Source organism: Bacillus sp. RC252, assembly GCF_044909215.1.
GTDB lineage: Bacteria > Bacillota > Bacilli > Bacillales > Bacillaceae_G > Bacillus_A > Bacillus_A mycoides.
In genome coordinates this window covers 1-115343 of sequence record NZ_JBIYDV010000011.1, presented here as the reverse complement: position 1 = coordinate 115343, position 115343 = coordinate 1, and the positions used below count along the sequence as shown (strand labels likewise).

Below are 115343 nucleotides of genomic sequence, written 5' to 3'. Positions count from 1 at the left end.
CGTGCTTTACTAAGGCATGCCACTTCATGATGAAGCAGTATCCGATCTTGAATGCAGTGTTTACAATGGAGGAGGGTTCTGTTTCCTATCAGATTGACCCGACAAACAAAACGCTAAGCTTGACGATAGAGGATATTTCTGTGAATTTGGAAGAAGAATTAATCAATCACATTCATCAGAGCGTGCAAGTTCCTTTCGACTTAGAAAAAGGTCCATTATTTCGTGTGACGATATTCGGTACTTCTGATAGTGAAAGAGTGATTCTAATTACAATTCACCATATTATTTTTGATGGAGGTTCTGTCCCTATATTTCTTCAAAAGCTGTACGAGACATATAACGCCTATAGAGAGGGGGATGAACCAACAATTGAGACGGTAGATGCAACATATGATGATTATGTGAAAAGGGAGAAATCTCTAATTGAGGAGAAAGGTGATGCATCTTTAGATTACTGGCAAGAGAAGCTGAAGCAATCTCTACCTCGCTTGAATTTGCCGTTAGATAAGCCTCGTTCAACAATGAACGAGGCTAATACATGGAGTCAGAGATTGGATATGACTCAGGTTGAGCGACTTCATCAGTTTACGTCAAAGCACAAAGCGTATGTATGGAATGTTATTTTTGCTGTTTATAATCTATTATTGCACAGATATTCAGGGCAGAACGACATTGTGGTCGGGATGCCCGTGAACCAAAGAAGTGAGAAACGTTTTGAGAAGTTGATAGGGTTGTGCATTAATATGATGCCAGTGCGAAGCCAAATCAACATCGAAACATCCTTTCAGAGTTATTTAAACACACTCCAAAAGGATGTCATGGATGGGATGGCATGCATTTATCCATTCCCGTTATTGGTAAGAAAGTTGAACCTCGGTTATGACACTAGGATGTCTCCAGTCTTTCAAACAGCATTTACTTTTCAAGATGTACTTGATCCGTTGTCGGAGAGCGAGTGTGGATTCGTTTTGATGGATGAGGTACATCAGCAAGGTGAATATGACATCACTCTAGAGGTAGTAAATAAGCCTGATGGGATGATGTTGAACTGGAAATATAATAAAAGTATGTTTGAACAGTCTACCATCATGCGAATGGGAGAACATTTTATTAATATATTAGATTGTATTTTAAACGATCCGATGAAGAAACTCTTTGATATCAGTTTGTTATCTCAAAATGAGGTTGACCTGTTGGTAAATGATTGGAACAACACGAAGATGGATTACCCACAGGCGGAATGTATTCATCAGATATTTGAGAGAAAGGTTCTCAGTAAGCCGAAAAACATTGCGGTAATTGATGGTTCTAATTCAATCACCTATGAAGAGCTCAATCAAAAAGCTAATGCCCTTGCTTCGAATCTTAAGTTGCATGGGGTTGAACCTGGAAGCCTTGTAGCTGTCTGTGTCGAGCGCTCATTAGACATGATTGTTGCGTTGTTAGGAATTTTAAAGGCAGGGGGAGCATATGTCCCGATAGATCCAAATATACCGGTAGAACGTGCTGGGTATATTCTTAAGGATTCACGTGTAAGTCTAGTTATCGTACATTCCAAAACAAGTAATCACTTATTTAATGTTCTCATGCAAGGGGGAGGGGTATTAGAAAACGTACGTCTTATTGATTTGGATAAAAAAACTGATGAGATGTACTGCACTTTGCCAGAGGCGGAAGTATCTTCGATTCATCAGGGGTTGGATAGCCTTGCATATGTCCTATATACCTCTGGTACAACGGGAACGCCAAAAGGGGTATGTGTTACACATCAAAGTATATTGAATACACTATATTTCCTTGAACAGGAATTTCCAGTAGGTAAGGAAGATAGATATCTCCTTAAAACCAACTATATGTTTGATGTGTCCATTACGGAACTATTTGGGTGGTTTGTTGGGGAAGGTTCAGTTGCTGTTGCACCACAGGGAGCTGAACAATCACCGAAAAAGCTAGTTGATTGTGTCAAACGGTACGATATTACGCATATCAACTTTGTTCCATCTATGTTAAGCCTGTTTTATGAAGCTGCAAAGGAAATCGATGAACATAGGGATTACCAGTCTTTGAAATACATGATGGTTGCTGGTGAAACTTTTCCCAAAGAGCTTGCAGATAAATGTGTTTCCCTTTTTAATCGAGCGCGAGTTGAGAATATTTACGGTCCGACGGAAACTTCGATTTATGCTGCTTATTTCTCTTGTGGAAAAAACGGAAAGAGCAATAATGAAGATACAAGCATCCCAATCGGAAGACCCATCCCAAATACAAAGCTATACATTTTAGATAGGGAAACGAACAGACTTGCACCAATCGGGGTTTCGGGCGAGTTGTGTATCGCTGGAATAGGACTGGCGAAGGGATATCTAAATAACGATGAACTCACTAACAAAGTTTTTGTTGAGAATCCGGTTGTCCCTGGAGAAAAAATATATCGTACGGGAGATTTGGCATGTTGGCGGTCAGACGGTACTATCGAATATTTGGGACGTCTTGATTTTCAGGTGAAGGTGAGAGGATTCAGAATTGAACTTGAGGAGATTGAATATCATCTTGCCTGTCATCATCAAATAAAAGAGTGCGCAGTGATTGTAAAAGGTTCAGGAGATGCTGTACAATTGATTGCTTATTATGTAACAGTAGATGATAGCAAAAAGATTAATAACGTAGACCCACAAAATCTGAAAAAATATTTAGCTAACAAGTTACCAGCTTATATGGTTCCCGATTTCATCGTACAGCTTGAGCATTTACCGTTTACCCCTAACGGCAAGTTAGATAGAAAGCACTTAATGAACCGAAAGATTACACTACATAAAAATACTCAGTCTGCCAGCAGAGGAGACGAAATTCAAAAACGTGTTCTAGATATTTGGAAAGAGCTTTTGAATATTGAGGATTTGGAAGTGACAGATGCCTTCTTTGAAGCTGGAGGCAACTCGCTACTCGCCGTAATAATGGCAGAAAAAGTAAGTAAAGAGTTCAACGTTATCTTTGATTCGACAGACCTGTTTAAATATCCGAATGTTGAAGCAATCAGTAACTATTTGAATGAAGAGAGTGGCGAAGCATTTTCTTTTGGGAAAAATAAGGAGTTTCATCACGCGCAGGAAGAACCGTCAAAACAGCACTATCCTGATTATTATCAGGATAGTGTAGCAATAATAGGAATCTCCTGCCAATTTCCAGGGGCACAAAATTATCAGGAGTTTTGGAATAATCTCATGGAAGGAAAGAACATGACGACCTTTCTTGATAAGGAATCCTTACAGCAGACGAATATTCCTTCGGATGTACTGGAGAACCCAAACTTTGTTCCTGTTAGCTTAGATCTTGAGAATAAGGATTACTTTGATGGAGAGTTTTTTAAACTGTCACCGAATCATGTAACACATATGGACCCTCAATTTCGACAGCTCCTAATTCATTCATGGAGGGCTGTGGAAGATGCAAGTTATTATCATAAGGATATTGCCAATACTGGAGTCTACGTGAGCGTGGCTAATCATCAATATGGTGCGCTAAGCCAAGCTCAGTTTCGAACGGAGGATGTGACTGAAGACCCTGAACAGTACTTGTCATGGGTGTTGTCACAAAATGGATCAATTTCCTCGATGATATCTTATCAGCTTGGATTTACTGGGCCGAGTTTATCGGTTCATTCGAACTGTTCTTCTTCGATGAGTGCACTTGATCTGGCTTTTCATAGTTTAATGAGCGGTCAGATTGACTATGCTATTGTGGCGGCTGGAGCAATCTCCCATATAGATCATAAAGGATATATTTATCAGCCTGGACTTAATTTCTCTAGCGATGGGCGTATTAAAACTTTCGATAAGGATGCAGATGGAATGATTGCTGGTGAAGGAGTTGGAGCAATTCTATTAAAACGTGCTAGTGATGCAATTGAAAGTAATGATCATATCTACGGCTTGCTGAGAGGGATTGCTACCAATAGTGATGGGGGTGATACTCCAGGGTTCTATAGCCCGAGCGTTAACGGCCAGATGCGTGTAATACAAAAGGTAATCGAACAGACGAAAATTCAACCTGAAACAATTTCTTACGTAGAGGCACATGGCACAGGAACCAAGTTAGGTGACCCGGTTGAATTTAAAGCGTTGTCTGAAGTCTATCGTCGCGATACCACGAAAACTTCATTTTGCGGTATTGGATCAGTCAAACCGAACATTGGCCATTTGGATACTGTAGCAGGTCTCGCTGGATGTATAAAGACTGTACTTGCTTTACACAACAAGCAGTTAACACCAACGATCAACTATGCAACCCAAAATCCAAAAATTAATGTAGAACAATCACCTTTTTATATTGTGAAGGATCAGATGGAATGGTCGGCTAATGATCATCCGCGAAGAGCAGCAGTAAGTTCTATTGGGCTTGGTGGTACAAATGCACATGCTATTTTTGAAGAATATGTTGAATCGCCAGCAGATAAAGATGGCGATGTGAATCTTCCCAACGATCTAGTTATTTTGCCTATGTCTGCTCATAAGGAATCGACTTTAATTAAATATGTCCAAGCGATGTTTGAGCATATACAGACCATAACGATTGACATGGATGATTTCAAATCCTATCAGTTTCTACGTAACATCGCTTATACGTTTCAGATTGGGCGTGCACCAATGAAGCATAGAGTTGCATTTATCGTCCATAACATTGGTGAAATGCAGGAGGCAATGCAGCATTTTTTCGATGGTACGAAATCATCTTTCTTTGTAACAGGCGTTCGGGATAGTAAAGGGAATCATGCTTTTCTCGAAGAAAAGGTCACTGATTTCACATTAGAAGATCATACGGTTGAATTGGCCAAGGCATGGACGGCAGGGGCAAACATAGATTGGAAGCAATATGTTCAATCTCATCCTTATCGACGATTGAGTTTACCGACCTATCCATTTGATTTAAAGTCATATCCATGGCCTAAACGTCTAAATAGCACAGAACAAGCTAGTCGAGGAGAAAAAACAGACGAACTTGTAGATGCAAGGTTATCAGAATATAGAATACACCCTCTTGTCCATCGTAACGTGTCGACGTTTGAGAAAATTCGATATCGATCCTTTTTTACAGGGCGAGAGTATTTTCTGAAAGATCATGTAGTAGCTGGTCAAATCATAATGCCGGCAGTTGCAATGTTAGAGATGGCACGCGTGTCCATCTCCAATGTTACAGAAGATGAAGATAATCTGGAACGAAATGTTCAGCTTAGAAACATTTCTTGGGTAAGACCGATGATAATCCCGGAACAAGGGAAGGTAATCGATATCGAATTAGTGCGGACAAATCTGATAGGAGGTAAAGGTGACAAAATAATATTCAAGATTGTTGATAGAGAAAATCATGAGCAGATTCAATATGCTGAGGGGGAGGCAATACTCTCATCTCCTAGAAGAGAATCGGTTGTTGATTTGAAGACTCTATTAAACCATACCACCGATCCTCGAATTGAAAAAGAAACTTGTTATGATTATATGAAGCTTGCAGGTGTAGAATATGGCGATACATTCAAGGTAGTCGATGTAGTTTATCGTGGAGAAGAAGGAGGTTCACAATATGCAATTGGACATTTGAAGTTGTCAGATTCATTATCTGAAGTGTTCAACCAGTATCATTTGCACCCAAGTATATTGGATGGGGCGATTCAGAGCTCTATTGGATTGCTCTCAGATTCAGAACTTGCTAATTTGAAAAATGATCCGTCTGGCAAGAAAACAGGGGCAATCACTATCCCATTTTCGCTCCAATCTGTTGAGATCTACAAAAGCTGTAAAGAAAAGATGTATTCTATCGTTCGGGATGCAGATCCGACCAAGACAAGTGCGTTCGCTAAGCTGCTTGATATCGACTTAATCGACGAGAGTGGTGTTGTGTGTGTGCGGATGAGAGGGATGGGATATAGAAGTTTATCTATCCATAAGGATAAACAGAATATCTCACAGGACTCGAAACTAAACACAATCATTCCTGTTTGGAATCCGATCAAAAATACAACCGTATCTAACAACGGCGTAGAATCTAGGATATCGAATACGGTTGTGTTTGATATGACGGGCAACCGATTTGAAGAAATCAAGCAATGGAATCGTCATTACGGGCGTATCCTAATCAATCCAAATGATACGATTGATGATCTGTATCTTAAAATAAAGGAACAAAATGTACTCCATATCCTATGGCTTGCTCCTAACGAAACAAATCTTCAACACGGAAATGCTAGTTTAAAGGAACAGCAACATTCTGGAATGATTTATCTATTTCGCTTAATTAAGGCTTGTTTGCGTGCAGGTTATGGTGTCAAGAATTTGCGTTGGACCGTGGTCACATTTTCAACTCAAAAAATAAACGATCATGATAAGATAAATCCAGTTTATGCTGGAGTACATGGTTTGATCGGGAGTATGGCTAAGGAATATTCTCATTGGGATATTCGACTTGTGGATGTCCCGAGGGATATGCCTTTACCATTGGACAAAATTATTGCTCTACCCTTTTCCGCTCAGGGAAAAACATATGCGTTACGAAATGATCAATGGTTTACACAAGGGCTGCTGGCTGTTCAAACACAGCCAAGTACTGAAACAGTATATCGGCTTCGGGGAGTGTATGTAGTGATTGGTGGAGCTGGAGGAGTTGGTGAGCTTTGGACCCGATACATGATTGAGCATTACCAGGCAAGTGTGGTCTGGATTGGACGCCGCCCGATAAATAAGCGTATTCAGGAACAACTCCAAGATATGAAAGATTTTGCTGCCAAGCATGGGGTGGATGTACCATTTTATATTTCTGCAGATGCTCGTGACAAGGAACAATTAACACGCGCATATGAGAAGATTCGTGAGAGGTATTCCCATATCCATGGTGTCATACATTCAGCTATTGTTCTAGCTGACCAAAGCCTTGGAAATATGGATGAGGAACGTTTTGTATCGGCAACTTCATCCAAAGTAGATACAAGTATTCATATGGTTGAGGTATTTTCAAAAGAAAAATTGGATTTCATTTTATTCTTTTCTTCCATTGAGACATTTGTTAGGGAAGCAGGACAAGCAAATTATGCCGCTGGATGTACTTTTATCGATTCCTATGCACACGCGTTGGATACTGATGCTAGTTGGTTCAGTTGCAATGATGAAGGGGCAGACTACAAAAAACCACTAGTGAAAACGATGAACTGGGGATACTGGGGAACAGTCGGTGTCGTCTCGGACGCCTTCTATCGGGAACGAATGGCTACCTTAGGTTTTGACTCATTAGAAGCAGAGGAATCGATGGTTCATCTTGAGAGGCTGATGTCTGGACCTTTTCAACAGGTTGCACTTGTGAAAACGTTGAATGATGCGGGGCTTAGACAGTTGAATATCTCTGGAAATGCTCATCAATTGGTCATAAATATTCCGAATGCAATTGAAAATCAGAGCGTATTGCGTAACGTTGTAGGGGAATCAAAACAGATTGACATTCTTACGGATTCATTGCCACCGAAATCGATGCACGATATTACCCTGAACATCTTATGTGTAATACTGAAGAATCTATCAAACAGCTCTTCAACAGGGGATGCATGGATAGATTTGAGCCGTCTGTATCAAATTTTTCCACCTCCATTCCATCGCTGGATAGAGGAGAGCAAAAGACAACTCTTGCTTGGTGGTTACGTCAAGCTTGAGGGCACGGACCGATTAATCCCCAACGAGAAGAACGATATTCCTATAAATGAGCTATGGTCTCAATGGGATAGGGAAAAACATCAGTGGCTGAAAAACATGTATCTCAAGTCACATGTGCAATTGGTGGAGAATTGTCTGAAGGAATTGGAAAATGTCCTGCTCGGGAAGAAAAAGGCCACGGATATTTTGTTTCCAAATTCATCGATGAAAGTTCTCGATGGAATCTATAAAGGAAATCCAGTTGTTGATTACTTTAACTTACAGTTAAGCAGTATTCTTTATAATGTACTCAAGTCGAGGTTAGAAGATGATCCAAGTACAAAAATTCGTATTCTTGAAGTAGGCTCGGGAACAGGTGGAACGACGGCTTTCGTATTAGATGTTTTGAAGCCATTCCAGCATTCCATAGACGAGTATTGTTTTACCGATATATCTAAAGCGTTTCTAATCCAAGCAGAGAATACGTTTTTAGAAGGAAATCCATTTCTAAAAACTAAACTTCTTAATATTGAAGATAAACCAACAGAACAAGGATTTGATGCAGGTTATTATGATATTGTGATTTCCACGAATGCACTACACGCGACTTCTGATATTCACAAAACATTACGTAATGTTAAGTCTGTGATGAAGTGTAATGGAATTGTGTTATTGAACGAAATGTGCAGCAACAATATTCTTGCACATGTGACATTTGGACTGCTCGACGGATGGTGGTTATATCGGGATGAGGAATGGAGAATACCTGGAAGTCCTGGGCTTACTGGCGAGTCATGGATTCATATTTTGTCTGAGCTTGGATTTACCCATGCTACTCTCCCAGATTCCAACGCGAAACGCCTCGGACAACAAGTGATTGTTGCAGCAAGCGATGGTATTCTCATAGACAGCGATTTGAAAAACAGCATCGTGATTCCTTCCAATAAGGATGTGACTTCTGATAGTAATGATGTCATGATAACTTCTGTTGTCCATTCATCTTTGGCGGGTGTTTCCTTGAATTCGAATGAGGATCAGTTCATAGAACGTACTCAAAACTATTTGAAATCGTTAATCAGCGAAGCACTCAATGTTCCAGAATCAGAATTGGATGTGGATCGCGATCTTGAAGAATACGGTCTTGATTCGATTCTTGTGGTTAAAATAAATAACGTGCTTGCAAAATCGTTCGATGGTTTGGATAGCTCACTTTTGTTCGAATATAACTGTATATCTAAGCTTGAGAACTATTTTATATCAGAAAGATTTATCGAACTGCAAGCGCTATTAGACAATCACTGTTCATCGAATGAAAATGGGGCGATTGAATTGGAAGTAAGAGAACGATGTGTCAATTATTTGAAGCAAATCATAAGCAAAGCGTTAAAAGTGGAGTGTTCTGACATTGATGATGACTGCAGTCTGTTTGAGTATGGTCTTGATTCAATTTTGGTCGTGAAAATTAATAATGATCTGGCAAAAGATTTTAGCGATTTTAGCAATTCCCTTGTTTTTGATTATCCAACAATTACGGAAATGGTAGATTATTTGGTTTCCTCAAGAAGGAATGAGCTAATAGATGTATTAGGTTTAGCGTCCAAATCTACAGATACGGATTCTTTGCATTTTGGCGACTCTTCCATAAATCAAAACAATTTGTTATCTGCGGAGTCTCCAATCGTACGTGATGTGAAAGATCCTTCGATGAAGCGTGATATCGCAATCGTAGGATTGGATATACGTATGCCTGATGCGGACAATGTCGATCAATTCTGGGAAAATATCGCGAACGGCATCGACAGTATTAGGCCGTTGCCAGACGACAGATGGTGGTATGACGATACCCTGTTAGAAAATGAACATGGAGGTTTCTTAGAAGACGTTGCCTGTTTTGATGCACCTTTTTTCGGTATTTCCGAAAAGGATGCAGCAATGATGGACCCTCAGGAAAGGGTGTTCATAAAATCTGTATATAGAGCTATCCAGGATTCGGGATATACACCAGAGAATCTTGCTGAAACGAGAAAGATTGGTGTGTTTGTTGGTGTGATGAATGCTACCTACAACGGAAGGGCTGCGTATTCATCGATTGCAAATCGCACTTCTTATTTATTTGATTTTCAGGGTTCAAGTATGGCAATAGATACAGCCTGTTCATCATCCTTGACAGCAATCCATCTTGCTATGGAAAGCCTACGAAATGGGGGAAATGAATGTGCGATTGCTGGAGGAGTGAATCTGCTTTTGAATACAGATCACTTTAAGCTATTATCTGATCTTCAAATGATATCGAAAGGAAAACAATGTAAGCCTTTTTCGGAGTACGCTGATGGAATTTTGGTCTCAGAAGGCGTAGGTGCAGTTGTGTTACGACCTTTAGATAAGGCGATTGAAAATGGTGATCATATTTATGGCATCATCCAAGGTAGTGCGGTTAATGCTGCAGGAAGAACGCATAAGTACAACACCCCAAATATAAATGCAGAAGTTGATGTTATTGTCGAAGCGCTGAAAAATGCAGGTATAGAGTCTAATGAAGTAAGCTATGTTGAAGCACATGGCACGGGTACTGCTTTAGGTGATTCGATAGAAGTATCTGCGCTAAAACGTGCTTTTCAAAACGCCTCGGATGAAATCGGACGATGTGCGATTGGCTCTGTTAAGTCAAACATCGGTCATAGCGAAAGTGCGTCAGGTATGGCTTCATTGGCAAAAGTGCTGATGCAAATGAAGTATCGTAAGCTGGCACCAACGATCCATTGTGAAAAATTAAATAGCGGGATTATATTTTCTTCATCTCCTTTTTATGTACAGCGACAATTAGAGGATTGGATTCCTTCCATACAAAAAGATGGTAAAAAGGCTCTTGTTGCCGGTATTTCGTCCTTTGGGGCTGGAGGATCTAATGCACATTTGATCATCAAGGAATATCAACCTGAACGGGAATCTTTACGTATTGATCATGTTCGTCGTGTTTCACAGCCAGTACTGATACCATTGTCTGCTCGCTCTAGAGATAGACTTGAGGTGCTTATGAAAAATCTAGCGAGTCATTTAACTTCATGTGATGCGAGTCTCGAGGATATTGCTTATACGCTGCAGGTCGGACGTGAACATATGGAAACCCGTATTCTGTTTATTGTTTCAACCGTTGAGGAGTTAATTAAAAAACTACATTCAGCTTTGAACACTGCATTGCATGATTCGGTAACGATTGACCAAGTGGATCAACTGGAAAGAGAGTATGCAAGAGACAAGTCAGCACAAAAATTGATCATGAATGCAATGGATTCGGATAAATATGAAATGATTTCATCCCATTGGCTTCGAGGTTATCCAGTACCATGGGAAATCGGGTATTGGTCTGAACGACCGAACAGAATTAGTCTGCCTACCTACCCTTTTAATAAATTATTTTATTGGGAACCGGAAAGTCCAAAAAAACAAGTGATGGGTCAAGGAGAAATCCCGTTGGAGACCAAACCTCCTTCTTCCAAAAATCAGGTGATTCATGAGGAACAATTGAAACAGATACAGCCACCGGAATATTATTCATACGAAGTACAATCAAACACGTATGCATTTATGCAAAAGTTTCTAGTACATGCAATTGAAGAGGAAATAATCAGCAAAGTGCCAACCGGTGATTATGAGACAAATTTCATTGATTTGGGACTGCCTTCAAAAGCGATGATTCGCATTACACAGCAGATTAGGAAACATATTGATCCATTGTTTGATTCGGCGCTGATGTTTGAGTATCCGACAATCAATGAATTAGCCACATACTTGAGTGAAATATATTCTGACCAACTTGAAGAGCTTGCTGTAACTACTGAAGAGGATCAATCGATTGTACTTGACAGGTCTACAAGAGAGACGATGGAAGAGAACATTATGTGTCCACTATCTTCTTCTCAAAAGGGAATCTGGGCGTTACAAAAAGGATTACAGAAATCTAGTTCGTATAACGTGCCTTTGTGTTTTAAAGTAAATCAACTTTCTCGTGAAGCGCTGGAGGAGGCGTATCGATACACACTTGCTAAAAATCCTGCTTTGACCTCTGCTGTACGTGAAATGAATGGTGAGCTGGTCATGGTTGAAAATTTTTACGGTGAACCGACAATTCCTGAAGATGACCTAACACATTTAAGTCATGCGGATGCATTGGATTACGTCAAAAAACAATCAAAGGAGCCATTTAGTCTAGAAGGAACGATTTGTAGACTTAACGTCTACCATATATCCGATAATGAATCACTCGTATTATTTAATGTTCACCATATCGTGTTTGATGGACAGTCATCCATTGTATTCATGAAGACACTGTTCTCTGCTTATGAAGCAGCGATTTTTGGGAAATCCCTTCCTAAGTCAGATTCGCATGCCCGTTATCGTAATTTTGTAATGAAAGAACAGCAACTTGTAGCAAATGAAGAAGGGAAGAACAGACTTCATTATTGGAAAGAGCAATTACATGATGCACCTGCTCCAGTACAGTTATACACTGACCAACCACGAAAGGATATAGTTTTTGATTCAACGGGTGCTACATTATCGTACCGACTTTCGGATCAAGATAGTTTCGGAGTGGCTCAAGTTGCTCGTCACTTAAATGTTTATACATCTACCGTTTTCATGGCCATGTTCAATATGCTGTTGAAAGTCTATTCTAAGCAAAAAGATATTGTGATCGGTATGCCTTTAAACTGTCGCGAAGAAGAAGATGAACAGAACGTTATAGGAAATTATGTAAATATGATTCCGATTAGATCCCGTTTGGAAAAAAGGGATACGTTAGAATCATTATGTAAGAATTTACAGCGAACGATCATTAGTGCTGTATCAAGGAGTTACCCATTTCCACTTCTGGTACGGGAACTTGGCATTCCTTATGATGTAGGTTATACGCCATTATTTCAAATTGTGTTTATGTACCAGGATTGGATGGATACAGATTCCTTAAATACACATGCTTTTCAATATGTCGATGGAATTCATCAGGAAGGTGAGTATGAACTGGTTCTTGAAGTGATTGAGCCTGCTAATGAGAATAAAAACTATATTTTGAATTGGAAGTACGATGCTGACTTATATGATGAAGAAACCATCAGCAGAATAAATAAGCATTATCTTCAGCTGATAAACCAGTTCCTTCGTGACCCTGCTCAACGAATAGATGATGTTTCTGTCATGTCTGAAGTGGAATTGGAAATCGTATTGAATCAATGGAATGACACGAGCAGTGAATATCCGCGAGAGATGTGTGTCCATGAGCTTTTTCGAGAAAAGGCACAAGAGGTACCCATGGAAACCGCTTTGGTATATGACGATTTTCACCTAACCTATGAAGAATTGGATACAAGAAGCGACAAGCTTGCCTCTTATTTAAAACATTGTGGAGTCGGTCGAAACCAAATGGTTGCAATCTTTATGGATCGATCGGTGGAGCTCGTCATTTCGATGCTTGGAATTCTAAAATCAGGGGCTGCCTATGTCCCGATTGACCCTGGATTTCCGAATGAACGAGTCGCTCATATCTTGTCTGATTCGGACGTCAGAATCGTTCTGACAAGATCATCACTGTCCACAAATATACAGTCGATTATGGACAATTTGGATAACGACTCGAATGAACATAGAGTGCTTTCTATCGATCAATATGACGCTGAAGAATTAAAAAAATCCAAAGAAATAATGAGGGGCGAGGAATCTACAGGAAGCGATCATCTGGCATATGTTATTTATACATCTGGAAGTACTGGGAAGCCCAAAGGGGTTAAAGTTCACCATCAGGCGTTAACGAACTTTTTATGTTCCATGGCGAAATGTCCTGGTCTAGGGGCGAATGATATCATGCTGGCGGTTACAACACATAGTTTTGATATCGCAGCATTGGAATTATTTTTGCCGCTCATTCAGGGGGCGACTTGTTTTATCTGTGATTCCGTAACAGCAAAGAACGGAGAGGCCTTAAAAGGTTTCATAGAAAAGGTTTCTCCAACGATTATGCAGGCTACACCATCTACTTGGTCAATGTTGTTCCACTGTGGATGGCGCAATCGTGAGAAACTCAAAATGCTGTGTGGTGGCGAGGCGATGTCTGCGTCACTTAGAAAACAGATTTGTGATTCCGGCTCGGAGGCATGGAATCTTTATGGACCAACTGAAACGACCGTATGGAGCACTGTCAGTCGAATAACTGCGGATGGTCCGATAACCATTGGTAAACCGATCGATAATACACAAATATATATACTTAATGACCAGGGAAAACCAAATCCTATTTTGGTTCTTGGAGAGCTATGTATTGCAGGAGATGGAGTATCTAAAGGATATTTGAATCGCCATGAATTGAATGAAGAGAAGTTCGTTGACAATCCTTTTGGGTCTAGCAGTAAATTGTACAAAACCGGAGACCTAGCACGCTGGAAACCGAATGGCAGCATTGAATATTTTGGACGCATTGATTCTCAAGTAAAGATTAGGGGCTATCGCATTGAGCTTGGTGAAATCGAGACGCAGCTTATGCATCATCCAGCAATTGCACAATGTGCTGTAATTGATAAAGTTTTAGGAGAAGAAAACCAACTTGTTGCTTATTTTATTTGTAAACCTACTACCTCGGCAGATATAATTATAGAGGAGGAAGATTTGAGAACATATCTTGCTAAAATACTGCCTGGATATATGATACCTGCTTATTTTATTGAGCTTGATAAGCTTCCGCAGACACCTAATTTCAAATTAGATAGAAATCTTCTCAAGCAGAGATCGATTTCACTTGAGCAACCAATGGGTCACCATCAATCTGATGGTGACGCTGTAAACACTGTCCTCGATATTTGGAGTGGTGTGTTGGGGATAAGAAATATTCGTTCAAATCAGGGCTTTTATGAAGTTGGAGGCAGTTCAGTGTCGGCTGCGATCGCTGCCAACAAGATAAGCGAGACATTCCAAGTTCCTTTCACTGTGACGGACATGTTTAAATATCCTAAGGCGAAAGATATTGCCGCATATTTGGGAAGAGAAGAAAACCAAGTGGAAAATGAAAAAATAACGAGAAGAATCCCAGCAGATCAAATGACCTCTAGGGAGATGAACCAACGTCATAAACTGCCTGATTACTATCAGTCCAGTGTTGCAATCGTCGGTATATCGTGTCAGTTCCCTGGAGCAGAGAATTCCCAACAGTTTTGGGACAACCTCGTAAATGGTGTTGAAAGTGTTCAGTTCTATTCACAAGAGGAATTGAAAAAAATGGGCGTTTCCCCTAATATTTTGAAGGATAAACGTTTTGTTCCCGCGCAGTCTACGATTGGAGGGAAATATGATTTTGATACTGATTTCTTTAAAGTGTCGGCGAAGGATGCTGAATTGTTTGATCCACAGTTAAGGCTGTTGTTGAGTAATTCGTGGAAGGCCATCGAGGATGCGGGGTATGTGCCGTCTGATATTTCAGATGCCGGGATCTATATGTCTACCAGCAATTCTCATTACCATTCCGCACTTATGAAAAACATGGATAAACAGGATTCGGAAGCTCTGGTCAACTTCTTGCTTTCGCAAATGGGGACTATTCCAACAATGATTTCGTACAAGTTGGGCTTAAAAGGTCCAAGCATGTTTGTTCATACAAACTGTTCGTCTTCCTTAGCAGGGATGTCTGTTGCATTTAACGCAATACGCTCGAAGCAGTGTACGCAAGCGCTGGTTGGTGCTGCGACGGTTCATGCCAAGCCCGGTGTTGGATATTTACATGAGGAGGGGCTTAGTTTATCTTCAGATGGTCATTGCAAGACGTTCGATGCAAGTGCTGATGGGATGATCGGAGGAGAAGGTGTTGCAGTTCTGCTTCTTAAAGATGCAGTGAAAGCGATTGAAGATAACGATAACATTTATGCGATTATTCGTGGCATCGGCATCAATAATGACGGGAATGACAAGACTGGTTTTTACGCACCAAGTGTTTCAGGACAATCAAATGTCATCAAGCAAGTGTATAATGCAACCGATGTTCACCCGGATACCATTTCATATGTTGAAGCACATGGAACCGGTACAAAGCTTGGGGATCCTGTAGAAATTGCAGCGTTAAGTGATGCCTATCGCGAGTACACCAATCAGAATCAGTATTGTGCCATTGGATCGGTCAAAAGTAACATAGGTCATTTGGATGCTGCTGCTGGTTTAGCTGGATGCATCAAGACAGCATTGGTGCTTCGTAATGGCTATGTGCCGCCATCCATTCATTACAAACAACCAAATCCGAATATAGATTTTGAAACATCCCCATTTTATGTCGCAGATCACGGGTTCAAGCTAGAACAAGGAGATTTCCCTCTAAGAGCTGCTTTGAGCTCTTTTGGTATTGGCGGAACAAATGTACATGCGATTTTGGAGGCGCCTAATATGGATATGGATAACAGACAAAAGAGAATAAGTGACGAAGGTCAGTTCATTATCCCCCTTTCTGCAAAGAAACAGGAGAATCTTAACCAGTACGTTTCTGATTTGTTGAACTATCTTCAGTCCTCGCAGGAAGAAATCAATCTGAATTCGATGGCATACACTTTGCAAGCGGGGAGAGTTCCGATGTTTTGGCGGGTTGTTTTTGTTGTTCGAAATATCCAGGAACTTATCGAGTCCCTTAAGTTATTTATCGATCGAAAACCAGATCATTGTTCTTTTTCAGGGTGTATAGACAATCTTAGTACTCTGATTAGTGATGAAGAAGAACAATTGTTGTTGAATCATTGGTTAGATACAGGAAATGTCATGAGGATTGCAAAGTGGTGGGCAGAAGGTGGGAATGTACAATGGTCCCGTCTGTATGATGGTCAGAAACCAGTTCGGGTAAGTCTTCCTACGTATCCGTTTAGTAAAGAACACTATTGTATTCAAGATGAAAATATTACGAAAGATTTAATCAAACCTGTACCTTCTGTCAAGGATTCGTTTTCGATTAAGGCATTCGAGGAGGCTTGGGAACCATTAGCATTAACGCAATCGATGATAGTAGAGGAAGAAAACAAATCTATTATTTGTTTTCTTCATGATCCTGCATCGCGTAATAAATTTGCTGAAATCATTGCTATGATAGCCCCGTCATTGAATGTCATTTATGTGGTTAAAGGGAATGAATTCCTTCGTATTTCGGATACGGTGTATTCCTTAGATCATAACAATCCAAGTACTTTGGAGCATTTATTTGAGGCTCTAGTGATAAGTCATTTGGACGTCAGTTCAATAGTCTATATGTGGCCTGTTGAAGAGAATCGAGCATTATTAGATGTGTCATTTGTGATGGGGATGATGCAGTCTATTGCCCGCTCAACGCTTCAAATTTCTGATGTTATCATCGCGGGAGCATATGGTGAAGATGTAGAACAAGCCTCTCTTGATTGCTTGATAGGCTTAGAGAGATCAACCAAACAGGTGCTTCCAAATATTACGGTAAGGGTAGTTATGAGTGAAAATTCCACTGATCTCAAACATTGGTCGCAAATGGTAGTCCAAGAACTACTTCATTCCGATCGTACCAGCGTGTTATATCGAGGTGGTATCAGATATGCAAATGTATTACGTCCAATCGATATTAATACGGATTCCGCTTCACCGTTACGCACTAACGGTACCTATGTTGTTTCAGGAGGTACGGGTGGTGTTGGTAGGAAGCTGGTGGAGTATTTGGTTACATCACATGACGCTCAAGTCATTCTGATTGGCAGAAGTGAGTTTGATATCTCCAATTCGGAATGGGTTAAACGTCTAGACGGGAAGTCCGATCATATTACTTATTGGCGTGCAGACATTAGCGATACCAAGGTATTACGTGACCTGTATAAGGATTATAAAAAGAAGCATCTTCCTGTAAATGGAATTTTCCACCTAGCAGGTGTTGCCGAGAGAACCTTACTTACGGATAAGACCTTGGAGGATATAAATAAGATTCTCCATCCTAAAACGATGGGAACGTTAGCTATAGAAAAGGTTTTTGGTGCAGAATCTCTTGATTTTATATGTCATTTTTCATCCATTGCATCCGTTTTAGGTGATTTTGGCAGTTGCGACTATGCTGTTGCAAATCGTTTTCAGTCAAGCTTGGCTCGTGCTAGACAGGTGAAATATATCAAGCCTTATCCTGTGTACGCCATCAATTGGCCGTTTCTTGAAGACGGTGGAATGGGAGCATTGGCTCGCGAAGAGAAAGATAAGCAACTGCTAGATGTGTATTTAGAATCTAGCTTACAGAGACCCTTAGATTTTCATCAGATGATGAATCTATTACTTGCTACTCTCCGAACGGAGTGTGCAAGTCCAGTTATATTATATGTGAAAGATGGAAAGGTAGAGCAAGTGATAGGAGAGTATTTATCAAGTGATACCAATTGGATTCCTACTAAGAAGAGTGTTTCGCTCTTATCTAGTGATCAGATTGCTACATCGGAATTTGCCATTCGCTCTTCGGTGGTTTCTATTGTGAAAGAAATAGCAAGCTCATTGTTAAACGTATCAACGGAGAAACTGGATACCGAAAGAATCTTTGCAGATATCGGTTTAGATTCTATCCGAATTGCACAATTCGCGAGAATACTTTCTGAGAAATTGAGTGTAACCATCTTACCTTCTATCTTCTTTGACTATACAACTTTATCCGAATTGATTGGATTTATTCTTGAGAAACATTATTCGGAGATTGAGTCGATGCTGAAGCATGAATCGGTACCAAAGAATGAAACAAAAATTTCTCGCGTATCTCAACAATCAAAATCACTTCCTCTATGCGAATCTATCAATCAAGAGGGGCATAATCAGTCGAGGGATAAATATCGAATGGCTGAAGAACCGATTGCAATTATCGGAATGAGTGGTTTGTTTCCTGAGGCAGATTCTGTTGAACGCTTTTGGGAAAATCTTGTTCAAGGTCGTGATTCTATCAAAGAAGTTTCCAAAACTCGGTTTGATGTAGAGGCGTATTATTCTGAAAAAATTACGCCAACAACAACGAATTGCAAGTGGATGGGAAGTATTGATCAGGTTGCAGAGTTTGATCCATTATTTTTCGAGATTTCACCAAGGGAAGCGAAAATAATGGATCCCCGTCAGCGCCATTTGTTACAGGAATCATGGAAGGCACTTGAAGATGCTGGATTAGGTGAAGAAGAACTATCTCACAGCAAAGTCGGTGTTTTTGTCGGCGTTGAGCCTGGTGACTATCACCTTGTTTCTGACGGAGGTACAATGACTTCGAATAATGATGCAATACTTGCTTCAAGACTATCTTATTTTCTAGATTTGAAAGGGCCAGTTTTGGCAATGAATACAGCTTGCTCATCAGGCTTGGTTGCTGTACACCAGGCTTGTGCGAGCTTGCGGGCAGAGGAGTGCGATATTGCAATTGTAGCGTCGGCAAATTTTGTACTATCACATGATTCCTTCATTGCGTTAAGCCAGATGGGGATGTTATCCAAGGATGGGAAGTGTCATACCTTCGACCAAAGCGCTAATGGCATGGTTCCTGGTGAGGCTGTTACTGTTCTGGTGTTAAAACGTTTAACCAAAGCTGAACAAGATGGAAATGAGATATATAGTACTATCATAGGTAGTGGTATTAACTATGATGGAAGAACGAATGGGATTATGGCACCTAGCGGACATGCTCAGCAAGAGTTGATTGAATCTGTCTATCAAAAATATAATATCGATCCTGAGGATATAGGGCATATAGTGACACATGGCACAGGGACGAGTCTTGGTGATCCTGTTGAAATTAATGCTTTAATCCGTGCATTTAGTGGAGTGAAAAGCAAAAAAGAGTTTTGTGCCTTAACAGCTACTAAGCCCAATATTGGTCATACGTTTGCTGCATCTGGACTTGTCAGTCTGATTTCATTGTCCGAATCTATTCGACATGGTGTTATTCCTCCTTCGCTTAACTGTCAGAATGAGAGTGAATATATTCAGTGGGAGAATAGTCCGTTTTATGTGAATAAATCCATGAAGAAGTGGCCATCGACTAGTTCGAACCCACGGATGGGTGCTGTTAGTGCATTTGGTATGAGCGGAACGAATGCACATCTCGTCATTCGACAATATGAGCCAAAAGCATATGTTATCCCGGCTCAAGTACCTTGCTATTTGTTGGTATTGTCAGCTAAGACCAAAGATGCGCTTAAGGGACGAATCACTTCCATGATTGGCATGTTTGAACGTAAGGAAATTAATGCATCCACGCTGAATCGAATCAGTGACATGTTAGTGAAGAAAAGGCATCACTTCAGACATCGATGTGCGATTGTGGTTACCTCTGCCAACGACGCGTTGCAATGTTGGAGAAACGCACTTCGTGGCATTTCAACAGAAAGAGTTTATGTTGATGTGGTGGGGCGTGATTTCGTCGCCGATCCTTCAATGATTGACGAAATGAAACGAAAGTCTAGGCAACTAAACGAGAAAGACATCCAACCAGAAACGTATATTCAATGGGTATCGGATATGGCCCGACTCCATTCCAAAGGATACGCATTGGAATGGAAGAAAATCGATCAGCAAGCGATCGTAAAATGTAACAAGTTGCCTCCATACCCCTTTTCAACGAAACGGTATTGGAGTGGGGAAATGTTCGATATGACGAAAGAAGTCCCTTCAAATAGACCAAAGGCAGTCAAACCAGAAACAAATGAGAATAACAATAAGGTATTGCTCGTTCCTTTGAATGATTATGAACGCAAGGCGTCTTCTTTTAAAGGACAAATGGAAAAGCCGAACAATATATCTTTAGTTCCTTTGTTAAAATTCGAGTCGAAACCCATCCCAACACAAGTGAAGATCGTTAAGAAACATGACATCTTAGAGGATCTAAAGTCTGCAGCAGATATCGGTTTCCAAGGAATGGTTCCAACCCTAAATAGAACGGGTGTAATGGTGGAACACCTTATCCCATATTCCAGTGATTTTGCTGGATATGCAGGTAATTGTGGCGGTGAGGTTCTTGATATCGGATGTGCTTATGGAGTAGCATCGATTGCCGCTTTGGAACGCGGTGCAACAGTTTTTGCAATGGACCTTGAGCAAAAGCATTTAGATATTCTCGAGCAGCGAGTCGAAGATTATTATCGGGATCGGCTCACCCTGAAACAGGGCAAACTCCCCGATGTTGATTTTGAGGATGGTCGGTTTAGTGCCATCCATGCTAGTCGAGTGATTCATTTCTTAAGTCCTGATGACGTGAGACTTACTCTAAGAAAGATGTATCGTTGGTTAAAACCTGGAGGGAAAATTTTTCTTAGCACGGATTCTCCTTATTTTGGCTATTGGCAAGCCAAAGCACCGGAATATGAACAGCGCAAACGAGAGGGCGATCCTTGGCCAGGCTTTATTGAAAATGTGGGAGCTTATTTCGATCCTTCTGTTGTGGCAGGTGGACCACACCTGATTAATGTATTGGACCCAGATGTATTTGAAAGGGAATGTTTATTAGCGGGCTTTATTGTTGAGAAACACGGTTATTTTGAAGCTGTTGGCATTGATCAAAGTGCCCAGCATTCGCATGCATCAGGCATGGAGCATGTAGGCATTATTGCACGTAAGCCACCATTGCAAGAATACCAAAAGTACAAACATCGAAACACAACTCTGTCAAAGGACGGGGTTCAAATCAGTTATGAGGTATCGGGAAGAGGTTCCAAGGCGATTGTTCTAGTCCATGGTTTGGGATGTAATTCAAGCTTTTGGGCTGAACAAGTGGATTATTTCAGCAACCATTATTGTGTTGTCAATATAGACCTGGCTGGTCATGGAGATTCAGGCAGTAATCGAGAGCATTGGACCATTGAGGCGTATGCAAATGATGTAGCATCTGTGGTCAATGCTCTTGGGTTAACCCATGTCATCATGATTGGCCATTCTTTAGGTGGCCCAATCATTGTTGAGGCGGAATACCTCTTAAATGCACACGTCATCGGTCTTATTGCAGTGGATAGTTTGCATAATGTGAAACCAACTCCGTTAACCGATGAGAAATTGGAATGGGTCGTTGACTTCTTTTTGGAGAGTGAAGAAGAAGTTAAGGGTATGTTTCTTCCCGATGCAGATTCCTCTCTAATCAAATTCGTTGAATTGGTAAGGAACTCGGTTAGCAAGTATATTCTGAAATCATCATTTCGCGAAATGATTGTGTATATGCAGACGGTGAAAAGTAGAATTCGTAAACCTTTAACATTAATTAATTCATCATCTTGGTTGCCAACCAACATTGATGCTGCCAAATGTCATGATATTCACGTTGAATTCATAGAAAATGTAGGCCATTACAGTATGCTCGAAGCACCGAAGATACTCAATCATCAGATTGAGAACACAATTGCAAAGTATATTAAAAATATCATAAAAGTGGAAACAAATGGGGGTAGAAAACAACATGAATCTTAGGGAGCAAGATGTTTATCAGTTTCTACGGAGCAGTTTGGCGAAAGAATTAAATATTGAAGAAGAATTGATCCAGGCCGATGTTCCGTTTGTTGAGATGGGCTTAGATTCGATTATTGGTGTAATGTGGCTGAGAAAAATCAATTCACATTTTGGCATATCATTGCCTGCAACCAAGGTGTACAGTTACCCAACATTGGGAGAATTTCATCACTATATGTTGTCCCAAATGGAGAATTCAAAGGAACCATCAGTTGTTAATCATAATGAATCTGAGAATCAATTATTGACACCATTAGGAAGTCATAACAATCAAGACAGAGAAGGACTAGAAGTGAGTAGTAATTTGATGGAACAAAAAGATACAGTGTCAGATGCTTCACTTCTACTCAAGATTGTATCAGAGCTAAAGAAAACTTTAGCGAAAGAAATGGATCTAGATCCAGATATGATTGACGAAGATACTCCATTTACGGAACTAGGTCTAGATTCTATTTATAGCGTTATATGGATGCGAAATTTGAATAGTTTATTTCAGCTTTCACTTTCCATTACTAAGGTGTATAGCTATCCGACAATCAGGTTGTTCGCAGTGTATCTAATTCAAACATATGGGGATTTGATAGACAAGTTTTATACTGAAGTGATGAAGACTTCTACGAACGATATACAAAGTGATCTGTCCCAGAACAATAAGCCAACCGTGCATATTCATGAGAGCACGGTTCAGCTCAATGAACAACACGAAATGATAGCCAATACTAAGGTAGCCGTTACAAAAAAATCACAGAATGACATGGAGGACGACATCACGAAAGAGGCTCAAGGATCACAAACCTGTGATATTGCGATCATTGGAATGTCTGGGAAATTCCCACAAGCTGAAACGTTAGATGAATTTTGGAATAATATTTTAGATGGTAAAGATTGTGTCACTGAAATACCTTCTTCTCGTTGGTCGGTAGACGATTATTATGATCCAAAACCTAATGTACCGGGGAAAACATATAGCAAATGGATGGGAGTGCTGGAGAATGCGGATAAGTTCGATCCGTTGTTCTTCAACATATCACCGATAGAAGCGGAATACATGGATCCTCAACAGAGATTGATGCTGCAGGAGAGTTGGCGATGCATAGAGGATGCAGGATATGATCCCTCCTCCCTATCAGGTACAAATTGCGGAGTATATATTGGTTGTTCTCAGAATGATTATGGCGATGATTTGGATTTGACGGATTTGAATTCTCACCAAAATCTGGGTAACAATAATGCAGTTTTGGCAAGTCGTATTTCCTATTATCTCAACCTACGCGGACCATGTTTGTCGATTGACACATCGTGTTCCTCTTCATTGGTCGCAATCGTTACCGCTTGTGATAATTTGTTGTTAAAAAATATTGATGTAGCGCTAACTGGTGGGGTATGGGTCATTCCAGGTCCTAATCTCCATGTGGTAATGAGTCAGCTCGGCGCATTGTCCCCTGATGGTCGTTGCTTTGCCTTTGATAGTCGAGCGAATGGATTCGTACCAGCTGAAGGTGTGGGTGTGATTATGCTGAAGCGGCTTGAAGATGCTCGTAGAGATCGAGATCATATCTATGCGGTAATCAAGGGATGGGGGGTGAACCAAGATGGAAAATCCAACGGCATTACTGCGCCTAACGCGGATGCACAGGCAGCGCTTCAACGGAGCATATATGAAAAGTTCAATATAAACCCTGAAGATATTCAGCTCGTTGAGACTCATGGGACGGGTACAGCACTTGGTGATCCTGTTGAGATTGATGCATTGACGAACGCATTCAACAGTTATACGGATCAACGCCATTTCTGTGCATTAACTTCAGTAAAGAGTAATATTGGTCACACGGCATGTGCTGCTGGAGTCGCAGGGGTTATTAAAACGGCATTAGCGATTAAAAATAAGGAGCTTCCTCCGACAGCAAATTTCACTGCTTTAAATCCACATCTTGATCTTAGCGAAAGTCCTTTCTTTGTTAATGATAGTCGAAGAAAGTGGATTCAGAAGGAAGGGGTGCGTCATGCCGCAGTGAGTTCTTTTGGTTATAGTGGAACCAATGCACATGTAGTACTGTCTGAAGAACTGGATACTGAGGAATTTTACCCAAGTAATCATTCTTATCTTATCGCACTTTCTGCAAGAAATCGAAAGCAGTTGGAAGTGCAAGTAAAAAATATTTTATCCTTTATTGAGCAAAGACCGGATACCTCAATCGGGAATGTAAGCTACACCTTGATGATTGGCAGAAAACAAACCCGTAACCGACTCGCTGTAATCGTAAAGAATCTATCTGAGTTGACTATTGAACTTACGAAATGGCTAGAGGGAGACCGAAGTAGTCGAGTTGAAACTGGCAATGGTGATCCAACACCTTTAACCGAAGCTCACCCGGAGTGGAAGACGTTTCATAACAGTGCAAGAGAATGCCATATGATAACGAGTGAAGCTCTTTACAACAATGCGATTTCTTTGATTGCTAAGCTATACCTCCAAGGTTATACGCTACCTTTTGAGCAATTATTTAATCATGAGAAGCACCGAAGAATTTCGTTGCCGACATACCCATTTTCCGAACAATCGTTTTGGTTGAGTCATAAAGCACGTGAATCCAAACAAAACCAGGAATACCAAGAAAGTCACCTGCATCCATTGATTCATAGAAATACTTCAATGGGGGACAGGCTTAGCTTTCGTTCTACCTTTACAGCCAACGACTTCTTCATGCGTGATCACAAAGTCAATGAGACCATGGTTGTACCTGGTGTCGTATATATAGAAATGGCTCGTGAAGCGATACAACGGATCATTTCGAGTACTTATGATAAAAAGTTGAAACAATCGGTGAAAATACAATTGAGGCTACAAAATGTCATTTGGCTTCAGCCTGGGACTTTAACTGAAAACGAAATTTCATTAGATGTGCGTATCATGCGAAAATCGAGCGATCGGTTTGAATATAAGATAGTTGATGCAGGAGCGAAAGAGCAGGAGCTTATTTATAGTCAAGGTGTTGGGAGCCTGGTCTCCCAATCTCCTTCAATAGTGGATATTTCTGAGCTATCAAATATTTATACAGATCTTGTACTTTCCGCTCAACAATTTTATGAAATGTACAAAAATATTGGTCTTAACTATGGGAAATCACATCAATCCGTGATTGAGTTAAGCGTGGGTCAAGATGAAGCCTCCTTTCCAGGAGTACTCGCTAAATTAGAGATCCCCCGCAGCAATGACATTAAAGATATAGGGTTTGTGTTGCATCCAAGCATCATGGATGGTGCTTTGCAGGCAACTATGGCATTAGGTCTTGTAAGTCAAAGGGACATTGAATTTGATGGAAAAGCAAGGCTTCCGTTTTCCCTTGAAAGTCTGGATATATATCAACCGACACCGAATCAGGCTTACGCATGGATTCGAAGGTCTGCTGGTTGTATACAAAACGAAGGTTTCCAAAAAATGGATATTACCATATGTGATGTTCAAGGTAATATTTGCATTGACATCAAAGGAATTTCAACAAGGGAATATGAGGTCTCGGGACGTCGTCATGATAATGTGTCGTTCATTGCTCCTGTTTGGACGTCATCTGATCTTCTAATAAATCAACAATATACACTAGATAAGCAAAATGTATCCCATAGAGTCGTATTTATCGGTTCTATTCATCAAGGAATGCTGGAGAGTATCCGACATGTATTGCCTCAATCGATAGAGCTAGATTATTTACAGTTTGATGGAAATACACAAAGCGAGCGTTATGAAAATGTAATTCAGCAGATGATCTCTGCCATTAAAGGATTCGGTGAAAACGAGAGTACGCGAAAAAAATTGCTACAGGTTGTTGTTTTAGTTGATGAATCAAAGACGAACTGGGTATATAGTGGAATATCTGGATTCCTTAAGACGTTATCCATGGAGCATCCTTCGATTCGCACACAGTGCATCGGTTGGTTCGATCCGTTCGACTCTCAAGCCTTTAAGAACTTGATATTCTCTTCGGTACTACAGCAGGTTAGAGATTTGAAATACGTTGGAAATACGGTTTACTTCAAAAATTACAAAAAGGTGTTAGATGACAAAAAGGAGGGGCATTCGAACGTATTGCGTGAGGGAGGAACTTACCTTATAACAGGAGGACTTGGTGGATTGGGGCATATTTTTTCTCATTATATTGCCTCCAATATTGTTCATGGAACAGTGATTTTATCCGGACGTTCAACAAGGGACCACGGTGCCGAGGAAATGCTAGATTCCCTCCGTGAAAAAGGTATCAAAGCAGAGTACTATCCTTGTGATATTTCGCAATTGGATTCAGTGGAGAGGCTGTTTACTCACATAGAATCCAGTTATGGAGAACTAGCCGGAATTATTCACGCAGCGGGGGTTATTCATGATGGTTTAATCATGAATAAATCAAGCGATACTATTTATAAGGTGTTATCACCAAAGGTTGCAGGTATTGTGAACCTAGATGATGCAAGCAGAAGTCATCGTCTTGATTTTTTTGTTAGCTTTTCCTCCAATGTCAGTGAGCTTGGAAATCCTGGGCAATCTGTTTATGCTGCTGCTAATGGATTTATGGATGCATATGTTTCCTGGCGTGCAGAATTGGTTAACAGCGGTCAACGCTTCGGGAAAACACTTTCTATCAACTGGCCGCTTTGGGCTGAGGGAGGCATGAGGGTAGATCAGTATATCGAAGATCAAATTCGTGCACAGGGGCTTATTTCACTAAGCTCGCGCGAAGGTGTTGAAGCATTTCGAACAGCATTAGGTTCCGAATTCAACCAACTATGTGTGTTCTCCGGTGATTTATCTAAGGTAATGGAAGCCTTTAATCTTTATTCTACTCTGACAATGGAGGTAAAATCGGATTCCATTACAGTTCAACCTACAAATGGAAGTTGTTTCCTGAATGAACAGCAGTTGTTGCAACAAATACAGGTTGCATTGATAGATCTCGTGACGGAGCAACTGAAGGTTCAATCTGATGATATTGATCTTAGTGTTGAATTTAGCGAATACGGGTACGACTCAATCAGCTTAACCAAGTTTGCCAATATGATCAATCAAAAATATAATATTTTGCTTACACCAACCATATTTTTCGAGTATCCAACACTTGGTAGCTTTGCAGAATATTTATGTAACGAGCACGAGGCTACACTTGCAGTTCAGGAAGGTTTCAATCAAAATATGAGCGAATTAACATGCGATGGATTAGAGTCTGAAGAAATAGAGACATTCGTTGACTCCTCTTTCAGTGAGGCTCATCAAACCGAAGACCAAGTCTCGGATCATTTGGATAAAAACAATCATCCATCGAAGAATGGTCAACGTGTTGCCATTATCGGAATGAGTGGTAGTTTCCCTCAAGGGGATGATTTGGACCAATTCTGGGATAACTTATTGAATGGGGTAGACTGTATTACTGAAATCCCTTCGGACCGCTGGGATTGGCGTAAATTATATGGAAATCCAAAATCCGCTGAAGGAAAAACCAATGTGAAGTGGGGCGGCTTCATGAACAGGATAGATCTTTTTGATCCTCTGTTTTTTAGTATTTCCCCACGTGAAGCAGAATCCATGGATCCGCAGCAACGATTGTTAATGACTCACGTATGGCGCGCGCTAGAAGATGCTGGATATGCACCGTCAAGCTTAGGTGGATCGAACACAGCAGTTCTGATTGGAACTGCACCAAGTGGTTATGGTAATTTGATGGTAAAAGCAAGTAAACAAGGCGAAAGCTATGCAGCAACAGGCATTTCAGGTTCTATTGGTCCTAATAGAATTAGCTATTTGCTAGATTTGCATGGTCCAAGTGAGCCGATTGAAACAGCTTGTTCTAGCTCTCTAGTTGCTATACATCGTGCTGCTGAACTTATACGCAGCGGTGAAGTAAATATGGCGATTGTCGGTGGAGTAAACACCATCGTAAGCCCCGATCTTCATATTAGCTATAGTCGGGCAGGAATGTTAAGTGAGGATGGACGTTGTAAACCATTTTCCAATCAAGCGAATGGTTATGTAAGAGGCGAAGGTGTTGGTATATTAATTCTCAAGTCTCTCGAACAGGCTGAAGTTGATGGCGACCACATATACGGTGTGATTCTAGGAAGCGCGGAAAACCATGGAGGTCGCGCCAATTCACTGACGGCTCCCAACCCTAATGCTCAAGCGGAGCTGATAAAAGCTGCACATCAGCAATCCGGGATTGACCCAAGTACGGTGACCTATATCGAAGCTCATGGAACTGGAACTGAGCTTGGTGACCCCGTTGAATTGAATGCGCTTAAGAAAGCTTATAAGGATTTACATGAAGAGAGCGGAAGTCATTTAGGTACAGTTTCGGTTTGTGGGATAGGTTCCGTAAAATCAAACATTGGTCACCTTGAACTTGCTGCTGGCGTAGCTGGCGTAATCAAAACGGTACTTCAGATGAAACACAAAACGCTCGTAAAGAGTCTTCATACTGAAACATTGAATCCGTATATTGAGCTGGAGCAGAGTCCTTTTTATATTTTACAGGAGAACCGTCCATGGGAAGTGCATCAGGGAACCAATGGTAAAGCAGTTCCCAGAAGGGCAGGAATTAGTTCTTTTGGATTTGGTGGGGTAAACACACATCTTGTACTAGAAGAATATGAAAAGGATGTTCAGAGTGAGAAAGGGAAAACCCAAAATCACAATGGGCGTTCGGGTTATCCGATCGTATTATCAGCACGTTCCGGAAAACAATTGATAAAAATATCTAAAAATTTGCTTGACTTTATTCAGAAGAATGGATTGACGTACGAAGATCTTGGAAGTATAGCGTTTACACTCCAGGTTGGAAGGGATCCGATGGAGGAAAGGTTGGCTACTGTCGTTTATGATATGAAAGATCTTAAGCAAAAACTAGAATCCATATGTGAAGACGTACCTAATTATGCTTCGTGGTATAAAGGTAGAGTGAAGCTAACAGGTGTAGGGTTGTCTAAATTTAACTCGGATCAGGATCGACTTAACGCAGTCGCGGAATGGGTAGTAAATAAGCGTTATGAGCCTATCCTTAATCTATGGGTTCAAGGGCTCCATTTTGATTGGATACGGATTCATACAGATAATCAAAAGTTAAAAAGGATAAGTTTACCAACCTATCCATTTGAAGAGAAAAGCTATTGGGTGAAGGGCATTTCTCAAATAGGTAACTTGTATGAAGATTCGACAGTCGCTGCCACGAATGAGACCAGAATTCATCCAATGATTCATCAGAATCATTCGAGCTTAAAAGAAGTCGCATATTCCTCTCACTTTAATGGGAATGAGTTCTTTCTATCTGACCATATCGTGAATGGTCAAGCAACGCTGCCCGGTGTCGCTTATTTAGAAATGGCAAGGGAAGTATCTATTCGCGCAAGTGGAGCAACACAATTTAGAGCAGTATCGTTATCCCGATTGGTTTGGCTCAAACCTGCTGTAATTGCTAATAATTTACTAGATCTGCGGACTCGCATCCGATCATTAAATAACGATGAACTAGGCTTTGAGATTTACGGAGAGGCTAGCAATGAGGATTTGGTACATTGTTATGGTAATGCAAGATTTATTGACTCTACCACAAATAATAAACCAATGTTAGATGTGGGGAAATTGCTAAAATCCTGCAACTTACAACATGTGACGAGTAAAGCAGTTTACGACACTTACGAGCAACTCGGAATTGACTATGGTTCTTCTTTCAGATCAGTGGCAGAGATAACATGTGGTGTGGATGACAGAGGATTTCCTCAGGCAATAGCTAGATTATCTTGTCCAGAAAATGTTCGAAATACATTATCTGAATTTGTTCTACATCCTTCGGTGATGGATAGTGCACTGCAGGCCACGTTGGCGATGAATATTAGTTTTGTTTCAGAACAGCAGAGCCAACAAGGAGTAAGCGTACCATTTGCACTCGATGTAGGTCATATTTATTATCCAACTCCTGGTGAGGCTTATGCTTGGATAAGGTACAGTGAAGAAAGCGAACCAAATCATGCTGTTTGTAAGTTAGACATCATAGTGTGTGATGTTGAGGGACGTATATGTGCGGAATTGAAAGGGTTGAGTTCGAGAGTATTGAAGGTTGACGAAGATTCTCAAAAAAAATTGGAGTCTGAACTAATTGCCTTTTCAGTCGCTCCAGATAACAACTCAGGTTCCTCGTTTCAAGAAACTGTAGTGCGTTATTTTCAAAAGCAAATCGCTGATGCCCTTTCGCTACCTGTTGAATGTTTAGATGTAGATTTACAGATGGAGCGGTATGGAATGGACTCCATGATGGCGATGGATCTTACCGATCATCTTGAAAAAACTTTTGGTCCATTATCTAAAACGATCTTTTTCGAGGTTCAGACTGTACGTGGGTTGGCAGAGTATTTCATCAACGAGCATGGAGATCGTCTTATCACGATTTTAGATGTTACAGATTCACTTTCTGTAAATGAAGAGGAAAGAGATGATTCTCAAGAGGAGAAATCGATTTCCTACTCCTCTATGAAGGTGGAGATAACTCCCGAAAGTTCAACAATTCTCAATCAAACGAGGGGCGGAGAAAATGATATTGCCATTATCGGTATCAGTGGACGGTATCCTCAAGCAGATACGCTTGAGGAATATTGGGAAAATTTAAAGTCAGGAAAAGACTGCATTAGTGAGATTCCTTCAAGCAGGTGGGATTATAACGAATATTATAGTGAGAACAAAGATGCCCACGGCAAAAGTTATTGTAAGTGGGGAGGGTTTATCAACGGATTCGATCAATTCGATCCATTGTTTTTTAATATATCTCCTCGTGAAGCAGAGTATATGGACCCTCAAGAGCGTTTGTTTTTACAAAGTGTATATGAAGCGATTGAAGATTCAGGATATACCCGTGAATCTATCGCAACGTCTTTTTCTAGAAAAGGTGAGATTGATCATGGGAACAGGGCAATTGGTGTCTATGTAGGCGTGATGTACGAGGAGTATCAGCTTTACGGCGCTCAGGCGCAAAGTAAAGGAGATTATATTGCGCTTTCGGGGAATTCATCAGCGATTGCTAATCGTGTATCCTACTATTTTGATTTTCACGGACCAAGCATGACGGTGGATACAATGTGTTCATCTTCACTTACTGCAATTCATCTTGCTTGCGAATCGATAAAAAGTGGTCAATCCAGGGTCGCCATTGCTGGTGGTGTGAATGTTAGTGTTCATCCTAATAAGTATTTGATGTTGAGTCAGGGGAAGTTTGCTTCAAGTAAAGGGCGCTGTGAGAGTTTCGGGAAAGGCGGGGATGGCTATGTTCCTGGAGAAGGAGTAGGGGCATTAGTTCTTAAACCATTGTCACAAGCGATTGCGGATGGTGATCATATTTATGGTGTGATTAAAGGGACAGCCATAAACCATGGAGGCAAAACAAATGGTTTCTCTGTACCCAATCCAAATGCGCAGAGTAATGTCATTATAAATGCGTTAGAAGCATCAGGAGTCCATGCTTGTGATATTAGTTATATTGAATCCCATGGTACGGGAACCTCATTAGGTGATCCTATTGAAATTGCAGGATTAATGAAAGCATACCGTAATTTCAATAGGGAGGTGATTCCGGGCAGTTGTTCCATTGGGTCTGTTAAATCAAACATTGGTCATTGTGAAAGTGCCGCAGGAGTTGCAGCTGCAACGAAAGTATTACTTCAAATGAAACACAAAATGATTGTTCCGAGTCTGCATTCTAGCACATTAAATCCCAATATCGATTTTTCGAAGACACCGTTCAAGGTGCAGCAATCCTTGGAAAACTGGGAATGTCCGAAGCGTATTATTAACGAGAAAGAGGTTGTACTTCCACGTATAGCAGGTATATCTAGTTTTGGTGCTGGAGGCTCGAATGCTCATGTAGTGATACAAGAATATACAATGCCAGATGATGAGGATGAGACGATGAACAATTCAGATCCTGTTGTTATTGTGTTATCTGCAGCAACTCAAAAACAATTGATAAGTCAAGCGGAAAAATTGAGGAATTTCCTATCAAAGGAAAATACGATTGAACTTGTTAGCGTTGCATATACGCTTCAAGTAGGTAGAGAAGAAATGATAGAACGAATAGCGATGGTTGCAACAAGCATCGATGAGGTCATTGCTAATCTCAATTCGTTTATTCAGAATCCTACAATGGAAGGGAAATGGAGTAGAGGTTCTGTCTTTTTTGATAGTGAGAAACCAAAGAGACTACTTGCAGATGAACACCCAAATGAGGTCATTGTAAATTGGATAAAACAGGGTCAATACAATAAAATAGCAGATTTATGGGTAAGTGGAGGATCATTTGATTGGAAGAGCTTGTATGAAGGTGAAAGAAAGCCGAAACGCCTAAGTCTTCCCACTTACTCTTTTGCTCAGGAAAGATATTGGGCAGTCGATCAATCCGTCCTAAATGGAAGGATGTGGACAATCAGTTCTGACATGGGTCATCCGCTTATCCATAATAATGTTTCAAATGCCTTCCAAGTTAGTTTTTTATCAACATTTACGGGAAATGAGTTTTTTCTAAAAGACCATATTGTACAGGAATCACCCACCTTACCGGGAGTAGTACATTTGGAAATGGGGCTGGAGGCAGCCAGACGAGCACTTGACGTGGAGAATATTTTCTCAGAAACAGATCAGGAAATGCTTCGTCGTGTTCAACTTCGGGACATCCTATGGCTCAGACCTGCAATGATGTTTGGTGAACCGCTAAATCTTCGGACTAAGATCAAGGCAATAAGTCAAAATAAAGCGGAATTCTCTATATGTTCTGAGACAATGGATGAAGAAGAACTTCTTTACAGCCAAGGTGTGGTGATTGTGGACCACGTTACAGATGCTCATAAAGTGAATTTGAATGAGTTGATGAATCAATGTAACGATGGAAGATTTACAAAGGATGAGGTTTATGCAGAGTTTACACAAAGGGGATTCTCTTATGGACCTGGATTCAAAGGTATCGATGAGCTCCATATAGGCAAAGATGAGAACGGGCTGAGGGTAGTAATAGCTCGACTGTCCATCCCGCCAGAACTTGTTGGGAAGATGCAAGATTATATTCTTATGCCGAGTTTACTGGATGGTGCATTACAAGCATCCATTGGGATTGCCATTTGCCCTGATGAAAAAGTTAACTCGGATTCTAATCTGTTCTTACCATTCGCGGTTGAATCTATGGACGTGATTCGTACCATACCGGAGACTGCTTATGCATGGATTCGTTACAATTCCAACAGTCATTCATCTGATACAATACAGAAACTCGATATCAGTGTACTAGATAGTGAAGGAGGCATATGCGTGGATATTACAGGTTTCAGTTCGCGACAGGTGAGAAGAAATGTCGAGAAGGATAGTGATGTAGAAATATTGTCTGCCGAGTGGGAGACAGTCCCTGAAGCTCAAGAACCTGCCGGGTTTGAAGAGCACCAAGACTTTGAACGAGTGGCTATCGTTATAGGGAATATAGACGATGAAATGAAGAATAAGGTAGAGTTGCAGCTTGGTGATCTGATTACTATGAAATATGTTTCATTAACTGATGATTCACTGGATTTTCAATATCGGTCAGTTACGAAACAATTATTTGAAATGATTCAAGAGTTGTTAAGAATTGGTACGAAACGTGCTATTTTTACTCAAGTTGTCACGTTAACGAATGTTGGTACTGCATCAGAATGCTTTACAGGGCTAGCCGGATTGCTAAAAACTGCCGAACAAGAGAATCCCCGATTTAAAGCGCAGTATATTCATGGTATTCAACATAACGAATTAAGTAAAATTGGTGATATTTTACATTACAATGCTGCACGACCTTCCGAACAGGATATCCGTTATGACAAGGGTGGACGCAAGATAAAGAGATATCAAAGTGTGGATATTGACTCTACGGAAACTGTTCCTTGGAGGGACAAAGGAGTGCACTTGATCACTGGAGGACTGGGTGGTCTTGGTTTGGTTTTTGCACAGGCAATCGCGAAAAGTACATCTGAGTCTACGATTGTATTGATCGGTCGTTCTAAACCCGGAGTTGAAGCGCAACAACGAATCAATGAAATTCGATCATTGGGATGCACCATTGAGTTTATCCAGGCTGATATTACGGATAGAGATTTAATCAATCGGGTGATTTCTGATATTCACAAGGCATATGGCGGGTTGAACGGCATCATTCATAGTGCGGGTGTGAATAAGGATAATTTTATCGTCAGAAAGACCACTGATGAATTCGATACAGTGTTGGCGCCTAAAGTCACGGGATTAATCAATGTGGACCAAGCCAGTTGTAACGAACCATTGGATTATTTTGTATGCTTTTCATCTGTGACAGGTGCTCTAGGGAATATCGGACAGGCAGATTATGCCGTTGCCAATGGGTTTATGGATGGATTTGCGGAATATCGAAATGGTCTTGTGGAGCAAGGATCACGTAAGGGAAAAACAGTTTCAATTAATTGGCCATTGTGGAGATATGGAGGGATGCAAGTCGATACTTCGACACTCTCTAAGCTCAAGAGCGTAGGAATTATCCCACTGGAGACAGAAGATGGACTGAGTACATTTAACCGTTGCATTGCGTCCACTAAACCAAATGTTCTCGTATACTCCGGGAAGCAATACGTACTTGAACAAACAACAGTGGATTCAGCAAGGTCTAACGATATTTCAGGTGCTTTGGAGGTTGCTGTTGCCAACCCCATCGAGGATAACATCTATTTAAGAGAAAGGTCTATAAAATATTTTAAAGAACAGATTTCACAAGGACTAAAAATCTCAGTTAATCGACTGAATATCGATACACCTCTTGAACAATACGGGATGGATTCAATTGTCGGAATGGGGATTATCTCACAGCTTGAGCAGAGCTTTGGGCCGCTATCTAAAACACTGTTTTTTGAGGTTCAAACCATTAGGGAATTGTCGAACTATTTGCTAGAACAACATCGTTCGAAACTGAACAAGCTATTTGACGTTAAAGTAAAGATGATGGATTCAGGTTCATTGGCACCGACTATCAAACCGGACAATAAAAAGTCCTTACTCTCTACCATGGTTGATGAGAAAGAAGAGAAGCCAACCATTCCAAGGCAAGAAAATCCATCGGATGTGGCAATTATCGGTGTTGTAGGGCGTTATCCTAAAGCACAGAATATAAATGAATTTTGGAACAATTTGTTAAATGATAAAGATTGTATAAGTGAAATTCCAGAAAATCGCTGGGATGTGAACAATTATTTTGATCCAGATAAAGACGCGGTTGGTACAGCTTATTGTAAGTGGGGGGGATTTATTGAAGGTGTAGACCAATTTGATCCTCAATTTTTTAACATCACACCACGCGATGCGAAGTTTATGGACCCTCAACAGCGTTTATCATTAGAAATGGTCTGGGAATTACTTGAAGAAAGCGGGATTACGCAATCAAAAATAAAAACTCATTATGATCGTCGAGTAGGCGTTTATATGGGAGCAATGTATCAGATGTATCAGGCAGATGAATCTGATATCGTTGGTCATGCTTTGACTTCGGTGTCCTCATACAGTCTGATTGCTAATCGATTGTCATACTATTTTGGCTTTGAAGGTCCTAGTGTTGCTGTCGATAATATGTGCTCCTCCTCTGCTATGGCAATCCACTTAGCGTGTAATGCTTTAGCGCAGGGTGAAGCTAAATTAGCGATTGCTGGCGGTGTGAACCTAAGTATTCATCCTCACAAATATGTAGCGTTGAGCCAGTCTCAAATGCTCGCCAGCAGTATAGAAAGCAGAAGTTTTTGTGCAGGAGACGGGTACTTGCCTTCCGAAGGTGTAGGCGTTGTACTGTTGAAACCACTTCGTGATGCAATAAGAGATGGGGATAACATTATGGGCGTGGTTAAGTCGAGTTCGTCGATGCACAGTGGACAAGCCAATGGTTTTATGGCTCCGAATTTCAAGACCCAGGTGAAAGTGGTTGAAGATTGTCTCGAACGTGCGGGCCTCGAACCTCATGAGATTGGATATATTGAGGCGGCCGCTAATGGTGCTGCGCTTGGTGATGCAGTAGAGCTGAACGCATTAGCCCAAGTGTTTAAGAACATAAATCAACCTGTTCCGATAGGATCAGTGAAGTCGAATATCGGTCATCCAGAGGCTGCTTCAGGAGTTGCCCAATTAACGAAGGTATTGCTACAATTGGAGAACCGGACGATTCCATCAATCGTTCAAGTCGGGCAGATCAATCCGAATTTGGATCTTGAGAATCTGCCATTCAGGTTAACAAGAAAATTAGAGGCATGGAATGAAGCGGCAAGGGGAGAGCTGAATTATCCAGATACTTCTCCGAGGCGGGCATTAATCAATTCTATCGGTGCAGGTGGCAGTTATGTGAGTATAATCATTGAGGAATATCAAGGAAGTAAAATCGTCTCTCGATCTGAAACCGAATTTGAACCACAACTTGTGATTTTATCTGCAAAAGATGATGCAGCGCTAGACAGAATGGCAGAAAATGCACTTCACTATTTGGATGAAAATGAGAATGTATTTTTACCAGACTTAGCATATACTTTACAGCTTGGGCGCAACGAGTTTCCTTATCGTCTTGCATTTTGTGTTTCTTCAGTGGAAGAGGCAAAAAATTACTTAACCAGTTATATAGAAGAGCACCAATCACAAGATTGTCTGAATCAGCCCTTTTTTAAAGGGAATGCAGAAATAGATTTTGCTCCATTGGAGGCTCTTGTTTCCGGTCGACGAGGAGAGGAACTGATTCGGGGATTAATTAATGATCGTGACCTGGAACGACTTGCTGCACTTTGGGTAAAAGGGTGCCCGATTGATTGGAATGGACTACATCAGCAGTCGGTACGTAAGATTATTCCATTTCCGACATACCCATTTGAACGCAGTAGATATTGGCACTCAGAGACTCATGTCTCGAGAACATCGCAGAGAGGGAGTTCAGCAACGGCTAAGCAAATCTCGCACAAAGTGGAATCCAGTACATCTGATTTTATAACTTATTTAGTCGGATTTTTTAGCGAGTACTCTTGTATGAAGAACGATCAGCTTCCTCTTGATAAGGATTTGCATGCGTTAGGAATAGATTCGCTCGGTTGGTTAAGACTTCAACGTAAAGTTGAGAAGGATTTCGATATCCAATTGCGGTCCACTGAATTGCTCGAATTGATGACAATTAATGCTTTGGCTAAACATCTAGAAGACAAGATGCCCCCGCGAAAATCAAAAGCACGAATCCATACGGATCTAAATATGGATTCGTTTGAAGAATTGGCTGAAGAATCTACCTCGGATGTGTGCATTGTGCCTAATGTGCATCATGCCAATGAAATAGAAGAAAAGAAAAAAATGCTGGAAGGTTTTAAAAGTGGTAAAATCGGGCTTGAAGATATTAAGAAAAAAATACGCCAGTAAGGAGTTTAGCAAATGAATGAAAATGAACTTTTGATGGGATTCAAAAGTGGAAAATATACCGCTGAGGAAGTATTGGCTTATTATCAAGAGTTAGATAAAGAAAATTCAAGATACACTTTGTCAGAAGGGCAGAAAGGTTTGTGGATGCTGCACAAACTTGAACCTGAATCTGACGTGTATCACATTCCAATATGCTTTCGGGTTCGTAACCATATAAATATGGAGAAACTGAAACAGGCATTCGGTCAGGTTGTTACCCGACATAATCAACTCGCTTGTGTCGTTGTTGAAGAAGAGGGGGTACCTTATTTGGTACCCCAACCCTTCAACCCTGGATCATTTCTATCGTCCGTAATCGGAGAACTGGGTAAGGACGAGTTAATATCACTACTAAATCGAGAGAAGAAAAAAACGATTGATTTAGCTCGCGATTCTTTCATTCGAATGCATGTTTATAGCGTTTCTTCAACTGAGCATGTTGTTTTGTTTGTTGTTCATCATCTCGTATTTGATGGAGCGTCAACTCCTGTATTTCTGAAGGAACTATTTTCAATCTATGAAGCTCTTGTAAAGAATAACGGTAACGTTGAACTGAGTGAAAAGATAACATATGGGGAATTTCTTGAATGGGAACAGAATTACCTTTCCGGTAAGAGAAGTGATGAAGACAGGCAATATTGGTTGTCTAAACTCGAAGGGGAACTTCCATCTTTGAATCTCGATATTGAAAAACAAAATGAAGGCAGGGCTAGGGCTAAAGGAGAAACTTCTGCAGTAAAGCTTACGGATACCGAAAGCAGTGACATAAATTTATTTTGTTCAAAACACCATGTCAAGCCTGCAGCGTTCTTCCTTTCCCTATTCCAATCATTGCTGCAACGATATACTGGAGAGAATGAATTGATCATTGGAATTCCAACGATGGGCAGACCAGAGTTGGAGTTCTATCAAGCGGTGGGATATTTTGTAAATACTTTGCCGTTACGTAAGGTTGTGGACCAAGATGCATTTTATTCCGATTATCTAGCCGAGTTGAATTATGCTCTTGCAGAAGCAATGGATCACTCGCTGTATCCATTCCCGTGTATGATTCAGGATCTGAACATTAAGAGAAATGCACAGGTGCCTCCAGTATTTCAAATCATCTATACCTATCAGAACAAAGGTTTGTTTCAGTTCTCCTTGGATACACCAGCCCTGGGCGAAATAGAGTTTATTGAGGAGATTGGTCAGGAAGGAGAGTTTAAGCTATCGCTGGAGGTGTATGAAGAAGAGGATCGTTTTGCATTATGCTTGAAATATGATGCAAATCAATTTGATACACAGGATATTACATCGATGATGAATCACTACCAAGTCCTTCTTTCAGCAGTAATTGAGAATCCCCATAAGCCCATAGGTAGCTATAACTATCTGGCAAATAAAGAACGTAACCAGGTGTTAATAGAATGGAATCGTACAAGTTCCTCATTTCCTTCGGAGCGTTGTTTACATGAACTATTTGAGGAACAGGCTATGACAAATCCTGAAGCGATTGCTTTAGAATTTGAAGGGGAAAAAATGAGCTATCGACAACTGAACGAGCGAGCAAATCAGGTGGCCGCATATTTGTGTCAATCAGGCGTCAGAACGGATACGGTCGTTGCGCTTTGTGTAGAGCGATCCTTTGAGATGGTAATCGGTTTGCTAGGAATTGTTAAAGCGGGAGGCGCTTATATGCCGATTGATCCTGCTTTTCCAGTTGAACGTATAAGGTACATGCTAGAAAATGCAGGTGTAAAGAGGGTACTTACATCATCTTATCTAGCAAGCTCTCTCTCCTTGGAAAACATAGATGTTATCTTTCTGGATACAGGTGAGGAATTGTCAGGAAGGGAAGGAATATTTACCGATCAACCTATTTCAAATGTGTTTCGAAATGAGATTGGATTAGAAACTAACAATCTTGCTTATGTCATATATACTTCAGGATCTACCGGACTACCCAAAGCGGTTATGGTAGAGCATCGGGCGTTGACAAATCGGATCGACTGGATGCAAAAAGAATACAAGATCAATGCATCCGATGTAATCCTGCAAAAAACACCTTATAGCTTTGATGTATCTGTATGGGAATTTTTCTTACCATTAATCTCAGGAGCAAGATTGGTTCTTGCGAAGCCTAATGGTCATACAGATGCTGAATATCTGATTTCGTTGATTCAATCCACTGCTGTGACTACACTGCATTTTGTTCCCTCCATGTTTAGGATTATTCTGGGGCAGAAGGAGTGGAGTGAATGCCGTACGATTCAACGTGTATTTTGTAGCGGTGAGGCTTTGGTACCAGACCTTGTACTCAAACATTATACGTTAAATTCCGCTCCACTGTATAATTTGTACGGACCTACGGAAGCGGCGATTGACGTGAGCCATTGGCATTGTTCAGAACAGAATAAATTGAATTCTGTTCCAATCGGCAAACCGATTCAAAATGTTAAACTCTACGTGTTAAATGATTACGGTTCTCCTCAAGCTATAGGATGTCGTGGTCAACTCTTTATAGGTGGAGACTGTCTGGCTAGGGGGTATCTGAATAACCCGGAGTTGACCCGTGAGAAGTTTATTTCGAACCCTTTCTCGACGAATCAAGGAGAGCGTTTGTATAAGACAGGGGATATCGTTCGTTGGCTAAAAGACGGTAGCTTGGAATATTACGGACGCAATGATGATCAAACCAAGATTCGTGGAATTCGTATTGAACTTGGCGAAATTGAAGCGAAATTGAATGACGCTGAGAAGGTAGAATCTTCTTTAGTTATGGTCCGCGAAGATTCTCCTGGTGAACAGCGAATTGTTGCTTATATAGTCTTATCTGATCGTGTTCAAGACAAAAAAATGCAGGGAGTTAAGTTGAGTGAATTTCTTAAAAAGTCACTGCCTGATTATATGATTCCAAGTGCGTTTGTCATACTTGACGAAATTCCTGTCACGACTAATGGGAAAGCAAATCGTTCAAAATTACCTGCACCTGACAGTAACAACTATATAACACAAGCCTATGTTTCACCGCGAACGCATAATGAAGCACTGCTAGTTGATATCTGGACAGAGATTCTTGGTTTTGAAAAGGGGAAAATTGGAGTGAATGATAATTTCTTTGCTCTAGGTGGTCACTCGCTACTTATTCCCAAACTACTAGCTCGCCTTCAGCTTCAAGGATTGACTGTAGATATACGTACCGTTTTTGAAGCAACTACTCTCTCGAATTTAGCGGTGAAAATCGAGAATACATTAGAAGTAAAAAACAATGTTGTTCCACCAAACAAGATTCCTGCGGATTGTACGCAGATTACGCCGGATATGCTCACGCTCGTTTCACTTGGTGAAGAGGAGATTGAGCGAATTGTGGCTACCGTAACAGGGGGGGCTGCGAACATTCAGGATATATATCCACTCGCACCATTGCAGGAGGGTATTCTTTTTCATCATTTGATGGACAAAGAAAACGACCCTTATGTTCTTTCCGGATTGTTTTCATTTAAAAACAGAAGGCGGCTTGATGAATTTGTCTATGCGTTACAGGGTGTAATCGATAGAAATGATATATTAAGAACGATGTTTGTAAGCGAGGGTATAGCTCAACCTGTTCAGGTAGTGTGCAAACGGGCCAACCTAGTACTAGAGACGTTCACACCACCTCATGGAGTGGATGCTCAGCAATACATTCGAAGTATGCTGCATGGGCCTCACTATATTAACATTCACCGGGCACCACTGATACAGCTGAAGGCGGCGTGTGATTCTGAAACAGGCATGTGGTACATGTTATTCAATATGCACCATCTCATAGATGATGCGACATCTTTAGGTTTCTTGTTTTCAGAAGTAGTTGCCTATTTGAAAGGAAATGAAAGCAGTCTCGGTAATCTCACACCTTATAGAGAATTTATCGGATATACCATCAAACAGATGAATTCTGATGGTATGAAAGCGTATTTCGAGAAAACACTCGGTGATGTGAGTGAGCCAACAATACCTTTTGGGATAGTAAATGTGTATGGTGATGGTCGCAGTATTCTAGATATGCGAAGGTCTCTTTCTACATATTTATCAAACAGTATTCGTGCACTTGCGAAACGGATGCGACTAAGTCCTGCCAGCGTTTTTCATGCGGCTTGGGCAATCGTAATCTCCATGTGTTCGGGAAAAGATGATGTTGTCTTTGGGACAGTGCTATCCGGGCGATTGCAAGGGATTCAAGGAACCGAACGAATGTTAGGTAATTTTATAAACACATTGCCTATGCGTGTGCAACTTTTTAATAAGTCAGTAAGAGAATTATTGCAAGAAACAGATGTAGCATTACGAGAACTCATTCGTTACGAACAAGCATCGTTGTCCCTTGCCCAAAGTTGTTCTGGTATAGATAGCAATATACCACTATTTAGCGCATTAATGAACTTCCGCCACATGGATTCTAATGAGCGTATCGATGAAGAAGAACTCGTAACATTCGGAATTCAATCTCTTACTGGTGTCGTTGAGCGCACGAATTATCCACTTCTTGTGTCAATTGATGATCAAGGCGATGAATTCTCTGTTGATGTTCAAGCTGTTCAACCGATTTCTTGTGAGTCCATTCATTGCTATCTTGAGAACGCCCTTGTAGGAATAGTCAATGCAATGGCGGAAGAATCAATCACTGAAACGTTCGTCTCATCGATGAATATTCTCCCTGATTCTGAGCGAGCACAGTTCATTGAAGTTTGGAATAATACTGAACGCGATTATCCGAACGAACGGTGCATTCACCAATTGTTTGATCGTCGCGCTCAAGAGAATCCGGATCGTACAGCAATTGTATATGGGGATATATCTATGACCTATGGCAAACTCCATCAGGTTACGTCAGAACTATCCCAATTTTTAATACGAAGAGGTGTGGAATCCAACCGTTGTATTGCCGTCATAGCAGAAAGATCCATAGATATGATAATTGGGTTGCTTGGTGTGTTGAAATCGGGGGCAGCTTATATTCCTATAGATCCAGAGTTACCGGAAGAGCGGCTAACCCACATACTTGCCGATAGCAAGGTAAGTGTTGTGTTATCGCAGAGCAAATATAAACAGAGAATGAGAAGGGTACTAGATCGTCTTCGCAACTCGCATAGAGGAACTTATCAGACTCCCATTATCGACCTAGAAGATAGAGCATCATGGACAATTTCGGAGCCAAACCATACGCATCATGTTACAACTGTTACGAGCGATGATCTTGCTTATGTTATTTATACATCAGGGACAACAGGTAATCCAAAAGGAGTATGTATTACGCATAAAAGTGTCATGAATACCCTTAATTTCCTTGAGGAGATGTACCCTGTTAAAGAAAATGATGCCTATCTGCTGAAGACCAACTATATCTTTGATGTATCTGTTTCAGAGTTATTTGGATGGTTTATGGGTAAAGGACATTTGGTTATTCTACCACCGGGAGATGAAAAATCGTCAGATGAGATCTTCAGGCATATTGAAAAATATAAGGTGACCCATGTGAATTTTGTTCCTTCGATGCTTCGGGAATTTGTATATTCTGCACAGGGTAACCAAGAATTCTTGGCTAACTGTCCATTAAAATATTTGATGGTCGCAGGTGAAGCCTTTCCAAAAGAACTTGTCGTTCAAACAACTGAAATGTTTAAACATGTGAAAGTAGAGAATATCTATGGCCCAACAGAAGCATCGATATATGCAACTTATTACTCTTGTTCTGGAAGTCATTTTTCCGGGACGAACACACCAATTGGTAGACCTATTGCTAATACTCGAGTGTATATAATTGACAGAAATGGTAATTCAACACCAATTGGTATTCTAGGTGAATTGTGTATTTCTGGTGCGGGTTTAGCGAAAGGATATCTTAACAATGATCAACTGACTCAGGAGAAATTCATCGATAACCCCTTTGAAATAGGAACCAAGTTATATCGAACTGGAGATTTGGCTAGGTGGTTACCGGATGGTCATATCGAATATTTAGGTAGACTTGATTTTCAAGTGAAAATGCGTGGTTTCCGGATAGAATTGGGTGAGATTGAACACCATCTGAATCAATATCCTGCTGTTCACGATACTGTTGTAGTGAAGTCCGAAATCATAAAAGGTGAAGAAGCATTGGTGGCTTATCCTGCCATTGAAGGAAGAGTGGCATCAGCTTGCTATAGCATTCTTTCAATGTTGGAAGAGGGGCAATTGCTTCATGAAGATTTATATGAACTTCAAAACGGGATGGAGGTATGTGGTTTCAATAGACAGGAGACGGATTTACTTTATCGAGACCATTTCATCGAACCGCTACCTGATATTACTCTTAAGGAAGGGGATTGTATATTCGATGTAGGAGCTAACATCGGTATGTTTAGTCTTAGCTTGGCATCCAAGATGGATGGCTTGCAAATTTATTCTTTTGAACCGATTCCTGCTATTTATGAGATCCTGAGAAAAAACAGTAGAATGATTGGTGGCAATACGATCATTCCTGTTCAGGCTGGACTTTCAAACTCTATAAGAGAAACTAAGTTTGAGTATTATCCAGATTGCTCTATGATGTCGGGGAAACCAATGGAATGGGACACGAAAACCGGCATCATGGAACGATGGATTGATTTTACAGAATTCAAACAACGGGATGAACATATTTTAAGTCATGATCTTATAGACAAACATTTAGAAAAACAGGATGTGGGCGTATCCTTAACGACAATTTCTGATCAAATCCGAAAATATGCTTTGACTTCGATAGCGTTATTAAGAATAGATGTTAATCATTGCGGATTTGAAATAATGGATGGAATTGATGAACAGGATTGGAGAAAAATCAATCAATTGATGATTACGGTTAATTCTAAACTTGATGAGATTAGTATGATTGAAGATTGTCTTAGAACAAAGGGATTTGAGTGGAGTGTGGTACCTGTTAAGAAAAATGGGATGGGTAGCGGGCTGTGTAATCTTATTGCGAAACGTGCAGGAACTGAAGTTGCAAATCTGCATCACAGTCAAGTTGATTTGAAGTATATGGGACCTAAAAAAATAGAAGAATTGCTATTTACTTATTTAGAGTCACATCTACCGAGTTATATGGTTCCATCTAAGGTCGTTCTAATGCGTAATCTACCACTTAATCAGGTCGGAAAGATAGACAGAAAGGCACTACCAATGCCTGAAGAAACTTCGCATTCATTAGAGCGTTTTGCTGGACCTGAAAATCAGGCTGAAGAACTGCTGCTTTCCATTTGGGCTGAGCTATTAGATATAGAGCAGGGAAAGCTTAGCGTCAATGAAAGTTTCTTTAGTTATGGAGGACACTCGTTAATGGTCACGAGAATGTTGAATCGGATTAAGGAAAGAACAGGTGCGGAATTGCCCTTCAAGTCTATTTTTAACAATCCAACGATTTCTGCAATGGCTAGAGAGCTTCAGCAGATCATGCCTGAGGTGGACAATAATAAATCTCAGATTGCAGATAAGATATTGGAAAGCATTGAAATAATTGAAGGACTTACTGAGGAAGAATTGGGTAAGTTGACTTTTTTTGAAACGAAGTGAGAGGGTTTGTCATGTCGTTTTGTTGGTTGTGATTTAATTTTGCACAATAAAGATGCGAAATAGAGAACTAGTTCTTTTGATAGAGAAAAGGATAAAAGTAAGCCGACAGCTAATATGACTAACCAAGCTTAGTCAATCTAGTTGTCGGCTTATGTATTCTTAAAAAGGATAATTCATTTGTCTCTTTAGCACACTAGCTCCTCTTCAATCATCTTACAATAATCATAATACTAGATTGGGTTGTAAAAGCTAAACTAGAATAAACACATCTTACCACAATTGACTTATTATTGTAGGTCGAAATTGGTAAATATAAACTAGAAAATAGGGAAAGAGAATTGTGCGGGCATCTTATTTGTCTTAGGTTCAACATCCGATGGCTAACCCGATACTGTTTACCATTTTTTGAGCCATACTGGTGAATAGATGCCACGGTAATATTTACTATTCCTTGTACATCGTTTTCGCGATGATTTGGATGAATATTTGAGATCCCTTGATAAATGACTTGGCGTAGTTCGCCAGATGTCTAGTTCTAAATGTTTATTGCTGATGGAAAAATAGAGCGTAAAATATAATGAATTCTTTTTCTTAAGGGCATTGATCATAGCGCCGTTGCTTTCTATCATACATCGAACTCTTTTTTTGCGAGAGATGCTGTACAAGTTTCATTCACTTCTAGCGATTTAACTACAATATTTTGTAAGAATAAAGTTTTTTGATAGATTCTAAAGATTGTAATACAATGTGAAAAGATTATTTGTTATAATTTTTTTCAGGCTTGGGTCTTCTCAGGGCTTTTTAGTATAATCTTAACAATTAGTAATTTAACGAAATTAGCTTAAAAGTGCTAAAAGTGCTAAAAGTATTACTATGTTTAACATTTTAGGAGGACAACAATGGCTATAAGTAATAATGATATTTTAATTAGAGTAAGATATGCTATGGATATAAAAGATATGGATATGGTGGAAATCTTCAAACTTGGCGGGATGGAAGTAACGAAAGAAGACGTAGTTGATATGCTTACAAAAATAAAAAGAGCTCCTCAGCATGAACCCGAAAACGCTGATGTGGCTGAAGATGAGTACGTATTAACATGCGATATGATGATGTTAGAGGCATTTTTAAATGGATTTATTACTTTAAAAAGAGGAAAGCAAGATTCGAAACCAGGGCAGCCTGCACCTGTACAGAGCAAGGAGAGTGCCAATAACCTTCTTTTAAAGAAAATGAAAATCGCACTATCTTTAACGAGTGAGGATGTGCTTGATATATTAGATAGCGTAGGCGTCATCGTAACAAAAGGAGAATTAGGCGCTTTATTAAGAAAGAAAGGCCATAAGCATTACAAAGAGTGCGGCGATAGATACGCAAGGAATTTCATTAAGGGATTAGCTGTAAAGTATAGAGGATAAGCTTTGTAACATTTATGGTAAAGCAGTAAATGATATAATAGATAGAGTAGGACGTTTGTATCCTACTCTTTTTTATTTATAAAAATAATTATGAACGAATACGTTAGGTGATGAAATGGTACATACATATTTAGGTGAGACAATTAATTTTCATATAACTTATAAGAAGAAAAAATCAGTACGTCTTTTTGTAGATTCTTACGGAAATGTTGAGGTGCAAGCCCCGAAAGGTACACCTGTTGAATACTTAGTCCAATTGTTAGAGGAGAAATGGGATTGGGTTCAGGCAACACGTAAGGAAATGCAGGAGCGGGCGCTTGGACCACAGGAAAAGGGTTATGATCAAGGAGAAGGTTTTCTGTATTTAGGGAATACGTATCCGATACAGATTTCTCAAGATGCGGGCATTGAACAAGACAATGCAGTTTTTGAAGGTGAGAAGCTACATATTTATGTGAAAGAGCTTAAGGATGAGAAAATACAACAAGCTTTAAAACGATTTTACTATAAGCAGTGTAAAGCGTTAGTGGAGAAGAGTATTAAAGCATATCAAAGTAACTTTAAAACAAAACCGCGTTCTATTCGTATTACAGATAGTAGTCGTACGTGGGGAACTTGTGATTCAAATTTACAGCTAACATTCAATTGGAAGCTAGCAATGGCACCTCAGAGGGTAATTGATTATGTAGTTGTTCATGAAATGTGTCATATGGTTCATTTAAATCATGATCGCTCTTTTTGGCGTCTTGTCGGGAAGATAATGCCTGATTATAAGGAAATGGAGAATTGGTTAGCGTTATCGAGTTGGAAGATGACGGTTTAGTTATTACTTTAGATTGTGGAATAAAATAAAGTAGAACCCTAATGAATTAGGGTTCTCTTTGTACATAGATTATCGTCCAAACTTCACAGTGAAAGTATCGTCTATTCTCTCCATCTCATACCCACGATACCCCTCTGAAAGTAACGTCTGCTGTCCACTAGCATCACTCATAGGAACGCTTTTAACATCCGTCCAATCTCTTTCTATATCTTTACGCAACTCCTTCACAAAAGCATACCGCATACTCCCGCCGTACTTCTCCTTCAATGCAGCAATTTCCATACCTTGCGCGAACTTATCCTTTAAACTTGGAATGTTAAAAGGTGCAACGGTGCAGCAAACGTAATCGTATTTGCTGTCTTCTTTTTGTAATTCATCCATGATGACTGTGGCTAATATTTTTTGCATGCCATTTCCTCGGCAGTTTGGATGAACGTTTGAGATTTCTTGATAGATGACGCGGTGTAGCTGACTTTCTGGTAGGCCAATATCAAGTCCTAAATGTTCATCGTCGATAGGAGGGACTAGTAGGGCACGAAATGCGATGAGCTCGTTTTCTATAAAAGCGCCGATCATCATTCCGTTTCCTTCTAGAATGTATTGAAATTCTTCTAGCGAGAGTGGTTGTAAACGACCTTTATCTTCTAGCGCTTCAACTACAACGTTTTGTAATGATAAAATTTGTTCCATATGTTCTAAAGATAGTAATGTAACGTGAAATGAATCGTTGTTTTGTTTTAATTTTCCTTCGTAAAGAGTCGTCATGTGTTAGTCCTCCTTTAGCGTACAACGTCTTGAAAGACGGTTAATTCTTGTAATGTACTTTCGTTTATTTCAATGCCGAGTCCCGGCTTTTCGTTTAAGCGAATAAATGGTACGTCGTAATGTAAGTTTCCGATGTCTTTCGTGAATTTTAATGGTCCTGTTAGCTCGACGCTAGTAATGATTTTTTTTGAGAAAGCGACATGGAATCCTGCGGAAGAGGCAACAGACGATTCGACCATGGATCCAACTTGGCATTCAATGCCTGCCATTTCAGCTTGATGAGCAAGTTTTACAGCTGGATATATGCCGCCGCATTTCATTAATTTTATATTTACTTTATCAGCTGCGTCTAATTTAATGATTTGGCGCATTTCACGAGAGCCTTTTAGTCCTTCATCAATCATAAGCGGAAGGTCTGTTTTAGAACGAATATGAGCCATTGCGTCAATATCATCCGCTACAACAGGCTGTTCAATCCAGTCAATGTTTAAATGTCCTAATGAACGAAGTGCTGTTAATGTGTTTGCGCTATTTTTCCAGCCTTGGTTTACATCAACGCGAATCGCGATATCATTTCCTACACGTTCACGTACAGCTTCAATTCTCGCTACATCTTCTTTTACATTCGTACCGACTTTCATTTTGAAAGATTGGTAGCCTTTCTGAATCATAGAAGCAGCTTCTTCAGCCATATCCTCCGGCTCGGCGATACTTAAGACGTGAGTGACAGGAAATTCTTCATGGTAGCGTCCGCCAATTAATTGATATACAGGTTGATTTAATTTTTTACCCAGTATATCAAAACAAGCGATATCAATTGCAGCTTTCGCTGTTGGAACACCGTAAATTGTATTGTCCATCATGTCGTGTATTTTTTCGATATTCATTGGATTTTTCCCAATTAGAGCAGGAGCTAGTGTATGTTTTAAAATATGGAAAGTACTTTCCCATGATTCACCTGTAACGTGATCATCAGCAACGCCTTCACCGTAACCGATAATGCCTTCATCTGTTTCCATTTTGACGATAATAGAAGGCATATCAGAATAAGAACCATAACTAATAACAAACGGATCGCGAAGTGGTAAACGAATTGCGTAAAGGTGAATAGCTGTAATTTTCATTGAATAAAGACCCCTTCCTGTTTACAATGGTTTTGTACATTTGATATAGTTGACGTTAAATAGTCGTTAATTAATGATAAGGAGTTAGAGAAAATGATGATAAAAATTGCAGTTGTCGGTTCAAAAGAGTTTATGGAGAATCTTTTACCTATTGCTCATAAACTAGAAGAGATAGAGATTGATCCATATATTTACCTTCACCCGGCAGAATCTTCTGAACTATTAAAGCGTTTAAAACCTTGTGATGTTATCTTTTTCTCGGGTGCCCTACCTTATTATATGGCAAAAGAAATAAGAGAACAATTACCAATTCCAAGTACGTACTTACAGCAAGACGAGACAACTGTCGCTTCTTCACTTCTTTCTATAATATATCATCAAAGTATTCAACCTCATAAAATTTCAATTGATTTAGTAGATCGTTCGTTTATTAAAAATGTGTTCCATGATATCGGTCTGAAAGAAACTCCGCAAGTGATGGATTATGAAAATGTGTTATGGAGTAATGATGAAATTAAGAGAATCATTGATTTTCATTTAGCTAAATATCAATCAGGAGAGGCTGATTTAGCTTTAACTAGTATTCACGCTGTCTACGATGAACTTCAAAAAATAGGTATTCCTTCAGAGCGTATGATAGATCCAACGCAATCAATTATACATGGATTAAAAGATGCAAAAATAAAAGCTGAGTTAGCAAAAAGCCATTCAGCTACTGTTGGTGCTTGTATTATATCCTTTATAGAGTTACAAGAAAAATCGTTTGAACAATTAAATGTAATTTCAAAAGAATTACGTGGTTCATTTAAACAAGTTGATGAAATGACTTTTATTTTGTATACAACTCGTGGTGATATCGAATCGAGTACAAAAACAAATACGATAGATCGTTTATTTACGAATATAGAAGGAGCTGTATCTATTGGATTTGGTTACGGAAAAACAGTAAATGAAGCGGAACAAAATGCAAAAATCGCTCAAGGTTTCGCAAAAAATAATCCGGTAGAACGCTGCTTTTATATACTAACAAGTGATAAAGAATTATTTGGTCCGTTCCCGAAAAAACAGAGAGTACAAAGTTTAAAAAACGATAATCCAGAATTAATGAAAATAGCGAAGGAAACGAAGCTTAGCCCTGCAAACTTGTCAAAAATTATTCAGTTTAGTCAATCGCATCCATCATTGAAATTTACAGCGGCGGATCTTTCTGAGTACTTACAAGTGACTAGGCGATCGACGGAAAGGCTGTTAAAGAAATTAGTTGATTACAGATATGCCAATATTTGCGGCGAGGAAATGCCCTATCAACAAGGGCGCCCTCGCGCAATATATGAGCTGAATTTACCATTGTATTCGTTTCAAAAATTTTAAGCTTCTAGTTGCGCTTTTTGTTTTTTCAATAGGTCTGCTTTTTCAATATCCGATAGCTTTGTAATTGTGAAGCCAGTTATACCATAAATGATTGAAATAATAGGTACGATGAAATTCAATATAGCATAAGGAGCATACTCGAATGCGCCTACACCAAGTGTTGCGAGTATAAATACACCACATGTATTCCAAGGTACGAAAACAGAAGTTAATGTTCCGCCATCTTCTAATGCTCTGGATAAATTTTTAGAATGTAGTCCTTTTTCTGTGTACGCATTTGCATACATTCTTGAAGGAACAACAATCGAAATATATTGTTCAGAGCAAGTAAGATTCGTTGCAAAGCAAGATGCGATAGTAGAAGCGATAAGTCCCTTTGCTGATGTCGCTAATTTTAAAATTTGATTTACAATTGAGCGAAGAATGCCAGTATGTTCTAGTACTCCTCCGAAAGTCATAGCGACAATTGTCATAGAAACTGTATTCATCATAGAGCTTAAGCCACCACGGTTAAATAGTTCGTCTACTAGCTTGTTTCCAGTGTCTATAACAAATCCACTTTGGAGTGCACCGACAGCTGATGAGACAGAACCACCTTGAATAAAGACTTGTGATAAGAATCCTAAAATAACACCTACGAGAATAGCTGGTATAGCAGGGACTTTTTTAGCGACCAATACCATAACAATTACTGGTATAATTAATAGAAAAGGTGAGATAACAAAGTTTTGTTGCAATACTTGTAACGTTTGATCGATACTTTTTGAATCAATATTGTTATCGCCAAAGCTTCTTCCTAAGAACGCATAAACGATAAGAGTAATAATTAAACCTGGAATTGTAGTAAATAACATGTGACGAATATGTGTGAATAAATCTGTATTTGTTAATCCTGCGGCTAAGTTTGTCGTGTCTGAAAGCGGTGACATTTTATCGCCAAAATAAGAACCGGAAATTATAGCGCCAGCAACCATTGGAGCTGGGATCCCCATACTTAGGCCAATTCCCATTCCAGCAACACCAATTGTTCCCATTGTAGACCAGGAGCTACCGATTGCTAATGCAACGATAGAACAAATAATTGTAATTGAAACTAAAAATAGTGATGGAGTTAAAAGTTTTAAACCGTAATAAATCATAGTAGCGACGATTCCACCGCCAATCCAAGCACCGATCGTTAAACCTACAAGAATAATGATAACGATAGCGGGTAATGCAAGGCGAATTCCTTTATACATTGCTTCTTCAATGTCGTTCCATTTGTAACCGTAACGCCAGGCAACGATAGAAGCAACGGTTGTACCGATAATAAGTGGGACGTGAGGGCTTTGTTTTAATACAACAATTGTAACCATCATAACTGCAACTGTAATGATAATAGGGATTATTGCTATGCCAAAAGGTATTTCTCTTTTCATAAACTGCCTCCTCATTATGTATGTTTGTATTTTTAGAATTGTCGCAAAATAGACGTTTATTAAGTTATAATAACTAAAGATATATGCAAGCGTCAACAAAAAACAGAAAATAAGGAATGTTCTATCTGTATAAATATCTTTATAAAATGAGTAAATATTGGTATTAATAGCATTTTAAAATAAATAATTGACTTTTTTCTTAAAATTCAATATGTTCATAAAAACATCTGTTTTTTCAGAAATATAATTAACTTTAATGGTTTGTAATTTGGGAAGGAGAATGAAAAGTTGAAAACATTAGAACTACAAGAGCGTTTAACTGAAATTTTTCAGCATTTACATGAAAACCCTGAAGTAAGTTGGAAGGAATATGAAACGACAGCTTATATTACTAACTTTCTAAAAGAAGAAGGAATTTCATATAAAATATTTGATGATTGCCCTGGCGTGATTGCTGAAATCGGAAGAGGGAATCCAGTTATCGCGATTCGTGCTGATATGGATGCACTATGGCAAGAAGTAGACGGAGAATTTAAAGCGAATCACTCATGCGGCCACGATGCTCATATGACAATTGTGATGGGCCTTATTTTACAATTGAAAAATATGAGATGGGATAGCGGTACTGTTAGATTTATTTTTCAGCCGGCAGAGGAAAAAGGAAATGGTTCCTTAAAGATGGTAGAGAAGGGCGCCGTGGATGATGCAGATTTCTTATTTGGTGTTCATTTAAGGCCAATTGAAGAACTGCCTTTGAAACAAGCTGCACCATCTATTCGTCACGGAGCTGCAGGGTTTTTAGAAGGGATGATTCATGGAGATGATGCACACGGGGCACGCCCGCATCAAGGTATAAATGCAATTGATGTCATTTCGATGATCAATATTGGATTGAAAAATATATGGTTACCGCCGCAGACGTCTTATTCTGTTAAGATGACGAGATGCCAAGCTGGTGGTGATAATCTAAATATTATTCCAGGTAACGGGCACTTTAGTTTAGATGTAAGAGCAGAAAATAACATATTACTAGATGAATTAAAGCGAAAAATAGAGCAAGTAATTCAGTCAGCTGAATCAATGGGATCTAAACTTTCTTATGAGTGGATTGATCTCGCACCAGGAGCTGAAGTGTCAGAAGAAGCTGAGCGTTTCATGCGGAAAGGCATTCTTGAAGTGTACGGGGAAGAGGGATGTACTGGACCACTGTATACGACAGGAAGCGATGATTTCCATTACTATACAGTGAAAAGACCCCATTTAAAAGCTGTCATGCTTGGACTAGGGGCGAACTTACAACCTGGATTACACCATCCGTATATGAAGTTTGATCATAGCTGTATAATGGATGGAGTAGAAATATTGAAACAAACTGTATTGAAAGTATTGGAGAACAGGGGCTAGATAGCTCCTGTTTTTTTGTAGGGATTTGTCGTTAAGTCGATATATTTTAATTTGCGGTTATATAATTTCACGTACTGATTAATTTGATGAAAAATAACTCTCTAGTACATGGTGTATAATAATAAGTACCATTTGTTAATAGGAGAAAAAAATGAACGAACAATATTACGATGCTGTATTACATATAAAAACTGTCGGGGAGCAAAAAGGTTTTAATAAGTCTATGCATTATCACCGTTATGAACCGACGCCATATAGCGGATTAGATGAGTTATTGAATCAATATGAAATAACAAGTAGCGATCGAATTGTAGACTTTGGGTGCGGAAAAGGGAGATTGAATTTTTACATGCACCATAAGTGCGATGCTTCGGCGGTTGGAATTGAAATGAATGAAGAGTTTTATAAAGAAGCAATGGAAAACCGTGAGCGCTATGCACGAAAGGTAAGAAACAGTAAAGATAAAATTCAATTTGAATGCTGCTTAGCGCAGGAATATGAGATTGATCCACGTGATAATCGGTTTTATTTCTTCAATCCATTTTCTGTACAAGTATTTATGAACGTAGTAAATAACATTTTACTTTCGGTAGAAGAAACAGAGAGAGAAATTGATATTATTTTATACTACCCTTCTGAAGATTATATTTTCTTCTTGGAGAATCAGACTGCTTTTGAATTGAAGAGAGAAGTTAGATTACCGGGTGCTTATGAGAAGAATGGGAATGAGAGATTTTTAGTTTATACATTAGGATTATAAAAAAAGCAGGTGCCTTGGCACCTGCTTTTTTAAAACTCACGTCTATATAATTAGTTACGGATTAAGTAATCAAATGCACCTAAAGCTGCATTCGCACCTGAACCCATAGAGATGATGATTTGTTTGTACGGATTATTTGTACAGTCACCTGCACCAAACACTCCTGGTACGTTTGTAGCGCCGTGCTTGTCTGTTACGATTTCACCGCGAACGCGTTCAACTGTTTCGCCTAACCAGTCTGTGTTTGGCACAAGACCGATTTGAACGAATACACCTTGTAATTCAACATGGTGTACTTCTTCAGTTTCACGATCGATGTAAGAAATACCGTTTACTTTATCAGTACCAGTGATTTCTTTCGTTTGAACGTTTTTCAGAACAGTTACGTTTGGTAAGCTGTTAAGACGTTCTTGTAATACAGCATCAGCTTTTAATTCTGGCATGAATTCAAGAACAGTTACGTGCTTAACAATACCTGCTAAGTCGATAGCTGCTTCAATACCAGAGTTACCACCGCCGATAACCGCTACATCTTTTCCGATGAATAATGGACCGTCACAGTGTGGGCAGTATGCTACACCTTTGTTTTTGAACTCAGCTTCACCCGGTACGCCAACATTACGCCAGCGAGCACCTGTTGAAACGATTACGCTCTTACTTTTCAGAATAGCGCCGTTTTCAAGTTCCACTTCAATAAGTTCTTTTTTCTCTAAACGTTTCGCACGTTGTAGATTCATTACATCGATGTCGTATTCTTTTACGTGCTCTTCAAGGCTTGCTACTAGCTTAGGACCTTCAGTGCGTTTTACGCTGATGAAGTTCTCAATACCCATAGTATCCATTACTTGACCACCGAAGCGCTCAGCAACGATACCAGTACGGATGCCTTTACGTGCTGCATAAATTGCTGCACTTGCACCAGCTGGGCCGCCACCAACAACAAGAACATCGTATGGATCTTTATCAGAAAGCTCTGATGCATCTGGACCGTTACCCATTTTAGCTAAAATTTCTTCAAGTGTCATACGACCGCTTCCGAAAGATTCGCCATTTAGGTAAACAGTTGGTACTGCCATGATGTCTTTACTTTCTACTTCCTCTTTGAATGCAGCGCCATCAATCATAGTATGTGTAATACCAGAGTTTAGAACGCTCATTACGTTAAGAGCTTGTACAACATCAGGACAATTATGACAACTTAGGCTGATATAAGATTCAAAATGATATTCGCCTTGAATGTTTTTGATTTGATCGATTAATTTTTGTTCAACTTTTGGAGCACGTCCACTAACTTGTAGTAAAGCTAACACTAATGAAGTAAATTCGTGTCCTAATGGAATACCAGCGAATACGACACCAGTTTCTTCACCAGGGCGATTTACGCTAAAGCTTGGTGTTCTCTCTAGTTCAACTTTTTCTACTGTAATCTTAGATGACATAGTAGCTAATTCATCTACTAGAGATAACATATCTTTAGATACGTTATCGTCTCCTGCGCTTACTTTAAGTAAAATATCGTTCTCCATTAACTGAAGGTATTGGGATAGTTGTGTTTTTATATCTGCATCTAGTATCATTTTGATCGAACTCCTTAGATTTTGCCTACAAGGTCAAGGCTTGGTTTAAGTGTTGCAGAACCCTCTTGCCATTTAGCTGGGCAAACTTCACCTGGGTTGTTACGTACGTATTGAGCTGCTTTAATTTTGTTAACAAGGATGCTTGCGTCACGGCCGATACCGTCAGCATTGATTTCCATAGATTGGATAACGCCGTCTGGATCGATGATGAATGTACCACGAGCAGCAAGACCTTCTTCTTCCATTAAAACGTTGAAGTTTGTAGTGATTGTGCGAGTTGGGTCACCAATCATAATGTATTCGATTTTGCCGATAGTTTCTGAGCTATCATGCCATGCTTTGTGAGTGAAGTGAGTGTCTGTAGATACAGAGTATACTTCAACGCCTAAGTCTTTTAGAGTTGCGTATTGGTTTTGTAAGTCTTCAAGTTCAGTTGGACAAACGAATGTGAAGTCTGCTGGGTAGAAACAAACTACGCTCCATTTTCCTTTTAAACTTTCGTCAGTAACTTGGATAAATTCTCCATTATGGTAAGCATTAGCTTTAAACGGTTTTACTTCTGTGCCGATTAATAACATATTAAAATTCCTCCTAAAGGTTGGTTTTGAGCATCGGAAATTAGTTTGCTCATAAAATATATTTTTTAATTAACTATAATAATTCTAATTCGATATTAATTATCATATAGAAGTGGTTATTTTGTCAAGAGAATAAACCAACTTTATACCAATTTAATTAATATTTATTCTCAATTAAGGCTACTAGGGAATTAAAAGGTAATTTTCAAGTCATAAATTTTCAATGAGTGTTTGAAAGAGTAGTGTGTATGTTAGGGACATGGTGTAAGTATAAATTCTTAGGAAGGAAATATTTCTTAGAAGTTGTGGATTTGAAAAGGAACTGCTTACTTCTATTTTACAAAGAATTGTGCAATAAATAAAACAAAATGTATCGGAATCTTTGTGAACAATTATTGTCATCATAAATATATATAATAAGAAGTATATTGCAATGAGAAATAGAAACATTGACGCTCATTTCTAACAAGATATAATAAAAGCGAGATATGTATTGCAATAGTGAAGATATAGTATAGATTGAAAAAGTTTCAGTCTATTATTTTTTACGGCTTTTAGAAAACGTTTACATTTAGTGTGGGGGGGAAACCATGTCTAAGTTCACGAAGTATTTTTTAATGGAAGCTAAAGATGTGATTGCATATGTGCAAGAGAAATTACCTAAGTTCGAGCATGCAAAGGGGCTAAAGTGTAAAGAAATAGGTGATGGTAATTTAAATTATGTGTTCCGCGTTTGGGATGAACAGAAGAGCATTTCTGTCATTGTAAAGCAAGCTGGGGATACAGCGCGTATTTCAGATGAGTTTAAGTTGTCGACGAATCGAATCCGTATAGAATCAGATGTTTTGCGATTAGAAGGAGAGTTAGCATCTGGACTCGTGCCAAATGTATATTTGTTTGATAGTGTGATGAATTGTTGCGTGATGGAAGATTTATCAGATCACACAATATTGCGTACAGCACTCATAAATCATCAAATGTTTCCGAGGTTTGCTGAGGATTTAACTACTTTTATGGTAAACACTCTTCTATTAACATCAGATGTTGTAATGAATCATAAAGAAAAGAAGGAACTCGTGAAGAATTATATAAATCCTGAGTTATGTGAGATTACAGAGGACCTCGTATATTCAGAGCCATTTACAAATCATAATAAACGCAACGAATTGTTTCAATTAAACGAAGGATGGATTAGAGAGCTTATTTATAGTGATAAAGAGCTTCGTATGGAAGTAGCAAAACTTAAGTTTTCTTTTATGACGAATGCACAAGCGCTGCTTCACGGTGATTTACATACTGGTTCTGTTTTTGTAAAAAGTGATTCTACAAAGGTTATTGATCCTGAATTTGCTTTTTATGGACCTATGGGATATGACGTTGGGAATATAATGGCGAATTTAATGTTTGCATGGGTGAATGCAGATGCAGTGATGCAATCTGGTATTGAGAAAGATACATATATGAACTGGATAGAATCTACCATGATAGATGTAATTGATTTATTTAAGAAGAAGTTTTTAGATGCTTGGGATATTCATGTAACAGAGATTATGGCGAAGGAAGAAGGTTTTAACCAAGTTTATTTACAATCTGTATTAGAGGATACAGCTGCAGTGACGGGTCTTGAGTTAATTCGTCGTATTGTTGGTCTAGCGAAGGTGAAGGATATGACTTGTATTGAGAATGATGCAGCGCGTGCTAGAGCGGAGCGAATTTGTCTACAGGCAGCGAAGAAGTTTATTTTACAAGCGAATCAATATAAAACAGGTAGTAGCTTTGTAGAAACGTTAAAAAAACAGTCAATGCATAGTGCGAAATAAGGGGAGAAGATGATGGCAGAGCAATTAATACCAATTCAGTGGAAAGATGATGCTTTAGTGTTATTGGATCAAACGGTATTACCGAACGAAGTAGTCTATGAATCTTTTAAAACAGCTGAGGGTGTGTGGGATGCGATTCAAGTAATGAAAGTACGAGGAGCGCCGGCAATAGGTGTTTCAGCAGCCTACGGTGTGTATTTAGGAGTAAAGGAAGTTGCGGAAAGTTCGGCGGAAGAATTCATAGAGGAAGTAAAAAAGGTATGTGCATACTTAGCGACATCAAGACCGACGGCAGTAAATTTATTTTGGGCGCTTGAAAGAATGGAAAGTGTAGCGAAAGAGAATGCTCACTTATCAATTGCGCAGTTGAAAGATAGATTATTAGAAGAAGCAAAAAAGATTCATAGAGAAGATGAAGAAATTAACCGTCAAATTGGAGAACATGCATTAACATTATTCCATGATGGCATGGGGGTATTAACGCATTGTAATGCAGGTGCGTTAGCAACGACTAAGTATGGTACTGCGACAGCTCCAATGTACTTAGCGAAAGAAAAAGGATGGGACTTAAAAATCTATTCCGATGAAACACGCCCTAGATTACAAGGTTCAACGTTAACGGCATTAGAACTGCAGCGAGCGGGAATTGATGTAACGGTCATTACAGATAATATGGCGGCAATGGTCATGTCACAAGGGAAAATCGATGCAGTAATCGTTGGATGTGATCGTGTAGCAGCAAACGGGGATGTAGCAAATAAAATTGGAACATTAGGTGTTTCGATTTTGGCTAAATATTATAACATTCCGTTTTATGTAGCAGCACCAACGCCGACAATTGATTTGAAAACACTGACAGGAAAAGAAATTCCAATTGAAGAAAGAGATGCTTCTGAAGTGATCAATCGTTTCGGACAATACTCTGCTCCGCAAGAAAGTAAAGTATACAATCCGGCATTTGATGTCACGCCATATGAAAATGTAACAGCGATTATTACGGAAAAAGGAATTGTGAGAGCACCGTTTATGGAGAATTTAAAAAAGCTATTTCAATAAGTAGATAGTTTTTAGAAAAATAGTCATCATAAGTTTCTTACTAGGGGGATGTATATGTTATTGCAAAAAGAAAGAGAAGAAGTTGTAGCGTACGGAAAGAAAATGATTTCTAGTGGTTTAACAAAGGGGACTGGCGGTAATATTAGTATTTTCAATCGTGAACAAGGTCTTGTTGCAATTAGCCCAAGTGGTCTAGATTATTATGAAACGACGCCTGAAGATGTAGTTATATTGAATTTAGATGGTGAAGTGATAGAAGGAGAGAGAAAACCATCAAGCGAATTAGATATGCACCTTATCTATTATAGAAATCGTGAAGATATAAATGCGCTTGTACATACACATTCTCCTTATGCGAAGACAATCGCATCATTAGGATGGGAACTTCCTGCTGTATCATATTTAATTGCTTTTGCAGGTCCGAATGTTCGCTGTGCACCATATGAAACATTTGGTACGAAGCAATTAGCAGAGGCTGCTTTGGAAGGAATGATTGATCGTCGTGCAGTTTTACTTGCGAATCATGGTTTAATGGCTGGTGCAAATAATATAAAAATGGCGTTTACTATTGCAGAAGAAATAGAGTTTTGTGCTCAAATTTATTATCAAACGAAAAGTGTTGGAGAACCGAAATTACTGCCAGAAGACGAGATGGAGAATTTGTCGAAGAAGTTTGAAGGGTATGGACAACAGTAGAATGAAATGAAAACACCCTCAAGAAAAAATCTTGAGGGTGTTTCTTACACTTTCTTGAGCAACAAATACATAAAGTAAGGTGCACCAATTAAAGCAACGACAATACCAGCTGGAATACCGCTAGGTTCGACGATATTTCGTCCAATTGTATCCGCTAGTAGTAATAACCATCCGCCGATTAAAACGGCGATAGGGATGAATATTTGATGCCTTGGACCTACTAAAGATTTGGCGATGTGAGGAGCCATAAGTCCGATAAAGCTAATGCCTCCTGTTACGGAAACAGCAGCGGCAGCAAGTGCAACGGCTGCGATTAATAAGTATCTTCGTTCTTTTTCAATTTCAATTCCAACACCGATTGCTACTGGTTCGTTTAATGCTAGTATATTTAATCGATTTGCTTTATAGAAGACAAATGGGATTAATACGATTAGCCATGGAAGCATTGCTAAAACAAATGTCCAGTCATCTCCCCAAATGTTTCCGGCAATCCATTTAGCGATAAAGTCTACCTTCATACGATCTGCAGATGAAATAAGTACAATCATCGCGCCAGATAGTGCAAAGGAAAAACCGATACCGGTTAATGTTAATCTTATTGGCTGAAGGCCTGTGGATTTGCTATATGAAAATACGTAAATTAGAACAGCTGTTAGAAACGCACCGATAAATCCAACGACTGGTAGTAGGTAAAGAAATGAACCTACATCTATCGGGAAGTATAGAAAGAAAACAGAAACTGCAACACCAGCACCAGCGTTAATGCCGAGAATACCAGGTTCAGCTAAATCGTTTCGGGTAATACCTTGTAATATAGCACCTGATAAAGCGAGTGCCATACCGGCTAATAATGTAATGACGATTCTAGGTAGCCTTAAAGAATATAAAACGAATTCTTCTTTAAATGTACCTTGTCCCATAAGTGTTGGGATTAATCTGTCATAGGAGAGAGCGGCAGAACCGAGTCCCATTCCAATTACAATTGTTGTGATGGTAAGTATGAGTAATGCAAGTATGATAAGGCGTTGTTTCTTTAGAATAGATTGCATCATGAGAAAGTTCTTCCTCCTTTACGTACAATAAATAGGAAGAATGGTAATCCTACAATTGCGACGATTGCAGCAACTGGTGTTTCATACGGAGCGTTAATTGTACGTCCGATTGTGTCTGCGAGCAGCATAAAGGAAGCACCAGCAATCGCTGACATCGGTATAACAAAACGGTAATCTGGTCCAACGATTGGACGAACCATATGGGGTACCATAAGGCCGATAAATGCCATGTTTCCGACAAGTGCTACAGAAGCACCAGCAAGCAAGATAATAATGATAAATAAAATCGTTTTAATAACGATTATTTTTTGACCGAGTCCAACGGCAACTTCTTCACTGAAACTAAGAACTGTTAATTTCTTTGCAAGTAAGATAGCGATAAATATACTTATTGAAATAACCGGAATAATAATTTTTAATTGGCTCCAACTCGTTCCAATTACGCCCCCAGCCGTCCACATTGATACATCTTGTGAAATTTTAAAGTAAATGCCAACACCTTCTGAGATTGCAAGTAGAAATGCTGAAACAGCAGCACCAGCTAATACAATTCGAAGAGGAGAAAGTCCGCCCTTTTTCACCATGCCAATTCCAAATACCATAATAGCCCCAATTGCAGCACCGATAAAGCAAGCTAGTGTTAAGTAAAGGTAGCTTATAGAAGGATTGAAGGCAAGTGTTAGTGCAAGTGCAGCATTTGCGCCACCAGTTAGGCCAAGTAATCCAGGATCGGCAAGTGGGTTTCGCGTTAATCCTTGCATAATTGCACCAGAAACAGCGAGTCCAGCTCCTACAAAAATAGCAGCAACTTCACGTGGTAAACGTATTTCACGAAGGATGGATAGCTTATCTCCTTTAGCAGAGGAAGTAAGTGCTAACCATACGTCTTTTATAGAAGTATCTGCAGCGCCTAACACCATTGCAAACATAAAAATAAGAAAGAATGCAATGATACTCAAAATTAATTTGTATGTAAAAGCGTTGGAACGTAGGTTGTCTTGCTCTTTTTTCATCAGTTTCACATCTTTTCTTTTCATAGAATAAAGGAAGAGGAATTCTTAAATTAAGAATTCCTCATGTTTGTATTATTGACCAAGAAAGCTCTTCTTGAAGAAGTCTAGTTGGAAATCTAATGTAAGTGGATCATTGAAATAGAATTCCATCATGTTTGCTTCATATACACGATTATTTTTTACTGCCGGAATGTTTTTATATGATTCTGTCTCTTGGAATGAGTTATCAGTATCTTTGTTTTTACTTACGATTAAGTAATCACCAGCAAACTCAGGTAATACCTCAGTAGATAATGCGTAGTATCCTTCTTTTAAGGCTTTTTCTTTTACTTTTTCAGGCATTTTTAATTTCATTTCTTGGTAAAGAATTTCTGTTCCACGGCCCCAGTTTTCGCCGTATACGTAAAGCTGCTTGTTGAAGTTTTCAACAACAGAAACGGTTGCATCTTCACCGATCTTCGCTTTAATGTCTTTTCCAGCTGTTTGTGCGCGTTTCTTGAAATCATCAACCCAAGTTTTTGCTTCTTTTTCTTTATTTAATAATTTACCGATTTCTAAGTGTTGTGTTAAGTAATCAACTTTTCCGTAAGTGTATGTTACAGTAGGAGCGATTTTCTTTAACTTATCAACATTTTTAATATTTGATAAACCAATGATTAAATCTGGATTTAATTCAGCAATTTTTTCAACATTCTCATCTGATACTTCAGCGACATTTTTCAGTTTGCTATCAAAACGTGGGTTTTGTTTAGACCATGAATCTACCCCAACAAGATTTACACCTAATGACATTACGTTACCAGCGAATGATGATAGGACAACAACACGTTGTGGATTTGCTGGAACTTCAACTTTACCATTTTCAGATTGGTATGTAATTGTTTCTGATTTCTTACCTTTTGCGTCGTTCTTCTTGTCTGTTGAACCATTGCTACAAGCACTCATAACAAGGACGAACAGAACTGTTAGTGAAATGAATAATTTTTTCATCGTCTTTCTCCTTTTGATAGATGATATGTGATATACAATAAATTGTTTGGCTTTGATCTTTTGAAAAGTTAGTGGTAATACAAAAGTCTTATTAACAATCTTGAACTTGAGATTTTACCATATAGTATTCACCATAGTAATAGAAGAAGATGTAATCTCACAGTTGCTAATAATTAACAAATTGATAATGATTATCACTATTGATTCTTTAAATACTATAATTTTATATAGGTGTATTGTCAATAGTGATTTTGATTGTAAAATTTATAAAAACAAGTTATATTTTATTGAGAATGATAATCAATTATTGGTAGCTGAGGAGTGACACGAATGAATCAAGAAGAATTGTTTGATGTAACTGTGATAGGCGGAGGACCTGCAGGGCTTTATTCAGCTTTTTATAGTGGACTAAGAGAGATGAAAACGAAAATAATAGAATTTCAACCACAGTTAGGTGGAAAAATACATGTTTATCCGGAGAAAATGATTTGGGATATTGGCGGATTATTACCGGTTACTGGTGATAAATTAATTGAGCAACTTGTACAACAAGGATTAACATTTCAGCCTGAAGTTGTATTGAATACAAAAATAGAATCAATTATTCGTAATCAGGATGGCATTTTTACATTGAAAACAAGCTCTGGGGAAGAACATTTTTCAAAAACAGTGATCGTCGCAACTGGGAGTGGTATATTGAATCCACAAAAGTTATCAATTGAAGGTGCTGAGAGATTCGAAGTCTCAAATTTAAATTATACAGTTAAATCGTTAAAACGTTTCAAAGATAAAACGGTAATTATTTCAGGCGGAGGGAACTCCGCAATTGATTGGGCGAACGAATTAGAACCAATCGCAAAAAAAGTTTATTTAACATATAGAAAAGAAGAATTATCTGGTCATGAAGCACAAGTAAAACAACTTATGAACAGTTCAGCAGAATGTTTCTTTAATACATCGATTACAAAATTAATTGCTGGTGATAACCATGAAGCGATTGAATATATAGAATTAACAAATCATGAAACTGGAGAAATTTCTCATTTATCTATCGATGAAGTTATTATTAATCATGGATATGAACGCGATATAACATTATTAGAAAATAGTGAGCTAGATGTTGCTATTGTTGACAATTATTATATTGCAGGGAATGCAAATAGTGAGTCCTCGGTAGACGGATTATATGCCGCTGGAGATATTTTAAAGCATGAAGGGAAATTGCATTTAATCGCAGGGGCATTCCAAGATGCTGGAAACGCTGTGAATAAAGCGAAACAATTTATTCAACCTGATGCAAGTGAGTACGGAATGGTTTCTTCTCATAATGAAGTATTTAAGAAGAGAAATCGAGAATTGATTAAGCAGATGATGAAATAATAAAGGAACAAGTATACCCCCATTTACATCTCTATTTCTATGGACGAGAGATACAAATGGGGTTTTTCCTGTTTACTATATTTTCAATCATTTTCATGACACCGTTTTCATTAGTTCATGTCATATGAATGTATTTCTATAAAAAGGGAATACAAAGACTTGAACATTTTATTTGTAAATCTTTCTAGGAAACAATGAATCTATAGTTGGTTTGTGCGGACCATTATTAAATTATGCGGTCCCTTTTGTCTGTTCATTAGGAAATGGAATATTTTGTATAGAAACAATATATTGTTTTCCATGTTGTCGAGCTAATGATTCTAATATTTGACGAACGCGTTTTGTAAGATTGCCTTGTTTTTTTATAGCTTCACAATATGCATCATAGAAAACGTATTTAGCCCAAAGGAAATCATCTTGTTGGAATAAGAAATGATTTTTGTACCATTCACCAATCGTATGATAACAATTATTTTCATGTACTGCTGCACTTTGTGAAAGAATACGATCGGATAAAGACTTAGATAGATGAGAAATTGTGTTTTCTGTTTCAACTCGTAATGTTTTTTCTAACATTGTAATGATGTGACGAGTAGCCATATGTTAACTCTCCTTTGTGTAAATGGGTAATACCATTCTATATTTAAAAAATACTTACTATACTATTATACAATATATGGAATGCATCTACCTGCTTTTTAATTTGTATTTACAAAATCTTTTTTATTTGTTTACAAAAATAAAGTAAGATACATTATGTATATGAAAAAATAATAAAGGAATGAACACATTGTATATAACGATAGAAGAGGCTGCGGAGTATTTGAAATTACCAAAATCGTATGTTGAAGACTTAATTCAGCAAAAGAAAGTTCGTGCATTGTTTGATGGAGAGCAATATTTAATAAATAAGGAACAGTTTAATACACATTTAGAACAAATGGAGAAATATAAGCAGTTAGTGGAAGAAATATTAAATGAACCAATTCCAGAAGATATGGATGTTAAAGACGAAGATTAAATTTATAAAAAGCCCCCGTATTAAGATATGCAGAAATGTATCTTAATACGGGGGCTTTTTATATTAAGGGATGAAAAAGTCATACGAAATTCTAGAGTTACTTTAAGGGAAAGAAGATTTTATAGGGATTAGTATTATTAGTTAAAAGCATATTTTTTCATAGCGGGGACAAACATAGCGAACATAACCTGTACAGATACATATACTATCAGTGCAAAAGCTTATAAATTAATGGAAGGGGTTTTCTCGTGAGTTTACTTCATTGTGATTTTTTGAAAGATTTAATTGGATCTTATGTAAGAGTAAACAGAGGTGGACCAGAATCTCAAAAAGGAACAATAGTATCAGTGTGTACGGACTACTTCGTATTAAAGAATGAAAAAGGAGAGCGCTATTACTATCAGCTTCGCCATCTGAAAAGTATTACAAAGAATACGAAAGATTGTGTAACAGATGATTGTGGCTGGTTGGAATATGACTGTGCAGAAGATTTTGAAAAGCTACTTCAAAGCTTCAAATACCGCTGGGTAAAAATTAATCGTGGTGGTCCAGAGAAAGTTGAAGGCATTTTACAAGACGTTTCTTGTGATTATGTAACGTTAATTATAAAAGAGGAAGTTATATTAATTGCACTAGCTCATATTAAAAGTGTTAGTTATAACGAATCAGTATGTGGAGAGAGCGATGAGAAAAGTGATGAAAGTAGCAATGATTCAAGTCGAGCTCGTGCACAAAGACAATCAAGAAGAGGAAGATAATAAGAAAGGAGGATATGAAATTGGAGAGTCTATTATGCTGTGATCAAATTAAAGGTTTAGTCGGTGAAAATGTAAAGGTAAATCTGCGCGGGCCGGAAAGTCGAGTAGGTGTACTTTTATCGTTGGGGAAAGATTACCTTACACTACAATTACCTCATGGAGAAGTAGTATATTATCAGTTGAAACATGTGAAGAGTCTAGTCAAGAAAGTGAAAGAAACAAAATGTGACGATTACTATGGTTCATGTTTCTATTCTGATGAAGATACTTTTTTAGATGTATTAAGTGACCTGAAGTATAAGTGGATAAAGGTTAATCGTGGTGGACCAGAGTGTGTGGAAGGTTTATTAAGTGAAGTACATGATGAATGCATTACGCTAGTAAATGGTGATGAAGTCATTTACGTGATTATTTATCATATTAAGAGTGTGAATCAAGTAGTTAAGTGTAAAAAGAATGAAGAAGAATAATGTTTGATAAATAAGAGGGGCATTATGATTGGAAGTGAAGAACGATTTCATAGTTCGCTACAATTATTAGCGATATATGAAAAAGAATTTCTTACTACTAAAAGACAGAACATTGCCCTGATTATTTTTTTAGAAATGGAAGGCAGGAAAAGTAGTATTTTATAGAAAGGAGGATATAGATGAATGAGTTAAACAAAAATATTGGAGAAAATATATACGTTAAATTAATCGGTGAAAAAAGATTTAAAGGTGTATTAATTGATGTAGGAAATGATATTGTAGTTCTTTACAATGGACAAGACTATGTATATATATCTTTATACCATATCCAGTATTATAAATTTTTAAGAGAGCATGATGAAGAAATATTAAAGCCTGGTGTGGACTCTGTAATTAAGAGGGAATCACCTTCAATTTCTTTGAGAAAAGTATTAATCACATCTAAAGGGATTTTTACAGAAATTTATGTGGCAGGAAATGTTCCGATACACGGTTATGTTACAAGTGTGATGAACGATTATATTGTTTTTTATAGCCCTGTTTACAAAACTGTATATATATCTTTAAAGCATTTGAAGTGGTTAATTCCTTATAAAGAGAACCAAGTACCTTATTCCCTCAATAAAAATGAACTCCCCGTAAATCCATTAAATATTACTCTAGCTAGAACTTTTGAAGAACAGCTTATTAAAATGTCAGGGAAAATTATGGTGTTTGATTTAGGCGAGGAATCTAATAAAATCGGAAAGATGACGAAAATTGATGAAGGGCATATTGAAATATTAAAAGCACGTGACGCAAAAATGTACGTGAATATTCAACATGTGAAATCTGTCCATTGTCCGTAGGCTAGTTGAAAGGGCTGGCTTTTTCTTTTATATATAGGGAAGAAAAGGTCGAGCCTATTTGTTTAATTCGATTTGGATATGAGGGGAAAATGAATTGAATATCATATAGGTATGTTAGTGTGATCTTTGAAGGGGCAATCTTGTACTAAAGGTGTACGAGCTACCTTTTGGTGTATTCAACTCACTTTTTGAGGAAGAGCTGCTCAACTACTTTATTAAAGGGGTTTTGTTTGTGGAGCAGTTTCCAAATTCGTTTTCGATTACATTACTTGGAAGTGCTGGTGGAGCAGCAAAAGCAGTGTTAGCAATTTTGAATCAAGCGGTAGTAAATGAAAAAGATCCAATTTATGAAGTGATAAAGAATGTGAACTTCCATTTGGTGGATATAAAACAAAAAGATAAAAGTTATTATGATGAGTTGTTTCCAAATTTGAAAGAGCAATTTTTTTTATATGAAATAAACCTTCAAGATGTAGTCAAATTTAAACATCATTTAAAGGAAAAAAGAACGAAGGTTGTTATTGATGTTTCAGGTGCAGATACAATTAGGGTACTGAGTTGTTGTAATGACCTTGGCATTTGTTATATTAATTCGGCTTTGGAAAATGAGGCAGTAGATCAAGACGATAGTTTACTTGGTTTTCAGCTTACGGAAAGGTATACGAGGTTTGAGAAGGAGAAAGAAACATTTACAAATACAAGAGCGATTATAGGCTCAGGTATGAATCCTGGTGTTGTTCAATGGATGGTTGTTGAGCTTATGAAAGAACGTCCAAATGAAAAGCCGCGAGCATGCTATATTGTAGAACATGATACTTCATTTTTGAATGATAAAGAGCTTATAAAACCTCATACACTTTATGCATCATGGGCAGTTGAGCGTTTTCTTGATGAAGCGATATGGAGTTATCCTATGTATATGAGTCATCATCGTCCACTTTACTTTTATGAGGATGTATATGCTTCAGAGTATAAAGTAAAGTTAGGTGAAAAAGAATTTTATGGTTGCTTAATGCCACATGAAGAAGTTTTAATTTTAGGGAAATCTTTTAATATGGAAGTGGGTTTTCTTTATCGGATCAATGAGTATACAACAAACTTAATTAGACAGAACTTAGATAAAGTGGAAGATTTATGGAATTGGAATCGTAAAGTATTTAATCCAGCAGAAGATGATATTATAGGAGAAGATTTAGTCGGTGTGTTGCTCGTTTATGAACATAATGAGACATACATGTATAATGTAATGAATAGTAGCCAAGTTTTTCAAAAATATAAAACAAATGCGACGTACTTCCAAGTAGGGTGTGGAATTTATGCTGGCTTATGTAGTTTACTGTTAGATACTTTTGGACAAGGCGCTTATTATGTAGAAGAATTATTATTAAATACTGAAAGTAAGTATGGGGAATATTTAAATTTATATATGAAGGATTTTGTAGTAGGACATAATAATTTCACAGATGGATTGCTAAATGATAGGGTAAGATGGATATAAATTGTAACTGAAAAGGAAGGAGCTGTATCTCCTTCCTTTTAGTATTAGAAGGTTACATGTTGCCCTGAAAGCAATTTCATAATTATAATTTAAAGAGATAACACTTGAAATGTTTTTTGGTATTGATCAAGAGGAGTTTTTATATGAACAAATACAAGAGCTTGATTTATGAAGAAAGAGGAGCTTTAAAAGTATTTATATTATTATTCTATATTATATTCTTTTTATATGACGTTATCTATTATTTTGTTTATCCCGCTATGAATATTAATGAAGCAAGGGTAGGGTGGCCAGAAGGTGGTATGGGAATAGGTGTATATATATTAGTAATATCTTTATTTCCTATTTCAATATATCTTCAAAAACAAGGTTATGTATATTTTGTGAAATACTTATTTTTAATTGGGTACATGCTTATTGATCTTATTAATAACTTAATGATTTATTTACACAGTGATCGTGTTTTTGAAAATGGAAATATGGTTGAAATATTTTTAATTTTATTTGCACCGATTTTCGTGAACAGAAAATATTTTTATTTCGTTTCCTGTAGTGTAATTGGAAAATATGTATTTTTTACTTTGATATTACAAGATGTAAAAGTTGTGATTCCGCTTGTATTATGTATATTCTTTTTCATCATTTCGCATTCTTTATTAAAGAGATTTCAATCTTATGTAAGGACAGTTATTGAGATGATGAACAGTATGAAAGAGACAGAAAATTTAGCGGTTATTGGGACTATGTCTACAACAATCGCTCATGAAATTCGAAATCCATTAACAGCTTTAAAAGGATTTACACAAATTCAAAAAGAAAGAAATCCTGAAGATACGATGAGCTATGAGATTATGCTGCAAGAAATTGAGAGAATTAATGGGTTTGTTAGTGAATTGATGTTATTAGGAAAACCGAAACCAACAAATTATGAATGGTGTAATATAGGGGAAATCCTTTTATATGTTGTACAGTTAATGGAAAGCTATGCGACTCAATATAAAGTGAAATTTAATTTGCAAGTAGATGGAAATTTACCCGTTATAAATGGTGATGATAAGCAATTAAAACAAGTGTTGTTAAACATCATCAAAAATGGAATTGAATCGATGCCAGGAGGCGGAAATATTCAGATTCTGGCATATGAAAAAGCTGGAGAGAACTTGTGTATTTCTGTTGAAGATCAAGGTCTTGGGATAGAAAATGAGAAAATAGAAAAGATCGGAAAAGCTTTTTATACAACAAAAGAGAATGGTACAGGTCTTGGATTAATGATTACATATAAAATTATTGAAGAACATCAAGGGAGTATCGTGATTGAAAGTAGTATGGGGATAGGAACGAAAGTGGAAATTTATTTACCAACAGTGTAGTACATTAGACGAAATTACTTTTCAGAAAAGTGTTCTTGTTGTGTAAATATAAACATTTTATAAAATGTTTCAAGAAGGGTTTTTTTTATAAAAAACTTCGTTTATAATGGAGGAAAATATCGACATAGAGCTTTTAGCTCATGTAACGGTTCAGTAGTGTTATGAAAAGAAAAGAAGGGGTGCACGCGCATCCTTTTTTCTATGCGGATATGATGAAAGGGGTGGTATGATGGAATTAACATTAAATTCGACTGTATGTTTACACACGATTCAATTTCGAAAAGAGCAAAAGAACTATATTGTAAAAGATACGATTACAGGAGAGACATATGAAATGCCGCCACTTTGGATTGATGCACTAGCAATGATGCGTGACGGTTTTTTATTGGGAGAAATTGAGGAGAAATTAAAAGAAGAATATCCAGCAGAAGAAGTAAATATGGTAGCATTTACGAGGCAACTGTTAGAGCTAGAACTTGTCGAAATGGTAGATGGAGAAGAGATAGCTTGTACAAAGAAGAAAGATAAAGATTATTTGGCTTGGATACGACCAAGGGTGGAGCAATTCTTTTTTAACTTAAATAAAAAATATAAAAGCAAAGGTCAAAAGTGATCTTTGCTTTTTTGTAGACCATGTTTAAAAAATAACAGCGAATGCCCTTGCGAAAGCACCGTCACTATTTTTAATTTTTAAAGGTGCTGCTGAGAAAAAGAATCGTTTCGCTTTAATGGCATCTAAGTTTGTTAAGTTTTCAATTAAGTAAATATTATTTCCTAACAGTATGTGATGAATCGGTGATGTTTCTGTCGTTACCTCATCAGGAGAAATAAAATCTAAACCGACAGATTTTACTTTTAATTGAACTAGTTCCTCAGCTAATTCTTCGGAAAGATAAAACGCTTCTTTCTCATAAGCTTCGGTATTCCATTTATTAGATAGATTGGAATGGAAAATGACAATATCGCCTTCTTTTATGTCGACAGTATGTAATACTTCCTTAGGTAATTTTCGCTCTTGAACATGAGTCACATCGATAAGAACAGCTTCGCCTACAAATTGATTTAGGGGTAATTGATCAATAGTGGTTGCGCCTGAAATGAAATGAGCAGGCGCATCACAATGCGTACCAACATGAACGACAGAATGAAAATTCGTAACTTGATAACCTGTTTCTTCAACGCTTGTAATGGCTTCTAGTTGGATTTTTGGTGTTCCAGGAAATTGAGACATATTATTTTCAAACGTTTGTGATAGATCAATTACTTTCATTTTACATACCTCCAATATATTTTTTTCAAATAATAAAAAGCCCATCCTTCATAATCAAGAAAGATGAGCTTTACATACTAGTTGAGTTTTATCTTCCAAAATGCAATGCATTTTGCAGGAATTAGCACCTATTCAGTTTGCATAAACTGAGGTTGCTGGGCTTCAAAGGACCGGTCCCTCTGCCTCTCTTGATAAAGGTTTATTCGGTTTTAAATTCGGAATGTTTGTGATATTTAAATTGTAATTCATTTCCTTTTTTCGTGCAATACAAATTAGGTGTTCACCCAAATAAAGTTGCTCGCATATTGTAGCTTATGTAAGTAGACTGTTGCGAAGGAGTGAGTGCAGTGACAGGGAATGTATTAAATTATTATGCTGGTGGCAATACAGCTAGAGGATTTCATAATTTATACGAAGAGAATTTAAAAGGGCTAGATAGGTTGTTTATTTTAAAGGGTGGTCCAGGAACGGGAAAATCTTCTTTAATTAAGGCAATAGGTCGTGAATGGGTTGAAAAAGGATATGATATTGAACTTTTGCATTGTTCTTCTGATAATAAGTCAGTTGATGGAGTGATTATTCCGAAATTAAAAATAGGAATTGTTGATGGAACATCACCGCATGTTATTGAGCCGAAAATGCCAGGAGTTATTGAAGAGTATATAAATTTAGGAGTTGCTTGGGACTCAGATAAATTAAGAAAGCAGAAGTTAGAAATTGAACGGTTTGTATTAGAAGCGGGAAAGGCTTTCAAATCTGCTTACGGATGTTTTAAAGAGGCATTAGTTATACATGATGAGTGGGAGAAAATATATATTAATAACATTGATTTTAATAAAGCAAATGAACTAACAGATCAGCTAATTCAGAAATTATTTGCAGATAAAAAGGGAGAACAATCGATTGTGAAACATCGTTTTTTAGGAGCTGCTACACCGAAAGGAGCAGTTGATTTTGTTCCTAATTTAACAGAAGGGTTACCACATCGTTATTTTATAAAAGGACGCCCGGGCTCTGGAAAATCAACAATGCTCAAAAAGTTATCGAAGGCAGCAGAAGAAAAAGGTTTTGACGTTGAAGTATATCATTGCGGATTTGACCCGAATAGTCTTGATATGGTTATCGTAAGAGAATTAGGATTTGCAATTTTTGATAGTACCGCACCACATGAATATTTTCCAAGTCGCGAAGGTGATGAGATTATAGATATGTATGCTCTTATTGTTAAACCGGGGACGGATGAGAAGTATGCTACAGAAATTCGTGACGTTTCCATTCAATATAAAGCAAAAATGAATGAGGCAATGTCTTTCTTAGCAAAAGCAAAATCAGTTCGTGATAAATTAGAACGAATTTATATTGCTGCTATGGATTTTTCAAAAGTGGATGCATATAAAGAGGAAATTCAAAAAGAGTTTGAACGAATTACTGCTACTGTAATTGAAAATAAAAAATAGGTGCTTTATTGAGCTGTCAGAAATTGTCTGACAGCTGTTTTGGTATATAGTAAAATTAGTCGTATATTTGTCGAATTCCCAGGGAAATAATCAAAAAATGGAGATGGTATGAAATGAGAGAGAAAATTGAATTAGAACTAGAGCGAATTGAAAAAGAGAATGGTGTGAAAATTTTATTCGCTGTGGAATCAGGGAGTCGGGCGTGGGGGTTTCCATCGAAAGATAGTGATTATGATGTTAGGTTTGTTTATATACACCCTGTAGAATGGTATTTATCAATCCATGATAAGCGTGATGTAATCGAATATCCAATTAGTGATGATTTAGACATAAGTGGTTGGGATATTAAAAAGGCTTTGCAACTGTTTGCAAAGTCAAATCCAGCGTTACTCGAATGGATTCGATCGCCGATTTTTTATTCGGAAAACTCGAACCTTCCAGAGCAGCTTCAGCAAATGAGTGAAAAGGATTTTAATCCGAAATCAACGATATATCATTACTTACATATGGCTTCAAAAAACTATCGTGAATTTTTACAAGGTGAAAATGTAAAGTTGAAAAAGTACTTTTACGTATTACGTCCTATTTTAGCTTGTAAATGGTTAGAAGAGAAAGGGACATTGCCCCCAGTAGAATTTGACCGGTTAATTATGGAACTATCAGTAGAGCCTAGTGTATTGAATGAAATTGAAAAGTTGTTAGTAAAGAAAAAAGCGGGTACGGAATTAGATGTTGGATTGAAAGTTCAGGCGTTAAATCAATTTTTAGAAGAACAAATTGATTATTATCAGCAATACGTGAAAGGGATTGAAAAGGGATTAGGGATTGGTAAGGGCTGATTAAAGTTTCACTTTATTTTGTAGGAATAAAGAAAACAGATATAGCTGCGATAAGACCTGCAAAGGAGAATAAGTAAAAATTCCACGCCAAGTCATATTGCATTGTCATAATAATACCGACAAGAATAGGGCCAGCAATCGCACCAACTCGGCCAAGTCCAAGTCCCCAGCCTAAGGAGGTAGCTCGTATATGTGATGGGAAGTATTGTGTTACATAAGCATTTAATATTTGAGTAATACCGACTGATCCAATTCCAGCAAGACCAATTAAAAGATAAATGATTGTAACAGATGGTTTAATTGTTAATAGTCCAATACATATGGCTGCCATAAGATAGGAGATACTAATAACAATTTTTGCTCCTATACGATCGGCAATCGCCCCAGCAAATAATGCACCGATAGCTGCAGTAATATTTAGTATAAGTAGAAATGATAAACTAGATCCAAGAGGGTATCCTGCCTGGCGCATCATCTGTGGTAGCCAAGTATTTAAACCGTATATTAAAAACATTCCCATTATATAAGTGAGCCAAAAAAGTAGTGTTGCTTTTATGTAATCTTTTGAGAATAACGTAAGAAATCCATTTTTCTTTTGTATATTAGATGGTGTTTCAGGAATTTCATCTTTTACATGGAATTCAATTTGAAAGCGATTAAGAATTTTATTCACTTCTTCTTGTCGATTTCGCGATAATAAAAATTGAATGGACTCAGGTAAATAACGAATAATGAAAGGAATGAGGAGTAGCGGAATCATTCCGATGCCAAACATAATTCTCCATCCGAAATCTTCTAGCATAAACATGGATAAAATAGCGCCTAACACGATACCTAAAGGATAGCCGGTAAACATAAGAGCATAAATAAAAGATTGCCGTTTTTTTGGTGAATATTCAACAGTAAGTGCTGAAGCCGTTGGGATAACACCGCCTAATCCGATTCCTCCGATAAATCGAGATAACCCAAATAATTCAGGAGAAGGAGCAATTGCAGCTAAGCCCATTGTTATAGAAAAAAGGGCTAAACAGCATATAAGTGTCCATTTTCGTCCAATTAGATCTGTAATGGTTCCAACTAGAATAGCACCAATAAACATCCCAAATAAAGCATAGCTGGCAATTGTTCCAGCGTGGGCTGGTGATAGTGCCCAGCTTTTGTCTTCTAGGAGCTTTGGCAGAACGGCGCCGTAAATACCTAAATCATATCCGTCAGCTAGAATGGCTAGCCAACAAATAAAAACAACAAGTTTTGTAATAGAACTTGAAAAGATAGTTTCTGTAGATTCTAGATGAGGTGGAGCAGAAGGTTGCATAGTATTCACTCCTTTTATTTGTAGATGAATATATTATTTTATTTAATGTTAATATTTCCCTGCGTATGTCGAAATTTATATGAAAAGGTGTCATGAAAAATAAAAAAGTTCAACAGGATTCCCGTTGAACTTCTTTGTTTTTTTATTCGTTATCAACTCGCTTTAATGGTTGATCTGCTGGACCTTCCATAACATCTCCATCAATTGAAAAACGGGAACCGTGACAAGGGCAATCCCAAGTACAATCACCGCTATTCCATTCAACTTCACAGCCGAGGTGTGTGCAAGTTGTATCGACGATATGTAATTTTCCTTCTTTATCTTTATAAGCACCTGCTCGTTTACCGTTGACATGTACAACAGAACCCTCGCCAACTTCAAGATTTTCTGGCTTACGTAATGCGGTTTCAATTTTTCCTTCAATTAAGTGTTTAGCAACATCAATGTTCTGAGAGAGGAAAGTTTTTATATCCGGATTTGCATGAAAGCGTGATGGTGCAAACAGTTCTTTATATGGACTGTGGACTTTTAGAATGGAGTCCTTCAGTAAATGAGCTGCTGCAGTTCCAGTCGTCATTCCCCATTTACGATATCCAGTTGCCACAAATATATTTGGATTCCTTTCGTTAATATGTCCGATATAAGGGAGTTTATCTAGCGTGATTAAATCTTGCGCTGACCATCTATAAGGAATTTCATCTACTCCAAAAGTAGATTCAGCAAAGGAATATAGTGCATCATAATGAAGCATCGTATTAATTCCTTGACCTGTTTTATGGCTCTCTCCGCCAATCAATATCAACTTTTCTCCATTGCTTGTCGTATAACGTATGGAGCGTTTTGGATCATCGATACTTAAATACATGCCCCCTGGATAATCCGTTTTTGCTTTTATTGCGAGGGCATAGGAGCGTTCTGCGTACATTCGCGTAAAGAAAAAGCTATTAGCATCATAAAAAGGAAAATGTGAACAAGAGACAATATATTTACAAGTGATGCGATGGTCACCCTTTGTAATAACTTGTGGATAATCTCCTTTTTCCACATCAATGGCTGTTGTTTGCTCATAAACTTTTCCGCCCATTTCCACAAACTTTTCTAAAAGTGTTTTTAAATAAAGGAGGGGATGGAATTGCGCTTGATTTTTCATCACAAGTGCAGATTGTACGGGAATAGGAATCGACAGGGATTGAACATAGTCACAAGGAATATTTAATTTTTGATAGGCTTCATATTCTTTCGTTAAATTTTGCAGGCCATTATTGGTAGTTGTATATAAATACGAATCTTCATTTGTGAAATTACAGTCGATTTTATATGTTTGTACAGTCTCGTTTATGAATTGTAGAGCTTTACTATTTGATTCGTAGTAAAGCCTGGCTTTTTCAACACCAAAATTGTTTATTAATTCATCATAAATAAGATCATGTTGAGCTGTTACTTTTGCGGTTGTATGCCCAGTTGTTCCATTTAAAACAGAACCAGAATCAATTAAAACGACTTTCATTCCTTCTTTAGCGAGTAAATAGGCGGTGGTAATGCCTGTAATACCAGCTCCGATAACAGCAACTTCTGTCTTTATATTTTCGGATAAATGAGGAAAAGTAGGAAATTGAGTAGATTCAATCCAATAGGATGATGGTAACTGCGGAAATGTGTCATCTGTCATTTTGAAAACCTCCAAATTAGAACAATTTTCCTTTTAACATTTCCATATTATATGGAATTCATGTATGTTGTTTTCGTAGCGTTCTATTCTTACTAAATGAAAGAAAAAATATTTTAATATAATTATTTTATTGGGGCAGTATGAAGAAGTAGGATTTATATAAAGCTAAATTCAAGTGATTCCATTTGTTGATTACATAGAGAGTTCTTGAATAAGATAGAGTCTATGTTGTTTAAGTGGATATGTATATATACCTGATAAAGCCTTATGAAATCTATGCTTTTTCTTTAGTGAAATAAAGTATAATTATAAAAATATAACCAACTTTTATTACTAGGTCATAAAAGTTGTTGACAATATAGAAATTCTATTGTTATGATTCATCATGTGGAAAGGTTGATAGAGAGTAAAAAGAGAAATGTTTTTCATTGATAATAAAAGCGAAAATTAAGTGACGATAGAGTGAGTATATTTTCCTTATGATAAATGCTTTTTGGATCACGTAGTAAAATCAATCTGGAAGCAAGAATTGATATATGCAAGTTGCGCGGGGCGCGGCATAAGAAAGGGGCAAAAGGATGAAGGAGCTTCATACGTTTGGGTGGTATGCAGCACGTGTAGCACCACATTTGCCGAAAAAAGCATTTAAACCAGTTCCTAATCGATTATTTGGTGGACTGGCTTATTTACTTGTGGCATTGGCTGGTTTAATAACGATCGGTGTATTTGAATTGAATGTGTGGGCAAATCTAGGAATTGCAATTGTTCTTGGATTATGTTTTGCTTCACTTGGATTTTTAGGACATGAAATTTTACATGGAACAGTTGTAAGAAAGGCATGGCTTCGTGATTTTTTAGGTGCGATAGCATTTATGCCATTAGCAACTGGCCCAAAACTTTGGAGAAAGTGGCATAATGCAACGCATCATGTTCACACACAGCATGAAGAGAATGATCCAGATGCATGGCCGACATTTGAGAAACTGAAAAAGAGTAAGTTTTTGAGTTGGGTATATCGCATGCCTCTTCATGTACGTTCATTCTTTAGTTTCCTGTCACTAACAATTCAATTTACGTTACATTCGACTCGAATGTTCTTTCATTTTATAAAAGAATTTAAGTCATCCAATCAAAAATCTGTATGGCTTCAACTTCTTTTGCCCTGGACAGTTTGGATTAGTTTATTGTTTATTATGGGACCTACAAAGTGGTTCTTTGCATACGTGATTCCGTTGTTAATTGCTAACTTTATTGTAATGGCGTATATCGCAACAAATCACCGCTTAAATCCTATTGTTCCAGTAAATGATCCTTTAGCAAACTGTTTATCAGTAACAGTACCGCGCTGGGTAGACGTTTTACATTTCAATTTCTCATACCATACAGAACATCATCTGTTTCCTGCTATGAGTTCTAAATACTATCCATTAGTAAAAGATAAAATTAAAGAAATGTGGCCGGAACGCTATCACGAAATGCCGATGACAAAAGCTTTGGCAGCACTTTGGAATACACCACGTGTGTATTATCACGGAAGTGAATTAGTTGATCCGCATAGGGAGCATTTCTATGGTTCTTTAGGAAATGGATTGGATCCTCATAATATTTCATATCGTGAGGAACATATAGAGGAAAAAGAGACTATAAAAAAAGTAAATCAATAATAGACATATTTTACGATGAAAAAGCAAGCTCTCTTAGAGCTTGCTTTTTGTTATAAAGAGACTTCTTTCTTGTTCTTCGTCTTGACCTGGACAGAGTTATTTTCTTTTCGTTGAAGTCGTTTTTCTAAAAGATTAACAAAATAAGTAAATAGAAGAACAAGTACGAGGTAATATAAACCAACAATTATGTATGTATCTAATTGTTGGAAGTTACTTGCAGCAATTGATAAACCTGATCCCCATAATTCGGACAATCCTACGTAAGCAACAAGAGAAGAATCTTTTAATCCAATAATAAATTGGTTCCCTAGAGGGGGAAGAGACAGACGAAATGCTTGTGGTAATATAATTCGGCGCATAGCTAAAGGGTAAGGCATACCTAAAGAGCGAGCAGCTTCCAATTGTCCACGGTCAACGGACTGAATGGATCCGCGGAAAATTTCAGTAATATATGCACCGTTATGGATTGCTAAAGCAATTGCTCCTGCCCAAAAAGGAGTGAAGACAATAATCGATGTAATACCGAAATAGAGAATGGCAATTTGAACAATTAAAGGTGTACCACGAATAATGGCGATATATACATAAGCAATACTATTTAAAATCTTATTGTTAGAGATTCGAAAAAAAGCGAATAGTAATCCAATTAGTGAACCAAGTAATAGGGATGTTAATGTTAATTGTAATGTGACAATAGTAGCCTTTAAGAGTGTGGGATAAGTAGACATAAAAATTTCAAACATATGTGTCACCTCATATTGTATGGATTTTAGTAGGGAATGAAATACCCCACATAAAAAGTGGGGCATAATGTATGAAACATTTGACTAGCTAATTTACTTCGTTTTTTCCTCTTCACCGAGAATATTACGCCCAAACCATTTTTTACTGATCTTTTCATACGTACCATCTTTAATGATTTCATCTAAAGCTTTATTTACTTTCTCAACCATTTCTTTATCATCTTTACGAATAGCAATTCCCATTTCATCAAGATTTAATGGTTTTCCAGCTTCTTTTATATTTGATTTACCTTCTTTGATCATACGTAAACCGACCATTTGATCAGTGATTACTGCATCAATACGTCCAGGCTCTAAGTCCATAAGTGCAGTAATATCGCTATCATATTCTGTGATTTGATCTGTATGTTTTGCAACAAGGTCTTTAAAGGTACTAGCTTTTACAACACCAATTTTCTTACCTTTCAAATCTTCTGGAGAAGAGATAGATGTATTCTTTTTAGCCACAAAAATTTGGGCACCAGAGCGATAATAAGGATTGGAGAAACTAACAGCTTTTAAGCGTTCTTCTGTAATTGCCATACTGCCCAATATAGCATCATATTTTTTCGATTGTAGACCTTGAATTAGCGTTTCCCATGGATTTGTAATAGGAGTGGGTTTCATATTCATTTTTTTCGCAAGTGCCTCACCAATTTCCACATCAAAACCGGCAAGCTTTCCATCATTTTCTTTATAGTTAAAAGGTTTATATAAGCCACTCATCGCATAACGAAATTCTTTTTCACCATTTGAAGAAGTAGTAGCACTTTCCTTACTACAGGCTCCTAGTATGAAGGATGTACATAATGTAATACTCGCAACAATGGTTAATAGTTTTCTTTTCATAAAACCCCTCCTATATATTGATCATACGGATGGTTTTAAGTATGTTACTGAGATATTTTATTTGGACAATTAGTTGTGCACCGTATGGATGTATTTCTTTTCATTTGAAACAGAAATTACATTATAAAACGTTGCGTAAAAATTGTTTTGCTCGTTCATGTGATGGAGCTGAAAAGAATTGTGCTGGCGGAGCGTCCTCTACAATCTTTCCGTCATCCATAAATATGACGCGATCAGCTACATCTCTTGCGAAATTCATTTCATGAGTAACAATAATCATGGTCATTCCTTCTTCAGCAAGTTCTTTCATAACTTGCAATACTTCTCCAACAAGTTCAGGGTCTAAGGCTGAGGTAGGTTCATCAAATAGCATAATTTTAGGGTTCATAGCAAGAGCTCGTGCAATCGCAACGCGTTGTTTTTGACCACCTGAAAGTAGGTGAGGAGTTACATCCGCCTTATCTTGTAGGCCGACTTTTTGTAGGAGTTGATTCCCAACATCCTTCGCGTCTGCTGTCTCCAATTTTTTTACGTGAATAGGTGCTTCTATGATGTTTTCTAGTGAGGTCATATGAGGAAAGAGGTTAAAGTGTTGAAAAACCATACCGACATTTTCACGGACTTTGTTTAAATTTGAATGCTTTGGATCAATTCGTTCACCTTGTAAGTGAATTTCACCTTCATCGTACATTTCTAAAAAGTTAAGACAGCGAAGTAATGTACTTTTGCCGGAACCACTGGCACCGATTAAAACAACAACTTCTTTTTCTTTTACTTCTAAATCAATTCCTTTTAAAACATCAAGTGAGCCAAATGATTTTACTAGATTTCGAACTTGAATCATACAAAACCCCCAGTCAAAAATATATTTTACAAATGTTGCCCCTTATTTCTGTTATTAGTCATAAATTGTCAGAATCCTTTATTTTTTTCAGGGGATTTAATATTCAAAGAAATAATGATTTTTAAAATCCCTATATCTTTCTATAACGAAAATATGGATAATAATATATAGGTAGTACTTATATTGCTTATAAGAAGGGGGAAAGAAGAGATGGGAAAAGAAAGAAAAATATTTTCCTTTGGCTTGCGTATACAGCTTATGTTATTTACTACAGTTTTAGCTTTCATTACATATTCAACAAGTTTAATTTTCATTTACGTTATATATGATTACTTTCAAGGTTATGTAAGTCAAACTGTTTATAATATTATCGTTATGTTATTAGGTGTAGTATGGTCTGGAATTTTAGCGTATGGGGCAGCAATATTTTTAATTAAACCACTTCGAAAGTTGGAAGAAGCAGCAAGGAAAGCGGCTGATGGTGATATTCGTGAAGATGTCCCGTTGCCAAAAGTAGATGATGAGATTAAATCTTTAAGTGTTGCATTTAATATGATGCTAGGGAACTTAAGAGGTATGGTAAAAAATATTGATACTACATTTTCGTATACAAATAATCAAGTTCAGCAAATTAGAAGACAAACAGAGGAAGCGACAAAGCAAGCACGCGGTGTGTCTGAAACTCTTGCAGAGATTTCTTCTGGCGCCGAGCAATCAGCAGCTTCCATTCAGGCGATTGTTTCAACTGTCGATACAACAACCTCTATTGCGAGTGAAGTAGAAGAAAAAGCAAAAAAGTCCGACGAGTTGTCTTTAGAAATGGTTCAAGCTTTAGGACAAAGTACACGTGTCTTTACTTCTTTAATTCAAGGCATTCAAACATTGGCAAAAGAGAATGAAGATTCGATGCAAAATGTACAGAAGTTAGAAGAACGAATGAAACAAGTAGAACATATTGTTTCTGTTGTGAGTGAGATTGCTAGTCAAACGAATTTATTAGCATTAAATGCTTCTATTGAGGCAGCTCGTGCTGGAGAGCATGGAAGGGGCTTTGCAGTTGTAGCTGAAGAAGTACGTAAACTTGCTGATGAAAGCGATCATTCTGCAAGAAATATATCGCAGTTATTACGAAATATGCAAGAGGAAGTGCAACAAGTCGCATTGAAAATGACGGAGCAAGTGAAAACAGCTAAAGAAGAGGCAAAACGAGGAGAAGCTACTGAATTAATTTTAAAAGAAATGTCATCAAGCATTATGGAAGTTGCCGATGCAACTAAGCAAATTAGTAGCTATATGAACGAGCAAGTGAGTCACATTCATCAAACAGGAGCACAGACGAAGGCTGTAGCAGCAATTGCTGAGGAAACATCAGCTGGTTCACAAGAAGTGGCACGTGTGACGTTGCAACAATCTAAAAATATGGTAGTAATCGATCAATTATTAAAGGATTTAGAGAAGCAAGCAGCGGACTTGAAACAAACCATTGAACGATTTTCAATGTAAAAAGGAAGAACAGAATTCTGTTCTTCCTTTTTACATATGGAAAGGAGGAATGCTTTGTTGAAAACGAAAAACATTACAAGGGTCATATGCTGTCTTCACTTTACGCAACCTTTGAAAATTAGAGCCATAATAACTAGTTTGCCAATTTTTTATGTCGATATCGGGCCAATTGACATAGTCTCCTAGTGTGTAAGGATCTAAGCTTTCCCGTAAATCTTTAACCCAGCGTATATTTCGATTTTCTTCATCGTTGCATTTCCAAGAAGTAATATATTCTTGAGCAATAATTGCCTTGCGGTGGAAATAAGCTGTTTCATTAGGCGAAATGTTTTCTACAGCACCTACGAGTGATTGGTGCCAAATACTCGCATCTTTATTTGGTGCATGAGAAAGAAAATATTGTAAGATTTGAATACCTTTAAGAGGGATAGGTTTATATACGTAGGAACCAGAGCGTTTGAATTTTTCAGGAATATTGCCGCTATTAAAGAATTGAACAGCCTTTATATACGGAACTTCATCTATAAAGAGAGAAGGATTACCAGTTTCAAGAAGAGGAGATAATAGAGGATAGAGTTCAGAAGGAGAGCCGACAAATTCACCTTTCACCTCGATTTTATTTCGTTGTTTAGAGAATAATTCAATTGATGAAGTGAGACGTTCATCTATATAAGGTGCCCAGTTTTGCCAAGCTTGAAATGCAGCAATAAAGTCTTCCCATTCCCATGTGAGTGAGAAAATGGAGACGTTTTTTATAGGATGGACCCGGAAAGTTAAGGAAGTAACAATTCCGAAATTTCCACCACCACCACCCTGGCATGCCCAAAACAGGCTAGGGTTTTCCTTTTCATTTGCACGAATGGTTTTTGCACCAAATTTCCCGCACGCTTGTACCATTTCGACTTCTACTAATTGATCACATGTTAGTCCAAATAAGCGTGAAAGCATGCCAATGCCACCGCCGAGTGTTAACCCCACAATTCCGACACTTGCACTTGTGCCAGCTGGTATTGTAACACCATATTTCCAAAGTTCTTTATACACAGTGCCAAGATTTGCACCCGCTTCAATTGTTGCTGTTAATTTTTCTGTACTAACCGTAATTTGCTTCATTTCACTCACATCAATAATAAGCCCGCCATTTAAAAGAGAGAAATTTTCGTAGCTATGTCGTCCACTTCTTAAGCGAAATGGTATATGACGCTCACGTGCCCATTTTAAGGCGTTACACACATCATTTTTATTTTGACAAAAAACAATAATACAAGGAAATTTTGGAATGCTTAAATTTAAATTTATTCGGGCTATGTCATACCTAGGATCCGAGGGAACGACGATACGACCAGTTAATTTTGTTTGTTTCAATTTATATCTCCTTTCTGAAATAATATGAGCTTGTATTAGTATATGAAGAGTGTATTTAACACGCATGGACGAGAAGAAGAGAAGGGTTAGATTTATCCCGTTATTTGCGAGCAGTAAGACAATCCGGCTGAAACAAAGAAGATAGGCTGCTCGTAAAAGCTCGATTGGTAAGGGCTAATAATCAGCGGGGAATGGACATCTCCTTAACGATTAAAGTTTCACTTTATCTTTGTGAGAAATAAATAAGGCATAAGAATAAGGAAACTACATAGAGTTCAATGAAAACAGTTGCAAACTATTCATATTTTGTTATGATAGTGTTACGAAAACGTTTGCATAAAAAATCCGATGGGATGCAAAAGGAGAGAATTAGTATGAATAAGACATGGTGGAAAGAAGCTGTCGCTTATCAAATTTATCCACGTAGCTTTATGGATTCAAATGGTGATGGTATTGGAGATTTACAGGGGATTATTGCAAAGCTGGATTATTTAAAAGATTTAGGTATAGATGTAATTTGGATTTGTCCAATGTATAAATCACCTAATGACGATAATGGTTATGATATTAGTGACTATCAAGATATTATGGATGAATTTGGTACGATGGAAGATTTTGATATACTACTAGATGAAGTTCATAAGCGTGACATGAAGCTTATTATTGATTTAGTTATTAATCATACAAGTGATGAACATCCATGGTTTATTGAATCAAGTTCTTCTAAAGACAATCCGAAGCGTGATTGGTATATTTGGCAGGATGGGAAAGACGGCGCGGAACCAAACAATTGGGAAAGTATCTTTAATGGTTCTGCATGGGAATATGATGAAGTGACAGAGCAATATTATTTACATTTATTCTCGCGTAAACAACCAGATTTGAACTGGGAGAATAAAGAAGTTCGTGAAGTTTTATATGATACTGTTAATTGGTGGCTTGATAAAGGTATTGATGGTTTCCGCGTCGATGCGATTAGTCATATAAAAAAAGAAGATGGCCTCAAGGATATGCCAAACCCAAAAGGGTTAAAGTATGTGCCTTCTTTTGACAAACATATGAATGTAAATGGTATTCAGCCATTACTAGAAGAATTAAAAGAAAACACATTTGCTAAATACGATATTATGACTGTTGGAGAAGCAAATGGTGTGAAAGTTGAAGATGCTGATCTTTGGGTTGGAGAAGAGAACGGTAAATTCAATATGGTATTCCAATTTGAGCATTTAAGCTTATGGGATGCAGAAAAGAAGAAAGACCTTGACGTTGTTGAGTTGAAAAAAGTATTAACAAAGTGGCAAAAAGGTTTAGAAAATAAGGGATGGAATGCTTTATATATTGAAAATCATGATAAGCCACGTATTGTGTCTACTTGGGGAAATGATAAAGAATATTGGCGTGAAAGTGCAACGGCTTTAGGAGCGATGTATTTCTTTATGCACGGCACACCGTTTATTTATCAAGGACAAGAAATTGGTATGACAAATGTTCAGTTCCCAAATATTGAAGATTACGATGATGTAGCAATTAAAAATTTATATCGTGAGAAAATTGCAGAGGGCGTATCACATCAAGATATGATGGAAATTATATGGGCTTCTTGCCGCGATAATTCACGTACACCTATGCAGTGGAACGATGAAATGAATGCTGGCTTCACAACAAGTACACCTTGGTTTAGCATGAATCCAAATTACAAAGAAATTAATGTTGAAAAGCAAAAAAATGAAGAGAACTCTATTTTCAATTTCTATAAGAAAATGATTGCCTTGAAAAAAGAGCACGATGTACTGAACTACGGTACGTACGATTTACTTTTAGAAGACGATCCACAAATTTATGCATATACACGTACGTTACAGGATGAAAAAGTCATTGTAATTAGTAATATCTCAAAAGAGGAAGCTGTGTATAATGAGAGTTTATTCGCATTAGAACGCAAACGTTTGCTTTTAAATAACTATAAAGTTGCGGAACATGAACAAATAACTACAATCACGTTAAAACCTTATGAAACAAGGGTTTATCGCATTTCATAATGAAAAAGGATGCTCCTTGAGCATCTTTTTTTATGAAAAAAAATAAATTTCTATTGCAATGTGAAAACGCTTTTATTAAAATAGATTTATGAAAACGGTTGCGTAAAGAGAAAAAAGTAACATAAGGAATCGTTTTCATAAGAGAAACAGAAATTATAATTTAAATCATTATGTTGTTATAAATAAAGGGGAGGAAGAACAGATGAAAATTACGTCTTTTGATTTTTGGCAAAAGTTCGGGAAAGCATTATTAGTGGTTGTAGCTGTAATGCCAGCAGCTGGTTTAATGATTTCCATCGGTAAGTTAATTGGGATGTCTGCTGGGGATATTAACGCAGTTCATACAATTGCTCGAGTAATGGAAGACATCGGTTGGGCAATTATTACAAATCTACACATCTTATTCGCAGTAGCAATTGGGGGATCTTGGGCGAAGGATCGAGCAGGTGGTGCATTTGCAGCACTATTAGCATTCGTCTTAACAAACAGAATTACAGGAGCTATATTTGGCGTAAACGCTCAAATGTTAACGGATTCAAAAGCGACAGTTTCTTCATTTTTAGCAGGAGATTTACTTGTAAAAGATTACTTTACTTCTGTACTTGGTGCACCAGCATTAAACATGGGAGTTTTCGTAGGGATTATCACAGGTTTCTTAGGAGCTACTTTATATAACAAATACTACAATTATAATAAACTGCCACAGGCATTAGCATTCTTTAATGGAAAACGATTCGTACCATTCGTTGTAATTGTTTGGTCTACAGTCACTGCGATTGTATTATCACTTGTATGGCCATTTATCCAAAGTGGATTAAATGAATTTGGTCGCTGGATTGCAGCATCTAAAGATAGTGCACCAGTTATTGCACCGTTTGTATATGGAACGTTAGAACGTTTATTATTACCATTTGGATTACATCATATGTTAACAATTCCGATGAACTACACAGAGCTAGGCGGAACATATACGATGTTAACTGGCTCAAAGGTTGGACAAATTGTAGCGGGACAAGATCCGTTATGGCTTGCATGGATTACAGATTTAAATAACTTATTAGCAAATGGAGATACGAAAGCATATAACGATTTATTAAATAACGTTGTACCAGCTCGTTTCAAAGCTGGACAAGTTATCGGCTCAACGGCAGCGTTAATGGGGATTGCGTTTGCGATGTTCCGTAATGTTGATAAAGAAAAACGTGCAAAATATAAACCAATGTTCTTATCAGCTGCATTAGCAGTATTCTTAACAGGTGTAACAGAACCAATTGAATTCATGTTCATGTTTATTGCACCAGTATTATATGTTGTGTATGCAATTACAACAGGACTTGCATTCGCATTAGCGGATTTAATTAATTTACGTGTTCATGCATTTGGATTTATTGAGTTAATTACACGTACACCAATGATGATCAATGCAGGTTTAACGAGAGATTTAATCAACTTTGTCATTGTTTCATTAGTGTTCTTCGGCCTTAACTTTACGTTATTCAACTTCTTAATTAAAAAATTCAATTTACCAACGCCAGGGCGTGCAGGTAACTATATTGATAATGAAGATGAGTCAACAGAAGGAACAGGAAATGTACAAGATGGTTCATTAGCAACAAAAGTTATTGATTTATTGGGTGGAAAAGATAATATTGCTGACGTGGATGCTTGTATGACACGTTTACGTATAACAGTAAAAGATTTAGATGTTGTTGCACCAGAAGCACAATGGAAACAAAATGGTGCTTTAGGACTTATTGTAAAAGATAAAGGTGTACAAGCAGTATATGGCCCGAAAGCTGACGTATTAAAGTCAGATATTCAAGATATGTTAGGTGCGTAATAATATGAAATTGCTAACTTTAAATTGTCACTCTTGGCAAGAAGAGAATCAAATTGAAAAAATAAAGTATCTTGCTAAAGCAATTCAAGAAGAAGATTATGATGTGATCGCATTGCAAGAAGTAAGTCAGTCTATACAAGCTGAAAATGTATGCGGTAACAAGAAAAAAGATAATTTTGGGCTTTTACTGCTAGAAGAGTTAAGAGCATTAAATGTAAAAGAATACAATATTATTTGGGATTTCTCTCATATTGGATATGATGTGTACGAAGAAGGATTAGCAATTATAACAAAGCACAACATTGTAAAGGAAGATACGTTCTTTGTCTCAGAAAATAAGGATACAACGTATTGGAAAACACGCAAAATTGTAAGTGCAACAATTGCTTATAATGATAAGAATATAACGTTTTATTCTTGCCATCTCGGTTGGTGGAATGATGAAGAAGAATCATTCAAAGGCCAAGTTGATCGTTTAGTGGAGCGTGTAAATAGCAATGAACTTTCCTTCTTAATGGGTGATTTTAATAACAATGCTCGTTTGGAAGGAGAGGGTTATGAGTATATGATGCAAAAAGGTTTATATGACACATATGAACTAGCGATAGAGAAGGATGAAGGAACAACTGTCCAAGGAGAGATTGCTGGTTGGGATGAAAATAAACAAAACTTACGAATCGACCTAATATTAAGCAATCAAAGTAAAACAGTTAATTCTTCAAAAGTCATTTTTAATGGAACAAATCGAAATGTAATTTCTGACCATTTCGGTGTAGAAGTACAATTAGATATATAATAGAAGAAATCCTCACAGATAATGAAAAGCTGTGAGGATTTTTTGATAAATACAAGTATTCCCAAGAGAAAATACTTGTATTTTTTATGACATTTCCTATATATTTGTTATTATTGAATGTAAAACTAATTTGGTCATTTTGTATGCATACTTTTTTTACTTCGTTATATAATGAAGTAAGTGAAATATTTAATGGGAAAAATAGTATGTTTTCGTTTAATCCACGATGTAGAAAGTGATATAATTACAAAATGTATGTATCATTTTCTAAAGAAGGAAAAATATATAATTAGGTGATAACTTTTATGAAACAAATTTGGCGTATTTATAAGACAGATTTACGGAATGTAGCCAAACATTGGGCTGCAATTGTTATTGTTTTAGGGTTAATGATTTTACCATCGTTATATGCATGGTTTAACATTAAAGCTTCTTGGGATCCTTACGGAAATACGAAAGGAATCCAAATTGCAGTTTCTAACCAAGATGTTGGATCAAATTTAAGAGGGAAAGATATTAACATCGGGGAAGAAATTGTAGATTCACTTAAGAAGAACAAAAATTTCGGGTGGAAGTTTGTTGATGAAAAGCAAGCAATTTATGGAGTAGAGCGTGGAGATTATTCCGCAAGTATTACTATTCCAAAAGATTTTTCTGAAAAGATTGCAACAGTCTTGAATGAAAATCCACAGAAACCAGAACTTGATTACTATGTAAATGAAAAAGTAAATGCGATTGCACCGAAAATTACAGCTAAAGGTGCATCGGGTCTTACAGAAGAGGTTAGTAAAAACTTTGTTAAAACAGCAAACGGTGAGATTTTTAAAATCTTCAATGACCTTGGAATCGATTTAGAAACTAACTTACCGAGTATTGAGAAGGTCAAGGATCTCGTATTTAAGTTAGAAGCACAGTTCCCAGAAATGAATACACTTGTGGATAAGGCATTAGATGATGCGACTCGGGCAGAAGATGTTGTGAAAGTAGCACAAAAAGAGTTGCCAGTTGTAGAAAGTGTTATGAATGATGGGCAAGAGGCGTTAGGGAATTTAGATAAATTCTTTGCGAGAAATGATGAAACATTGAAGCGTGCACCTGGAACAATTAAGAATAATTTAATTGTAATGCAACAAGGTTTAGATAGTGCGGCAGCAATTACGGATTTCTTAAAAAATCCATCATTTGATTCTAATCTGACACTTCCAGATCCGGCTAAATTCCCAGTGTTGCCCAATATAACTATTCCGCAAGTACCACAAATACCAGAAATTCCAGCGTTACCGCAAGTGAATGGTGAGGGGTATAAAAATATTGCTAAAAATATTGATCAAACTGTAAATAATGTTTTTAGTTCGATACGTGTCGGAACAACTTATGCACAAGGTGTTATAAACGGGTTGCAAAATGGTAATTTGGATCCGGAAAAAGCGAAACAAGATCTTAATAAGGTTTCTGAGACGCTGCAAGGTCGAGCAGATAGTGTTTCATATTTAATTGATGTCTTTACTAAATTTAAAGAGTCTGCATCAACTGATTTTGGAAAAGAATTCTTCCAAAAGAGAATAGAAAAATTAACAAACCTTAAATCAGCTATTGAAAATGCAAATGGTGGCGTTAAAGATATTGCCAATATTATTGGTACAGGGCAAGAAGTGAAACAAGATGTAAGAGACGCTACTAATAAAAAATTAGATGCAATAAATAACTTGGTAAATCAAGCAGAAGCAGATTATAATGCTACGTTTGTAGCAGATTTCGAAAAAGCAGTAAGCACAGCTGAGCAATTGAAAAACAAAGCTGAAAATGTAAAAGAAGATGCTCAGCAGTTAAGAGGGAATTTAAATCAAGATATAAAAGCGGTAAATGATTTAGTAAACCAAACAAATGAAGCATTAGACAATGGTAGAGAAAAATATGATAAGGCTGTAAATGATTACAGCAGATTAAAAACGGAGCTTGAAAAAGCAAGAGAAGACTTAAGTAACAAAGGTGTTAATGGATTAGATTCTACAAAAGTAGCCTTAAATGATTTAAATGGACAGTTCAAAGCAGGATGGAATTTAGTTAATGATATGATTCCGGTTATGGAAAGTACAAATAAAGTTTTGGGCGATGTGAATAGTGATAAAAATCTTAATGGCACAATTGCTAAGTTAAATAAAGTAAAAGATGGTTTGCAAAAAGGAATCGATTTAACTGATAAAGGAATTGACGCTATTAATAAAGGTCAAAAACCAGCAGCAGATGTTATTGAAAGTATTAATCAAGTGTCTAAAAATGTTTCGGGCCAAATTGGTGACATTTTAGCTAAATATGATTCAGAAATCGTTCCAAACTTTAACGCAGCAATTGCTCGTACAAAAGAGATGTCTAAAAATACATCTCAAATTTTAGGCGAGGCAGATAAGAAGCTTCCAGATGTGAAAAAATTACTTGAAGATTCATCAAAAGGCTTAGTAGATGGTCAAAAGAAAATTGCAGATATTAAAGCTGAAATGCCAGCTACTGAGAAAAAGATTAAAGAATTAGCAGATAAAATTCGTGATTTTGAATCTGAAGAGGATATAAAAGACATCATACGCTTATTGAAAAACGATGTTGAAAAGCAAAGTGACTACTTTGCAAATCCAGTAAATTTAAAAGAGAATAAATTATTTGCAATGCCGAACTACGGTTCAGCAATGTCACCATTCTATACAGTGCTTGCATTATGGGTAGGCGCATTATTAATGGTTTCATTATTAACGGTAGAAGTACACGAAGAGGGCGCGAATTATAAGAGCCATGAAGTTTACTTCGGACGTTTATTAACATTCTTAACGATAGGTCTTTCACAAGCGTTTATCGTATCAATGGGAGATATATTCTTACTCGGTACGTACGTAGTCGATAAGTTCTGGTTTGTGTTATTTAGTTTATTTATTGGGGGAGTATTTGTTTGTATCGTGTACTCACTCGTTTCTATTTTCGGAAACGTTGGGAAATCGATGGCGATTATTTTACTTGTACTACAAGTAGCAGGATCGGGCGGTACGTTCCCAATTCAAATGACACCACCATTCTTCCAAGCGATTTATCCGTTCTTGCCATTCACATATGCTATTAGTGCAATTCGTGAAACAGTAGGTGGAATGCTTTGGGATATAGTAACTAGAGATTTACTTGTGTTAAGTGCTTTCGTAGTAATCATGGTTGTGGCTGCATTATTACTGAAAACACCAATTAACAAATCAAGTGAAAAGTTTGTTGAGAACGCAAAAGGAAGTAAAATTATTCATTAAAAATAAAAGGTTCCTACCGATAGTGGTAGGAACCTTTTTGTTTAATCAAATTTTAATTTCTTTAATGCTTCTGCGAATGGATTGTTTAATGGCTCTTCTTCTTTGTTCTGCTGTTTCATATATTTTTGAACGTCGCGTTTATCAGCTTTGCTGCCGGATTCTTTTTTACGTCTCTCTTGGAATGTAGAAAGTTTCTCACGATAGCCACATTTACATGCGAAAATTTGGCCTGCTCCTTCACCACGAAGTTCTAGTTTCTTTTTACACTGAGGACAGCGTGCATTTGTAGTGCGGGATACATTTTTACGGTGACCACATTCGCGGTCTTGGCATACAAGCATTTTACCTTTTTTACCGTTTACTTCTAACATTGGTTTACCACAGTCTGGACAAGACTTCGTTGAAATGTTGTCGTGTTTATATTTCTTATCACTCGATTTAATTTCAGCAACAATTTCTTTCGTATAGTTCTTCATTTCTGAAATGAATACTTCTTTCTTTAATTTTCCTTTAGCGATAGCTTCTAACTTTTGCTCCCATTCACCAGTTAGTGTAGGAGATTTCAGTTCTTCTGGCACTAAATCAAGTAACTGACGGCCTTTTGAAGTAATGTGAATATCTTTACCACGTTTTTCAAGCAAGAACGAATTGAATAACTTGTCGATAATATCAGCTCGTGTAGCTACAGTACCTAATCCACCAGTTGACTTTAACGTGTCAGCAAGTTGTTTGTTTTGCGTATCCATGTATTTTGTTGGGTTTTCCATCGCTGAAAGTAATGTTGCTTCATTAAAACGTGCAGGTGCTTTCGTTTGACCTGATGTTTGGACAATTAGTTTTATGTTTAATGTATCGCCTTTTTCAATGCGGGGTAAGATTTGTTCTTTTACATCATCGCTTGCATCATCATCTTCAAATCGATTTTCATAAACCTCTTTCCAACCAGCATGTAAAATCGTTTTTCCGCGTGCGATGAACGTTTCATCACCAATTTTCGTGCGCAATGTTAGTTGTTCATATTCAAAGGCCGGGAATAAAACAGCTAAGAAACGTTTTACAACTAAGTCATAAATTTTACGTTCTTTATCTGTGAAAGCTGAGAAGTTTACATAGCTCTCTGTTGGAATAATTGCGTGATGATCGCTTACTTTACTATCATCAACAAATGATTTATTAGATTTTACAGGTTTCTGCAATACTTTATGTGCTAAAGGACGGTATTCTCCAACTCCGCAAGCCTTCAGACGCTCTGGAAGTGTTCCGACAATATCAGATGAAATATAGCGTGAATCTGTACGAGGGTACGTTAAAACTTTATGCTGTTCATATAATTTTTGCATAATGTTTAATGTTTCTTTCGCAGAGTAACCAAATATTTTATTCGCATCACGTTGTAGCTCAGTTAAATCGTAAAGACCAGGAGCGAACGATTTCTTTTGTTTTTTATCAATGTCTACAACAGTAGCATTTTGTTTACTAATTTTGTTCACGATTACATCAGTTTTTTCTTTATTAAAGCTACGGCTATTTCCTTTTGTATCTTGCCAAGTTAGCTTTAATCTCTCAGCTGTTTGAGCTTCGATACCATAGTAAGTTTGAGCTTTGAAATGTTTGATTTCATCTTCACGGCTTGCAATCATGGCTACAGTAGGTGTTTGAACACGACCACAATTTAGTTGGGCATTAAAGCGAGTAGTTAATGCTCGAGTCGCATTAAGTCCGATATACCAGTCAGCCTCTGAACGTGCGACAGCTGAAGCGTATAGATTGTCATATGCTTTTCCTGGTTTTAAATTTGCGAAGCCATCTTTAATTGCTTTATCGGTAACAGATGAAATCCATAGACGTTTAATCGGTTTCTGCATTTTAACTTTATCGATAATCCAGCGTGCGACCAACTCTCCCTCACGACCGGCGTCAGTAGCTATAATGATTTCATTTACATCTTTTCTAAGAAGCTGACTTTTTACAGCGTTAAACTGTTTCCCTGTTTGTTTAATAACGGTTAGTTTTAAACGCTCCGGTAGCATTGGTAAATCTTCTAAATTCCACTGTTTATATTTCACATCATAGCTTTCTGGATCAGCTAATGTAACGAGATGACCTAAAGCCCAAGTAACAATATATTTACTACCTTCAAGATAGCCGTTCCCTTTTTTATCACATTTCAGTACACGTGCGATATCACGTGCAACAGAAGGTTTTTCAGCAATTACAATACTTTTTGCCATATTTAAAAACATCCTTTCAAATTTCCATACGTTAAATATAGCATACATCTTTGTTCTATTCAGTCTTGCTGACGGTTTGAGTTATTTGTGGTGAAATATACGTGTGAGAGTTTTACTTATATAAAGGCGAAGAATGGTTGAACCAGGAGAGTTCTGATCTCTATCATTTTATAAAAGTAAAGAACTTGTTATTTTACTAGAATAAGAGTAGACTCTGAAGTAGATGAATAATAAACACATGGGAGTTTGTGGATGCAAACTGAGAGTATGACTAGTCCGTCATTGACCATTTGAACCTGTTGGATAATGCCAGCGTAGGGAGAGTGTAAAAGCACATGTTCAGGCACTTTGCGTACGCGCAAAGTGCCTTTTTGTGTATCTCCCATCACTATAGTTAGGAGATGAAAAGGATGAATATGAAAGAAATTAGTAAAGTAGTGGATTTGGTGAGAGAGTCTAATCCACTCGTGCATAATATTACAAATGTTGTTGTAACAAATTTTACAGCAAACGGTTTGTTAGCATTAGGAGCATCACCTGTAATGGCGTATGCAAAAGAAGAAGTAGCAGAAATGGCTAGCATTGCGGGAGCCCTTGTTTTAAATATGGGTACACTTCGTCCTGAAGAGGTAGAAGCGATGTTACTTGCTGGTAAATCAGCAAATAAGAATGATGTACCAGTATTGTTTGATCCAGTTGGGGCAGGAGCAACTTCTTATCGAACAGAAGTTGCGAGATATATTCCAGCTGAAATCGATTTAGCTGTTATCCGCGGAAATGCAGCTGAAATAGCTAACGTTATTAATGAGAAATGGGAAATTAAAGGTGTAGACGCTGGTACTGGCAACGGTAATGTTGTAAATATTGCAAAACAGGCAGCAGATGAATTAAATACAGTTGCGGTAATTACTGGGCAAGAAGATGTTGTTACAGATGGAGAGCGAACTATTCTTATTCGAAATGGACATCCTATTTTAACGAAAGTTACTGGAACAGGTTGTTTACTAACTTCTGTAATAGGAGCATTTGTAGCGGTAGAAAAGGATTATGTAAAGGCAGCAGTAGCCGCATTAACATTCTATGGAGTAGCAGCAGAAATAGCGGCTTCGAAAACAGTAGAGAATGGACCAGGAAGCTTTCAAATTGAATTTTTAAATCAGTTAGCGAATACAACTTCAGATGATATTGAGAAGTATGGAAAGATTGAGGTTATACAGTAAGGAGGGGAACTAGATGCCGCGTATTACAAAGGCTGAAATGTCTAGGTTATTACCAGTATATTTTATTATGGGAAGTAACAATTGTACGAAGGAGCCACTACAAGTATTGAGAGATGCACTAGAAGGTGGTATAACAATTTTTCAACTTCGTGAAAAGGGGGAAGGGGCTTTAACGGGAGAGAAACGTATTGATTTTGCGAAAGAACTGCAAGCGCTTTGCAAGGAGTACGATGTACCATTCATCGTAAATGATGATGTGGAACTAGCCCTCGAGTTAGATGCAGATGGCGTGCATGTTGGACAAGATGATGAAGGAATTACATCTGTTCGTAAAAAAATGGGAGATAAAATTATTGGAGTATCTACACATACAATTGAAGAAGCACGCTGGGCGATTGAAAATGGAGCCGATTATTTAGGAGTTGGTCCAATTTTTCCGACGAGTACGAAAAAAGATACAAAAGCGGTTCAAGGAACGAAAGGTCTAAAGTATTTTAGGGAACAAGAGATTACAATACCGATCGTTGGGATTGGTGGGATTACAATTGAAAATACAGCTTCTGTTATGGAAGCGGGTGCGGATGGTGTTTCAGTTATTTCAGCGATTAGCTTAGCGGAATCTGCGTATGAAAGTACGAAGAAATTAGTTGAGGAAGTAAATAAGAGTTCGTAGAAAAAGCCCATGTAATATTTTAAATGCTATATGGAGGAATAGACTGCCAAAAAAGTTTAAACAAACGTTTGATTAAAAAAGCACAAACCTTTTTAAATAAAGGTTTGTGCTTTTTCTTTAAAACATAATTGAAATTAAGAGCATTCCAATTCCAATAGAAGTAAAGGTTGCGATCAGGCCCGGAATCATAAAGCTATGATTTAAAACATATTTACCAATTCCTGTTGTACCAGTACGGTCAAAGTTAATTGCAGCAACGATTGTCCCGTAGTTTGGAATGAAGAAATATCCATTTACTGCAGGGAACATCGCAATAAGTAATGCCGGCGGAATACCAAGTGATAGTCCAAGTGGCACTAAAGCACGAACTGTTGCTGCTTGGCTATACAGTAAAATAGATAGAATGAATAGTGCAATAGCAAATAACCATGGTGCACTTGTCACTAAGTGTTGAATTGATCCTTGAATTATATTTAAGTTTCCGTTGAAGAAAGTATCTCCCATCCAAGCGATACCAAAAATAGCAACAACTGCTGTTGCGCCTGCTTTAAAGACGTTACCAGTTACAATGCTTTCCACATTTGGTTTACAGAAAATAATAATAAGAGCAGCAATGGTTAACATGACCATTTCAATTGTGTTTGGCATGGAAAGACGAGCTAACTTTCCGTCAACCATCCATCCCGGACGAAGGGCTTCAAATGAACCAAGAAGTACGACAAGGAAAGTTCCTACTAGGAAAAGGATAACTGATAATTTAGCGCCTTTTACACCCGAAAATTCTTTTTTCTCTTCAAGTTTAGGGATCATTCCCTCTTTTAATCGCTTCAAGTATTCAGGGTCTTCATTTAATTCTTTTCCCATTTTACTAGCAACGAATGCAGCTACCATACAAGCAATAAAAGTAGAAGGGATACTGACTTTTAAAATATCTAACAAGGTGATTTTATAGTCGGCTAACATTGCTAAAAGCGCAACTGTTGCAGCCGATATTGGACTAGCTGTAATTGCCTGCTGGGAAGCGATAACGGCAATTGACATTGGTCGTTCAGGTCTAATTCCTGATTCGCGAGATACTTCGGCGATAACGGGAAGTACAGAATAAGCGACATGACCAGTTCCCGCGCATAGCGTGAATAAATAAGTAACAATAGGAGCAAAAAATGTAATACGCTTTGGATTTTTTCGTAATGCTTTCTCAGCAAGGTAGACAAGGTAATCCATTCCTCCAGCAGCTTGCAAAGCACCGGCAGCTGTAATTACTGCTAAAATCATAAGCATTACATCAATAGGAGGAGCTGTAGGTTGTAAGTGGAAGACGAAAACAAGTATTGCCATACCAACGCCACCCATTACTCCTAGACCAACTCCGCCTAGGCGTGCACCAATAAAAATGCAGAGTAGTAACGTAAGAAATTGTAGCCAAAACATGATAAACTACCTCCGAAATTCGTAAGTTAAGATATATTCGAATAGTTTAATTTGAATGAAAATTAAATGAATATCCGGAATAATCCTTGTGTTATATACGTTTTTTATTATATAACACAAGAAATGTAACATTCACTTATTTTGTTAAATTATTTCGAAAAAATAATACGTTAAAACTTTATATTTACATCTTTAAATGGGTGGACATTTTAATTTTTATGTTGTAATATTTGGAAGAGAATATTGTAATTCTCATAGAACTCCCATATCGTTCAACTCGTTCAGCGAGAAAGGCAAACTTATGGAAACATGAGGACGCAAAACTACAGGAGCTAAGGTCGAAGGGCTAAGCTAGCCAGTTACCGGACGGATAGGGTTGGTCTTGGCCAATGCTTTTTCATTGGTCTTTTTTTTGGTTTATATTTGAGAAACGTTATCAATTAAAGGTGTGTTTTGAAATTATTATTTTGTATTAACTGAATTAAGGAAGGTAATGTGAATGAAAAAATATTGGCATAAGCTATCGTTTCTTCAAAAGAATGTATTGTTAACTGTACTCGTTATTTTAACGCTTGTTGGTACTATGGGAGCGTTAAGTTTTAATATGTTTCAAAATAGTATGATGTCTATATTTGAAAGGCATTCTTTTGAAACAGGAGATACGGTATTACATAAATTAGACGCAGAAATATTGAGAGATGTTGCAAAAGACCCAACGGCAGAAAGAGAAAAAAGAGAGAAATTAACAGAGAAATTAGATGAATCAACGAAAGAATTGAACAGTGTTGGACAAACGTATGTTGTTGGAGCGAAAAAAAATGAAAAAGGTGAGTTACAAATCGTCGGTTTGTCTACAGGTTTAGCAAATGTTGTTGAAGTAAAGCCGGGAGACTATTATAAACAACCAGATCGTTGGATGAAAGCATATGATAAAGTAATGAGTACGAAAAAAGCAAATATGACAGAAGTATATGAAGACGAATTAGGATCATGGGTAACGATATTAGAGCCAATTAAAGATGGAGAAGATAATATTGTGGCAATTGTTGCAGCCGATGTAGATGCCTCTATCGTTCCTAGTACAAAGGAAAAATTCATTATACAAGGTTTAATGTTTATTTGTATTTCTGTTTTAATTGCAACTGTTATTCAATTCTTAATTGTGCGTAACGCACTTGCTCCATTGCGAGATTTACGTGAAGGATTGCGCAAAGTCGGTGAAGGTAATTTAAGTATTAAATTAGAGGAAAGACCAGATGATATTGGTACTATTAATGCGTATTTTAATAATACCATCGAGAAGTTTAAAGGAATTATAGATAAAGTGAAGCAGACAGCAGAACAGGTTTCCTCATCTTCACAAGAATTGTCAGTGAGTACGAAAGAGAATAGCATGGCAGTTCAAGAAATCGTAAGTTCTATGGTTGAGTTAAGAGCGGGCGCTCAGGCACAAGAAACTTCAGTACCACAGTATTTAGGTATTGTATATGAAATGGAAGATAAGATGGAAGAGATAACGAATGCTGCAAAACAAATGGCGAAAGAGTCTGAAGGTATGGATCATCATTCAGTAAAAGGAAATGGTGTTATTGAACAGACGATTAATCAAATGAACATAATACAAAATGCAGTACAAGATTTATCTTCTATTATTTGTTCTTTGGAAACAAGATCAAAAGAAATTAGTGATATTGTAACAGTAATTACAGGTATTTCAAATCAAACTAATTCGCTAGCTTTAAATGCTTCTATTGAAGCTTCACGTGCTGAGGAAACCGGAAGGGGATTTGCCGTTGTTGCTGATGAAGTGCGTAAATTAGCAGAGCAGACGGAAGCATCAGCAAAAGATATAGCAAAATTAATCGGGGAAACACAAGCTGAAACGGAAGAAGCTGTTGTTTCAATGCAAAAAGCTTCAAAAGAAGTAGAATCTGGAATTAAACTTGTTGAAAGTAGTGGTGCTTTCTTTGAAAAAATTTCAAAATCAGCACAATCTGTTACAAATCAAGTTAGAGCTGTTTCTAGCAATTCAAGTGATATTTTGCAAAATGGCCAAAATATTGTTCGTGTTGTAAATGAACTATCACATATCGCAAATATGTATGCGAATAGTAGTAGTAATATTGAAGAGAGTATGAAAGAACAGGAAATGTCTGTACAAGATATTGCTGAATTAGCTAGTTCTTTAAGTTGGCTTTCACAGGAGTTACAAGAGTTAATTGGGGAATTTAAAAGTTAAATGAAATGATTATACATGCTTTTGTTTGTTCAATAAAATAAATCATGCTACAATGAAAACGAATTAAGAACCGGGGAGCCAATTGGCTGAGAGGATGTAAGTATACATCGACCCTCAACCTGATCTGGATAATGCCAGCGTAGGGAGTTACTTTAAAGTGATGTAGCATAAGTTATTATAGAATAACTTGTATACAAGGCTTTCCTACATGGTAGGAAAGCCTTTTCTTTTTTTTGGAACCATATTTTGTAAGGGGGATTTGATTATGTCACAACAAGTTACAATTTCATTTTCAGTAGTACCACAAGCGAAGAACAAAGATGTGTATTCCGTTGTTGATAAAGCAATTGAAGTTGTACAACAGTCGGGAGTTCGTTATGAAGTAGGGGCAATGGAAACAACGTTGGAAGGAGAATTAGATGTACTTCTTGACGTCATTAAACGCGCACAACAAGCTTGCGTCGATGCTGGAGCAGAAGAAGTAATCACTTCTATTAAAATTCACTATCGTCCAAGTACGGGCGTAACGATTGACGAAAAAGTTTGGAAGTACCGTGATGAATATGCAAAACCAGAAGCGATCTAAAATAATCACAACAATTTGGCTTATCCTTCTCATTGCTATATGGGAAGGATCTGTTTCATTATTTAAAATTGAGCCGTGGATTTTACCGAAGCCTTCTGCAATTGTGCAAGAGTTAATTGGAATGAAAGATTTACTATTACCGAATACAGTGCAAACGTTACAGGAAGTAATAATTGGGTTGTTTTTTGCAATTTTACTTGGGACGAGTATTGCTATCATTATGGATGTCATCCCTTTATTTCGGATTTTAATGAATCCGTTGCTCGTTATTTCGCAAACAATTCCAATCGTTGTGCTCGCACCATTATTTATTATTTGGTTTGGATACGGAATGTTGCCAAAAGTAATGGTTGTTATTCTTGTTTGTTTCTTCCCAATTGCGCTTAGCATTTTAGAAGGTTTCCAAACGGTAGATAAAAATATGCTGAAACTGTTACAAACAATGAAGGCAACGAAATGGCAAGTTTACCAGAAAGTAAAGTTTCCAGCAGTACTCCCATACTTTTTCTCAGGTTTAAAAATTGCTGTTACATATAGTGTGATGGGGGCGATTATTGGGGAATGGCTTGGTGCCAGTGAAGGATTAGGAGTTATGCTTACAAGAGCAACAAAATCCTTTTTAACGGCTCGAGTATTTGGTGTTGCAGCGATTATCGTCATGGTGACATTATGTCTGTACTTTATTGTTGAATTTATGGCAAGAATAACAGCACCATGGATATACAGAAAGGGCGGCAGAAAATGAAAAAAGGTTTAAAAATTATGTTAGCTGCATTATTAGCAGTAACTGTTGCCGGATGTAATCCGGCGAAGAAAGAAGAAAGTTCAAGTAAAGATAAAAAAGTAAAAGTCGTTTTAGATTGGTTTCCAAATACGAATCATACTGGCTTATATGTAGCGCAAACGAAAGATTATTACAAAAAGCAAGGGCTTGATGTAGAAATTATCCAGCCTGGTGATAATGTAACGGCAGAGCAGATGATTGCTTCTGGGAAAGCAGACTTTGCGATAAGCGCACAAGAAAATGTAACATTAGCTCGTGTTGAAGGAATCCCAGTTGTTTCTGTTGGTGCAATTATTCAGCATAATACCTCTGCTTTTGCATCTCTAAAAAAAGATAATATGACGTCACCAAAAGATTTTGAAGGTAAACGTTACGGCGGCTGGGGGGGACCAGCAGAAGAAGCGACGTTAAAGACGATTATGGAGAAACATCAAGCTGATTTTAATAAAGTTGAAAAAATTATTCTTGGACAAACAGATTTCTTTAAATCAATTGGTCGTGATGCAGACTTTGAATGGATTTATTATGGATGGGATGGAATTGAAGCGAAGCGTCAAGGAAAAGAGTTAAATACAATTATGGTAAAAGACTTAGATCCAGCGCTTGATTTCTATAGTCCTGTTATTATTACAAGTGAAAAACATACGAAGCAAGATAAAGATTTTGTGAAAAAATTTATGACGGCAACGACAGAAGGTTATGATTTTGCAATTAAAGAACCGAAAGAAGCTGCGGATATTTTAATTAAAGCTGTTCCAGATGTGAATAAAGAATTAGTACAAGAAAGCCAAAAGTGGTTAAGTACAAAGTATCAAGATGATGCAAAAGCGTGGGGAGTACAGAAGGAAGAGATTTGGACAAATTACATGAATTTCTTATATGACAACAAAGTTATTAAAAAGAAAATCGATGTAAAAGATGCCTTTACAAATGAATTCCTTCCAAGTGAAAAATGAGTGGATTACAAATAAAAGATATTGTAAAAGCTTTCGATGGAAAGAATGTATTAGCAAATATTAGTGCTTCTATACAAGAGGGAGAGTTTGTCTCTTTTGTAGGTCCGAGTGGTTGTGGAAAAAGTACATTATTAAATATGATTGCAAGTGTTGAAGAGCCAACGAACGGAGAAGTGTTTTATAACGAGGAGTATGTAAAAAAACAAGATGTTGTTAGTTATATGCCGCAACAAGATTTATTACTACCTTGGCGATCGGCTTTGCAAAATATCGTGCTTCCATTGGAAATCGAAGGGAAGCCTAAAAAACAAAGGCTGACAGAAGGAATGGAAGCATTAAAGCAATTTGAGCTAGATGAATATGCAGATCATTATCCAGATGAGTTATCAGGTGGAATGCGTCAAAGAATTAGTTTCCTTCGCACGTATTTATGTGAAAAGCCAATTATGCTGCTGGATGAGCCTTTTGGAAAATTAGATGCATTTACAAAAATGGAAGTACACAGTTGGCTTTTAAATTCTTGGCATCAAGAAAAGCAAACAATTGTTATGGTTACACATGACTTAGATGAGGCAATTTTACTTTCTGATCGCGTATTTATTTTATCTCAAAGACCAGCATCAATAGTTGGCGAGGTACAAGTGGAATTACCTAGGCCGCGAACGATGGATATGTTAACATCTCTTGAGTTAAAGAAGGATAAGGAAGAAATTTTAAGAGTATTGGCTCCTTACATGAAAAAATAGAAAAAGTCTTTTAACAGTTTTTTGTATAATTGCTGTTAAGAGGCTTTTTTCTATTGAAGGAGAAAGATGAAATCTATAGGGGAAATAGTAGATTCATTAACATCGGATAAATTGGAAGAAGGAACAAAAGAAAAAGTAGAGAATAGAATATAACAGAGTGGTTTATACTCTTAATATAACAAATGTTAAAGGAGTGAAAGGATAAAATGACTTTATCAACTGTTCTTCAAATGGTTTTAGCTTGATACGGGAGAAGTCTGCCCATTTTTAAAGATGAAGCTAAATTGAAGACAGCAGGTAAAGAACCTTAATCCTTTCTTACGATAATATGTAATGGGTAAGGTGTATTCACCTTACCCATTTTTATATGTATAACTAAATAAGGATTTATACTGTTGTTCTCTCTATTTAGCTTATGGATCATAAGAAAAGGAGAGAAAAAAATGAGTATATTAACAGTAGAAAATGTAAGTCATTCATATGGTGAGAAAACCATTTTATATAATGCGTGCTTTCGATTATTAAAGGGCGAACATGTTGGGCTAGTAGGGAAAAATGGAATTGGAAAATCCACATTATTACGCTTGTTAACAGGAGAACTTATACATGATGATGGAAACATTGAATGGTTTCCACATGTGAAGATTGGCTTTTTACAACAGCATATAGATTTACAAGAAGGCATAACAATTGAAGAATACTTGCAAAGTGCGTTTTCTAATTTGTATGCGATTGAATGCGAAATGTTAAAAATTACAGAAGAGATGGCTGGAGCAGGAGAAGTAGAAAAACTGTTAGTAAAGTATGGAGAATTACAAACTATATTGGAAAGCTCTAATTTCTATCAAATTCATACAGAAATTGAAGAAGTAGCAATCGGTTTAGGTTTATTTGAAATAGGGTTGAAAAAGGATGTTTCAAAGTTAAGTGGGGGACAGCGAACAAAGTTATTACTTGGGAAGCTCCTTTTAGAAAAAGCTGATGTTTTATTGCTAGATGAGCCAACTAACTATTTAGATACAGCACATATAGAATGGTTGCAATCATATTTACAAATGTATGAAAAAGCTTATATTATCATTTCGCATGATGAAATATTTTTGAACAATATTACGAATGTTATTTATCATCTAGAAGAACGAAAGGTTAAGCGCTATGTAGGAGATTATGAAACCTTTTTGCAAAGTTATCAATTACAAAGGAAACAATTACAAGTGGCGTATGCGAAACAACAAAAAGAAATTGTACATTTAGAGGGTTTTATTCAAAAAAATAAAATTCGTAAAGCGAAACAGGCAAAAAGTCGAGAAAAAGTATTAGAGAAAATGCAAAGGGTTGAAAAGGTTAATCATGTAACTCGATCCCGTTTTGATTTCAATGTTTATGAGGAGCCAGTGAGTCGTATATTGCAAGCTGAGAAACTAAGGATAGGTTATAGTGATCCGTTATGTCCAGAGTTGAATTTACAGGTGAAAAAAGGAGAAAAAATAGCGATTGTTGGTCATAATGGAATTGGAAAAACGACAATGTTAAAAACGTTATTAGGACAAATAAAGCCGATAAGTGGTTCAATTTCTGTTGGTGAGCGAGTAAATCCTGCCTATTTTGCACAGGAAGAGTTTGCTTCAGAAACAACACCATTAGAGAAAATTTGGGCAGAACGACCAGATATGACAAGGAAAGAAGTACGCCAAGCATTAGCAAAGTGTGGCTTGAAAGAAGAGCACGTATTAAAACCTATTCGTTTATTAAGCGGCGGAGAACAAACGAAAGTGCGTTTATGTGAACTTATCGTAACGAAAAGCAATGTTTTAATTTTAGATGAACCGACTAATCATTTGGATATAGAAACAAAGAAGTCTTTGCAGGAAGCGTTACAACAATATACAGGAACAGTTTTACTTGTCTCACATGAGCCTTCTTTCTATGAAGCGTGGATAACAAAAGTATGGAATATTGAAGAATGGAACGTTTAAAAATAATCACAAAGAAAAGGCATTAGCTTTTATGAGCTAATGCCTTTTCTTTGTGATTAACATGATTTTCGAGAACTCTCAAATGAGAATTGTATGAAAAAGAACTCTTATGGTGCGCTTATAAGCGCACCATAAGAGTTCTTTTTCTTTGGTTATATTTATAATAATACTAGATGCCTTTCCCTAATAGGCGACTATCTTTATTTATATATATAGATAGTTAGAAATGTAATGAAAATAATTCCTATATGTAAAGGATAATGTGATTAGTATAGGAAGACAATAGAACTTAAAGGAAATTCATGTAAAATTCAGATGAACTTCACATGAACTTCATATTAGAAACTAAATATAATTATAATAGGTTATTATAATATAAATTTGTGATTTTTCATAAAATTAAAAGTTTGAATTTAGGATAGAGCACTCAAACCTAAATTCAAACTTTAGTGAAATAATTAATGGAGGTTACGTTTAGTTTTCGCTAATGGATGCATTTACAAGTTCGGCGGGATTGCCTGTTCCTGCCCCTCCGATTGTAACTGATCCACCAGGAGGAATTTCACTATTCCATCCTGCATTCGTAATTACGTAATGATTATTTATTTTACTACTAATTTTAGAATCCCAAACTTGTGTTAAATTGCCGTTATAATCAAATTCTAATTTCCAGTTTTTAATAGGGGTCGTTCCGCTATTTTTAATTACAATCGAGAAGTTGTAACCACTTCCCCAATTTGAAGTGACTGAAAAGGTAGCATTGCCATTTCCACCAGGAGGTGTTGTGTTAGCATCATCTGTTTTTATAAGAATAGAAGTAGGTTGTGATTTGTTACCAGCAGTATCTTTTGCTAATACTGAAAATGTGTATTCTGTATTAGGTTTCAAGTTTTTAATTGTAATGCTATTTGTTGTTGTACTCCATTTCTCTTCTCCGGCAGTAATTTCATATTCCGTAACTCCTACGTTATCAGTAGATGCAGTCCAGTTTAATTGAACTGAGTTTGAATTTTTATTTGTAACAGAAATATTTTTTACGTTTGTTGGTGATTCAGTATCTTTTTGAGTAATAGGTCCACCAAGTAATTCTTTTACTAACGTATCAAGTAATTTTGGTCCACTACAACTATATTTTGGACTTGTACGGCAATCCCCGCTTAGTTCCCAAAACATTGCGCCACTTAAACCTTTTGTCTTTATATAGTCTGTTTTATATTTCATAGATTCGTTGTCATCATAGCTAATAAACGTGCCTGTAGTCGCATTATATAAATAAGGTACTTTCGCTACATCGTTCCATCCGCGAACAAAACCATTTTTATTCACATAATTAGCTGCTAAATCACCATAATCGTACACACCTGTGTCACCGGTAGAATAATCATCCCAAGTACCTTTAGAAGCGAGCTTTCCGTCACTACCTGGTTTACAAGGTTGGTATTGCCCATTATTTTCTTTTCCGCAACTTTTCCATCCACGTCCGTAAAAAGGTACACCTAATACGAGTTTATCCGCTGGAACCCCTTCATTTGTATAAATGTCTATCGCACCATCTACGTAAAATTTCGTATCCGCTGCGGGGTCATTTGGATCTTTGTATAGTGCAGCATTATGGTTAGAAGTAGCTTCCCATCCACCGTGGAAATCGTATGTCATAATATTAATCCAATCCAGTATTTGAGAAATCTTCTTTAGCTCTGTATGATCCGCATAACGTTGGCTTGCACCTGACGCGATTGTTAGTAAATATTGTTTACCATCTTCTGCACCAGCTTTCGTTAATGCATTTCGAACATCTTGAAGGAGTAGGGTGAAGTTTTGTTTATCTTCAGGACGATAACTACCACCAGGAATCGTTTCAACACCCGGGTATTCCCAGTCTAAATCAACGCCGTCAAATCCATATTCGCGAAGAAAAGCTACTGTAGATTCAGCGAATACTTTTCTTGTTTTTTCATCAGCGGCCATATCAGAAAAGCGGTTAGACCAAGTCCAGCCACCAACTGAAATAATTGTTTTTAAGTGAGGATACTTAGCTTTTAATCGTTTCAGTTCTCCGAAATTTCCACAGCGGGCATATTTATCACAATCTTCCCAAGTTGTACCCGATCCCGGATAAGATTTTGTGACATCAGCCCATGGTTCACCGAGTACGAGAGTGCCATTAGGGACCTCTTTATTTTGCAGTGGTACACCAGATTCTTTACAGTTCCACGTTTGTTTATTTGAATTATCGGGGTGAGTAGAAGGGTTTCCATGTTTTCCATTCCAGCAAATATCAGCGAAAGCATAGTTTAAATGAGTTAGCTTTGATGCATCAATGTCTGCAACTTGATAATTACGTCCGTAAACGCCCCATGAAGGAAAATACCCAACAATTTTTTGACCTTGCTTTGGTGAATCTGCTAATGCGAAATTTGGAGTAATAAAGTTTGTGAGAAAAAGAGGTAAGAAAAGTAGTAGGGATAGTAATAGCAGCGTGAATTTTTTTGATCTCATAGTCATTTCTCCTTTCAAAATAAAAGATATATTTAAAGGCATGCGCCAATAAACCAAAGTGAATCTAGACGTATGAAACGTCTAGATAAAAATGATAAGACATCACGAAGTCTATACAAGGGAGCTGGGGGTGATTAAATCGTAGCAAATGCAAGATTTGGTGTAAACGCTTTATTTGATTCGTAAAGATTTTCTCAATATTAAATGGCTCTAATACAGACTACACATGAAAATAAAATATTGATTAGGGAGGAAAAGGCTCCTTGTAATTAAATTTGAGAAAAAATTGTATAAAGTCAATTTGTAATAGCGTAGCAAGATGAGAAAATATCATGTAAAATAATAGTAAAAATATGTAAAGGAGCGAATGGTGTGGATGTCTTTTTGAACATTGCTGAAGAAAAAATTCGACAAGCAATACGGAATGGTGATCTCGATCATATTCCGGGGAAAGGAAAACCACTACAATTAGAAGACCTTTCAATGGTACCTCCAGAACTTAGAATGAGTTATAAAATCTTAAAAAATGCGGGTATGATTCCACCAGAAATGGAACTACAAAAAGATATATTAAAGATAGAAGACTTAATTGCGTGCTGTTATGATGAAGTAGAGAAAAAAGAATTACAAGAAGAGTTAACAGCAAAAATGCTGCGTTTTCAGCAGGTAATGGAAAAGAGAAAGATTAAAGATAGTTCAGCTTTTCGTATGTATCAGGATAAAGTGAAACTTTAATCAGTGGGGGCATCCCCCACTGATTATTAGCCTTCACCAATCGGGCATTAACGAGCAGCCCGACTCCCACCTAACTTCTTCGCTCCAACTGAATTTTGAGGTGGGAGTCTTACTGCTCGTTAATGCGGGGTAAAGTATTTCGTAAATTACGCTAAGAGGGATAAGATGAATACATTTGAAACGATAGAAGAATTAGCGACATATATTGAAGGACAACAATTAGTACTGCTGTTTATTAAAACGGAAAATTGTAGTGTTTGTGATGTTATGTTAAGAAAAGTAAATTGCGTATTAGAGAATTATGATTACGTAGAGAAAGTAGAAATATTACTACAAGACATGCAAGAGATTGCGGGGCGATATGCAGTATTTACAGGGCCAACAGTTTTATTATTTTATAAAGGGAAGGAAATTCTTCGCGAATCGCGCTTTATTTCACTTGGAAATTTAGAGAGAACCATTCAATTATTCGAAGATTAAGGGAGGCTTTTATATGGAATTTATTATTGTCATACTATTATTTGTTGTAGTTGGAACGATCGTAACAGCAGTTCGATCAAACAAAAAGAAGGTAAATCTTACAAAACAAAATAACATTCATAATTCATCCAACAGCTCATCACCATTATTTTTCTTTGGTGGATCGGATAATGATAGCTCGCACGATGGAGGTTCACATGATTGCGGAGGTTCTTTTGGTGGAGATAGTGGAGGTAGCTGCGGTGGTGGAGGCGGCGGTGATTGATGAGAATACGCCTTATAGGGGGCGTATTTATTTTTAAACAAACGTTTGATTAGTTGGCTTACATATGCATAAAAACAGTTAAACAAACGTTTGATTAAATATTTTTAACATGCTAGGGGAAATGAAAAGGGAACCGTATTTCTTACTAAATTAGGATTTAAATTTGGAATAATACATATGATTCGAATGTGGTTTGAAAGTACGTTTTCTTAAATAAGGAGTATAGCCTCTTGCGATAGGCCCGGTTTTACGTATGCAAATAAAGAAAGAAGATATTGTGAATCGAGAGGAAATGACGAATTGATTAGTTTCGAAATAGCTATTGTAAGGGAGCAGAATTGCTCCCTTTTCTTGTGGCAATCTTTTGACAATGACATGTACCAACTATATACTGATGATGTAAAAACGATTTTACAGGTCAGGAGAAACGGTGTGAAAAATCAAATCTATGAATTGCGCACTGCAAATAGTATTTCACAAGGTGCATTAGCGGATAAGTGTAACGTATCAAGACAGACGATAAATGCAATTGAGAATAATAAATATGATCCAAGCTTAGCACTAGCATTCCGGTTAGCAGAAGTATTAGGAACAACTGTCGATAAACTATTTTTGTACAAGCTTTAGAGTTTTTAATTGTAGGGCGTTATCGTTAAAAATATAAGAGAAAGATCGCCTTCTTGTGTGAAGGGGATCTTTCTCTTATATTGTTTTAGTTTTCGGATTAGGTGGTGTAACGGACGTATTATTTTCGGGTACTCTAGTTAATAAGAATCCACCGATAATAAATAAGACAATAATACTAAGGACACCAGCGTTTGTTTTTCCTGTTAATTGGGTTGTGACACCAACTAATACCGGACCCATAATTGCCGCGAATTTACCAAAGATATTATAAAATCCGAAGAATTCATTTGCAGATTCTTTCGGTACTAGTTTTGCGAAATAAGAACGGCTAAGTGCTTGAATTCCGCCCTGAGAAGTAGCAACTAACATTGCTAAAATCCAGAAATCAAACGTCGTTTTTAAGAAATAAGCATATGTGCAAATAATGATATAAATGATAATGCCGACATATAGCATTTTTTTACCGGTAAATGTTTCCGATAGTTTTCCATATAATAAAGCAAATGGACAAGCGACAATTTGTGTTACAAATAAGATGATTAATAGATTGGTTGCACTAATACCGAGATCTGTTCCGTAAGCAGTAGACATAGTGATAATTGTATCTACCCCATCAATGTAGAAAAAGTAAGCTATTAGGAACATAAATACAGTTTTATATTCTTTAATATTTTTAAACGTATTAGCAAGGCGCTTGAAGCTCATTGCAATTGGTCTTGGATGACGTTCAATATAGTGTGTTTGCTCTACATTTTTTAGCATTGGTATCGTAAATAGTCCCCACCAAAGAGCTGTTATTGCAAAGGAAATTTGACTAGCAATTCCGACTGATAAGGGGATAGTTCCTTTTTGAGCAAGAATAATAAGAGCAATACAACCGATAAAAGGAATTGTGCTCCCAATGTAACCTAATGCAAAACCTCGCGTAGAAATTCGGTCCATTCTATCTCCTGAGGTAACATCTACTAGAAATGCATCATAAAAAATATTTGCTCCAGCAAAGCCAACTAATGCGAGCATATAGCATCCTAGTAATAAGTACCACTGAGATGTTGGAACAATTGCTAGCATACTTGTAAATACGATACCGAGTCCAAAGAAGAATGTGAAAAATCGTTTTTTAAATCCCTTATAATCAGCAACTGTGCCGAGAATAGGAGCGAGTATAGAAATTAAAAGTGTAGCGAACGAGTTTGCATATCCCCAATAGGCTGTTGAAGTTGCACCAGATAGTCCAGCTTCTTTTGCAGCTGCTTTAAAGTAAATTGGAAATAATGCGGTTGTAATGACGAGCGAATATACCGAGTTCGCCCAATCATATAATATCCAGCTTTTTTCTTGTCTGGACATTTTTTTCATATAATGTTCCCCCTTAAATTTGTTCTACTAACAGTGTACAAAAATAAAAATTGTAAAAAGAGAAACAGTGATGATTTTTACATAACTTTTACATATATACACAGTTCTTTACAATTGAAGTAAATCCTCTACAATTGCTCCGTCTGTTTCACCTAAGTGCAAACCGAGTAACCTAGCAATAGTGGGACCTTCATCAATCAGTCTCATATACGGGATTGTAACGCCACTTTGAATGCCTTTCCCAGCAGCCATAAAAATTGTTTCATAGTTAGGTTTTGTTGGGGAATATCCATGTGTTCCAAATGTATATTTCTTACTAGAAGTAACATCTTTTTTAGTAATTTCTTTTATGAAATCACCTGTATGATTTTCAATGAAGTAATAACCTTCCATGGCTTCTAGCATAAATAAGCAATTACCATCAGCACCACGTTCTTTTGCATCTTCATCGTGCAGAATAAATTCAATTCCATTTTGTTTATCCTGAAGAAGTCCTTCAAGAAGAAGTTGAATCTCTTTAATCGTTTCAGTATCATTTTTATCTCTTACATGTACGTAGGCAGATCCATCACAGCTTTGGCAATAAGCTTTCCAATCGTGTATTTTTCCACTTTTATTTACGGATATAAGTCCTTTTTGACGAAATAGGACATTTAATTGGATTGCTTTGTTTTCACTTAAAGCGCTATGATCGCCAAGTGCAATAATTGTACTTTCTTCGTATATCCCGCTTTCTTTTAATGCATGAATAATTTTTCCAAGGCGTTCGTCGTGTCTATGGATTGCAGCTACTGTTTCCTCGGACTCGAAGCCATGGTAATGTCTTTGCGTATCTAAATCAGTAAAATGTACAAACATAACATTAGGCTTTTTCGTCTGGATTGTATGTACGGCAGAAGCAAGGACGAAATCATCAAGCTCAGGCTGTGACAATCCATTTCGTATATGGCCGAAACGACGATTTAAATCTAATTGATATAGCGGGCTACCGCTAAATAATGAAACTAAAATTTGATTTTGCCACGCTCTATTTGGAAAAATTTCTGGTAAATTGTAATTGATATTTGCTCTTCCAGTAACAGGCCATAGAAGGGCTGCTGTCGTTAAATTTGCTTTGCGTGCTTCATCATATAAAGTTGTTCCTTTAATGGACTTTCGATACCAATGCCAATCTGGTGAATCACGTCCTGGTTGAAGTAATGTATTGCTGACAACGCCATGCTTATTAGGATAATTACCGGTTACGATTGTTGAGTGGCTTGGATATGTTACAGAAGGATAAATTGGCTCCACTTTTTTCGCAATCGCGCCCCTGTTTATTAAAGTTTGGAAATTAGGTAGTTTTTGTAATATAGGAAAATCTAAAGCTGATAAGCAGTCGAAAGATAAAATAATGACGCGATTTGTTAATGCTTTATCCATAAAGTTTCCCTCCTGATTATATAAAACCTATTTTTATATATTACTATTAATACCTGGTAATAAAAATATATTTTTGAATAAAATTTTGTTATTTATTTTCAGAAAAATTAAACATATAATAAGTATAAGGGAATGAATGGAAGGAGGGAATACTATGGATTGGCTAGATGGATTTGGTATCTTTTACATCATTGGTGGAGTCACCGTTCTCCTTGTATTTTTTATGTCATATTTACTAAAGAAACGTTTTCCAGACAAACAGTTTGATATTATATTTGCACTTAGTTTAGTACTTCTTTGTTTAGCTCTCTTTCCTGTAACAATGATCGCTATTGGTGGTTGGGAAGGAATGGGATACGGATTTATTTGTTTCTTCGTTTTAATTGGTACACTAATTGGTATGGTTGCTCATCAACTTGTAAAAATAGTTCGGAAAAGTTACGTATAAAACAGTGATAATTGAAAATAATGTATAAAAATAAGAAAATTGGCTCTTGTTTTGAAATAAAATTTATATTATGATATTCAACAAATTTATTTTGTTATAACGATGAAAAAGGAATAGTACATGTCTTACCTTTTTGCAGAGAGAGAATCCTTTTGGCTGGAAGATTCTTAAAGAGGCGATATGGAACCTACCTTTGAGTTCTGCATATGCAGCGGGAAATTCCCGTTATCAAAAAGAGAGCATACTCAATTTTTTTGTGTATGAATCAGGGTGGTAACGCCGACAAAGCTCGGTCCCTATTTGGGGACGCGGGCTTTTTCTATTTTCTAAAGGAGGAAGAATAACTATGGTAAAAGAACAAGTACAAGCCATTACGAAAATGGAAGAAGACTTTGCTCAGTGGTATACCGATATTGTAAAAAAAGCGGAGCTTGTTGATTATTCAAGTGTGAAAGGTTGTATGATTTTACGTCCATACGGTTATGCATTATGGGAAAATATGCAGAAAGTGATGGATGAAAAATTAAAAGAATCTGGTCATGAAAATGTGTACATGCCAATGTTTATTCCAGAGAGTTTATTACAAAAAGAGAAAGATCATGTTGAAGGATTTGCTCCTGAAGTAGCGTGGGTTACTCATGGCGGAGATGAGAAATTGGCGGAAAGACTTTGTATACGCCCTACATCTGAAACTCTATTCTGTGAGCATTTTTCAAAAATTGTTCAATCATATAATGATTTACCAAAGTTATATAACCAGTGGTGTTCAGTAGTTCGTTGGGAGAAGACGACGAGACCATTCCTTCGTACAACTGAATTTTTATGGCAAGAAGGTCATACGATTCATGAAACGGCAGAAGAATCTCAAATTGAAACATTAAATATTTTAAATCTATATGCTGCTTTTTGTGAAGAGTATTTAGCGATTCCGGTTATTAAAGGGCAAAAAACAGAAAAAGAAAAGTTTGCAGGAGCGAAGGCAACTTATACGATTGAAAGTTTAATGCATGATGGAAAAGCACTTCAAACAGGAACATCTCATAACTTTGGAACGAATTTCTCTGAAGCATTTGATATTAAGTTTTTAGATCGTAACGGTAAATGGCAATACGTACATCAAACATCTTGGGGTGTATCAACAAGAATGATAGGTGGACTTATTATGGTTCATAGCGATAATAACGGACTTGTAATGCCACCGAAAGTCGCTCCAGTACAAGTTGTTATCGTTCCTATTGCTCAGCACAAAGAAGGTGTGTTAGACAAAGCAACAGAGTTGCAAGGACGTATTCAGAAGGTTGCACGTGTAAAAATAGATGCTAGCAATAAAACACCTGGCTGGAAATTTAATGAGTATGAAATGAAGGGTGTTCCAATTAGATTAGAAGTTGGTCCAAAGGATATTGAAAAGAATCAAGTTGTACTTGTAAGGCGAGATACGAAAGAAAAAGAGTTTATAGCAATGGATCAATTAGAAGAGCGCATCCCATCATTACTTGAGGAGATTCATCATTCTTTATTTAGTAAAGCAAAAGTATTTAGAGATGAGAGTACTTATAGTGTGACGAATTTCGGAGAGATGAAAAAAATAGTTGATGAAAAACAAGGGTTTATTAAAGCGATGTGGTGCGGAGAACTAGCTTGTGAAGAAAAACTAAAAGAAGAAATTGGAGTATCTTCACGTTGTATTCCGTTCGAACAAGAAAGTTTAGCTGACGAATGTATTTGCTGTAGTAAAAAAGCGAAGCAGATGGTGTATTGGGGAAAAGCGTATTAATACTCTTGCTACTAGATGACAAAAAGGACCTTTGATTGCATAATAAAATGCAATCAAAGTCCTTTTTAGTTTTATCCCGTTATTTTCCAGGTAGTAAAACTCCCACTTCAAAATTCGGCTGGAGCAAAGAAGTTAGGTGGGAGCCCTGCTGCCCGTAAAAGCCCGATTGGTGAAGGCTAATAATCAGTGGGGGATGAACAAAATCCCCACTGATTAAAGTTTCACTTTATAATCTGTTTCATGTATTTTTAGATGGAAGGATGATTTTTTTATTTTGCGTTTTTACGGCGAATAAATAGTAACACACCAATTAGGAATGTTGAAAGTCCCATTAAAATAGATGCAGGATAATGTGTTGCAGTATTAGGCAACTTATTGCCTTGTTTTGTTGCATTATCTTTTGCGTTACCGCTTTGAGAGCCGCTATCGCCTTTAACACGGTTGCCGCCCTGAGAGCCATTACCACCTTGAGAACTGCTGTCGCCTTTAACGCGGTTACCTCCCTGAGAGCCACTGCCACCAGAACCATTGCCACCAGAACCACTGCCACCAGAACCATTGCCACCAGAGCCGTTGCTACCAGAACCATTGCCACCAGAGCCGTTGCTACCAGAGCCGTTGCCACCAGAGCCGTTGCCACCAGAACCATTGCCACCAGAACCACTACCGCCAGAACCACTGTCACCAGAACCATTGCCACCAGAACCACTACCGCCAGAACCACTGTCACCAGAGCCATTACCGCCAGAACCACTACCGCCAGAGCCGTTGCCACCAGAGCCGTTACCGCCAGAACCACTGCCACCAGAGCCATTGCCGTCAGAACCACTGCCGCCAGAACCACTGCCACCAGAACCGTTGCCGCCAGAACCGTTGCCACCGGAGCCATTACCGCCAGAACCACTGCCGCCAGAGCCGTTGCCACCAGAGCCGTTACCGCCAGAACCACTGCCACCAGAGCCATTGCCGTCAGAACCACTGCCGCCAGAACCACTGCCACC

The 115343-nt window shown here is 37.5% G+C and carries 64 protein-coding genes, 2 pseudogenes, 4 riboswitches and 1 other annotated feature (1 of these 71 running past the window's edge); of the genes and pseudogenes, 44 read left to right on the top strand and 22 right to left on the bottom strand.

Features of this window, described 5'->3' with window-relative positions; translation table 11 throughout:
- From ABH960_RS17010 to ABH960_RS16990, 5 genes are all read left to right on the top strand, one after another.
- Positions 1-22100, top strand: partial view of an amino acid adenylation domain-containing protein gene (locus ABH960_RS17010; RefSeq protein WP_404446898.1) — the 3' portion only. 217 nt of this gene lie to the left of the window's left edge; only the last 22100 of its 22317 coding nucleotides appear in the window; its start codon lies beyond the left edge, outside the window; the stop codon is at positions 22098-22100.
- On the top strand, positions 22072-37575 hold the full coding sequence (locus tag ABH960_RS17005) for an SDR family NAD(P)-dependent oxidoreductase (RefSeq protein ID WP_404446895.1): 15504 nt from the start codon (positions 22072-22074) through the stop codon (positions 37573-37575). Before ABH960_RS17010 ends, ABH960_RS17005 begins: the two co-directional genes overlap by 29 nt.
- A gap of 12 nt (positions 37576-37587) precedes the next feature.
- On the top strand, positions 37588-45165 hold the full coding sequence (locus ABH960_RS17000) for an amino acid adenylation domain-containing protein (protein WP_404446893.1): 7578 nt from the start codon (positions 37588-37590) through the stop codon (positions 45163-45165).
- Between the two features lie 899 nt (positions 45166-46064).
- Positions 46065-46583 carry a YehS family protein gene (locus ABH960_RS16995; RefSeq protein ID WP_404446890.1) on the top strand — a complete coding sequence of 173 codons (519 nt, stop codon included), beginning with the start codon at positions 46065-46067 and terminating at the stop codon, positions 46581-46583.
- 115 nt (positions 46584-46698) lie between these two features.
- Positions 46699-47406 (top strand): M48 family metallopeptidase, encoded by a 708-nt coding sequence (locus ABH960_RS16990; protein WP_404446887.1) that lies wholly within the window; start codon positions 46699-46701, stop codon positions 47404-47406.
- A gap of 69 nt (positions 47407-47475) precedes the next feature.
- On the opposite strand, the gene ABH960_RS16985 is transcribed toward ABH960_RS16990, so the two are convergent.
- A complete protein-coding gene (locus ABH960_RS16985) occupies positions 47476-48171 on the bottom strand; it encodes a GNAT family N-acetyltransferase (protein WP_404446884.1) in 696 nt (231 codons plus the stop codon).
- Positions 48172-48185: 14 nt separating this feature from the next.
- Positions 48186-49295, bottom strand: coding sequence for a mandelate racemase/muconate lactonizing enzyme family protein (locus tag ABH960_RS16980; protein WP_404446881.1), 1110 nt, complete (start codon positions 49293-49295; stop codon positions 48186-48188).
- Between the two features lie 93 nt (positions 49296-49388).
- Here ABH960_RS16980 and ABH960_RS16975 point away from each other — a divergent pair, with 93 nt between their 5' ends.
- Complete coding sequence (locus tag ABH960_RS16975) at positions 49389-50666, top strand: transcriptional regulator (RefSeq protein ID WP_404446878.1); 1278 nt, start codon at positions 49389-49391, stop codon at positions 50664-50666.
- Here the strand turns inward: ABH960_RS16975 and nhaC are convergent.
- Complete coding sequence (nhaC, locus tag ABH960_RS16970; RefSeq protein WP_404446876.1) at positions 50663-52084, bottom strand: Na+/H+ antiporter NhaC; 1422 nt, start codon at positions 52082-52084, stop codon at positions 50663-50665. The two genes, ABH960_RS16975 and nhaC, sit on opposite strands and share 4 nt — an antisense overlap.
- Positions 52085-52372: 288 nt before the next feature.
- Between nhaC and ABH960_RS16965 the strand changes: the two genes are divergently transcribed.
- Positions 52373-53488 carry a M20 peptidase aminoacylase family protein gene (locus ABH960_RS16965; protein WP_002151542.1) on the top strand — a complete coding sequence of 372 codons (1116 nt, stop codon included), beginning with the start codon at positions 52373-52375 and terminating at the stop codon, positions 53486-53488.
- Between the two features lie 151 nt (positions 53489-53639).
- Positions 53640-54248, top strand: a complete 609-nt coding sequence (locus tag ABH960_RS16960) for an SAM-dependent methyltransferase (protein ID WP_404446873.1) — start codon at positions 53640-53642, stop codon at positions 54246-54248.
- A gap of 50 nt (positions 54249-54298) precedes the next feature.
- Here ABH960_RS16960 and ahpF read toward each other — a convergent pair whose 3' ends face one another.
- Together ahpF and ahpC are read right to left on the bottom strand one after the other, a co-directional pair.
- The gene (gene ahpF, locus ABH960_RS16955; RefSeq protein ID WP_002010172.1) at positions 54299-55825 is read right to left on the bottom strand and encodes an alkyl hydroperoxide reductase subunit F; all 1527 of its coding nucleotides are present in this window, start codon (positions 55823-55825) and stop codon (positions 54299-54301) included.
- 14 nt (positions 55826-55839) lie between these two features.
- Positions 55840-56403, bottom strand: coding sequence for an alkyl hydroperoxide reductase subunit C (ahpC, locus tag ABH960_RS16950; protein ID WP_000924420.1), 564 nt, complete (start codon positions 56401-56403; stop codon positions 55840-55842).
- 590 nt (positions 56404-56993) lie between these two features.
- Between ahpC and mtnK the strand changes: the two genes are divergently transcribed.
- Genes mtnK through ABH960_RS16935 form a run of 3 tightly spaced genes read left to right on the top strand, consistent with a single transcriptional unit; the run spans position 56994 to position 59975 of the window.
- Positions 56994-58223 (top strand): S-methyl-5-thioribose kinase, encoded by a 1230-nt coding sequence (mtnK, locus tag ABH960_RS16945; RefSeq protein WP_404446867.1) that lies wholly within the window; start codon positions 56994-56996, stop codon positions 58221-58223.
- A gap of 12 nt (positions 58224-58235) precedes the next feature.
- Positions 58236-59279 (top strand): S-methyl-5-thioribose-1-phosphate isomerase, encoded by a 1044-nt coding sequence (gene mtnA, locus ABH960_RS16940; protein WP_404446864.1) that lies wholly within the window; start codon positions 58236-58238, stop codon positions 59277-59279.
- Between the two features lie 54 nt (positions 59280-59333).
- Positions 59334-59975 carry an L-fuculose-phosphate aldolase gene (locus tag ABH960_RS16935; RefSeq protein WP_404446861.1) on the top strand — a complete coding sequence of 214 codons (642 nt, stop codon included), beginning with the start codon at positions 59334-59336 and terminating at the stop codon, positions 59973-59975.
- A gap of 44 nt (positions 59976-60019) precedes the next feature.
- On the opposite strand, the gene ABH960_RS16930 is transcribed toward ABH960_RS16935, so the two are convergent.
- The 3 genes from ABH960_RS16930 to ABH960_RS16920 are packed head-to-tail and all read right to left on the bottom strand — an operon-like array spanning position 60020 to position 63030.
- Positions 60020-61027, bottom strand: a complete 1008-nt coding sequence (locus ABH960_RS16930; RefSeq protein ID WP_044444293.1) for a FecCD family ABC transporter permease — start codon at positions 61025-61027, stop codon at positions 60020-60022.
- Positions 61024-62064 carry a FecCD family ABC transporter permease gene (locus ABH960_RS16925; RefSeq protein WP_002139451.1) on the bottom strand — a complete coding sequence of 347 codons (1041 nt, stop codon included), beginning with the start codon at positions 62062-62064 and terminating at the stop codon, positions 61024-61026. The genes ABH960_RS16930 and ABH960_RS16925 overlap by 4 nt, the downstream gene beginning before the upstream one ends.
- A 48-nt stretch (positions 62065-62112) precedes the next feature.
- Complete coding sequence (locus ABH960_RS16920) at positions 62113-63030, bottom strand: iron-hydroxamate ABC transporter substrate-binding protein (protein ID WP_000732562.1); 918 nt, start codon at positions 63028-63030, stop codon at positions 62113-62115.
- A gap of 330 nt (positions 63031-63360) precedes the next feature.
- On the opposite strand from ABH960_RS16920, the gene ABH960_RS16915 reads away from it, so the two are divergent.
- Positions 63361-64410, top strand: coding sequence for an NAD(P)/FAD-dependent oxidoreductase (locus tag ABH960_RS16915; RefSeq protein WP_113938012.1), 1050 nt, complete (start codon positions 63361-63363; stop codon positions 64408-64410).
- 231 nt (positions 64411-64641) lie between these two features.
- On the opposite strand, the gene ABH960_RS16910 is transcribed toward ABH960_RS16915, so the two are convergent.
- Positions 64642-65010, bottom strand: coding sequence for a hypothetical protein (locus ABH960_RS16910; protein ID WP_016103223.1), 369 nt, complete (start codon positions 65008-65010; stop codon positions 64642-64644).
- Between the two features lie 181 nt (positions 65011-65191).
- Between ABH960_RS16910 and ABH960_RS16905 the strand changes: the two genes are divergently transcribed.
- The 8 genes from ABH960_RS16905 to ABH960_RS16870 all read left to right on the top strand — a co-directional run bounded on the left by ABH960_RS16905 (position 65192) and on the right by ABH960_RS16870 (position 70988).
- The gene (locus tag ABH960_RS16905) at positions 65192-65431 is read left to right on the top strand and encodes a helix-turn-helix domain-containing protein (protein WP_002010190.1); all 240 of its coding nucleotides are present in this window, start codon (positions 65192-65194) and stop codon (positions 65429-65431) included.
- Positions 65432-65679: 248 nt separating this feature from the next.
- Complete coding sequence (locus ABH960_RS16900; protein WP_113938010.1) at positions 65680-66189, top strand: spore coat protein; 510 nt, start codon at positions 65680-65682, stop codon at positions 66187-66189.
- Positions 66190-66209: 20 nt separating this feature from the next.
- Positions 66210-66659, top strand: a complete 450-nt coding sequence (locus tag ABH960_RS16895) for a spore coat protein (RefSeq protein ID WP_113938009.1) — start codon at positions 66210-66212, stop codon at positions 66657-66659.
- A gap of 24 nt (positions 66660-66683) precedes the next feature.
- Complete coding sequence (locus ABH960_RS16890; protein ID WP_219300418.1) at positions 66684-66824, top strand: hypothetical protein; 141 nt, start codon at positions 66684-66686, stop codon at positions 66822-66824.
- Between the two features lie 14 nt (positions 66825-66838).
- Positions 66839-67507, top strand: coding sequence for an LSm family protein (locus ABH960_RS16885; protein WP_002016710.1), 669 nt, complete (start codon positions 66839-66841; stop codon positions 67505-67507).
- A 232-nt stretch (positions 67508-67739) separates the two neighbouring features.
- Positions 67740-69005, top strand: a complete 1266-nt coding sequence (locus ABH960_RS16880) for an S-adenosylmethionine decarboxylase related protein (RefSeq protein WP_404446853.1) — start codon at positions 67740-67742, stop codon at positions 69003-69005.
- Positions 69006-69148: 143 nt separating this feature from the next.
- Entirely contained in the window at positions 69149-70375 is a 1227-nt protein-coding gene (locus tag ABH960_RS16875) for an ATP-binding protein (protein ID WP_404446850.1), read from the top strand.
- Between the two features lie 229 nt (positions 70376-70604).
- Positions 70605-70988 carry a hypothetical protein gene (locus tag ABH960_RS16870; RefSeq protein ID WP_033708170.1) on the top strand — a complete coding sequence of 128 codons (384 nt, stop codon included), beginning with the start codon at positions 70605-70607 and terminating at the stop codon, positions 70986-70988.
- Between the two features lie 24 nt (positions 70989-71012).
- Here the strand turns inward: ABH960_RS16870 and ABH960_RS16865 are convergent, their stop codons facing one another.
- Positions 71013-71645, bottom strand: a complete 633-nt coding sequence (locus ABH960_RS16865; RefSeq protein WP_002091277.1) for a cyclase family protein — start codon at positions 71643-71645, stop codon at positions 71013-71015.
- A gap of 85 nt (positions 71646-71730) precedes the next feature.
- Positions 71731-71843: riboswitch (SAM riboswitch) on the bottom strand.
- A 149-nt stretch (positions 71844-71992) separates the two neighbouring features.
- Between ABH960_RS16865 and ABH960_RS16860 the strand changes: the two genes are divergently transcribed.
- Positions 71993-73102 carry a PRK06851 family protein gene (locus ABH960_RS16860; RefSeq protein WP_404446846.1) on the top strand — a complete coding sequence of 370 codons (1110 nt, stop codon included), beginning with the start codon at positions 71993-71995 and terminating at the stop codon, positions 73100-73102.
- Positions 73103-73215: 113 nt separating this feature from the next.
- Positions 73216-73941, top strand: coding sequence for a nucleotidyltransferase domain-containing protein (locus tag ABH960_RS16855; protein WP_404446843.1), 726 nt, complete (start codon positions 73216-73218; stop codon positions 73939-73941).
- Between the two features lie 13 nt (positions 73942-73954).
- Here ABH960_RS16855 and ABH960_RS16850 read toward each other — a convergent pair whose 3' ends face one another.
- Both ABH960_RS16850 and ABH960_RS16845 read right to left on the bottom strand, forming a co-directional pair.
- Positions 73955-75256: an MFS transporter gene (locus tag ABH960_RS16850; RefSeq protein WP_002016702.1), complete on the bottom strand. Its 1302-nt coding sequence runs from the start codon at positions 75254-75256 to the stop codon at positions 73955-73957.
- Positions 75257-75398: 142 nt separating this feature from the next.
- Complete coding sequence (locus ABH960_RS16845) at positions 75399-76925, bottom strand: FAD-dependent oxidoreductase (protein ID WP_404446840.1); 1527 nt, start codon at positions 76923-76925, stop codon at positions 75399-75401.
- 578 nt (positions 76926-77503) lie between these two features.
- Between ABH960_RS16845 and desB the strand changes: the two genes are divergently transcribed.
- The gene (gene desB / locus ABH960_RS16840) at positions 77504-78589 is read left to right on the top strand and encodes a Delta(10) desaturase DesB (protein ID WP_404446837.1); all 1086 of its coding nucleotides are present in this window, start codon (positions 77504-77506) and stop codon (positions 78587-78589) included.
- A 50-nt stretch (positions 78590-78639) separates the two neighbouring features.
- Here desB and ABH960_RS16835 read toward each other — a convergent pair whose 3' ends face one another.
- The 3 genes from ABH960_RS16835 to ABH960_RS16825 form a co-directional block, all read right to left on the bottom strand.
- Entirely contained in the window at positions 78640-79332 is a 693-nt protein-coding gene (locus ABH960_RS16835; protein ID WP_404446835.1) for an amino acid ABC transporter permease, read from the bottom strand.
- Between the two features lie 93 nt (positions 79333-79425).
- On the bottom strand, positions 79426-80220 hold the full coding sequence (locus ABH960_RS16830; RefSeq protein WP_002016697.1) for an ABC transporter substrate-binding protein: 795 nt from the start codon (positions 80218-80220) through the stop codon (positions 79426-79428).
- A 121-nt stretch (positions 80221-80341) separates the two neighbouring features.
- Entirely contained in the window at positions 80342-81064 is a 723-nt protein-coding gene (locus tag ABH960_RS16825; protein WP_002029539.1) for an amino acid ABC transporter ATP-binding protein, read from the bottom strand.
- A 210-nt stretch (positions 81065-81274) separates the two neighbouring features.
- Here ABH960_RS16825 and ABH960_RS29560 point away from each other — a divergent pair.
- Both ABH960_RS29560 and ABH960_RS16820 read left to right on the top strand, forming a co-directional pair.
- Positions 81275-81625, top strand: a pseudogene (locus tag ABH960_RS29560) (HAMP domain-containing protein); the annotation flags it as partial.
- Positions 81617-82567, top strand: a complete 951-nt coding sequence (locus tag ABH960_RS16820) for a methyl-accepting chemotaxis protein (RefSeq protein WP_483862329.1) — start codon at positions 81617-81619, stop codon at positions 82565-82567. The pseudogene ABH960_RS29560 and the gene ABH960_RS16820, both read left to right, overlap by 9 nt.
- Before the next feature lie 30 nt (positions 82568-82597).
- Here the strand turns inward: ABH960_RS16820 and ABH960_RS16815 are convergent, their stop codons facing one another.
- On the bottom strand, positions 82598-83932 hold the full coding sequence (locus ABH960_RS16815) for an FAD-binding oxidoreductase (protein WP_404446828.1): 1335 nt from the start codon (positions 83930-83932) through the stop codon (positions 82598-82600).
- 374 nt (positions 83933-84306) lie between these two features.
- On the opposite strand from ABH960_RS16815, the gene ABH960_RS16810 reads away from it, so the two are divergent.
- From ABH960_RS16810 to ABH960_RS16795, 4 genes are all read left to right on the top strand, one after another.
- A complete protein-coding gene (locus ABH960_RS16810) occupies positions 84307-85971 on the top strand; it encodes a glycoside hydrolase family 13 protein (RefSeq protein ID WP_404446825.1) in 1665 nt (554 codons plus the stop codon).
- A 202-nt stretch (positions 85972-86173) separates the two neighbouring features.
- A complete protein-coding gene (locus ABH960_RS16805) occupies positions 86174-87811 on the top strand; it encodes a PTS transporter subunit IIBC (RefSeq protein ID WP_002140238.1) in 1638 nt (545 codons plus the stop codon).
- A gap of 4 nt (positions 87812-87815) precedes the next feature.
- Positions 87816-88607, top strand: a complete 792-nt coding sequence (locus ABH960_RS16800; RefSeq protein WP_404446821.1) for an endonuclease/exonuclease/phosphatase family protein — start codon at positions 87816-87818, stop codon at positions 88605-88607.
- 305 nt (positions 88608-88912) lie between these two features.
- Positions 88913-91888: a YhgE/Pip domain-containing protein gene (locus ABH960_RS16795; RefSeq protein WP_404446818.1), complete on the top strand. Its 2976-nt coding sequence runs from the start codon at positions 88913-88915 to the stop codon at positions 91886-91888.
- Positions 91889-91929: 41 nt separating this feature from the next.
- Here ABH960_RS16795 and topB read toward each other — a convergent pair whose 3' ends face one another.
- Positions 91930-94119: a DNA topoisomerase III gene (gene topB, locus ABH960_RS16790; RefSeq protein ID WP_404446815.1), complete on the bottom strand. Its 2190-nt coding sequence runs from the start codon at positions 94117-94119 to the stop codon at positions 91930-91932.
- Positions 94120-94347: 228 nt separating this feature from the next.
- Positions 94348-94457: riboswitch (TPP riboswitch) on the top strand.
- A gap of 72 nt (positions 94458-94529) precedes the next feature.
- On the opposite strand from topB, the gene thiM reads away from it, so the two are divergent.
- Both thiM and thiE read left to right on the top strand, forming a co-directional pair.
- Positions 94530-95339: a hydroxyethylthiazole kinase gene (gene thiM, locus ABH960_RS16785; protein WP_002140242.1), complete on the top strand. Its 810-nt coding sequence runs from the start codon at positions 94530-94532 to the stop codon at positions 95337-95339.
- Between the two features lie 13 nt (positions 95340-95352).
- Positions 95353-96012: a thiamine phosphate synthase gene (thiE, locus tag ABH960_RS16780; RefSeq protein ID WP_404446811.1), complete on the top strand. Its 660-nt coding sequence runs from the start codon at positions 95353-95355 to the stop codon at positions 96010-96012.
- Between the two features lie 117 nt (positions 96013-96129).
- Here thiE and ABH960_RS16775 read toward each other — a convergent pair whose 3' ends face one another.
- A complete protein-coding gene (locus ABH960_RS16775; RefSeq protein WP_016093420.1) occupies positions 96130-97443 on the bottom strand; it encodes an anaerobic C4-dicarboxylate transporter family protein in 1314 nt (437 codons plus the stop codon).
- A 282-nt stretch (positions 97444-97725) separates the two neighbouring features.
- A riboswitch (cyclic di-GMP riboswitch) is annotated at positions 97726-97810 on the top strand.
- Positions 97811-97942: 132 nt separating this feature from the next.
- Here ABH960_RS16775 and ABH960_RS16770 point away from each other — a divergent pair.
- The 6 genes from ABH960_RS16770 to ABH960_RS16745 all read left to right on the top strand — a co-directional run bounded on the left by ABH960_RS16770 (position 97943) and on the right by ABH960_RS16745 (position 104730).
- On the top strand, positions 97943-99682 hold the full coding sequence (locus tag ABH960_RS16770) for a methyl-accepting chemotaxis protein (RefSeq protein ID WP_404446808.1): 1740 nt from the start codon (positions 97943-97945) through the stop codon (positions 99680-99682).
- 61 nt (positions 99683-99743) lie between these two features.
- A riboswitch (TPP riboswitch) is annotated at positions 99744-99845 on the top strand.
- A gap of 102 nt (positions 99846-99947) precedes the next feature.
- A complete protein-coding gene (locus ABH960_RS16765) occupies positions 99948-100268 on the top strand; it encodes an MTH1187 family thiamine-binding protein (RefSeq protein ID WP_000082898.1) in 321 nt (106 codons plus the stop codon).
- The gene (locus ABH960_RS16760; RefSeq protein ID WP_002091231.1) at positions 100240-101013 is read left to right on the top strand and encodes an ABC transporter permease; all 774 of its coding nucleotides are present in this window, start codon (positions 100240-100242) and stop codon (positions 101011-101013) included. The genes ABH960_RS16765 and ABH960_RS16760 overlap by 29 nt, the downstream gene beginning before the upstream one ends.
- The gene (locus ABH960_RS16755; protein ID WP_002124979.1) at positions 101010-102008 is read left to right on the top strand and encodes an ABC transporter substrate-binding protein; all 999 of its coding nucleotides are present in this window, start codon (positions 101010-101012) and stop codon (positions 102006-102008) included. The genes ABH960_RS16760 and ABH960_RS16755 overlap by 4 nt, the downstream gene beginning before the upstream one ends.
- Positions 102005-102754 (top strand): ABC transporter ATP-binding protein, encoded by a 750-nt coding sequence (locus ABH960_RS16750; protein WP_404446803.1) that lies wholly within the window; start codon positions 102005-102007, stop codon positions 102752-102754. Before ABH960_RS16755 ends, ABH960_RS16750 begins: the two co-directional genes overlap by 4 nt.
- Positions 102755-103197: 443 nt before the next feature.
- Positions 103198-104730, top strand: coding sequence for an ABC-F family ATP-binding cassette domain-containing protein (locus tag ABH960_RS16745; RefSeq protein WP_016093417.1), 1533 nt, complete (start codon positions 103198-103200; stop codon positions 104728-104730).
- A gap of 474 nt (positions 104731-105204) precedes the next feature.
- On the opposite strand, the gene ABH960_RS16740 is transcribed toward ABH960_RS16745, so the two are convergent.
- Positions 105205-107229: a glycosyl hydrolase family 18 protein gene (locus tag ABH960_RS16740; RefSeq protein WP_404446800.1), complete on the bottom strand. Its 2025-nt coding sequence runs from the start codon at positions 107227-107229 to the stop codon at positions 105205-105207.
- 372 nt (positions 107230-107601) lie between these two features.
- Here ABH960_RS16740 and ABH960_RS16735 point away from each other — a divergent pair, with 372 nt between their 5' ends.
- From ABH960_RS16735 to ABH960_RS16715, 5 genes and pseudogenes are all read left to right on the top strand, one after another.
- Positions 107602-107964 carry a DnaJ family domain-containing protein gene (locus ABH960_RS16735; protein ID WP_404446797.1) on the top strand — a complete coding sequence of 121 codons (363 nt, stop codon included), beginning with the start codon at positions 107602-107604 and terminating at the stop codon, positions 107962-107964.
- 165 nt (positions 107965-108129) lie between these two features.
- Positions 108130-108444 carry a thioredoxin family protein gene (locus ABH960_RS16730; RefSeq protein WP_016093415.1) on the top strand — a complete coding sequence of 105 codons (315 nt, stop codon included), beginning with the start codon at positions 108130-108132 and terminating at the stop codon, positions 108442-108444.
- Between the two features lie 13 nt (positions 108445-108457).
- Positions 108458-108709: a hypothetical protein gene (locus ABH960_RS16725; RefSeq protein ID WP_404446794.1), complete on the top strand. Its 252-nt coding sequence runs from the start codon at positions 108458-108460 to the stop codon at positions 108707-108709.
- Positions 108710-108838: 129 nt separating this feature from the next.
- Positions 108839-108922: pseudogene (locus tag ABH960_RS16720) on the top strand (histidine kinase); the annotation flags it as partial.
- A 162-nt stretch (positions 108923-109084) separates the two neighbouring features.
- Complete coding sequence (locus ABH960_RS16715; RefSeq protein ID WP_088031697.1) at positions 109085-109336, top strand: helix-turn-helix transcriptional regulator; 252 nt, start codon at positions 109085-109087, stop codon at positions 109334-109336.
- Positions 109337-109411: 75 nt separating this feature from the next.
- Here ABH960_RS16715 and ABH960_RS16710 read toward each other — a convergent pair whose 3' ends face one another.
- Positions 109412-110695: an MFS transporter gene (locus tag ABH960_RS16710; protein ID WP_002139495.1), complete on the bottom strand. Its 1284-nt coding sequence runs from the start codon at positions 110693-110695 to the stop codon at positions 109412-109414.
- Between the two features lie 108 nt (positions 110696-110803).
- Complete coding sequence (locus ABH960_RS16705; RefSeq protein ID WP_404446791.1) at positions 110804-112117, bottom strand: alkaline phosphatase family protein; 1314 nt, start codon at positions 112115-112117, stop codon at positions 110804-110806.
- Positions 112118-112271: 154 nt separating this feature from the next.
- Here ABH960_RS16705 and ABH960_RS16700 point away from each other — a divergent pair, with 154 nt between their 5' ends.
- Positions 112272-112565: a YesK-like family protein gene (locus ABH960_RS16700; RefSeq protein ID WP_113937983.1), complete on the top strand. Its 294-nt coding sequence runs from the start codon at positions 112272-112274 to the stop codon at positions 112563-112565.
- Positions 112566-112658: 93 nt separating this feature from the next.
- Positions 112659-112866, top strand: a binding site (T-box leader).
- A 45-nt stretch (positions 112867-112911) separates the two neighbouring features.
- A complete protein-coding gene (proS, locus tag ABH960_RS16695) occupies positions 112912-114342 on the top strand; it encodes a proline--tRNA ligase (RefSeq protein WP_404446788.1) in 1431 nt (476 codons plus the stop codon).
- 269 nt (positions 114343-114611) lie between these two features.
- Here proS and ABH960_RS16690 read toward each other — a convergent pair.
- Positions 114612-115343, bottom strand: a 732-nt coding sequence (locus tag ABH960_RS16690) for an LPXTG cell wall anchor domain-containing protein (protein ID WP_404446785.1), incomplete at its 5' end; no start/stop codon positions are given.

Bases quoted from the DNA above. Each gene is read 5' to 3' on its own strand.
- ABH960_RS17005 (WP_404446895.1), top strand. From the start codon at position 22,072: ATGGGGGTAGAAAACAACATGAATCTTAGGGAGCAAGATGTTTATCAG.
- ABH960_RS17000 (WP_404446893.1), top strand. From the start codon at position 37,588: ATGAATGAAAATGAACTTTTGATGGGATTCAAAAGTGGAAAATATACC.
- ABH960_RS16995 (WP_404446890.1), top strand. From the start codon at position 46,065: ATGGCTATAAGTAATAATGATATTTTAATTAGAGTAAGATATGCTATG.
- ABH960_RS16990 (WP_404446887.1), top strand. From the start codon at position 46,699: ATGGTACATACATATTTAGGTGAGACAATTAATTTTCATATAACTTAT.
- ABH960_RS16985 (WP_404446884.1), bottom strand. From the start codon at position 48,171: ATGACGACTCTTTACGAAGGAAAATTAAAACAAAACAACGATTCATTT.
- ABH960_RS16980 (WP_404446881.1), bottom strand. From the start codon at position 49,295: ATGAAAATTACAGCTATTCACCTTTACGCAATTCGTTTACCACTTCGC.
- ABH960_RS16975 (WP_404446878.1), top strand. From the start codon at position 49,389: ATGATGATAAAAATTGCAGTTGTCGGTTCAAAAGAGTTTATGGAGAAT.
- nhaC (WP_404446876.1), bottom strand. From the start codon at position 52,084: ATGAAAAGAGAAATACCTTTTGGCATAGCAATAATCCCTATTATCATT.
- ABH960_RS16960 (WP_404446873.1), top strand. From the start codon at position 53,640: ATGAACGAACAATATTACGATGCTGTATTACATATAAAAACTGTCGGG.
- ahpF (WP_002010172.1), bottom strand. From the start codon at position 55,825: ATGATACTAGATGCAGATATAAAAACACAACTATCCCAATACCTTCAG.
- ahpC (WP_000924420.1), bottom strand. From the start codon at position 56,403: ATGTTATTAATCGGCACAGAAGTAAAACCGTTTAAAGCTAATGCTTAC.
- mtnK (WP_404446867.1), top strand. From the start codon at position 56,994: ATGTCTAAGTTCACGAAGTATTTTTTAATGGAAGCTAAAGATGTGATT.
- mtnA (WP_404446864.1), top strand. From the start codon at position 58,236: ATGGCAGAGCAATTAATACCAATTCAGTGGAAAGATGATGCTTTAGTG.
- ABH960_RS16935 (WP_404446861.1), top strand. From the start codon at position 59,334: ATGTTATTGCAAAAAGAAAGAGAAGAAGTTGTAGCGTACGGAAAGAAA.
- ABH960_RS16930 (WP_044444293.1), bottom strand. From the start codon at position 61,027: ATGATGCAATCTATTCTAAAGAAACAACGCCTTATCATACTTGCATTA.
- ABH960_RS16925 (WP_002139451.1), bottom strand. From the start codon at position 62,064: ATGAAAAGAAAAGATGTGAAACTGATGAAAAAAGAGCAAGACAACCTA.
- ABH960_RS16920 (WP_000732562.1), bottom strand. From the start codon at position 63,030: ATGAAAAAATTATTCATTTCACTAACAGTTCTGTTCGTCCTTGTTATG.
- ABH960_RS16915 (WP_113938012.1), top strand. From the start codon at position 63,361: ATGAATCAAGAAGAATTGTTTGATGTAACTGTGATAGGCGGAGGACCT.
- ABH960_RS16910 (WP_016103223.1), bottom strand. From the start codon at position 65,010: ATGGCTACTCGTCACATCATTACAATGTTAGAAAAAACATTACGAGTT.
- ABH960_RS16905 (WP_002010190.1), top strand. From the start codon at position 65,192: ATGAACACATTGTATATAACGATAGAAGAGGCTGCGGAGTATTTGAAA.
- ABH960_RS16890 (WP_219300418.1), top strand. From the start codon at position 66,684: ATGATTGGAAGTGAAGAACGATTTCATAGTTCGCTACAATTATTAGCG.
- ABH960_RS16885 (WP_002016710.1), top strand. From the start codon at position 66,839: ATGAATGAGTTAAACAAAAATATTGGAGAAAATATATACGTTAAATTA.
- ABH960_RS16875 (WP_404446850.1), top strand. From the start codon at position 69,149: ATGAACAAATACAAGAGCTTGATTTATGAAGAAAGAGGAGCTTTAAAA.
- ABH960_RS16870 (WP_033708170.1), top strand. From the start codon at position 70,605: ATGGAATTAACATTAAATTCGACTGTATGTTTACACACGATTCAATTT.
- ABH960_RS16865 (WP_002091277.1), bottom strand. From the start codon at position 71,645: ATGAAAGTAATTGATCTATCACAAACGTTTGAAAATAATATGTCTCAA.
- ABH960_RS16855 (WP_404446843.1), top strand. From the start codon at position 73,216: ATGAGAGAGAAAATTGAATTAGAACTAGAGCGAATTGAAAAAGAGAAT.
- ABH960_RS16850 (WP_002016702.1), bottom strand. From the start codon at position 75,256: ATGCAACCTTCTGCTCCACCTCATCTAGAATCTACAGAAACTATCTTT.
- ABH960_RS16845 (WP_404446840.1), bottom strand. From the start codon at position 76,925: ATGACAGATGACACATTTCCGCAGTTACCATCATCCTATTGGATTGAA.
- desB (WP_404446837.1), top strand. From the start codon at position 77,504: ATGAAGGAGCTTCATACGTTTGGGTGGTATGCAGCACGTGTAGCACCA.
- ABH960_RS16835 (WP_404446835.1), bottom strand. From the start codon at position 79,332: ATGTTTGAAATTTTTATGTCTACTTATCCCACACTCTTAAAGGCTACT.
- ABH960_RS16830 (WP_002016697.1), bottom strand. From the start codon at position 80,220: ATGAAAAGAAAACTATTAACCATTGTTGCGAGTATTACATTATGTACA.
- ABH960_RS16825 (WP_002029539.1), bottom strand. From the start codon at position 81,064: ATGATTCAAGTTCGAAATCTAGTAAAATCATTTGGCTCACTTGATGTT.
- ABH960_RS16820 (WP_483862329.1), top strand. From the start codon at position 81,617: ATGATGCTAGGGAACTTAAGAGGTATGGTAAAAAATATTGATACTACA.
- ABH960_RS16810 (WP_404446825.1), top strand. From the start codon at position 84,307: ATGAATAAGACATGGTGGAAAGAAGCTGTCGCTTATCAAATTTATCCA.
- ABH960_RS16805 (WP_002140238.1), top strand. From the start codon at position 86,174: ATGAAAATTACGTCTTTTGATTTTTGGCAAAAGTTCGGGAAAGCATTA.
- ABH960_RS16800 (WP_404446821.1), top strand. From the start codon at position 87,816: ATGAAATTGCTAACTTTAAATTGTCACTCTTGGCAAGAAGAGAATCAA.
- ABH960_RS16795 (WP_404446818.1), top strand. From the start codon at position 88,913: ATGAAACAAATTTGGCGTATTTATAAGACAGATTTACGGAATGTAGCC.
- topB (WP_404446815.1), bottom strand. From the start codon at position 94,119: ATGGCAAAAAGTATTGTAATTGCTGAAAAACCTTCTGTTGCACGTGAT.
- thiM (WP_002140242.1), top strand. From the start codon at position 94,530: ATGAATATGAAAGAAATTAGTAAAGTAGTGGATTTGGTGAGAGAGTCT.
- thiE (WP_404446811.1), top strand. From the start codon at position 95,353: ATGCCGCGTATTACAAAGGCTGAAATGTCTAGGTTATTACCAGTATAT.
- ABH960_RS16775 (WP_016093420.1), bottom strand. From the start codon at position 97,443: ATGTTTTGGCTACAATTTCTTACGTTACTACTCTGCATTTTTATTGGT.
- ABH960_RS16770 (WP_404446808.1), top strand. From the start codon at position 97,943: ATGAAAAAATATTGGCATAAGCTATCGTTTCTTCAAAAGAATGTATTG.
- ABH960_RS16765 (WP_000082898.1), top strand. From the start codon at position 99,948: ATGTCACAACAAGTTACAATTTCATTTTCAGTAGTACCACAAGCGAAG.
- ABH960_RS16760 (WP_002091231.1), top strand. From the start codon at position 100,240: ATGAATATGCAAAACCAGAAGCGATCTAAAATAATCACAACAATTTGG.
- ABH960_RS16755 (WP_002124979.1), top strand. From the start codon at position 101,010: ATGAAAAAAGGTTTAAAAATTATGTTAGCTGCATTATTAGCAGTAACT.
- ABH960_RS16750 (WP_404446803.1), top strand. From the start codon at position 102,005: ATGAGTGGATTACAAATAAAAGATATTGTAAAAGCTTTCGATGGAAAG.
- ABH960_RS16745 (WP_016093417.1), top strand. From the start codon at position 103,198: ATGAGTATATTAACAGTAGAAAATGTAAGTCATTCATATGGTGAGAAA.
- ABH960_RS16740 (WP_404446800.1), bottom strand. From the start codon at position 107,229: ATGAGATCAAAAAAATTCACGCTGCTATTACTATCCCTACTACTTTTC.
- ABH960_RS16730 (WP_016093415.1), top strand. From the start codon at position 108,130: ATGAATACATTTGAAACGATAGAAGAATTAGCGACATATATTGAAGGA.
- ABH960_RS16725 (WP_404446794.1), top strand. From the start codon at position 108,458: ATGGAATTTATTATTGTCATACTATTATTTGTTGTAGTTGGAACGATC.
- ABH960_RS16715 (WP_088031697.1), top strand. From the start codon at position 109,085: ATGTACCAACTATATACTGATGATGTAAAAACGATTTTACAGGTCAGG.
- ABH960_RS16710 (WP_002139495.1), bottom strand. From the start codon at position 110,695: ATGAAAAAAATGTCCAGACAAGAAAAAAGCTGGATATTATATGATTGG.
- ABH960_RS16705 (WP_404446791.1), bottom strand. From the start codon at position 112,117: ATGGATAAAGCATTAACAAATCGCGTCATTATTTTATCTTTCGACTGC.
- ABH960_RS16700 (WP_113937983.1), top strand. From the start codon at position 112,272: ATGGATTGGCTAGATGGATTTGGTATCTTTTACATCATTGGTGGAGTC.
- proS (WP_404446788.1), top strand. From the start codon at position 112,912: ATGGTAAAAGAACAAGTACAAGCCATTACGAAAATGGAAGAAGACTTT.